This is a genomic window from Nostoc sp. LEGE 06077 (genome assembly GCF_015207705.1).
GTDB lineage: Bacteria > Cyanobacteriota > Cyanobacteriia > Cyanobacteriales > Nostocaceae > Nostoc_B.
The window spans coordinates 1-115,343 of the sequence record NZ_JADEWI010000005.1; the positions used below are offsets into that span (position 1 = coordinate 1).

General features: G+C 41.0%; 98 protein-coding genes and 3 tRNA genes (1 of these 101 running past the window's edge). 57 read left to right on the forward strand and 44 right to left on the reverse strand.

Features of this window, described 5'->3' with window-relative positions; translation table 11 throughout:
• Positions 1-191: 191 nt before the first annotated feature.
• Positions 192-2,300 carry a single-stranded-DNA-specific exonuclease RecJ gene (gene recJ / locus IQ244_RS04860; protein WP_193890383.1) on the forward strand — a complete coding sequence of 703 codons (2,109 nt, stop codon included), beginning with the start codon at positions 192-194 and terminating at the stop codon, positions 2,298-2,300.
• A 122-nt stretch (positions 2,301-2,422) separates the two neighbouring features.
• On the opposite strand, the gene psb30 is transcribed toward recJ, so the two are convergent.
• Positions 2,423-2,557, reverse strand: coding sequence for a photosystem II reaction center protein Ycf12/Psb30 (psb30, locus tag IQ244_RS04865; protein WP_015114955.1), 135 nt, complete (start codon positions 2,555-2,557; stop codon positions 2,423-2,425).
• A 131-nt stretch (positions 2,558-2,688) separates the two neighbouring features.
• Between psb30 and IQ244_RS04870 the strand changes: the two genes are divergently transcribed.
• The 3 genes from IQ244_RS04870 to IQ244_RS04880 all read left to right on the forward strand — a co-directional run bounded on the left by IQ244_RS04870 (position 2,689) and on the right by IQ244_RS04880 (position 3,965).
• Entirely contained in the window at positions 2,689-3,039 is a 351-nt protein-coding gene (locus IQ244_RS04870; protein WP_193890385.1) for a YkgJ family cysteine cluster protein, read from the forward strand.
• Positions 3,040-3,206: 167 nt separating this feature from the next.
• Complete coding sequence (locus IQ244_RS04875; RefSeq protein ID WP_193890387.1) at positions 3,207-3,371, forward strand: hypothetical protein; 165 nt, start codon at positions 3,207-3,209, stop codon at positions 3,369-3,371.
• A 357-nt stretch (positions 3,372-3,728) separates the two neighbouring features.
• A complete protein-coding gene (locus tag IQ244_RS04880) occupies positions 3,729-3,965 on the forward strand; it encodes a DUF4327 family protein (protein ID WP_015115066.1) in 237 nt (78 codons plus the stop codon).
• 411 nt (positions 3,966-4,376) lie between these two features.
• Here the strand turns inward: IQ244_RS04880 and IQ244_RS04885 are convergent, their stop codons facing one another.
• The gene (locus IQ244_RS04885; protein ID WP_228058740.1) at positions 4,377-5,432 is read right to left on the reverse strand and encodes a LacI family DNA-binding transcriptional regulator; all 1,056 of its coding nucleotides are present in this window, start codon (positions 5,430-5,432) and stop codon (positions 4,377-4,379) included.
• 491 nt (positions 5,433-5,923) lie between these two features.
• On the opposite strand from IQ244_RS04885, the gene IQ244_RS04890 reads away from it, so the two are divergent.
• From IQ244_RS04890 to IQ244_RS04910, 5 genes are all read left to right on the forward strand, one after another.
• The gene (locus tag IQ244_RS04890; RefSeq protein ID WP_193890390.1) at positions 5,924-6,976 is read left to right on the forward strand and encodes an ABC transporter substrate-binding protein; all 1,053 of its coding nucleotides are present in this window, start codon (positions 5,924-5,926) and stop codon (positions 6,974-6,976) included.
• A 100-nt stretch (positions 6,977-7,076) separates the two neighbouring features.
• On the forward strand, positions 7,077-8,627 hold the full coding sequence (locus IQ244_RS04895) for a sugar ABC transporter ATP-binding protein (RefSeq protein ID WP_193890391.1): 1,551 nt from the start codon (positions 7,077-7,079) through the stop codon (positions 8,625-8,627).
• Complete coding sequence (locus tag IQ244_RS04900) at positions 8,624-9,622, forward strand: ABC transporter permease subunit (protein WP_193890392.1); 999 nt, start codon at positions 8,624-8,626, stop codon at positions 9,620-9,622. Before IQ244_RS04895 ends, IQ244_RS04900 begins: the two co-directional genes overlap by 4 nt.
• A 122-nt stretch (positions 9,623-9,744) precedes the next feature.
• Positions 9,745-11,145 (forward strand): sugar porter family MFS transporter, encoded by a 1,401-nt coding sequence (locus IQ244_RS04905; protein ID WP_193890393.1) that lies wholly within the window; start codon positions 9,745-9,747, stop codon positions 11,143-11,145.
• Between the two features lie 321 nt (positions 11,146-11,466).
• Positions 11,467-12,912 (forward strand): sensor histidine kinase, encoded by a 1,446-nt coding sequence (locus IQ244_RS04910; RefSeq protein WP_193890394.1) that lies wholly within the window; start codon positions 11,467-11,469, stop codon positions 12,910-12,912.
• 101 nt (positions 12,913-13,013) lie between these two features.
• Here IQ244_RS04910 and IQ244_RS04915 read toward each other — a convergent pair whose 3' ends face one another.
• Positions 13,014-19,259: an ATP-binding sensor histidine kinase gene (locus tag IQ244_RS04915; RefSeq protein WP_193890395.1), complete on the reverse strand. Its 6,246-nt coding sequence runs from the start codon at positions 19,257-19,259 to the stop codon at positions 13,014-13,016.
• A gap of 193 nt (positions 19,260-19,452) precedes the next feature.
• Complete coding sequence (locus IQ244_RS04920; RefSeq protein WP_193890396.1) at positions 19,453-19,800, reverse strand: histidine triad nucleotide-binding protein; 348 nt, start codon at positions 19,798-19,800, stop codon at positions 19,453-19,455.
• Positions 19,801-19,876: 76 nt separating this feature from the next.
• Between IQ244_RS04920 and IQ244_RS04925 the strand changes: the two genes are divergently transcribed.
• The 5 genes from IQ244_RS04925 (at position 19,877) to IQ244_RS04945 (ending at position 25,178) form a co-directional block, all read left to right on the forward strand.
• Positions 19,877-21,406, forward strand: a complete 1,530-nt coding sequence (locus IQ244_RS04925; protein WP_193890398.1) for a YifB family Mg chelatase-like AAA ATPase — start codon at positions 19,877-19,879, stop codon at positions 21,404-21,406.
• Between the two features lie 170 nt (positions 21,407-21,576).
• A complete protein-coding gene (locus IQ244_RS04930; protein ID WP_193890400.1) occupies positions 21,577-22,491 on the forward strand; it encodes a YihY/virulence factor BrkB family protein in 915 nt (304 codons plus the stop codon).
• A 29-nt stretch (positions 22,492-22,520) separates the two neighbouring features.
• Positions 22,521-23,054, forward strand: coding sequence for a DUF421 domain-containing protein (locus IQ244_RS04935; RefSeq protein ID WP_193890402.1), 534 nt, complete (start codon positions 22,521-22,523; stop codon positions 23,052-23,054).
• A 155-nt stretch (positions 23,055-23,209) separates the two neighbouring features.
• Positions 23,210-24,505, forward strand: a complete 1,296-nt coding sequence (purB, locus tag IQ244_RS04940; RefSeq protein WP_193890404.1) for an adenylosuccinate lyase — start codon at positions 23,210-23,212, stop codon at positions 24,503-24,505.
• Between the two features lie 124 nt (positions 24,506-24,629).
• Positions 24,630-25,178 carry a DUF4126 domain-containing protein gene (locus IQ244_RS04945; RefSeq protein ID WP_193890407.1) on the forward strand — a complete coding sequence of 183 codons (549 nt, stop codon included), beginning with the start codon at positions 24,630-24,632 and terminating at the stop codon, positions 25,176-25,178.
• A gap of 131 nt (positions 25,179-25,309) precedes the next feature.
• On the opposite strand, the gene IQ244_RS04950 is transcribed toward IQ244_RS04945, so the two are convergent.
• Entirely contained in the window at positions 25,310-25,777 is a 468-nt protein-coding gene (locus IQ244_RS04950) for a DUF2808 domain-containing protein (protein WP_193890409.1), read from the reverse strand.
• Positions 25,778-26,290: 513 nt separating this feature from the next.
• Between IQ244_RS04950 and lgt the strand changes: the two genes are divergently transcribed.
• From lgt to rlmN, 5 genes are all read left to right on the forward strand, one after another.
• Positions 26,291-27,145: a prolipoprotein diacylglyceryl transferase gene (lgt, locus tag IQ244_RS04955; protein WP_193890411.1), complete on the forward strand. Its 855-nt coding sequence runs from the start codon at positions 26,291-26,293 to the stop codon at positions 27,143-27,145.
• A 234-nt stretch (positions 27,146-27,379) separates the two neighbouring features.
• A complete protein-coding gene (gene cobM / locus IQ244_RS04960; protein WP_193890413.1) occupies positions 27,380-28,156 on the forward strand; it encodes a precorrin-4 C(11)-methyltransferase in 777 nt (258 codons plus the stop codon).
• Positions 28,157-28,251: 95 nt separating this feature from the next.
• Entirely contained in the window at positions 28,252-28,605 is a 354-nt protein-coding gene (locus IQ244_RS04965; RefSeq protein ID WP_193890415.1) for a phenylpyruvate tautomerase MIF-related protein, read from the forward strand.
• Positions 28,606-29,061: 456 nt separating this feature from the next.
• Complete coding sequence (locus IQ244_RS04970) at positions 29,062-29,508, forward strand: hypothetical protein (RefSeq protein WP_193890417.1); 447 nt, start codon at positions 29,062-29,064, stop codon at positions 29,506-29,508.
• 123 nt (positions 29,509-29,631) lie between these two features.
• Positions 29,632-30,699, forward strand: a complete 1,068-nt coding sequence (gene rlmN, locus IQ244_RS04975; protein ID WP_193890419.1) for a 23S rRNA (adenine(2503)-C(2))-methyltransferase RlmN — start codon at positions 29,632-29,634, stop codon at positions 30,697-30,699.
• Positions 30,700-30,724: 25 nt separating this feature from the next.
• Here rlmN and IQ244_RS32360 read toward each other — a convergent pair whose 3' ends face one another.
• Positions 30,725-30,922 carry a replication restart DNA helicase PriA gene (locus IQ244_RS32360; RefSeq protein WP_228058741.1) on the reverse strand — a complete coding sequence of 66 codons (198 nt, stop codon included), beginning with the start codon at positions 30,920-30,922 and terminating at the stop codon, positions 30,725-30,727.
• A gap of 1,156 nt (positions 30,923-32,078) precedes the next feature.
• Between IQ244_RS32360 and IQ244_RS04980 the strand changes: the two genes are divergently transcribed.
• Positions 32,079-32,507, forward strand: coding sequence for a response regulator (locus IQ244_RS04980; protein WP_193890421.1), 429 nt, complete (start codon positions 32,079-32,081; stop codon positions 32,505-32,507).
• Positions 32,508-32,524: 17 nt separating this feature from the next.
• Here the strand turns inward: IQ244_RS04980 and IQ244_RS04985 are convergent, their stop codons facing one another.
• Entirely contained in the window at positions 32,525-33,415 is an 891-nt protein-coding gene (locus IQ244_RS04985; RefSeq protein ID WP_193890423.1) for a cation diffusion facilitator family transporter, read from the reverse strand.
• A gap of 372 nt (positions 33,416-33,787) precedes the next feature.
• Between IQ244_RS04985 and IQ244_RS04990 the strand changes: the two genes are divergently transcribed.
• Positions 33,788-34,141, forward strand: coding sequence for a hypothetical protein (locus IQ244_RS04990; protein WP_193890425.1), 354 nt, complete (start codon positions 33,788-33,790; stop codon positions 34,139-34,141).
• A gap of 243 nt (positions 34,142-34,384) precedes the next feature.
• Here IQ244_RS04990 and IQ244_RS04995 read toward each other — a convergent pair whose 3' ends face one another.
• Entirely contained in the window at positions 34,385-35,383 is a 999-nt protein-coding gene (locus IQ244_RS04995; protein ID WP_193890427.1) for an RNA polymerase sigma factor, RpoD/SigA family, read from the reverse strand.
• A gap of 295 nt (positions 35,384-35,678) precedes the next feature.
• On the opposite strand from IQ244_RS04995, the gene IQ244_RS05000 reads away from it, so the two are divergent.
• The 3 genes from IQ244_RS05000 (at position 35,679) to IQ244_RS05010 (ending at position 39,403) form a co-directional block, all read left to right on the forward strand.
• Positions 35,679-37,523, forward strand: a complete 1,845-nt coding sequence (locus IQ244_RS05000; protein ID WP_193890429.1) for a tetratricopeptide repeat protein — start codon at positions 35,679-35,681, stop codon at positions 37,521-37,523.
• A gap of 305 nt (positions 37,524-37,828) precedes the next feature.
• Positions 37,829-38,062 carry a hypothetical protein gene (locus IQ244_RS05005; protein WP_193890431.1) on the forward strand — a complete coding sequence of 78 codons (234 nt, stop codon included), beginning with the start codon at positions 37,829-37,831 and terminating at the stop codon, positions 38,060-38,062.
• 195 nt (positions 38,063-38,257) lie between these two features.
• Positions 38,258-39,403: a serine/threonine-protein kinase gene (locus tag IQ244_RS05010; protein ID WP_193890433.1), complete on the forward strand. Its 1,146-nt coding sequence runs from the start codon at positions 38,258-38,260 to the stop codon at positions 39,401-39,403.
• On the opposite strand, the gene IQ244_RS05015 is transcribed toward IQ244_RS05010, so the two are convergent.
• A complete protein-coding gene (locus IQ244_RS05015; RefSeq protein ID WP_193890435.1) occupies positions 39,404-40,606 on the reverse strand; it encodes a cysteine desulfurase family protein in 1,203 nt (400 codons plus the stop codon).
• A gap of 95 nt (positions 40,607-40,701) precedes the next feature.
• Complete coding sequence (locus tag IQ244_RS05020) at positions 40,702-41,085, reverse strand: hypothetical protein (RefSeq protein WP_193890437.1); 384 nt, start codon at positions 41,083-41,085, stop codon at positions 40,702-40,704.
• 233 nt (positions 41,086-41,318) lie between these two features.
• Here IQ244_RS05020 and IQ244_RS05025 point away from each other — a divergent pair, with 233 nt between their 5' ends.
• Positions 41,319-42,539, forward strand: coding sequence for an HNH endonuclease (locus IQ244_RS05025; RefSeq protein WP_193890439.1), 1,221 nt, complete (start codon positions 41,319-41,321; stop codon positions 42,537-42,539).
• Here IQ244_RS05025 and IQ244_RS05030 read toward each other — a convergent pair.
• From IQ244_RS05030 to IQ244_RS05075, 10 genes are all read right to left on the reverse strand, one after another.
• Positions 42,536-42,724 (reverse strand): hypothetical protein, encoded by a 189-nt coding sequence (locus tag IQ244_RS05030; RefSeq protein WP_228058742.1) that lies wholly within the window; start codon positions 42,722-42,724, stop codon positions 42,536-42,538. The two genes, IQ244_RS05025 and IQ244_RS05030, sit on opposite strands and share 4 nt — an antisense overlap.
• On the reverse strand, positions 42,717-43,814 hold the full coding sequence (locus IQ244_RS05035) for a helicase-related protein (RefSeq protein WP_228058743.1): 1,098 nt from the start codon (positions 43,812-43,814) through the stop codon (positions 42,717-42,719). The genes IQ244_RS05030 and IQ244_RS05035 overlap by 8 nt, the downstream gene beginning before the upstream one ends.
• Positions 43,799-44,926: an HNH endonuclease domain-containing protein gene (locus tag IQ244_RS05040; protein ID WP_193890441.1), complete on the reverse strand. Its 1,128-nt coding sequence runs from the start codon at positions 44,924-44,926 to the stop codon at positions 43,799-43,801. Before IQ244_RS05040 ends, IQ244_RS05035 begins: the two co-directional genes overlap by 16 nt.
• A gap of 50 nt (positions 44,927-44,976) precedes the next feature.
• Positions 44,977-45,777 carry a phosphoadenosine phosphosulfate reductase family protein gene (locus IQ244_RS05045; RefSeq protein ID WP_193890442.1) on the reverse strand — a complete coding sequence of 267 codons (801 nt, stop codon included), beginning with the start codon at positions 45,775-45,777 and terminating at the stop codon, positions 44,977-44,979.
• Positions 45,778-46,074: 297 nt separating this feature from the next.
• Positions 46,075-46,305: a type II toxin-antitoxin system Phd/YefM family antitoxin gene (locus IQ244_RS05050; RefSeq protein ID WP_193890443.1), complete on the reverse strand. Its 231-nt coding sequence runs from the start codon at positions 46,303-46,305 to the stop codon at positions 46,075-46,077.
• A gap of 65 nt (positions 46,306-46,370) precedes the next feature.
• Positions 46,371-49,874, reverse strand: a complete 3,504-nt coding sequence (locus tag IQ244_RS05055; protein ID WP_193890444.1) for a hypothetical protein — start codon at positions 49,872-49,874, stop codon at positions 46,371-46,373.
• A 90-nt stretch (positions 49,875-49,964) separates the two neighbouring features.
• Positions 49,965-50,906, reverse strand: coding sequence for a DUF4007 family protein (locus IQ244_RS05060; RefSeq protein ID WP_193890445.1), 942 nt, complete (start codon positions 50,904-50,906; stop codon positions 49,965-49,967).
• A gap of 190 nt (positions 50,907-51,096) precedes the next feature.
• Positions 51,097-51,168: transfer RNA gene (locus IQ244_RS05065), tRNA-Gly, on the reverse strand.
• Between the two features lie 52 nt (positions 51,169-51,220).
• Entirely contained in the window at positions 51,221-54,385 is a 3,165-nt protein-coding gene (locus IQ244_RS05070; RefSeq protein ID WP_193890446.1) for an efflux RND transporter permease subunit, read from the reverse strand.
• Positions 54,386-54,476: 91 nt separating this feature from the next.
• Positions 54,477-55,955 carry an efflux RND transporter periplasmic adaptor subunit gene (locus IQ244_RS05075; RefSeq protein ID WP_193890447.1) on the reverse strand — a complete coding sequence of 493 codons (1,479 nt, stop codon included), beginning with the start codon at positions 55,953-55,955 and terminating at the stop codon, positions 54,477-54,479.
• 492 nt (positions 55,956-56,447) lie between these two features.
• Between IQ244_RS05075 and IQ244_RS05080 the strand changes: the two genes are divergently transcribed.
• The 3 genes from IQ244_RS05080 (at position 56,448) to IQ244_RS05090 (ending at position 60,999) form a co-directional block, all read left to right on the forward strand.
• On the forward strand, positions 56,448-57,323 hold the full coding sequence (locus tag IQ244_RS05080; RefSeq protein ID WP_015113975.1) for an Npun_R2479 family HD domain-containing metalloprotein: 876 nt from the start codon (positions 56,448-56,450) through the stop codon (positions 57,321-57,323).
• A gap of 109 nt (positions 57,324-57,432) precedes the next feature.
• On the forward strand, positions 57,433-58,551 hold the full coding sequence (locus IQ244_RS05085) for an ABC transporter permease (protein ID WP_193890449.1): 1,119 nt from the start codon (positions 57,433-57,435) through the stop codon (positions 58,549-58,551).
• 333 nt (positions 58,552-58,884) lie between these two features.
• A complete protein-coding gene (locus IQ244_RS05090) occupies positions 58,885-60,999 on the forward strand; it encodes a response regulator (protein ID WP_193890451.1) in 2,115 nt (704 codons plus the stop codon).
• A gap of 353 nt (positions 61,000-61,352) precedes the next feature.
• Here the strand turns inward: IQ244_RS05090 and leuD are convergent, their stop codons facing one another.
• From leuD to IQ244_RS05110, 4 genes are all read right to left on the reverse strand, one after another.
• Complete coding sequence (leuD, locus tag IQ244_RS05095; protein ID WP_193890453.1) at positions 61,353-61,961, reverse strand: 3-isopropylmalate dehydratase small subunit; 609 nt, start codon at positions 61,959-61,961, stop codon at positions 61,353-61,355.
• A 148-nt stretch (positions 61,962-62,109) separates the two neighbouring features.
• Entirely contained in the window at positions 62,110-63,513 is a 1,404-nt protein-coding gene (gene leuC / locus IQ244_RS05100; RefSeq protein ID WP_193890455.1) for a 3-isopropylmalate dehydratase large subunit, read from the reverse strand.
• 335 nt (positions 63,514-63,848) lie between these two features.
• Positions 63,849-64,304, reverse strand: coding sequence for an NUDIX hydrolase (locus tag IQ244_RS05105; protein ID WP_193890457.1), 456 nt, complete (start codon positions 64,302-64,304; stop codon positions 63,849-63,851).
• A 182-nt stretch (positions 64,305-64,486) separates the two neighbouring features.
• Positions 64,487-65,704: a TetR family transcriptional regulator gene (locus tag IQ244_RS05110; protein ID WP_193890459.1), complete on the reverse strand. Its 1,218-nt coding sequence runs from the start codon at positions 65,702-65,704 to the stop codon at positions 64,487-64,489.
• 176 nt (positions 65,705-65,880) lie between these two features.
• Here IQ244_RS05110 and IQ244_RS05115 point away from each other — a divergent pair, with 176 nt between their 5' ends.
• The gene (locus IQ244_RS05115) at positions 65,881-66,738 is read left to right on the forward strand and encodes an acyl-CoA desaturase (protein WP_193890461.1); all 858 of its coding nucleotides are present in this window, start codon (positions 65,881-65,883) and stop codon (positions 66,736-66,738) included.
• Between the two features lie 150 nt (positions 66,739-66,888).
• Here IQ244_RS05115 and IQ244_RS05120 read toward each other — a convergent pair whose 3' ends face one another.
• The 8 genes from IQ244_RS05120 to IQ244_RS05150 all read right to left on the reverse strand — a co-directional run bounded on the left by IQ244_RS05120 (position 66,889) and on the right by IQ244_RS05150 (position 72,416).
• Entirely contained in the window at positions 66,889-67,287 is a 399-nt protein-coding gene (locus tag IQ244_RS05120; RefSeq protein ID WP_193890463.1) for a TIGR02588 family protein, read from the reverse strand.
• The gene (locus tag IQ244_RS05125) at positions 67,284-68,168 is read right to left on the reverse strand and encodes a TIGR02587 family membrane protein (RefSeq protein WP_193890465.1); all 885 of its coding nucleotides are present in this window, start codon (positions 68,166-68,168) and stop codon (positions 67,284-67,286) included. The genes IQ244_RS05120 and IQ244_RS05125 overlap by 4 nt, the downstream gene beginning before the upstream one ends.
• 235 nt (positions 68,169-68,403) lie before the next feature.
• Entirely contained in the window at positions 68,404-68,913 is a 510-nt protein-coding gene (locus IQ244_RS05130; RefSeq protein ID WP_193890467.1) for a methylated-DNA--[protein]-cysteine S-methyltransferase, read from the reverse strand.
• Between the two features lie 417 nt (positions 68,914-69,330).
• The gene (locus IQ244_RS32365) at positions 69,331-69,771 is read right to left on the reverse strand and encodes a hypothetical protein (protein ID WP_228058744.1); all 441 of its coding nucleotides are present in this window, start codon (positions 69,769-69,771) and stop codon (positions 69,331-69,333) included.
• A gap of 234 nt (positions 69,772-70,005) precedes the next feature.
• Positions 70,006-70,284, reverse strand: a complete 279-nt coding sequence (locus IQ244_RS32370) for a hypothetical protein (protein ID WP_228058745.1) — start codon at positions 70,282-70,284, stop codon at positions 70,006-70,008.
• Positions 70,235-71,146, reverse strand: a complete 912-nt coding sequence (locus tag IQ244_RS05140; protein WP_193890469.1) for an alpha/beta fold hydrolase — start codon at positions 71,144-71,146, stop codon at positions 70,235-70,237. The genes IQ244_RS32370 and IQ244_RS05140 overlap by 50 nt, the downstream gene beginning before the upstream one ends.
• 139 nt (positions 71,147-71,285) lie before the next feature.
• Positions 71,286-71,717, reverse strand: a complete 432-nt coding sequence (locus IQ244_RS05145) for a DUF6006 family protein (RefSeq protein WP_193890470.1) — start codon at positions 71,715-71,717, stop codon at positions 71,286-71,288.
• 210 nt (positions 71,718-71,927) lie between these two features.
• The gene (locus IQ244_RS05150; RefSeq protein WP_193890471.1) at positions 71,928-72,416 is read right to left on the reverse strand and encodes a DUF1772 domain-containing protein; all 489 of its coding nucleotides are present in this window, start codon (positions 72,414-72,416) and stop codon (positions 71,928-71,930) included.
• A 223-nt stretch (positions 72,417-72,639) separates the two neighbouring features.
• On the opposite strand from IQ244_RS05150, the gene IQ244_RS05155 reads away from it, so the two are divergent.
• Positions 72,640-73,587 carry a hypothetical protein gene (locus tag IQ244_RS05155; RefSeq protein ID WP_193890473.1) on the forward strand — a complete coding sequence of 316 codons (948 nt, stop codon included), beginning with the start codon at positions 72,640-72,642 and terminating at the stop codon, positions 73,585-73,587.
• Between the two features lie 193 nt (positions 73,588-73,780).
• Positions 73,781-74,110, forward strand: a complete 330-nt coding sequence (locus IQ244_RS05160; RefSeq protein ID WP_193890475.1) for a low molecular weight protein tyrosine phosphatase family protein — start codon at positions 73,781-73,783, stop codon at positions 74,108-74,110.
• 193 nt (positions 74,111-74,303) lie between these two features.
• On the opposite strand, the gene IQ244_RS05165 is transcribed toward IQ244_RS05160, so the two are convergent.
• Entirely contained in the window at positions 74,304-74,747 is a 444-nt protein-coding gene (locus tag IQ244_RS05165) for a hypothetical protein (RefSeq protein WP_193890477.1), read from the reverse strand.
• A gap of 543 nt (positions 74,748-75,290) precedes the next feature.
• Between IQ244_RS05165 and IQ244_RS05170 the strand changes: the two genes are divergently transcribed.
• The 6 genes from IQ244_RS05170 (at position 75,291) to IQ244_RS05195 (ending at position 80,013) form a co-directional block, all read left to right on the forward strand.
• Positions 75,291-76,295, forward strand: a complete 1,005-nt coding sequence (locus IQ244_RS05170; RefSeq protein ID WP_193890479.1) for a hypothetical protein — start codon at positions 75,291-75,293, stop codon at positions 76,293-76,295.
• Positions 76,234-76,545: a PEP-CTERM sorting domain-containing protein gene (locus IQ244_RS05175; protein WP_193890481.1), complete on the forward strand. Its 312-nt coding sequence runs from the start codon at positions 76,234-76,236 to the stop codon at positions 76,543-76,545. Before IQ244_RS05170 ends, IQ244_RS05175 begins: the two co-directional genes overlap by 62 nt.
• 144 nt (positions 76,546-76,689) lie before the next feature.
• The gene (locus IQ244_RS05180) at positions 76,690-77,430 is read left to right on the forward strand and encodes an RNA methyltransferase (RefSeq protein ID WP_193890483.1); all 741 of its coding nucleotides are present in this window, start codon (positions 76,690-76,692) and stop codon (positions 77,428-77,430) included.
• Between the two features lie 169 nt (positions 77,431-77,599).
• The gene (locus tag IQ244_RS05185) at positions 77,600-79,162 is read left to right on the forward strand and encodes a serine hydrolase (RefSeq protein ID WP_193890485.1); all 1,563 of its coding nucleotides are present in this window, start codon (positions 77,600-77,602) and stop codon (positions 79,160-79,162) included.
• 20 nt (positions 79,163-79,182) lie between these two features.
• On the forward strand, positions 79,183-79,548 hold the full coding sequence (psb28, locus tag IQ244_RS05190) for a photosystem II reaction center protein Psb28 (protein ID WP_193890487.1): 366 nt from the start codon (positions 79,183-79,185) through the stop codon (positions 79,546-79,548).
• Positions 79,549-79,818: 270 nt separating this feature from the next.
• The gene (locus IQ244_RS05195; RefSeq protein ID WP_193890489.1) at positions 79,819-80,013 is read left to right on the forward strand and encodes a hypothetical protein; all 195 of its coding nucleotides are present in this window, start codon (positions 79,819-79,821) and stop codon (positions 80,011-80,013) included.
• Between the two features lie 511 nt (positions 80,014-80,524).
• Here IQ244_RS05195 and IQ244_RS05200 read toward each other — a convergent pair.
• Positions 80,525-81,598: a DUF1350 family protein gene (locus IQ244_RS05200; protein WP_193890491.1), complete on the reverse strand. Its 1,074-nt coding sequence runs from the start codon at positions 81,596-81,598 to the stop codon at positions 80,525-80,527.
• A 283-nt stretch (positions 81,599-81,881) separates the two neighbouring features.
• On the opposite strand from IQ244_RS05200, the gene IQ244_RS05205 reads away from it, so the two are divergent.
• Positions 81,882-82,430 (forward strand): hypothetical protein, encoded by a 549-nt coding sequence (locus tag IQ244_RS05205; RefSeq protein ID WP_193890493.1) that lies wholly within the window; start codon positions 81,882-81,884, stop codon positions 82,428-82,430.
• On the opposite strand, the gene dprA is transcribed toward IQ244_RS05205, so the two are convergent.
• The 3 genes from dprA to IQ244_RS05220 all read right to left on the reverse strand — a co-directional run bounded on the left by dprA (position 82,427) and on the right by IQ244_RS05220 (position 86,118).
• Positions 82,427-83,545 (reverse strand): DNA-processing protein DprA, encoded by a 1,119-nt coding sequence (gene dprA, locus IQ244_RS05210; protein WP_193890870.1) that lies wholly within the window; start codon positions 83,543-83,545, stop codon positions 82,427-82,429. The genes IQ244_RS05205 and dprA overlap by 4 nt on opposite strands.
• 134 nt (positions 83,546-83,679) lie before the next feature.
• The gene (locus tag IQ244_RS05215) at positions 83,680-84,636 is read right to left on the reverse strand and encodes a DUF4351 domain-containing protein (protein ID WP_193890495.1); all 957 of its coding nucleotides are present in this window, start codon (positions 84,634-84,636) and stop codon (positions 83,680-83,682) included.
• Positions 84,637-84,663: 27 nt separating this feature from the next.
• Positions 84,664-86,118 (reverse strand): aminotransferase class I/II-fold pyridoxal phosphate-dependent enzyme, encoded by a 1,455-nt coding sequence (locus IQ244_RS05220; RefSeq protein ID WP_193890872.1) that lies wholly within the window; start codon positions 86,116-86,118, stop codon positions 84,664-84,666.
• A 123-nt stretch (positions 86,119-86,241) separates the two neighbouring features.
• Here IQ244_RS05220 and IQ244_RS05225 point away from each other — a divergent pair, with 123 nt between their 5' ends.
• The 3 genes from IQ244_RS05225 to IQ244_RS05235 all read left to right on the forward strand — a co-directional run bounded on the left by IQ244_RS05225 (position 86,242) and on the right by IQ244_RS05235 (position 91,058).
• Positions 86,242-87,816, forward strand: coding sequence for an alkaline phosphatase D family protein (locus IQ244_RS05225; protein WP_193890497.1), 1,575 nt, complete (start codon positions 86,242-86,244; stop codon positions 87,814-87,816).
• 238 nt (positions 87,817-88,054) lie between these two features.
• Positions 88,055-88,348, forward strand: coding sequence for a hypothetical protein (locus IQ244_RS05230; protein ID WP_193890499.1), 294 nt, complete (start codon positions 88,055-88,057; stop codon positions 88,346-88,348).
• 358 nt (positions 88,349-88,706) lie between these two features.
• Positions 88,707-91,058: a filamentous hemagglutinin N-terminal domain-containing protein gene (locus tag IQ244_RS05235; RefSeq protein WP_193890501.1), complete on the forward strand. Its 2,352-nt coding sequence runs from the start codon at positions 88,707-88,709 to the stop codon at positions 91,056-91,058.
• Between the two features lie 60 nt (positions 91,059-91,118).
• Here IQ244_RS05235 and IQ244_RS05240 read toward each other — a convergent pair whose 3' ends face one another.
• From IQ244_RS05240 to IQ244_RS05260, 5 genes are all read right to left on the reverse strand, one after another.
• Positions 91,119-91,898 carry a hypothetical protein gene (locus IQ244_RS05240; protein ID WP_193890503.1) on the reverse strand — a complete coding sequence of 260 codons (780 nt, stop codon included), beginning with the start codon at positions 91,896-91,898 and terminating at the stop codon, positions 91,119-91,121.
• 346 nt (positions 91,899-92,244) lie between these two features.
• Positions 92,245-92,619 carry a hypothetical protein gene (locus tag IQ244_RS05245; RefSeq protein WP_193890505.1) on the reverse strand — a complete coding sequence of 125 codons (375 nt, stop codon included), beginning with the start codon at positions 92,617-92,619 and terminating at the stop codon, positions 92,245-92,247.
• 111 nt (positions 92,620-92,730) lie between these two features.
• On the reverse strand, positions 92,731-94,455 hold the full coding sequence (locus IQ244_RS05250; protein WP_193890507.1) for an ABC1 kinase family protein: 1,725 nt from the start codon (positions 94,453-94,455) through the stop codon (positions 92,731-92,733).
• A 429-nt stretch (positions 94,456-94,884) separates the two neighbouring features.
• Positions 94,885-99,330 carry a nitric oxide synthase oxygenase gene (locus IQ244_RS05255; protein WP_193890509.1) on the reverse strand — a complete coding sequence of 1,482 codons (4,446 nt, stop codon included), beginning with the start codon at positions 99,328-99,330 and terminating at the stop codon, positions 94,885-94,887.
• Between the two features lie 470 nt (positions 99,331-99,800).
• Positions 99,801-100,601 carry a PhzF family phenazine biosynthesis protein gene (locus tag IQ244_RS05260; RefSeq protein WP_193890511.1) on the reverse strand — a complete coding sequence of 267 codons (801 nt, stop codon included), beginning with the start codon at positions 100,599-100,601 and terminating at the stop codon, positions 99,801-99,803.
• 132 nt (positions 100,602-100,733) lie between these two features.
• On the opposite strand from IQ244_RS05260, the gene IQ244_RS05265 reads away from it, so the two are divergent.
• The 16 genes from IQ244_RS05265 (at position 100,734) to IQ244_RS05340 (ending at position 113,390) form a co-directional block, all read left to right on the forward strand.
• A complete protein-coding gene (locus IQ244_RS05265) occupies positions 100,734-100,997 on the forward strand; it encodes a hypothetical protein (RefSeq protein ID WP_193890513.1) in 264 nt (87 codons plus the stop codon).
• A 32-nt stretch (positions 100,998-101,029) separates the two neighbouring features.
• Entirely contained in the window at positions 101,030-102,424 is a 1,395-nt protein-coding gene (locus IQ244_RS05270) for an aminopeptidase P family protein (RefSeq protein WP_193890515.1), read from the forward strand.
• Between the two features lie 290 nt (positions 102,425-102,714).
• A complete protein-coding gene (locus IQ244_RS05275) occupies positions 102,715-103,116 on the forward strand; it encodes a response regulator (protein ID WP_193890517.1) in 402 nt (133 codons plus the stop codon).
• A 213-nt stretch (positions 103,117-103,329) separates the two neighbouring features.
• A complete protein-coding gene (gene ffh / locus IQ244_RS05280) occupies positions 103,330-104,802 on the forward strand; it encodes a signal recognition particle protein (protein ID WP_193890519.1) in 1,473 nt (490 codons plus the stop codon).
• A gap of 279 nt (positions 104,803-105,081) precedes the next feature.
• Positions 105,082-105,342 (forward strand): 30S ribosomal protein S16, encoded by a 261-nt coding sequence (gene rpsP / locus IQ244_RS05285; RefSeq protein ID WP_096578659.1) that lies wholly within the window; start codon positions 105,082-105,084, stop codon positions 105,340-105,342.
• The gene (locus IQ244_RS05290; RefSeq protein WP_193890521.1) at positions 105,305-105,742 is read left to right on the forward strand and encodes a KH domain-containing protein; all 438 of its coding nucleotides are present in this window, start codon (positions 105,305-105,307) and stop codon (positions 105,740-105,742) included. The genes rpsP and IQ244_RS05290 overlap by 38 nt, the downstream gene beginning before the upstream one ends.
• Positions 105,743-105,909: 167 nt before the next feature.
• The gene (rpsU, locus tag IQ244_RS05295) at positions 105,910-106,086 is read left to right on the forward strand and encodes a 30S ribosomal protein S21 (RefSeq protein WP_062292053.1); all 177 of its coding nucleotides are present in this window, start codon (positions 105,910-105,912) and stop codon (positions 106,084-106,086) included.
• 243 nt (positions 106,087-106,329) lie between these two features.
• Entirely contained in the window at positions 106,330-107,283 is a 954-nt protein-coding gene (locus tag IQ244_RS05300; RefSeq protein WP_193890523.1) for a PhoH family protein, read from the forward strand.
• Between the two features lie 46 nt (positions 107,284-107,329).
• Positions 107,330-107,734 carry a ChuX/HutX family heme-like substrate-binding protein gene (locus IQ244_RS05305; RefSeq protein WP_193890525.1) on the forward strand — a complete coding sequence of 135 codons (405 nt, stop codon included), beginning with the start codon at positions 107,330-107,332 and terminating at the stop codon, positions 107,732-107,734.
• Positions 107,735-107,835: 101 nt separating this feature from the next.
• Entirely contained in the window at positions 107,836-108,633 is a 798-nt protein-coding gene (locus IQ244_RS05310; protein WP_193890527.1) for a DUF6816 family protein, read from the forward strand.
• Between the two features lie 88 nt (positions 108,634-108,721).
• A complete protein-coding gene (locus IQ244_RS05315) occupies positions 108,722-110,542 on the forward strand; it encodes an ABC transporter ATP-binding protein (protein WP_193890529.1) in 1,821 nt (606 codons plus the stop codon).
• Between the two features lie 240 nt (positions 110,543-110,782).
• Positions 110,783-110,865 (forward strand) — tRNA-Tyr (locus tag IQ244_RS05320).
• Positions 110,866-110,924: 59 nt separating this feature from the next.
• A tRNA-Thr gene (locus tag IQ244_RS05325) sits at positions 110,925-110,996 on the forward strand.
• A gap of 489 nt (positions 110,997-111,485) precedes the next feature.
• Positions 111,486-111,785 carry a type II toxin-antitoxin system RelE/ParE family toxin gene (locus IQ244_RS05330; protein ID WP_193890531.1) on the forward strand — a complete coding sequence of 100 codons (300 nt, stop codon included), beginning with the start codon at positions 111,486-111,488 and terminating at the stop codon, positions 111,783-111,785.
• Positions 111,786-111,810: 25 nt separating this feature from the next.
• A complete protein-coding gene (locus IQ244_RS05335; RefSeq protein ID WP_193890533.1) occupies positions 111,811-112,893 on the forward strand; it encodes a HigA family addiction module antitoxin in 1,083 nt (360 codons plus the stop codon).
• A gap of 26 nt (positions 112,894-112,919) precedes the next feature.
• A complete protein-coding gene (locus IQ244_RS05340; protein WP_228058747.1) occupies positions 112,920-113,390 on the forward strand; it encodes a macro domain-containing protein in 471 nt (156 codons plus the stop codon).
• A 66-nt stretch (positions 113,391-113,456) separates the two neighbouring features.
• Here IQ244_RS05340 and msrA read toward each other — a convergent pair whose 3' ends face one another.
• Complete coding sequence (gene msrA / locus IQ244_RS05345; protein ID WP_193890535.1) at positions 113,457-114,125, reverse strand: peptide-methionine (S)-S-oxide reductase MsrA; 669 nt, start codon at positions 114,123-114,125, stop codon at positions 113,457-113,459.
• A 140-nt stretch (positions 114,126-114,265) separates the two neighbouring features.
• Positions 114,266-115,343, reverse strand: the 3' portion of a protein-coding gene (locus IQ244_RS05350) for a recombinase family protein (protein WP_193890537.1). 1,160 nt of this gene lie beyond the right edge of the window; only the last 1,078 of its 2,238 coding nucleotides appear in the window; its start codon lies off the right edge, out of view; the stop codon is at positions 114,266-114,268.

The following is a 115,343-nucleotide window of genomic DNA, read 5'->3' on the forward strand; positions in this document are numbered from 1 at the left end:
CCGGATGCACACCACACAGCCGTTTGAATTCTTCTGGTTTGAGGTTCTTTACCTTTTCGTAGCTCATAGATGTCAAGAAAGCTCTCAGCTACTTTTCCCACGCTCATGGGACTTTTGCAAGAGGTCTAATGTGTTGGAAAAGTGTTATCAGTTAAGAGTTACGCAACAACTCCCAACTATCGTCCTTCATCGTGCTAGACCGACCTTTAACAGAACGTTCACAAATTCGTAGGCGCTTACCCAATCAGCGTTGGCAAATTTACCCACAAAAAGTAGATTTAGCTGAAAAACTGGCAAGTTTAACTAATCTTTCCCCTATTATCAGCCAGTTATTAATTAATCGGGGAATTGAAACACCAGCGCAAGCACAAGCATTTTTAGAACCAGAATCGATAGTTTTACCTTCGCCTTTAGAAGAATTTCCTGATTTGGCGATGAGTGTGGAGTTGTTGCAAGAGGCGATCGCATCTCAAAGTAAAATTGCTATTTGTGGGGACTATGATGCAGACGGGATGACTAGCACTGCATTACTCTTGCGGAGTCTCCGGGCTTTAGGCGCGCAGGTAGATTATGCTATCCCTAGTCGGATGCACGAAGGTTACGGTATTAACAAACGCATCGTTGAAGAATTTCATAGTGAAGGTGTCAGGCTAATTCTCACTGTCGATAATGGTATCTCTGCTTATGAACCCATTGCTAGAGCCAGAGAACTCGGCGTAAAAGTCATTGTCACCGACCACCACGACATCCCGCAACAATTACCCCCAGCCGATGCGATTCTCAACCCCAAACTCATCGCTGAATCTTCACCTTATCGCGGTGTGGCTGGTGTTGGTGTTGCATATATTTTGGCGGTTTGTCTCGCACAACAGCTAGGCGAAACCAGAGGCTTAATTCAGCCAATGCTAGAATTATTCACTTTGGGAACTATTGCAGATTTAGCACCTTTAACTGGTGTCAATCGCCGCTGGGTAAAACGTGGTTTAAAACATTTACCTAAATCTAAGTTACCAGGAGTGCAGGCGTTAATCCAAATAGGGGGTGTGCAAGCCAAGGAGGCAGGGCAGGGGGGCAGGGGAGCAGGGGAGAAAAATTCTTCTAAATCCCTCAAACCAGAGGATATCGGCTTTCGTCTAGGGCCAAGAATTAACGCTGTTGGTCGCATTGGTGATCCGCAGACGGTGATTGATTTGCTGACTACTGATGATATAGGAATTGCGCTGACAAGAGCAATGCAGTGTGAACAAACAAACACCAGTCGTCAGCAAATGTGCGAGGAGATTGAACAAGAAGCGATCGCTTATGTAGAATCAGAATTCATCGCCTCTTTACCCCAAGACCGGGTATTGGTTGTTGTGCAACCAGAGTGGCATCATGGGGTAATTGGGATTGTCGCCTCTCGCTTGGTAGAACGCTACGGTGTGCCTGTTTTTATTGGTACTTATGAAGATGCAGGACACATCCGCGGTTCAGCGCGGGGAATTCCTGAGTTTCATGTGTTTGAGGCGTTGGAATATTGTCGAGATTTGTTAGGTAAATTCGGCGGACACAAAGCAGCGGGTGGATTTTCATTACCAGCAGAAAATTTAGAATTGGTGCGATCGCGGTTAATTGATTTTGCTAACCAGTGTCTAGAACCGCAACACCTCAAGCCACTCCTCAAAATTGATGCTCAAGCTAATTTTGATCAGATCAATCACCAGCTTTTTCAACAATTAAATGCTCTCCATCCTTGCGGTATCGATAACCCCGATCCAATTTTTTGGACAGCAAATGTCCAAGTCATGGAACAGCAAATTGTGGGGAAGGGTCATATTAAGGTGAAACTAGCCCAAACTATCAATAATCAGCAGTATACAATTAAGGCGATCGCTTGGCGTTGGCGTGATTATTACCCTTTACCCCAGCGAGTTGATGTAGCTTACAAGTTACGCGAAAATACTTTTAACGGTAATAGCACTATTGAGTTGGAGTTGGTAGGGGTGAGATTAACAACAGTCTCCTCTCAAATCTTTTACAATTCCCCCACGCACCCACTCAAAACTTCTTTTCACTACCAGGAACGTCAATATACTTGTGGTATTTATCAAAATAATTATTTACCGGAACTCAGAATCAAAAATCCTGAAGGCAAAATTCTCGTTATGCACCCAGGAAATATCATCGGACTATTGGGAACCAGTCGTGAAGAGGCTATAGAGGTTGATATATCTCAACCGCAATATGATTCCATTATTCAAGCTGCCTTGCAAGCATTATCATACATAAAGCAGAATTCAGGAGTCAGGAGTCAGAATTAGAATAGTTTTTATACTTAGCCTTTAGAATTTAATAGTATATTTTATTACTTTTAGATCCTATAAATGCTGAGTCATGAATACTGATGTTTCACTCAGCACTCAGCACTCAGCACTTGAAACTCTTACAGGTTGCCGTTGCGAAAAGCCAAAACAAAAATTACAGCAGGCCCAGCAATGACAATTAGTGCTACAGAGAGTAGCTGGAAAATAACTTCCCAATTGATACTGGTGACAGCGCTAATGATACCGTCAAACATTTTTCTCTTTCCTCCCAATTATCTTAAAACAGTTCGATAATCAATTCAGTTGCAAAACCCGCATTTGATCATATCCGGCAATGGTATGCGAGTTTTAATTTACTTAACAAAATTATAGGAAAAAACATAAAATGGCAAACTGGCAATGTGTCAAACAATGTGGAGCCTGCTGTAATCTCGACCCAGCAGAACGCCCCGATTTAGAGGAATATCTCTTGCCAGAGGAGTTAGAACTTTACCTAAGTATGGTAGGCAAAGATGGCTGGTGCATTAATTTCGACCACGATACAAGAGAATGCCAAATTTACCCCAACCGTCCGCGGTTCTGTCGGGTAGAAACTGAGGCGTTTCAAGATATGTATGGGATTGAACCAGAAGAACTCAATGATTTTGCTATAGATTGCTGTCGCCAACAAATTGAAGGGGTCTATGGCGATCGCAGTTTGGAAATGCTGCGCTTTGATAAAGCCGTGGGGATTTAAAGTTATATGAAGTTAGTTCTAATCTAAACAGATCTGAAATAGCCAGAATTCTGGGTCATACCATTTCACTTGATAGAGCATAAAAATACATATAAATAAATGTTCGTTGAGTGCATCTGTCCCGCCTCGGAATTCATTCCGAGTCTCATAGCGCAAGTCATCTGAAGATGACTCAACCAAAAATGTCTTCCAGTCCATGCTTTGTGGACTTTGGCTATGAGCCTGGAACTTTGGTTCTAGGCGGGATGTGGTTTAACACTTGTGTGTACATGGTAGGTTCCCTTGACCGAAGGTCGATGAGCAAGGAAGAACTAGCCTACTCTGATAACTGACTCCTAAATTCTGTTTTGATAACTAAAGTTGCAGTATGAACTATTATTACCTGTTAAATTATGCTTTAAGGCAGTTCCTGTAAAGCTTGAGAACTTCTTTAAGGTAGATAATACAACCTTTACAAGGGGTAAATTTTACTACTATGGGATTTTTGGATTGACTATATATCAGGTTAATGTCAGAGAATGTTGACTTTCTCAACATTTCTTTAGATAATTTTAGGGTGTGTAGCGTCAAAATGAAATTAGTTCCGTATAGCAAAATACAAAACCCTAGTTACAAGTCTAATCTCTGTCATGTTTGTTTCCTACAATAAGTGGGAATACTATCTACGTATAAATGTGTGAGTAAAAATCATGAGTGTGAATACGGTGCCTTCTATCAATTACTACTCTTTAGATGTAATCCAAGACGAAGCACGCCGACTGGTGCATAAAGGGATGGTTAGCCGACAACAGCCAATATATACACTCTGCCAATACATCCCAGCGAGAGAGTGGGTGTGCGTTGAATGTGAATTAGAAAAATGCGATTTTCTTCTGCGCGATCGCATTGGCGACCTCATTGGTCGTGAGCAATGGGACAATGACTAATTAGTCCCTGATTTCTGATTTTGGATTGGGAGTATATTTTTTTGGATGTTTAACTCGGACAAAGAACAATTTACCGCCCAACCTTCTGAAGGTACAGTCTCTAGTTTTTTACAAATATTCCCTGATCCAGAGTCTTCTATTATTTTTCTTGGCAAATAAGCATTGCAGAACCACTAAAATTTGATGTAAACAACTTTTCTCAGCAGCATTGACGAAATCATAGCCTACCGTGAGTTTATCCAGAAAAGTTGTTGCGTAAATCCAATTTCATAACTTTGAGTATTTTATCTAAATTAATTAACCGGGGCAGTTTTCTATCTCTAACTGCTCCGGTAATTTTTTTGTAGGTACGTAATTTTTCTGCTTAACTGTTCGTTACATACTTATAAACTTTACCAGCAATTTAAGTTTTCACCTCAATGTAATCACTGAATTTTTTGCTCTCGTGACTGTTGCTGTACTCCCTCTTTTAACTAAAAACGGAGAGAGAAGAATATTGTCTACAGGTTTTCCCTCAAATAACTCCAGCAACATGGTCATAGCAAATTCACCCATTTCTACCATCCGTTGACTGACTGTTGTCAGTGGTGGGGTAATGTAACTGGCCAGAGCAATATTATCAAATCCCACAAGGCTCAAATCTGCTGGTACGGAAATATTTAGTTCTTTACAGGCTAAGAGAGCGCCAATTGCGACCATATCGTTGTAGCAAAAGATGCCTGTTACGCCAGCATTAACTAGTTGAGAGAGCATTTTTTTGCCAATGTCAATATCGCTGATTGCTTGCTCATCCCGATGTGGAATTGCGACCCAATCTGTATTTTGTGTTAGACCTGCTTGAGTTAGAGCTATTTGATATCCTTCTAGGCGCTGTTGGTCGGCTTTGCTACCATCACCCACACCTAAATAACCGATACGAGTGTGTCCTAAATCTAGGAGATGTTCTACAGCTAAACAGCCACCTAGGCGGTCATCTATGGTGACTGAGTGAAAGGTTTCATTTTGATCTGCTGTGTCGATGTTAATTAAAACTGTCGGCACAGTAAATTGGGTTAACTGCTTGGTATAGTGTTTACCTATGCGTGAGTCAGCGACTAAAATTCCGTCAACTCTCCGGTAATGAAAATTCTCAATCGCAGCTATTTCCTGCTCAAAATCTCCATGTGAAGCATTTAACAACACATTTAAGCCAGCAAGTCGCGCAACTTGTTCAACTCCCTCAACTAACTCACCAAAAAAGGGATCGGCTATGGATGTGACAATTACCCCAACGGTATAAGTGCGCTGATTTTGTAAACTTTGGGCGATCGCATTTGGTACATAATTCATTTCTTGCGCCAGTCTTTTGATTTCCTCCCGCACCTTAGAACTAATCAAAGGACTGTCTCGTAAAGCGCGTGAAACTGTTGAATGAGAAACGCCTGCTTTGCGAGCAATATCTTCAATGGAAATCTTTCGTTTACTCATGTTTACCACGACCCTAGGTAACTTAAACAAAATTAACACAAATTTTATGCACACCTGTGCAAAAATAAAAAGCATCAGGAATGCACACCTGTGCATAAGCCTAATTCAAACATTAATAAAATCAGATTTAGCAATAGGTTCTTTTTGGAGAACCTGTTGCCAAAATTTGCAGAATTGGTTGAAGTCTTTAGATTATAAGATTTTTACCAATAGTTAATTAATGCTAAAAGCCCTCAGATAAATATGAGGGATCAATCTAAAAATCTGTCTAAAAAATTTTACCGACTTGAGTAAACTTTTCCCCCGCACAGGTTCAACTTTTAGCAACATCTCAAATAATGACAACTTTTTCCAGTCAAGCCGGAGTAAATATCTATCGTTAGGAGAAAGCAGAAAACAAAAGGCAGACGACAAAATTAAAAGAGGATTTTAGCTTAGTTAATATTTCTACACATATTTCCAGTTTTCCCCGCTTTTTTAATAGGATGTGAATGAATGTGAAAAAACAGGCGATGTCCAAGGACAAGCCGCTGCGCGTCTACGCAGCGACTTTATTAAGTATTGTCAGTGGTACTTTAGTCAGCTGCACCAATGTTTCTCCCAATGGCGACACAGCCACGAACACTGATACAAAAAATGTTACTGACACAACTACGCCGAGCAACAACGGTGAGCGCAATGTTAAATTACGAGCCGTTGGTGTGACACTGGGCGATTTAAGTAATCCTTTCTTCGTCGTCATGGCACAAGGCGCGGAGAAAGAAGCCAAAAAAATCGGTGGGAATGATGTCAGAGTTACCGTTGTTTCTAGCGGATATGACCTGAATCAGCAATTTAATCAAATTGAAAACTTCGTCGCGGCGAATACTGACATTATTATTTTGAATGCGGCTGACTCTAAAGGTATCAGACCAGCAGTTGAGCAAGCCAGAAAAGCAGGCAAGATTGTAATTGCGGTAGACACAGGCGTAGACGCAGAGGTAGATGCTACTGTCACCACCAATAACTTGCAAGCAGGAGAAATTAGCTGTCAATATATTGCCAATCGCCTCCAAGGTAAAGGCAATGTAGTCATAGTCAACGGGCCGCCAGTAGCTTCGGTAATTCAGCGAGTTGATGGCTGCTTGAAAGTCTTAGCCAAATATCCCGATATCAAAATCCTGTCTAAAGACCAGAACGCCGAAGGTAGCCGGGATGGGGGACTGAGAGTGATGAGCGATATTCTGGTAACTTTTCCCAAAATTGATGCTGTTTTTGCCATCAACGATCCTAGCGGTGTGGGAGTAGATTTAGCCGCCAACCAAGCCAAACGCAGCGAATTTTTCATAGTCGGAGTTGACGGTGCGCCAGAAGCCATCCAAGCGATCGCCTCTAACGATAGCTTATATGCGGCAACTGCTACTCAAAATCCCAGAGGGATGACACAAACAGCAGTTCGGGTTGGTAACGATATCTTACATGGCAAAAAACCCGCATCACCAGACATTTTGATTCCCGCCAAGTTGATTACCAAAGAGAACGTGAGTACATCAACAGGTTGGTAAGGGATTGGAAAGAAATCAGTCAAAAGTCAAAAGAAACTAATCTTTTTACTTTTGCCTTTTTACTTTTGCCTTTTTAATGCCTAACTCAGCACTGAAATTTATGACAACAAATATTCAAACTGATTTTCCGCCGTCCTCAACTGTTACCCCTGTACTAGAAATGCAGGGGATTGCTAAACGATTTCATGGTGTTGCAGCTTTGCAAGGTGTAAATCTCACCATTTATCCCGGAGAAGTTCACGCCCTCATGGGTGAAAATGGGGCAGGTAAAAGCACATTAATGAAAATTCTCGCTGGGGCTTATATTGCCGATGAAGGCGAGATTCGCATCAATGGTCAACCTGTGAAAATTACCGATCCGGGTACAGCACGCAAAGCGGGTATTAATCTGATTTATCAGGAATTGAACGTTGCACCCAATTTAACCGTTACCGAAAATATGTTTATGGGGAGCGAGTTGCAACGGGGTCAATTTTTAGACCGCAAAACAATGGAACTCGAAGCCCAGCAGGTGCTAGACAGTTTGGGGGCGACTTTTACACCGCAAACTATAGTCGGTACATTAGCGATCGCCGAACAACAACAAGTAGAAATCGCCAGGGCGCTGAAAGATAAAAGCCGGATTTTGGTCATGGATGAACCAACAGCCGCCTTATCTGACCGCGAGACTGAGAGTTTATTTCAAGTGATTCGCAAACTCCGCAACAATGGCATTGCGATTATCTACATCAGTCATCGGATGGAAGAAATCTATGCCTTGGCTGACCGAATTAGTGTACTACGTGATGGTCAATATATTGGCAGTTTGACCCGTGAAGAAATTTCGCCGCAGAGATTGGTACAAATGATGGTTGGTCGTTCCATGCAGGACTTCTACGAACATCAACGACAAAAGAACCCTGGCGCAGTGGTGTTGGAAGTCAGAAATATTAGTGATGGGCGCAAGATACAGCCAGCTAGTTTTCAACTGCGTGCGGGCGAAATTCTGGGACTAGCTGGGTTAGTGGGTGCAGGAAGGACAGAAGTATCGAGGTTGATTTTTGGTGCTGATCGCAAAGTTAGCGGTGAAGTCTTCCTAAATGGCAAAAAACTAGAGATTCATTCGCCCAGTGATGCGATCGCCGCGGGGATTGGCTACGTACCCGAAGACCGCAAAGACCAAGGTTTATTTCTAGAGATGAGTTCCCGCAAGAATATTGGACTGAATCGACTCAGACAGGATGCCAAAGGTGGCATTGTTAACTGGGGTTCAGTCAATAAGATTGCCACAGAAGCCGTTGAAAACTTCCATATTCGGTTGGCGAATTTAGAAATTAGAGCCGTGGATCTTTCCGGTGGGAATCAGCAAAAACTCTTACTGGCGCGGTGGTTAGCCATTAACCCCAGAGTATTGATGCTAGATGAACCAACACGCGGCGTAGATATCGGGGCGAAAAGCGAAATTTACCGGATTATCAGTGACTTAGCTGCCCAAGGAGTCGCAATTCTCATGGTTTCCAGCGAATTGCCCGAAATTGTCGGGATGAGCGATCGCGTTTTAGTCATGCGCGAAGGACAGTTAGTCGGCGAACTAGACGACACCCCAGACAGAGAAATCACCCAAGAAAACATTATGCACTATGCAACTGGAGCATCGGAGGTAGCATCATGAGTCAAACCTTAAGACCTGTCAATAATAGACCTAGCCAAAATTCCGCAGCCAGTCGGCGTAAATCTATCAATAATTTCTTGCAAGTTGCGGGTATTTTACCGATTCTCGTAATCATCTGCATTTTATTTTCCCTGCTAAGTCCCAACTTTTTCACAGCAGGTAACGCCGTCAACATCTTACGTCAAGCATCAATTAATATTGTGCTGGCAACCGGGATGACATTTGTGATTCTCACTGGTGGGATTGACCTTTCCGTAGGTTCAATCTTGGCTGTATCTGCCGTAGTTGCAGTATTAGTATCTTTGCTGCCGGCTTTAGGTTGGTTGGCTGTACCAGCAGCTTTACTGACAGGTTTGCTTTTAGGTTTACTCAACGGTGCGTTAATCACCTTTTTGGATGTACCGCCGTTTATTGTCACCTTGGGTTCATTAACGGCCTTAAGAGGCGCGGCCTTTTTAGTTGCCAACGGTACAACAGTTATTAACCGCAACATCAACTTTGCTTGGATAGGTAATAGCTACATCGGCCCCATTCCCTGGCTAGTCATCATTGCCCTGTTAACTGTAGCTGTGAGTTGGTTTGTGCTGCGTCAAACTGTTTTAGGTGTGCAGATATATGCAGTAGGCGGTAACGAACGAGCCGCCAGATTAACAGGTATCAAAGTCAATCGCGTCTTGCTATTTGTTTATGGCGTGAGTGGATTGCTGGCAGGTTTAGCCGGAATTATGAGCGCCAGTCGGCTGTATAGTGCCACAGGAATATTAGGACAGGGTTATGAATTAGATGCGATCGCTGCGGTTATTCTTGGTGGAACCAGCTTCACAGGCGGTATCGGCACAATTGGCGGCACATTGTTAGGTGCATTAATCATTGCCGTTCTTAACAATGGTTTGACCTTGTTAAATATGTCTTACTTCTGGCAACTCGTTGTGAAAGGCTTAGTCATCATTGCCGCCGTCATGATTGATCGACTCCGCAGACGTTCTAGGCGTTAGGCACGAGTGTAAAGGTGCAGGGCGAAGAATAGTCAGCACTATCAACTCTCCTTCTTTTCTCTGCGCCTCCGCGTCTCTGCGTGAATAACTCATAATCTTATTCCCCAACACCAAATACAACCATGACATCCACCACAACTCGTCGTAAATCCAACACCTTCTATGTAATTTTAATTGCTGGTGCTGCTGCCCTCGGTGGCTTTCTGTTCGGATTTGATACCGCCGTGATTAACGGTGCAGTTGCAGCTTTATCCACAGCTTTTAGTACCAACAGTGTACTAACTGGCCTTGCGGTATCGTTGGCATTATTAGGCTCGGCGGTGGGAGCCTTCTATGCTGGCAAAATTGCCGACCGATATGGACGAGTCAAAGCAATGGTGGTAGCTTCAGTGTTATTTACCATTAGTGCTATTGGCTCTGGAATTGCCTTTGGCATTTGGGATTTTATCTTTTGGCGGCTGTTGGGTGGACTTGCGGTTGGTGCTGCCAGTGTGATTGCCCCAGCTTACATTGCTGAGTGTTCTCCTAGCAATTTGCGCGGTAGGTTAGGGTCTTTGCAACAACTAGCGATCGTCATTGGCATTTTCATTGCCTTACTATGTGACTACTTTATAGCAGTATCAGCAGGTTCAGCCGAGTCGCCCTTTTTATTTGGGATTGCTGCTTGGCGGTGGATGTTTTGGACAGAAATTCCGCCGGCGGTGCTGTATGGGATGGCCGCTTTAATGATTCCTGAATCGCCTCGCTATTTAGTAGCTCAAGGACGAGAGCCAGAAGCCGCCAATGTTCTTAGTAAAATTATCGGCGGTAATGTTTTAGCCAAAATCGAGGAAATTCGCCAAACAGTCATGAGAGAACGGGAGCCGCAATTTTCTGACCTCTTACGCCGGAGTGGCGGACTTCTCCCCATAGTTTGGGTTGGTATCGGTATATCTTTACTTCAGCAATTCGTCGGTATTAACGTCATCTTTTACTACAGCAGCGTTTTATGGCGGGCGGTTGGCTTTTCCGAAAAAGATTCCCTCTCAATTACAGTGATCACAGGTGCAGTAAATATTATTACTACATTAGTAGCGATCGCTTTCGTCGATAAATTTGGTCGTAAACCCCTATTGATTCTCGGCTCAATCGGTATGACCATTACCTTGGGAACAATGGCATCAATTTTCGGCACAGCCCCAATAGATGCTGCTGGGAATCCAAGCCTGACCGGAAGTGCAGGTATTGTCGCTCTTGTTGCCGCCAATCTCTATGTATTTTGCTTTGGTTTTTCCTGGGGGCCAGTTACCTGGGTACTGTTAGGCGAAATGTTCAACAACAAAATTCGGGCTGCTGCACTGTCTGTGGCGGCGGCGATGCAATGGGTAGCAAATTTCGCTGTGTCTATATCCTTTCCTCCCATCCTGCAATATTTCGGCTTAGGTGCAGCCTACGGAATCTATACCACTGCGGCAGCTATCTCACTGTTTTTCGTTCTCTTTTTTATCAAGGAAACCAAAGGAATGGAATTAGAAGATATGTAAGCCAGGAAACAGTAGGCTTGTCCGGAATATTAGCTGAGGAAAAGCCTGGGGATTTAAATTTAACTACTAGTTAATATTTGATATTGATTTGGGCAAAATGATCTCAGGCTCTTTCCATTACAGTAGATTTGGCTAAATTCTCTAACGATAACTTCTTCACCAGCAGCAAATTCATAGATATGAGCAACTGTGCTAACACAAAATCTCTGTATGGCTATCACATTTTCAAGTTACTTAACTCTGGTAATAGACAAATCAATTTACTGTATTGAGATATACATAGCTTCCTCAATGTCTAAAACTAAAAAATCATAAATCAGTATGTCTATTGAAGAGTTAAATCAAGAATTAATCAGCCTACGCCAATGCCTTCAGCAACTCAAAAAAGATAATGCTGAACTACGCCAGACAGTTCTAGAATATACTAATCAATTACAGCAATACAAGAGTGAACGGCAAGCTGCACTGCATGAGCGTCAACGGATAGAAGAACAATTGCAAACTACTCAACAGTTTCTGCATTCTGTAATTCAAACCATGCCTGTAGCAGTTTTTGTCAAAGATGCGGCTGATCTGCGAATTGTCTTATGTAATCAAGCCGCAGAAAAGTTAGCTGGTGTCAGTGCTGATGAAATTTTAGGGAAGAACGACTACGACTTATTTCCCAAAGAAGAGGCCGATTTCTTTACTCAGCGAGATCACGAAGCACTTGATAGCAAAACATTATTAGAGATTCCTGAAGAAATAATTCGCAAAAAAAGCGGCGAAAGCCGGATTTTACAGATTAAAAAAGCTCCGATTCTTGATTCTCAAGGTGAGCCTAAATATTTACTCGTGGTTCGAGACGATATTACAGAACATAAACAAGCAGAAGCTCAACTCAAACAGCAAGCAATAGAACTAGAGCAAACTCTCAAAGAATTACAAAGTACCCAAGCTCAACTTATCCAAAGTGAGAAAATGTCGTCTCTGGGTCAATTAGTTGCTGGAGTTGCCCATGAAATCAATAATCCAGTAAATTTTATCTATGGCAATTTAACTTATGCTAACCAATATATCCAACAACTACTGAATCTACTTCATCTTTACCGCATAAACTATCCCAATCCTGCTCTGGAAATTCAAACGACAATTCAAGAGATGGAATTCGATTTTTTAGTCGAAGATTTGCTAAAATTACTCTCTTCAATGGAAGTCGGTGCTGAACGCATACAGCAAATTGTGGTTTCTCTTCGTACCTTTTCGCGGCTAGATGAAGCCGAGTTAAAAGCAGTGGATATTCATCAGGGTATTGACAGTACACTGAGTATTTTGGAACATCGTTTGAAAACTAGAGCCAATCATGTCCCAATTCAGGTTCTGAAAGATTATGACAATTTACCTTTAGTTGAGTGCTATGCTCGCCAGCTAAATCAAGTATTTATGAATATTTTGTCCAATGCAATCGATGCTTTAGAAGAGTCATTAATTCAAGAAAAATTCTCACATACCCAGCCAGAAATTCGGATTTGTACTCAACAACTGAATGCTCAACAAATCCTTATTCGGATTATCGATAATGGCCCTGGTATTCCCGAACAAGTTAGACAAAAGTTATTTGATCCTTTTTTTACTACCAAAGCTGTTGGTAAAGGTTCTGGGCTAGGTTTATCGGTTAGCTATCAAATTATTACTGAGCAACACGGTGGTTCGTTAGAGTGTATTTCATCTGTTTATCAAGGAGCAGAATTTATCATAAAAATCCCAGTTGCACAGTTCCAAAAATAATTCCAATTTTAAGTTATGAAACATTCTATCGCTGGCGAATGAACAACAATATATTATCGATGACTCTAGGTTTTTGGGTAATTCTGAATCCTCAGCTAAAATTATGTAACGCCATTTTTGCTAGATTCATCTGTTAGTGGGAGGAAAATTACAAATTCTGTTCCCTGGCCTAACACAGAATTAACTGCGATTTTACCACCATGTTTTTCTTCAACAATTTGGCGGGCGATCGCTAGTCCAATTCCGGTTCCTTTGCCAACACCTTTTGTTGTAAATAAATAGTCAAATATGTGTGTTTTCACCTCTTCACTTATACCTTTACCATTATCAGCAATGGAGATTTTGACGTTGTGATGATCAATTACAGTTCTCACGATAATTTTGTGAGGATTTAGTTTAATATTCTCGAAACTACGCCCGACACTGGATTCTTCTAAAGCATCAATGGCATTGGCCATTATATTCATAAATACCTGATTTAATTGCCCAGGAAAACAGGCGATCGGTTGCAGACTATCGTAATCTGTAACTACGATGATTTCTGGATGATGTTCGTTAGCTTTGAGGCGATGTTTGAGAATTAAAATTGTACTATCAATGCCTTCATTAATATTAAATAGTACTTTGTAATTTTGATCAGCACGGGAGAAAGTTCTTAAACTGGTGCTGATATTGTTTAATCTTTCACAAGCCATAACCATTGCATCAAGTATTTTTGGCAAATCTTCTAAGCTATAATCCAAGTCAATTTCTTCAGCATGATCGAGAATTTCGTCTTGAGGATTTGGTAGAGCTTGTTGATATAGTTTAAGGTGTTCGGTAATATCAGACAAGGTAGGTTGAGCTTGTTTCAGACTCGCCGAAATAAAGCCAAGCGGATTGTTCATTTCATGAGCTATACCTGCAACTAAGTTACCTAATGCAGACATCTTTTCATTTTGTACCATTTGCAGTTGTGCTTGTTGTAGTTTTTGTAGTGCTTTTTCTAAATCCTGGGATTTTTGTTGAATAGCAGCTTCTGTTTGTTTGCGATCGCGAATATCTCGAATAATGGTTGATATGTATTCAACTTCATCGGCGGCGTTTTTATGGGCAATGATTACCTGAGAAACGGGAATTTCATTGCCTTGGATATCGAAAATAGCTGATTCACCACTCCAAGTTCCTTGGTGGATAGCAGTGGGAATGCCAACTGTTTGTAGATGTGCCATCGCTATCGGAGGGGTGATAGTAGAAATGTGGAATCCGGTGTTCATCTGCCAAACCCTCTGTCCAGCTGGATTAATATAGAGACTATTACCATTGGCATCGGCAATGCCTACAATATCTGGAGTAGCATCCAAAATTCGCAGCAGTCGCTGTTGTTCTTGTTCTGCACGTTTGCGATCGCTAATATCAATCAAAATACCATCCCATACCATTTCACCATTTTCCCTAAGTTCTGGCTGGGAAGCGGCTTTTACCCACTTGATATTCCCATTGGGTGTAATAATGCGCCACTCATGTTGAAATGGAGTAAGATTTTGCGCTGACTTCATAGTTGCGCGAAAAGCCTCGGCTTGATCGTCGGGATGTTCAAAATCACGCAGACTATATTTACCTGACATGATATCCTCAGCCGCCACTTCGTAGAGAGTTTGACACCCAGAACTGACATAAGACACAGAAGATGAACCATCGGCTTGAATCCGAATTTGATAAATCAATCCCGGAATATTATCTGCTAGTTTCTGAAAACGAGTTTCACTCAGGCGTAACTGGTCTAGAGATTGTTCTAACTGTTGAGCATAAATTTGCGAATCTTGATAAAGACTGGCATTTTTCAAAGAAATCGCCGCTTGGGTACACAGAAAATTGAGAATTAGGATGCGATCGCTGGTAAATACCCTACTAGCACAGTGATTCTTTAAATACAAAATCCCGATTAAATTTCCTTGATTGAGAATCGGCAAACACAATAAACTTTTCGGTTGTCGTTGAACTAAATACTCATCAATTACAGGTAAATCAGTTTGAAGTTCATCAATCACCACAATTTCTTGGGTGTTTTTCACGTACTGGATAAACTTGACTGGTAAATTGGGATTGTCTTCTAAAGGTTCGCAAAAAAGTTCGATTTTATCGGGCGTGGCGATAGCTCTCACTTGCCATTCTCCTTGATTATCAGGCAAAATTAAAGCGCAGCGATCGCCCCCAGAATGTTGCAAAATAAGCTGAGTCAGTTGTTTGAGCAGTTCATCAAGTTGAATTGTCCCGGAGATGGCGTAGGAAGCTTTGAGGATGGCGGAAAAATCCAAGGCAACATTGAGACTACTGCTAGAAGAACAACTTTGCTCCTGAAAACTGTGAACGGGAACAGGAGGATTTCCTTTCACTGATACTGTTTCCAGTATATTTAGCGATTGTACTTTTTGCTGGAGAATGAGTTGCAGTAAATTGGCGTAGCGGTTTTCCAAATCTTTGGTTTTGGCTCGGCTACCCCAACGCGCGTAACAGTAATATGCCTCTTGCATATAACCTGCGGCCACTTTCTCTTTGCCCCAATTCCGATAAAATTTAGCAGCCAGTTCATTACTGAGTGCTTCTTCTTGTAGATAACCGTGGGTTTTTGCTCCAGCAATGGCTAAATCATAATGCGCCATTGCATCATAATATTGACCCAAAACTCGACATTTTTCTGCGGCTATAAGTTGCCAGCGATGTTGATGGTTGAAAGGAGCTAAATTTGCCCAATTTTGCAGTTTTTCTTGATGACTATTGACTCGCTCTAAAATCACTGATTGTTGTTCAGCATCCGCCTTTTCATACTGTGCCAGATGAATTAAGGCATCATAGAAAACTCGAACAACTACCATGAAATAGCCAATACCAGCATCATTGTGCTGTTCTGCTACAGTTGCTTGTTCCCAAGCTTGTTCATATTCTCCGAACAGATAACAGAGAATGGCTTGAGACAACGAAACATGAAATAACCCAACTCGATTATGAGTAGCTTGTAAATGAGGTAAAACCTGGGTTGCATTGAAGACTTCACCTGCTAATAAATAGGGGATTTCTGACGCTCCCAATAAGTTGAGAATTGTTTGTTGGTAACACTCATGATATTTTAAAGTTGCTTCTTGTTTGACCTGGCGGATGACTTGCCGATAAGCCTCCATTTCCTCGGACAACGCAATTAATTCTCGACCACTCCAATAGCTGTACTGACCGTATGTCATGAGGTTCAGTGCCACACATTCCCAATCTCCGGTTTCCAGTCCATTTTGGTAGCCTTCCAGCAGAAATTGGATAGACTGACTTAAGGGTTCTTTCCAATGACAAATAAAGCTGTTGACAATAAAATAAGCTCGGCTTTTGAAGGCGTTAATCTGGTATTTTTCTAGTAACTTTAATGATAATTGTCCAAATTCATACCCAGCATCAATATCTCCCATAACACCACAGAGAATCAATCCGTAGTCTGCATAAGAAAAAATGGCAATAGAGGAATTCCCAAACTTAATAGATATCTCAACTTGCTTGAAGATGAGTAATGGTAAAAGTGGGGGTACCGCAATATGTGCTGAAGGTACTAGTTTTGTTAATATCTGCATTGCTGCGAGTTGATGGGGGTCATTCATCGCTGGCAAATCTAGCAAACTTAAGGGTGCGCGTTCCTGCCAAAGTTTTTGTGCCTGTTGGGCTGCTGTGCCAATATCTGCCATAGTTGGCTGTTCGGGAAATTCCACACCGAGTAATTTCAATACCTGCAACCCAGTTTCTACCACTTCGGCAAATTTACCTTGAGAACGGAATGCCATCATTCGAGTTTCATGGACTTTGATGGTGTCAAGCACCGACGTAGCAAATTGCAATACGATGTCACCCCAAGGTGTCAACTTGTCAAAGTCTGTATTTAAGCAAGCTGCTTCTAAACGCTGGTGATGCAGATTCAAAGTTAATTCATAGTGTTTTGTCCAAGCATCAGCAGGTAGTAAATCAATCCCTTGGGTGAAGTAGTTGACGGCTGCATTATAGGCGATCGCACTTTTAGCTTTGCATCCCGCCATTAAATTCAGTTGAGCTAACTTTAGTTGTTCATCAGGCTGAGTAATTAAATCAATGCCTTTATTTAGATGATTGACAATCTCAAATATATGTGCATCTAGTTGAGTATCCAATGTATTGGCGTACAGTAATTGACCGATCGCCAGATGGGTGGCTTGTTTGTGATCTTCGGCAATAAGTTTATATGCAGCTTGTTGAATGCGATCGTGCAGAAAGCGATAAGTCAAATTGACAGAATCATCATCAACATTTTTCTGGGAATCAGTTTGTTTTTGACTCTCTATTTGAAAGAATTTGTAAGTTTGGCTAGTGGGTAAAACCAAACCTTCTTGTACAGCTTTCCATAATGCTGTCGCCGCATCGGTGACAGATTGCAGAGAAACAATCGCCAAGGTTTTTAAATCAAAAGAATTACCAATACAAGCGGCTAACTTCAACACATTTTGGGTTTCGTCAGGTAATTTTTGCAACTGTTTGGCGACGAACTCAACTACATCATCAGTCAGGGATAGCGCTTGAATTTGGGTAATATCACATTCCCAATAGCCGTGCTGAGGATTAAATGTAATTTCCCCATCTTCATACAAAGCTTTGAGAAACTGGGTGATAAAAAACGGATTACCTTGAGTCTTGCGCTCAATTAACTCTGTCAGAGGACGGGTTTTGGAGTATCTCTCCGTCTCACAACGTAAGGTATCAGCTACTAACTGATTGACATCTTGATGAGCTAAAGGAGCGAGGGTAATAGTATTAATTGTCTTACCTGCTTTCTTCATCTCCTCCACCGTCAATATTAACGGGTGTGCCGGTGAAACTTCATTGTCTCGATAAGCACCCAATAACAGCAGATAGTTTTCATCCTCCATCAACAGTTTAATTAACTGCAAAGAAGCCAAATCTGCCCATTGTAAATCATCCAAAAACATCACTAAAGGATGGTCTGATGTAGTGAAAATAGCAATAAACTTTTGAAACAGCACATTAAACCGATTTTGTGCCGCAGTTCCTGATAGTTCTGGTGCAGGTGTTTGTTTACCAATTACTAGTTCTAGTTCGGGAATTACCTCAATTAAAACTTGCCCGTTGTCCCCTACCACTTCTAAAATTTGACTGCGCCATTGTACCAAATTTGTATCCGATTCTGATAACAATTGCCCCATCAAATCGCGCAAAGCTTGGACAAAAGCACTGAAGGGAATATTCCGATTAAATTGGTCAAACTTTCCTTTAATAAAATACCCTTGCTGACGGGTAATCGGCTTGTGGACTTCATTAACGACAGCAGTTTTGCCAATCCCCGAAAATCCCGCCACCAGCATCATTTCGGAAGTGCCATTAGCAACACGGTCAAACGCTTGTAATAAGCTATTAACCTCGGCTTCTCTACCATATAATTTTTCGGGAATCAGGAAGCGATCGCATACATCCCGTTGACCGATTTTAAAATCTGTAATTTCTTCTGTATCTTGGAGTTGATCTAGACAAAATTCTAAATCATACTTTAATCCCAAAGCGCTTTGATATCTATCTTCGGCATTTTTCGCCATTAACTTCATCACGATATCTGAAAGCACTTGAGGAATTTTTTCACTTTTGATTTCATGAGGAATTTTTGCCAGATGACAATGCACCAACTCCATCGGATCATCACAATTAAATGGTAATTTTCCGGTTAATAACTCATAAAATGTCACCCCCAAAGAATAAAAATCACTCCGGTAGTCAATTCCTCGGTTCATTCTCCCAGTTTGTTCTGGGGAGATATAAGTCAGAGTTCCTTCCAAAACATTCAGACTGTTAATTTGTTGGGTTTCTTTCGGCAGTAGTGAAGCGATACTAAAGTCAATTAGTTGAATTTGTTTTGTTTGTGGATGAATCAGGATATTTGCAGGTTTGATATCTTTATGAATCACCCGATTTTGGTGTAATTCATGAAGACTGGTAATTAATTGAATAGCGATGATTAAAAATTCTGCCAGGGAGAGGGTGTGGGTTTGAATATATTCACGTAATGCGATTCCCCCTGTATCTGCCATAACCAAAATATAACCATTGTCGTAGGTTTCTAATGATAATGGCTGAATTATCCCCGCAATTTGTAGATTTTTGCTAATAGTGTATTGATTACGAAGTTGTAGTAGTTCGTTGAAACTCGGATATTCTGAAGTCAACAATTTGATGACGACTGGGAGTTGATCTGATTCACGAATAGCTCGATATACTTTGGTTCTGGAGCCTATATAAAGTTGTGAGTTAATTTTATACCCAGGAATGATGGGGCTAGAGTTGACTATCGCCATCTATACATACCTCATGTCATCAAAAAGTAGTGCAGAATGTTTCTACATTCCGTTATTATTCCCATTAACTAGATGTTGACTAACAATATACAGAGGTAGGATTCAGGCAAAAAGATTGTCTGGGGAGACTGGGTGTAAGAGTTTTGCTCATTGTCATACCCTCACACCCAGATGTTTCTTGAGGATTCAGGCATTAACCAGGAGGCCAAGCCAGCGATCGCCCTCCTAAAATATGCAGATGTAAATGGAAGACAGTTTGACCACCATCAGCATCAGTATTGATGACAACGCGATAACCATTGGTTAAACCAGCTTCTGCGGCTACACGCTTGGCTGTTAATAACAGATGTCCTAACAAGGCTGCATCTTCAGTTTCCGCCTCAGCTAATTTAGCTATGGGTTTTTTGGGAATTACAAGGATATGAACTGGCGCTTGGGGATTCACATCTGTAAACGCTAAGGCTAAATCATCCTCATAGACGATATTAGCCGGAATCTCCCGACGAATAATCTTGCTAAAAATTGTGTCTTGATTAGTCATAGGTCATTTGTTATTTGTCATTTGCCAATTGTCAATAATAAGACGGACGGATGACTAATGACTAAGGAATAAAATAATGCTGGCGAGAGTCTGGAGTGCATCAATTGTTGGCATCGATGCGGTAAAGGTGGGGGTAGAAGTCGATGTATCAGGGGGATTACCAGGAATTATTGTCTTGGGGCTTCCAGATAGTGCAGTTCAGGAATCGAAAGAAAGGGTGAAGGCTACTTTAAAAAATGCTGGTTTTGCCTTTCCTATGCGGAAAATTGTGATTAACTTGACTCCCGCAGATTTACGCAAAGAAGGCCCTTGTTTTGATTTGCCGATTAGTGTGGGTATTTTAGCGGCTTCTGAGCAAATTCATGCTGATTTATTGGGAGATTATCTATTCTTGGGTGAGGTTTCCCTAGATGGTAGCTTAAGGCCTGTGGCTGGGGTTCTACCCATCGCCGCGACTGCCCAAAAAATGGGAATTACGGGTTTAGTTGTACCTGCTGACAATGCCCAAGAAGCGGCTGTGGTTAAAGGATTGGCTGTTTATGGTTGTCAAAGTATATCGGAAGTAGTTGATTTATTAAATAATCCTGGACGTTACCAACCTGTAAAAATAAATGATGTAGTCGAGACAGTACAAGTATCTTATCCTAATGCAGATTTGCACGATGTTAAAGGACAAGCTCATGGGCGACGTGCTTTAGAAATTGCAGCAGCAGGCGGACATAATTTGGTATTTGTCGGGCCTCCCGGAAGCGGGAAAACGATGTTAGCTAGACGCTTGTCGGGGATTTTACCACCGCTGGAATTTTCCGAGGCTTTGGAAGTGACGCGGATTCATTCTGTTGCTGGCTTATTAAAAAATCGCGGTTCCTTAGTGCGCGATCGCCCTTTTCGCAGTCCTCACCATTCCGCATCCGGCCCTTCTTTGGTTGGTGGTGGTAGTTTTCCCCGTCCAGGAGAAATCTCGTTATCTCACAGAGGTATACTTTTTCTCGATGAACTCACGGAATTTAAGCGGGATGTTTTAGAATTTCTGCGTCAGCCTTTAGAAGATGGTTATGTCACCATTTCCCGCACTAGACAATCTGTGGTTTTTCCCGCGCAGTTTACTTTAGTGGCGAGTACCAATCCCTGTCCTTGTGGTTACTACGGCGATACCATTCAACAGTGTACCTGTTCGCCCAGACAACGAGAACAATATTGGGCAAAACTATCTGGGCCGTTGATGGACAGAATTGATTTGCAAGTGGCAGTGAATCGCCTCAAACCAGAGGAAATTACCCAACAACCGATGGGGGAATCATCAAAATCTGTACGGGAAAGAGTTCAACAAGCACGAGATCGCAGTATTCACCGTTTCCAATCAGAAACAAGTCTGCGGTGCAATGCTCAAATGCAAAGCCGACATCTGCAACAATGGTGCAAGCTAGATGATGCTAGTCGTTCTTTATTAGAAGCCGCCATCAATAAATTAGGTTTATCAGCGAGGGCAAGTGATCGCATTCTTAAAGTTGCTCGGACTATTGCAGATTTAGCCGGAGATGATGATTTGCAAGCTTATCATGTCGCCGAAGCTATTCAGTATCGCACCATCGATAGAATGTTGTAAAAAAAAAACTATTGAAAATACTGAGTGCTGAGTGCCTACTCAGCACTTTGCTATAAATTCTGTCTTCAGAAAGCTGCACAAACCCCTTTAGGAAGATGTCGCTATTTATAAAATCAGTATCAAATATATCAAGGAAGAAAGCGATATCCTCCAACAAGGAGACTAAGTAAATGAATTTTCAGGCAATTGTGGGGCTGTTTCAAGAAACTTTTCAAGAATGGAGTGAAGATAAAGCTTCGCGTTTAGCCGCAGCATTAGCTTATTACACGATTTTTTCCATCGCACCGTTGTTAATTATTGTCATTGCGATCGCTGGTGCCGTATTTGGCGAAGAGGCGGCTAGAGGTGAAATTGTGCGGCAAATTCAAGGTTTAGTCGGTAGAGATGGAGCCGAGTTTATCGAAATCGCTATCCGCAACGCCAGCCAACCAAAAACCGGGGCGATCGCTTCCATTATTAGTATTTTACTCTTACTTTTGGGTGCTACAGGCTTATTTACTGAACTTCAAGACGCTCTAAATACAATTTGGGAAGTTCAACCCAAACCCGGAAGGGCGATGAAAAATGTTGTGCGTCAGCGTGCGTTATCCTTTGCGATGATTTTGGGGATTGGTTTTTTACTCTTAGTCACATTGGTAATTAGTACAGCTTTGACAGCAATAGTGGGATATTTTAGCAACTTACTCCCAGGTGTGGATATTATTTGGCGCATCATGAACTTTTTACTTTCTTTTACAATTAGCACACTACTATTTGGGCTAATTTTCAAAGTTTTACCAGATGTCAAAATTACCTGGAACGATGTGTTAATTGGTGCTGTCATCACTTCACTGTTGTTTTCTTTGGGGCGCTATTTATTAGGTCAATATCTTGGTAATAGTAGTTTTGGCTCAACTTATGGTGCAGCTGGTTCACTAGTAGTCATTCTTGCTTGGGTTTATTATGCCGCCCAAATTCTGTTTTTTGGCGCAGAGTTTACGCAAGTTTATGCCCGAAGATATGGTAGCGGTATTCGACCAACCCGCAATGCCATACCGATGAATAATAATGGTCAATCGAAACGCATCAAAAGCGATCGCCGATAAATATTCTCTCAAAACTTAAAGACCCAAAAATGGACAAATGGTTTTATATTGATTGGCCGGCAATTTTTGTACCAAGTATCAGCATTTTTGAATTAATTATTCGGGGTTCGCTGGTTTATCTGGCGTTGTTCTCAGTCTTACGCTTTCTTCCTAGCCGACAGATAGGCACCTTGGGAATCACAGATTTACTAGTAGTTGTATTATTTGCTGAAGCAGCCCAAAATGCAATGGCCAGTCACTATACATCAATTACTGAAGGTGGAACTCTTGTAGGCACAGTGATTTTTTGGAGTTACTTTCTCAACTGGTTAGGTTATAAATTGCCAAAGTTTCAGCGTTTTCTCAATCCTCCACCTCTGCTATTAGTGAAAAATGGGCAAATGATTGACCGACATCTCAAAAAAGCACTGATTACAGAAGATGAGTTGATGAGTAAGTTACGTCAGCAAGGAGTCGAATTTGTCGCTGAGGTTAAGTTAGCTTATATGGAATCTGATGGCAGTATCAGTATCATCACCTCAGACACAGCTACTCTTTCTCCATCTCAACAAAAAGTACTATGAAGAGTGCTGAGTGCTGAGTGCTGAGATAAAAAAGACCATCTAAGTTCTATTTAGAAGACAACCCTGTTCCCTATCCCCTGCAACCTATTCCCTTCTTCTTGTATATCTAGGCTAATTAAACTGTAAAATATGACAGTTGTATTCTGCCGCGAACGTTGATTGAGCGTTATACCTTGCCCGAAATGGGCAACCTGTGGACTGAATTTTATAAATTCCAAACCTGGCTTCAGGTAGAGATTGCAGCTTGTGAAGCCCAAGCTGAACTGGGTTACATTCCCTCTGGTGCAGTTGCGGAAATCAAAGCTAAGGCTAATTTTGAGCCTAAGCGGATTCTCGAAATTGAAGCGGAAGTCCGTCATGATGTCATCGCTTTCTTGACAAATGTCAATGAATATGTTGGTGAAGCGGGACGTTATATTCACTTAGGCTTAACCAGTTCTGATGTATTGGATACCGCTTTAGCACTGCAAATGGTTGCCAGCTTGGATGTAATATCCCAAAGACTGGCAGATTTGATTGAGGCAATTCGCCACAAGGCACGGGAACATAAAAATACAGTGATGATTGGGCGATCGCATGGTATCCACGCCGAACCCATCACCTTTGGTTTTAAGTTAGCTGGTTGGTTGGCGGAAGTATTGCGTCATCAAGAACGGCTGAAAATTCTCCGCGAAACCATTGCTGTAGGCAAGATTTCCGGTGCAGTGGGAACTTATGCCAACATTGAACCCCGTGTAGAAGCGATCGCCTGTGAAAAACTCGGACTCAAACCCGATACAGCTTCCACACAAGTAATTTCCCGCGATCGTCACGCCGATTACGTACAGCAATTGGCATTATTGGCAGCATCCATTGAACGTTTTGCCGTGGAAATTCGCAATCTGCAAAAAACCGACGTTTTGGAAGTTGAAGAATTCTTCGCCAAAGGCCAAAAGGGTTCCAGTGCAATGCCCCACAAACGCAATCCCATCCGTTCTGAAAGATTAACGGGGATGGCGCGTTTAGTCAGAAGTCATGCAGGTGCAACTTTAGAAAACGTGGCTTTGTGGCATGAACGGGACATTTCCCATAGTTCTGTAGAACGGGTTGTGTTACCAGATGCTTGTATTACGACGCACTTTATGTTGGTAGAAATCACCGACCTAGTGCAGAATTTACTGGTGTACCCTGAGAACATGGCGCGAAATCTCAACTGCTATGGCGGTGTAGTCTTCAGCCAAAGAGTACTACTCACCTTAGTAGAAAAGGGTTTTAGCCGGGAAGAAGCTTATGCGATCGTGCAACAAAGCGCCCACGCTGCTTGGAATAAACCAGAAGGAAATTTTCACGATTTAATTAGTCAAGATCCGCGAGTTAGCGAAAAACTCTCGCCAGCAGAAATTGAAAAGTGTTTTGATCCGCAACACCATCTCCAGCATTTGGATGAAGTTTACAAGCGGTTGGATATTTAGTATATTTCCCCCCTTTCGGGGGGATTTTCGGAAAAATCAATCGTTAAATCATTTCTCTTTCTGCTGGAATTATTGTTAGGTGTGGGTAGTATAAGTAACAAATACTTATTTAGCACTTGCCCTAATGGTTGAAATATTTGCCGTGCTTTCTGCTTCTGCGGCAGCAGGGTTAAGAATAGGCCTACCGCTATTGATGATCGGACTGTTGCAGGGCAGCAACTTATGGTCGCAGACTCCGATTTTATCTCATATTTCCCCAAAAATTTTGTTATGCTTACTCACCAGTTGGTCATTATTAGAATTTTTTGGTAGCAAAAAATTACTGGGACAGAGATTAATACAAATAGTTGAGTTATTTTTATCCCCCCTTGTGGGGGCAATAATGAGTTTAGCTGTGACTGAAGCGACAGCCACACCTGATTGGTTGATTGCCTTAACCGGTGGATTATTAGCTTTAGTATTACAACTTGTGCAAGTTGGTTGGTTTTATCGCTTGCGTGGCTTACCTTTGTGGGCAACTTTTCTTCAAGATACTCTCTGCGTTGCTTTAGTGTTATTTGCCTTTGGTGCGCCGTGGCAAGGAGGGATAATTGCCTTAATATTGCTGTGGTTTGCAGTGCGTAGTGCTAAACAATGGTACGACTGGCGTTATCAAAAGACCAGTATTTATTAATCTGAACTATAAGTAGGGTGGGCATTTTCAGGAAAAATCTTCATCAATCGAGAATAGATTAGTTAATGCCCACCTTATCATGCAAAGATCATGCAAAGTTTCTACTTTTTAATTACCCTTTTACCCAAAAATCAATATACCTGAACTTGGGCTAAACCATAGGGAACTTCTCTGGATAAACCGATATGTCCGCCAGAAATGTCATAGTAAACAAAGCTTCTATTAGGAAAAGCATTGGCAAAGTCAATATTCCTAAAAGCAATATTGAGATTAGTGCCTGGAGGTATGGGTTGAGAGAAGTTAATTCTAATTCTGCGGTCATCTTCTCTGGCGATACTAGCATCAACGCGCCGACCAGATTGATCGGTTACGTCGATATTGTCACTCACTTTAATAGCGTCTGAAGGTCTAACTATCAGGTAAGAAAGCGGTTGCATTCCTGTGTAGACATTAATTGTGTGAATATTATCATACCCACTTGTACTGCTAATTCGCGGAGCAGAGCTATTATAAGATATATCTTGTCGTTGGGCTTGAGCTGGAAGACAAGTCGCAGCGATCGCTAAACTCACACTAGACAATAAAATTAATTTTTTCATTACCAACCTCCAAATAATTCAATACAACAGCGAACAGAAAATTCATACTCAACTTGCAGTTAAGTATCTTTTGTTTTTCCGTAATAATTAATTAGATTTACCCAGCAGAGAACAAATAAATCTTGTCTAATTAATTTCTAGATTAAAAATATTCAAGTGAAATTCCATCTTACTCAGGTGATATTACTCTTCTCATTCCTAGGTTTGAACTGTCAGCCACAGCATCAAGCAATAAAATCACAGGAAAATCCAATTCAAATAATCCGCCCAGAAGATGCTAAAAGGGATTTTTATTTATAGTCATTTTCGCCTGGAGATACAAGAGAAAATAATTAACCGCAGATGGACACAGATAAATTTGTACCTTTAAACTTAGTTCGAGGTAGGATATTTATTCAGTTTGAGTCTCTACAAACAAAACCTGCTCTAATGGTGTATAGACACAACTCCCCTACCAGTTATGGAGTTGTCAGCTGCTCAAGCTAAACACTGTAGTTATCTAGGTAGTTTTGCATGGTACTGGATATCTCTTCTTTGCCTTTGGCATTTCAATTTACTTCTCCAGGCCCGATTTTGGTGAAAATCGGCCCATTAACTATTCGCTGGTATGGCTTATTGATTGCTACGGCGGTGTTAGTGGGTGTCAGCCTGTCTCAGTACTTGGCAAAGCGCCGTAATGTTAATCCAGAGTTGCTGAGTGATTTGTCAATTTGGCTGGTAATTGGGGCAATTCCCGCAGCACGACTATATTATGTTTTGTTTGAATGGGCAGAATATGCCAAGCGTCCAGATAAGATTATCGCTATTTGGGAAGGTGGTATTGCGATTCATGGTGCCATTATTGGTGGAACTTTAGCCGCCTTAATTTTTGCCAGACTCAAGCGGGTTTCTTTTTGGCAATTAGCAGATTTAGTTGCACCTTCCCTGATTTTAGGACAGGCGATCGGGCGATGGGGTAATTTTTTTAATTCAGAAGCTTTTGGTAGTCCGACTAATTTACCTTGGAAGTTATATATTCCCCCAGAACGCCGCCCTTCAGGATTAGTAAATTTTGAATACTTTCATCCCACCTTTTTGTATGAATCGTTGTGGGATTTAATGGTATTTACCTTGCTATTAAATTTATTTTTACGGAGTGTATCTGGCAAACTACGCCTAAAAGCAGGCACTTTAATTATGGTTTACCTGACAGCCTACAGCACAGGTCGCTTTTGGATTGAAGGTTTACGCACTGATAGTTTAATGTTAGGGCCGCTGAGAATAGCCCAAGTTGTAAGTTTAACAGGCATTCTCGCCGGATTAGCTGGGTTAGCTTGGCTATATTATCGTAAACGCCCATTACCTGATGTGGTTGCTTCGAGTGATTAGGAAGAAAAAGTCTGAAGTCTGAAATTTCGTTTTTTAGCTTTCTACTATTTGACTAATGACCAAAAATAAAAAATGCCCCAGATTTGATTCTAGGGCTTAACCAGGGTGCATCTACCATTCCACTCTTCTATCGTTAGAGGGTTAATCCGGAAGGATACTGAGAAAATGCCAAAAAGTTTTTTTGAGATTTTTTTAATTACGGGTAAATACGTAGAAATAATATAAGTTTTTTGTATGGAAACTCAGCTAAATTCTCTAAAACCAGCAGTTTATATTGTGGGGGCTGGGCCGGGAGACCCTGATTTATTAACTGTTAAGGCGCAAAAACTCCTTTCTACGGCAGATGTAATTTTATTTGCTGATGCTTTAATTCCCGAACAAATCTTAAATATCTGCCGACAGGATGCGGAAATTATTCCAACTGCGGCTAAGACTTTAGAAGAGATTGTAGCCTTGATGGTGGAACTGGTGCGATCGCAACAAAAATCTCTGGTTCGGCTTCATTCTGGCGACCCTAGTCTTTACAGTGCTGTTCACGAACAAATGCAACTGCTGGCTGAAGCTGACATTCCCTTTGAAGTAGTTCCAGGAATCAGTGCCTTTCAAGCAGCCGCAGCCAAACTCAAGGTAGAATTAACAGTCCCCGGTTTAGTTCAAACTATCATCCTCACCCGGATCAGCGGACGTACCGAAGTCCCCGCCACAGAAGAATTAGCCAGTCTCGCCGCCCATCAAGCTAGTTTATGCTTATACCTGAGTGCGCGTCACATCGAAAATGCCCAAGCTAAATTATTAGAACATTACCCAGATGAAACCCCAGTGGCAATTTGTTTTCGCATAGGCTGGCCTGATGAAAAAATTCGGGTTGTTCCTCTCACGCAAATGGCGGAATGCACCCAGCAAGAAAATCTCATTCGCACCACACTTTATATAATCAGTCCGGCACTGAAAGCAGCAAACGAGCGATCGCACTTATATAATCCTGAATATCATCATTTATTTCGTGCTTAACCATTTATCAGTTTCCCTATCTCCGCGTTCTCTGCGCCTCTGCGGTTAGATAAACTTAACAGTGTAAATAAAGTCAGAAAGTCTAATTCAGTACTATGCCATTAATTAAAGTACAAACTTCTGTAACTGCGCCTGCAAAACCTGAAGTTGAGACGATGCTGAAGAGTTTGTCAGGGAAATTAGCCAAACATTTAGGTAAACCAGAATCTTATGTGATGACGGCATTTGAAGCGGATATCCCTATGACTTTTGCGGGAACTACAGACCCGGTTTGTTACATCGAAATTAAAAGTGTTGGGATGATGAAGCCTAACCAAACTGAAGCAATGAGTCAAGATTTTTGTCGGCAGATTAATCAAGCTTTAGGTGTACCACAAAATCGGATTTACATAGAATTTGCGGATGCTACAGGTGCAATGTGGGGCTGGAATAGCACAACATTTGGTTAGTCTCTAGAAAAATTTACCTAACTGTATTTAAATAGGGATGTGATATTACAGACAACCACGGGAATACTACTCAATAATGTATCTCCTGTGGTGTCTCTAATTACGAATAGTTTTATCAAAACAGAATTCAATTCTGAATAGGACTTACACACGAGTTACGGAATAACGAACCACAGAGACGCAGAGGACACAGAGGAATGAGAATTTGAGAGGTTTTTTGCGTAAGTCCTACTGAATTCTGTGCGACTGGCGAATAGGCGAGTCCGCAAGCGTCTGAATAAGCGGGCTTAATACCTCAAATAATTGATTATAACGGATGTATTCTTCTTCAAGGGTTCATCCAATCCTTATGAAATTACGAAGACTTTATCTGAATTTAAGGGTTTTTTCTCTAAAAAATCCGAAAAACTCTAAGTTAAATTTGAAGCTGATAGTAATCAAACTGTAGGACTGATTATGAACAGCTTTTATCAGATACAAAATAAATCTTTGTCACTAATTTTAGCTGCAACCTCACTATTAGCTGGAATTGTCGGTATCTCTTCTTCTGCGAGTGCTGCACAATTGGAATCTGCACCAGTTTCAGCAGTCAATAATCAGATAATTGCTAAAACCTCTGTTTGTCCTCGCTATGCAGGCGGTGGACGGTTAGAAGCTTATTTTGAAACTAGTAATTTTTATATTCATATTTGTAGCAAAAATGGAAACCTTTTTTACACAGGGATTTCTAAGTCTACAGGTAAAGGTATCCGTGCGCTCCGCGCTTACTCTGAAGAAGGTACAGGATATGTAGCTACGAATAACAATTATGAATATGTAGTTAATGGTGCAGGCCTGGAGATTCTCAAAAATGGTAGGGTTATCCAAACAGACCGAGTAATTAAGTATGTAAGTGGATATTAAAGTTATAGCTGTAGGCAAGGTAGTTAGGACACCAGTGTCACCTGTCCCCTGCGATAAATATGCAATTTTTTGGTGTAACAGCTTAGGATAGAGATCCAAGTCTCAACTCGTAAGTCTCTTTCTATGTCTGCTACGCCATCTATTTCTCAAGTTGACTCATCCACCCCCAAAACATTAGAAATTCCTCCCCTACTCGGTGCTTCGGTTAGCGAGTTAACTGCTTGGGTACAGCAGCAGGGACAACCAGCCTACCGAGGTAAACAGTTACATGATTGGATTTATCATCAGCAAGTGCGATCGCTTGCTGATATTTCTGTGTTTCCCAAACAATGGCGTTCAGAAATTGCAGATATCCCCATTGGACGTTCTACCATCCACCTCCGCAAAGTTGCCCCAGATGGTACAGTCAAGTATCTGCTGCAATTAGCCGATGGGCAAATTATCGAAACTGTGGGGATTCCGTCCGATAGGCGATTAACTGTATGTGTCTCTACCCAGGTGGGTTGTCCAATGGCTTGCGATTTCTGCGCTACTGGGAAAGGTGGCTATAAACGCAACTTAGCCCGTCATGAAATCATTGATCAGGTGTTAACTGTACAAGAGGACTTTGAGGAACGAGTTAGCAATGTGGTGTTCATGGGATTGGGTGAGCCATTGCTGAATGTTGATAATGTCTTAGGCGCAATTACATCGTTAAATCAAGATATCGGTATTGGACAGCGGATGCTAACTGTTTCTACAGTCGGAATTCGCGATCGCATTCGTCAGTTTGCTGAACATAATTTACAAGTTACCCTAGCGGTAAGTCTCCACGCCCCTAACCAAGCACTCCGCGAAAAACTTATCCCCAGCGCCCGCTTTTATCCTCTGGAAGATTTACTGGCTGAATGTCGGGAATATGTAGCCATTACAGGCCGCCGTGTAACTTTTGAATATGTCTTGCTGGCTGGTGTCAACGATTTACCCGAACACGCCTTGGAACTAGCAAAGTGTCTGCGAGGATTCCAAAGTCATGTCAACTTGATTCCCTATAACCCAATTCAAGAAGTTGACTATCAACGCCCTAGCCGCGATCGCATTCAAGCTTTTGTCAACGTTCTCCAACAACAACACACTGCTGTTAGCGTTCGCTACTCTCGTGGTTTAGAAGCTGATGCAGCTTGTGGACAATTGAGAATGACTCAAAAGTAACCTGAAGTTTGAAATTACTAAATTTTTACTCAACACTCAGCACTTTTTTACTTAGTTGAATTCCAGGGGCGTAAGCTTCAATTACTTTGCCAGTACGTGTGCAACTAATCATCAAGTAATCACAACTTGAGCATTGTGTCCGCGTTATTTCGCTATCTAAAATATAATAACGCTCTGCTTTACTACCACAATTTGGGCAGTAAATACTTTGTACTGTCTGCATTTTTAAACCCCTGGATGTAACTATTTTTTCAGTTGCTAGACTGTTAGTTAAAACTTCAATCTTATGTTTAACTAACGTAACAAACCGCCCTAAATTTGGCTGGTAATCTTAAGAAAAATTTTAGCTAATAAACTTTTGCAATGCCTTTATTTATTATCTTAATCTGTAGGTGCGTTTACCATCTCACTTTAGATATATAAATTCACTTTTAAGGAATTTCCACTTAGAAATGAGATGATCCCTATGGATAAAACTTTGAGAGAGCTTTATTTTAAGTCATTTCAAAATTTATTACGAAGTTATTTATGTATTCAAAAGTCATTTACAAAGTATTACTGTATATTTAGTAACAAAATCTCAATTTTAAACTTTGCTTAATCTTTGGGAATACGCTAGGTCTAGCAGTCATATTTGATATTTGAAAAAACTCAGTACAGTTTCTATTCCCTGTTCCCTATTCCCTACCTTCACGAGTAAGTTCAGAAATCAAATCAGATTGCTATATATAGGACTCATATTTGATTTTAGAAAAAAACTCAGTATAGTTTCTGTTCCCTGTTCCCTACCTTCACGAGTAAGTTCAGAAATCAAATCAAGGGAGACACGGAGGAGAGATTTTTTTAATCAAATCTGACTGCTAAGGATGATAAACTCCCGAAGTTTGCAATTCTTGCACTGTTTACTGATCGAGAAATTGATCCTCTCGTGGAGTTACATTATCCCAACGCAGATTTCCAGGGGTTAATTCTTTACGGGTGTAACCCAACATTTCTCAAAAGCATCATTGGCTTTATCGATACAACCGCTAAAATCCCCGAAATAAATTACCTAATTTAGATTAAAAGCGCTGTCTATCTTCAGAAATACGACTTGAGTTAGAGAATTATCATTTTTGATCAAATGTTCTATTAAACAGAATATTGATTAGAGTATTATTTATTTTGTTGGCATATAAATATTCACAAAAATTAATTGAGGCAGTAGTTAAAAATGCCAGTAAGTAAAAAATAGTAAATTGCAATCGCACTGAATGAACTGAGATTTTTTCTGTAAAATCTCCTCTGCTCACAGTAAAATTGTCAATAGGATGATCGCTAAGGAAAAATAAGAATTTCACTTGAAAAAATCAACATTTTTCAAAGTTAACGGGGATTTTATGGAACCTCCTCTACCTCTTACTGGCTTAAATATCTTGGTAGTTGATGATGATGATGATAGCCGTTTTTACGTCACTACCGTCTTAGAAACAGATGGAGCCAATGTTGTCGCAGTAGCATCAGCCGCAGCTGCACTAGAAACGCTGATTAATCTACAGCCAGAAGTTTTGGTATGTGATATTGCGATGCCGGAGGAAGATGGTTATACACTCATCCGCAAAGTGCGATCGCTCAAACCAGATCAAGGAGGACGAACCCCAGCAATTGCTTTAACCGCCTACGGTGATAATGAGGATCGTGTCCGCGCCTTAGAAGCAGGTTTTCAAACTCATGTTGCTAAACCAGTTGACCCAAATGAACTAGTAGAAATCGTCGCAAATTCCGTTGCTAACTCTAAAAATTACAGTAGGGAACAGAGAACAGGGTGAGTCAAAAATGACCACCATTAATTAAAACTTATTTGCTCAGATTTATATTCTGGTGGCTCAACGTGAATGAGAATTCTCACTGGATGAAAGCGTTCTTCCAAGCGTCTTTCAACATTTTCTGTAACGTGGTGTGCTGTTTGGACATCTGGCGCATCTACAATTAAGTGCATTTCAATGAAAACTTGCCTACCTAAAACACCTCTAGAAGCAATATCATGACAGTTCAGCACTCCTGGTACAGAAGTGGCTATTTCATGGATTGCTTCTGGTGCGATCGCCATTTGATCCACCAGCCAAGGTAAATTAGCTTGTAACACTGACCAGCCACTCCAAAACACCAACAAAGCTACAGGAAACGCCAACACAATATCTAGCCATTGATAACCGAGCCAAACCCCAATCAAGCCACCAATTACCGAAATTGTTACCCAAATATCGCTCATAGTATGCATAGCATCAGCGATTAAAATCGGACTACCTACCCGGCGACCCTCGTTTCGTTCGTAAAACGCTACAAAAACATTCACCCCCAACACTATTAGTAATAACCACAACTCAGGTGGTGAAATACGCACAGGCTCACCACCTTTGATAATGCGCTCAATTGCTCCTTGCAGAATTTCAAAGCAAGCTATACCTAAAAAAGCCGCAATTCCTAAAGCTCCCACCGCTTCAAATTTTTGGTGTCCGTAAGGATGTTCGCGGTCAGGATGGGGTGAAGAAAACTTACTAGCAAATAATCCTAAAACGTTATTTGCACTGTCAGTCACACTATGCAAAGCATCAGCTAACAAGCTTAAAGAACCAGTCCAATAACCCACAACTGCTTTTAATCCCATCACGAACAAATTCAGCAGTAGGGTAATAATTAAAACTTTGCGTACAGTTCTCCGATTATCGTAAGTCATAGATATTTTTTAACAGTAAGTTCTATGACTTCTAAGTGTAAAACTTAAAACCTTAATTAGGTAAAACGAATTTCTGCTTAGTTATAATTATTCTCTATATAGACTCAAGAATTCTGGAGAAGCTGTTGAGATTAATTGTAATTAATGTCAGCTACAAGCTTGTTATCTATGAATAATGAAAATTATATCAGCCGTTAGTTTTATCATTAATTGATGAAAAAATATCATTAATTTTATTTTTAAATGAATTCTCTAGTCAGTTCCCATCAGCGAGCAGGGGAACAATCAGTAAAAGCGCAAAGTAGCTTTATCTCAGTCAAGACCAACTATTCCGGTAACATTAGGTAAGTATCAAACATTTAATCAAAGCTCATGTCTTCAACTCCTTTGACATTAAACTTAGTTGAAGGTTCTGTCTCCTTCAGTTTTTCACCCCAAGCCGCACTAGAATTAAAAGTGGCAATTGACCAGTTAATGCAGCGGCTGAAAACTATCGCAGCTAAACCAGCAGGTGGTGGTGGTAAAGTCACTCCCCAGCCTCCCTTGGAATACCGTCATACTGGCGAAGTATTTTTAGAAATTTTCTGTAATCCGAATATCTGGCCTACTCCCTTTGCCGCCAAAGTTTTGTTGACGGTACGTGATGTCACCATCCGCTTAACGACCGAAACCGAATTAACTCGGCTCATCGAAGATATTAACCAATATTTAGAACAAGTGGGTTAAGGAGGGAGAGGGAGGGGGACGAAGGCAGGAGGCAGGTGTATATTTTTTACGTTCTACCCGAAAAACACTGATTTGGGGTGTAGGGGTGTGGGGGTGATGTAACTCTGATTAAATCGTGATTTTTAGAGTCATTACTCATTTCAAGACAGAGGGAAGAATTATTTTCTAAAACCTCCCGCCTCCTGCCTCCTGCCCTCTGCCTTTCTTTGTTAGGAATTACGATAGTTATTCAATCCATTAATATTAACTAGCTAAATAGCCGCGTATTTTATCTTTATGTCGCCGTAGGGTCATTAAAGCTTGCAGTTCTAATTGTCGCACTCGTTCTCGACTAATACCCATACGTTGACCAATTTCCGATAAAGAGAGTGTATTGTAGTCTGTCAAACCTAATCTTAATGTTAATATTTCCCGTTGTTGGATAGTTAATTTTGATAATAAATCTTGAATACTTTGTTGGAGAAAACTTTGGTCAGCGTAGGATTCAGGCGAAAGTCCTTCATCTTCCAGCATATTATATAATTCTGTATCGTTTTCTGGGCCAACTCGTAGTTCTAAAGATAAAGGCTGCCGTGCTAACAGTAAATAATCTCGAATTTCTTTAGGGTCTAAAGATAGTTCTTCAGCGATTTCGCCCGTTGAAGGTGTATGACCTAATTTTTGCGCTAATTCGCGTTGGGTTCGCTTGATTTTGTTGAGTTTTTCTGTAAGATGAATAGGCAAACGGATAGTCCGTCCTTGTTCGGCGATCGCTCTTGTAATTGCCTGACGAATCCACCAATAAGCATAGGTAGAAAATTTGTATCCTCTAGTAGGATCAAATTTCTCCACGCCTCTTTCTAAACCTAAGCTTCCTTCTTGAATTAAGTCAAGAAAATCTAAATTACGTTTTTGATATTTCTTGGCAATAGAAACTACCAGTCGTAAATTTCCTCTAATCATTGTTTCCTTGGCTTGATATCCCTGCTGTAGTTGTTGCACTAATTCTGCTTCACTAAGCTTGGCAGATTCAGCCCATTCGGCTTGTGTTGGTTGACGCTGTAATTGAATAAATAATTTTTCTTTGACCGTCAGTAAACTCATCAGTTGTTGAACTTGCTGGCCAAAATGTATTTCTTGCTCATGATTTAATAAGGGGATACGTCCAATTTCATGTAGATAGCTACGTACCAAATCAGTATTAGATAAAGATTGGCGATTTTGCTCGCTGACGCTGATAGATTGATGTGATGGATATTTCATTTTTCTTTAATCTTAAGAAAGGTTTCTTGATTTAGAAGAAAATGGCTGGCATTCCTAATATCAAACGTTAAGTGTTCGCCAAAATTTATTCCAGCGGTGACTAGATACGTTTATCTATTTCAGAATTAACTTTTCTTAAGGTAAGAGCTTGATGTGACAGGAATTTGTCAAAGATTTGAATAAGTCATGTCTATCTAGAGGGAGCATCCACTTTTGCCCAAAGTCAGTTTAGGTAGTTCACTTTCTCTCCTAAATATTAGAATGGGAATTAATGTAAAGTTATCCAATAGCCAAAGTGCCAGACTCCCTGCCATTGCGCGATCGCTATCTCGCTTTAATTGACGAAATTGTCCAACTCACCCTCCAGGGCAAAATTAGCTCTGTAGAAATGGTGTACCAAATGTTGCAAAAAGGGATCACATCTGGTACAGGGGAAATATTTGAGTTAGCGTTGAGCGATCGCTTGAGTATTATCCAAAGTCAGGTGGACAGCGAAAAGGATGAACTCAAACAAGCCAAGGCTAACCGTAGTCTCAGAGCAATTAAAACGATTCAAAATCAATGGCAACGCTACTGGGAACAGAATAAAGCCATAGAAGCGATCGCCTTGGCAGTCAGAGAAATTACTACAGCCGCAGCCGATGAACGCCTGGCTACATTCTTGCGTTTCACTGACCCCAATCAAAAGCAACCACTCAATTCATCACAATTACAACAGTTAGCCAAAGGTTTGCAACAATTTGCCCAATTAGATGCTGATATCGCCCAAATATCCCAAGGCATTATTCGTGGTTTAGCTAGTTGGCAAAGACTCCAAGACCACTTGATTAGTTGGATGTACGAGCAAAATCGAGAATTGGGATTTGGCGGCGTACCTGGAGAAAACGGCCCTTGGGCAACTTGGGCAAAAAAAGTTAACAGCGAGTTCCCCCAAGCATTATTTCGCAGTTTAGCGTTAGAACAATCTGCCATTGAATTTGCTGAACAGCAACGCAGTCTTACCTTGAGTGACTGGGTAGAAATGGCGTTGATATTGCAGTATTTGCAACGCGGGTTAGTGAGTTGGTTTGACCAACAACCATATAATGTGCAGGCAGGTTCAAAATTATCGATTTCGACCTTTTTGACCTTTGCCGTGATTTGGAGTCAGTTGGCGAGTGGTTTTGGCAACACCGAGGCTGTCTATGGTGATGGCGGTTCCCAAGTTATGCTGCAAATTCTGCGAAACTTTGCCCAGCGGTCATATTTTCCCCTTTATGGTGGGATATTTGCTTCCTTTTCGGGGAGTTATTTACGCAACGCCTTAGATTATTTGGATGAACCATTACGCCAAGTTGGGGGAACCCAAGAAAAAGCCAGAATTTTGACATTATTAGGTTATTCTCAACGGGCTTTAGGACAATATCAGCGTTCGGTTAATTTTCACCAGCAAGCATTAGAAATATCCAGAAATGCCGGCGATCGCCCCTGTGAAATTGCCAATCTCAACCACCTCAGCCGGACTTACGTCCAAGAACAAGATTATGGAGAGGCGATTAATTATAGCCAACGGGCATTAATCTTGAGTCGACAAGCAGGCGATCGCACAGGTGAAGCCAACGCCCTAGTCAATCTGGGTTACAGCGAAGTAATGCAGGCGCAACAACTAGAACAAATTGAACCAGAAACCTATGAAATGCCAATTAATTATTTAGAACAAGGTTTAAAGTTATTAGATAAATTAGGCGATATCCAAAGTAAAGCCTTGTGTTTGAGTAGTTTAGGTATTGCCTATCTCGTGATTGGTGAAGCGCCAGCTGCAATTAAATATTTAGAAGGTGGTTTTAAAACAGCACAAACCTGCGGAGACTTATATCTCCAAGGACGAAATTTAGCACATTTAGCAGAAGCTTATTATCAACTCCAAAATGCCGAACAAGCCATTTACACTGGTGGGTTAGGAATGTATCTTTTAGAGCAAATTGCCTCAACTGAATGGAAACAACCCGCAGGGTTACTGACTATTTTACAAGGGCAAATCGGCAAAGAAGCCTTCCAAAATATGCTACAACAGCACCGTTCTAAAATAATGGCGATTATCGGTGTGGATGGCTATGATCACATACCAGAACTATTAAAAACATATCAGCAAGATATGTAATAAGTAGCTCTCATGAACTGGGTATACCAGAAAACACGAAAAAGAGACTTACATTGGGCTTTGTGGCAAACTTTGGCGCTAATACTGGATAAATATTCAGTATGGAGTTTTACTTATGGGGCTGCAAAATTTTGAGAATGAGGCAAGACACTAAAGCCTATTTGGTTTATTCTGATAGAAAAGTGAATAATGACGTTTTTCTTAGCAAGTTTGCGGTATTAATTTACACAAATCAATTTTATCCCTAAGATGATGAAGCGTAGGCACAGCCCGCCGCAGGCATCACCTAGTCCCGAAATCAAACTATGAAGTATCACATTTGCGACTTGGAAGCGACTCCAGAATGGCTGACAATTGATTCCATTGATTACATTGCCGAATGTTTAGAGGCTTGTGAATCTCTAGAAATGCTGGCTGACCTACGGGAGATTTTCCCTAGGGCGGCGCTACGCTCGGCCAGCATTCAGGTAAGAGAGGCGCAACGTCAAAGGCTGGTTAGTTGGTTGCAGGTGTTGAATAAAGAGGAGAAAGCTGCATAGATTGCAGTTAGATAGCAGATTCCTATCATATTAGATATAACTTCTCTCGTATCAAAAAGATATACCTCACTAAAATGAGAAATGCTATATTAAATTGCTATGTAAAAGAATCAAAATTACATTTAGCAAATATCAACCCTCTTCTGCCAAAGACCAGGGACAATAAAGATAAGTATCCCTCAGTCCGCAATATGCATGAGCTACTGCCTTAATCCTCGTTGCCCCAAGCCAGAAAATCCGACTGATGTTAAGTTCTGCACGACTTGTGGTTCTAAACTGCTTCTAAAAGAACGTTACCGCGCCATTAGGCCGATAGGACAAGGTGGTTTTGGTAGAACTTTTTTGGCTGTAGATGAAGATAAACCCTCAAAACCACGTTGTGTAATTAAGCAATTTTATCCTCAAGCTCAAGGCACAAATACAGTCAAAAAAGCTGTGGAATTATTCAACCAAGAAGCAGTGCAGTTGGATGAATTGGGTAAACATCCACAAATTCCCGAACTTTTGGCATACTTCACTCAAGATGATCGGCAGTATTTAGTGCAAGAATTTATTAATGGGCTAAATCTAGCGCAGGAATTAGCACAAAATGGGACTTTTAGTGAAAAGCAGATTTACCAATTGTTAAATGATTTATTATTAATATTAAAATTTTGTCATACAAGACAAGTTATCCACCGCGATATTAAACCAGAAAATATTATTTTACGAGAGAGCGATCGCAAACTAGTTGTAGTAGATTTTGGTGCGGCTAAATCTGCAACTGGCGCAGCCTTAAATCAAACTGGTACTAGTATTGGTAGTCCAGAATATGTTGCACCAGAACAAATTAGAGGTAGAGCAGTTTTTGCCAGTGATATTTATAGTTTGGGTGCTACTTGTATTAACTTATTAACTGGGCGATCGCCTTTCGATTCTTATAATACTAATAATGATACTTGGGTTTGGCAGCAATATTTAACTACGCCCCTTAGTCATCATTTAAGCCGCATTCTAAATAAGATGCTCGAAAGTATCCCCGCTAGACGCTACCAAACAGTAGATGAAGTTTTGCATGACTTAAATACACAGTCGCCAGTACTGAATCAGCCACAGATAACCGCAAAATCTCATGTCCAATCATCACCTACATTACCCCCTCAAGTTGTCAACAGCACACCTAGCCAAATCGATTTAGAACTAGAAGAATTAAAAACTCAATTTATGGGTGGGAAATCTCAAGCAAATCAAGTGCAGCCAACAAATCCAATTTCTCAACCTCAGCATAAAAGCGAAATAGATCAAGAGTTAGAAGAAATGAAAGCTAAATATTTAGGTAACAATAACTCACCAAATCCATGATTAATTGTGCTGAAGTTGATGAATTTCATTGATTTTATTTATAAGTATAAAATATGCCTTTTCAATTTCTTCTCTACTTGTAAATTTCCCAATGCCAATTCTTAACGCGCCTTCCATGATATTCTCTGAAAGCTTCATCGCTTGTAAAACATGAGATGGTGCAACTACGCCTGATGAACAAGCCGCACCTGTAGAAATAGCTAATTGGTGGCGGACTCTAGCAATTATGGCACTGTTGGGAATATGAGGAATGGAAATATGTAAGTTACCTGATAAACGGTTGTTTAAGTCTCCGTTCACAACTAAGTCAGGGATTGCTATTTGGAGTTGGTTTTGTAGCTGATCTCGTAAAAGTGCGATCGCCCTTTCATCCCTTTCCATCTCCAACCCCCTTAATCTGCAAGCTTCCCCCAAGCCAGCGATTCCGGGGACGTTGAGTGTACCTGATCTGAGTCCCTGTTCATGTCCACCGCCGTAAATCATCGGTGGAAGATGATGATTTTTCCTGATTACCAACGCACCAACGCCTTTGGGTGCGTAAAATTTATGTCCAGAAATAGCGAGATAGGTAATCCCCCAGTCTTGGAAGTTGAGGGGAATTTTCCCCACGGCTTGGGATGCGTCGCATAAAAAAGGGATATTGTGAGAAGAGGCGATCGCACCAATTTTTTGGATGGGGTAAATTGTCCCTACTTCATTGTTAGCAGCCATCACACAGAGTAAAGCCGCACCATCAGCGCATACTTTTTCTAGATGTACTAAATCAATCTGTGCTTGTTGATTGACTTTTAACCAAATAATTTCAATCAGTCCTTTTTTAGCTAAGGCTTTGCAGGTATCTAAAACGGCTTTGTGTTCAACTGGGGAAACAATGATTTTGGCGGGAGTATTTTGTTGAGTAATATGGCAATCGGGCGACTTGTGTTGAGCGAAGTCGAAACAAGTCGAGATTTGTCCTTGAATTACTAAATTAATGCTTTCCGTTGCACCGGAGGTAAAGATAATTTCCTTGGGTGAGGCGTTGATTAAGTCTGCTATTTGTTGACGTGCTTGTTTAACTGCTTTGGCTGCTGCGTCTCCATAACCATGATCTACACTACTCGCGTTACCAAAGGCGGTAGTCATATAATACATGACTTTCTCAGCTACTCTGGGGTCAACGGGAGTAGTTGAGTGGTAATCGAGGTAGATTATGTTGGTCATTTTTTAAACGCGGAGTAACGCAAAGGAAACGCAAAGTAACGCAGAGAATTATCATAACAACTCTCTCTGCGCCTCTGCGTGAGATTTAATCACTTTTACTGAAAGGTTAAATATTCTAAAATTAGTAATCTTAAATAATCTAACATTCTTAGGTATGATTTAATATTTTCGTATTCATAAGAGTTATGCAAATACAATTGGGAAATACTCGGAACGTCAAACACTCGTTTTTGTTTTAATTGTTCAATTGCTTGTTGTGGATTTTCTATATATCCTCTGGCTTTAATTTGACTGCCATAACCGCGAATGTCTGTAGTTAATAGCTCAATTTCTTCTAATAATGTAAATTCTGTTTCTGAGGCAGATAGTTGATGAGCGATCGCCTGTCTTTCTGATTTACTATTTTGGTAGTCAATCGTTAACTGAGCTAACAGTTGAATGATATGTCTTACAAGTTTTCGAGTTGGTTCGGACACCATGATTCTATTGTGCCTCAATTAATCGACTATTGTAGTTTATCGCGTTGCTACTCATTCTCTAAAAATCTTCTCGCCACTCTTCCCCAATCAATGCGGGTATCTACAGATGTTTATTTACTTTCTGAATTGGAATTTGGGTTAAACAAGCCAAAATCATAGTAAATATACGGCTTATATTTACTATATTTAATGGCTAATATCATGATTATGATCATTAGCAAAATATATCTCTGATGGCAACTATAATTTTTCTATGCAACGGTGAAGCTGAATATTACACCGACAAGGGAATAATTTACAATCAGGACTTACCAAATGAAATCAAGTCAAAATTTATAAAAGACAAGGACTACTATAGAACATCTTGGAGTTGTGGCAATTCTAAATTTATAGAAGTGGGAGATAGAGTCTATTTTAAAACAAGCGGCAATATTGGTAATTATCCTAATGGGTTTATTGCTGCTGGTCATGTTATCGCAGCACCAAAAGATGATCAATTAAAGCGTCTAGACAGAAAATATTCAGGCTTAAGTGAAGCGTATCTAGATGTATATGATAATGGTTGTTTTTCTGTATATATTCAAATTGATTCAATAGTAGACTTCAATGTTCCTTTAGAACAAAAATATTTAAAGCAATTGCCTGATTTTCAAGGAGTAAATTTTAATTTTGGAGGAAGTGGTTGTAGATTTGATGAAAAAGCTGCTGCCTCTCTGGATTCAAAATGGGAGGAGCATTGCCTAATACAACAAGGAAAAAAACCAAAACGAGGGCTTAGACTTGTTGATATCTATGTTGAACAAGGTGACGTTTTTAAGCAAAACAAAGGATATCAAGCTGCAATTAAAGAATATAAAAAAGCCTTAGAAGTTGATCCAAAATATGCTAAAGCAATTAATAAAATAAATAATTGTGAATCTATTTTAAAGAGGCTCGCAGATACAAAGCCAATCATCAAACCACCGCCACTACCATTTCCAGATGAGAGTAAACTAATAGCTGAGAGAGATAAGCTTGATAAAGAAAAATTCTTTACCTTTAAAAATGATGTTGAGGCTTGTGAAAAAATTACTGTCTCAATAGCTAGGAGACAAGGGCAACAGAAGTTTCGTCAATCCTTGCTAGATGCTTATTCTGGTAAGTGTGCAATTACAAACTTTGATGCTGAGGCAGCACTTGAAGCTGCTCATATAATTCCTTATATTGAAACAGAAAATAATTCGCCATCAAATGGTTTGTTATTACGTGCAGATTTGCATACTTTATTTGACTTAAATCTTATCACTATTGATCCAGAAACACTGAAGGTTTATATTCACCCTATTTTGCAAAAAACCGAATATCGAACACTTGAGGGCAAAGAACTACGAGTTCCACAGGATGAAATGTGCCGTCCCAACAAACAGTTTTTAAAACAGAGATTCAATCAGTGTGAATGGGGAAAAAATTTCTAGCGCGATCGCCTCCTCCCCTCCACCAGTTGTTTCCGTTCCCCACACAGTAACTCTACTTGCGATGCACCGGCTTGAATGGCATTATCCATTAATTCGGCTAAAGCATAGGCGGCGTTTTTATAACCGTTATCCCGCATGGCTTGGACTGCGAGGTGTGTGGGAACAATATCATGGGCGTTATTCATGGGTTTTCCTCCAAACGTCTTCCCAATTGTGAAAAGCTGATGCAACTGAACCAAAACCAGGGAGTTGGCTATCGACAACGGTGACTATTTCGGCTGTAGCATTACCCCCAGCTTTGATTCCTCTGATGGCGCGTCCTACCATTTGGCTGTAGAGAACCAGGGATTTGGTAGGACGGGCGATAACAGCAGCACTGGTTTTAGGTGCGTCGAAGCCAGTGGTTAATACGCCGTAGTTACATAAAATCTTGGTTTGGGGCTGTTCGTCTTTAAAGCTGTGAATTAGTCTTTCTCGTTCTGATTTTGGGGTTTCACCTGTCACCGCATCAGCATTCAATCCGCGTAAACGCAATATAGAAGTGATGAGTTGGGCGTGTTCCACGGAGGTATTAAATACGATGATGCGTTGATGATGTGGGGCGAGTGCTTCTAGTTCTAGGATGATGCGGAGGTTGCGTTGTTCGTCTGCGGCTAACCGATTGAGGATATAGGGGGGAATGTCTAAGTCTGTATGAATGCGCTTGAGGTCTTGGGGTGTGAGTTCAATGCCGGTTTCGTAAAATAAAGAGCGATAGTTAACTTGTGCTAGGTATTGTTCAGCGACAAGATAATCAATGGGGTTGTCATAACCTGGAATTTCTAAAGTAACTTTCTGTTGGGCGAAGAATTTAGCCAGTTGTGCATCGGTGTTAATATCCGCCCAAGTGCGTCCGGGTGTGGCGGTTAGTCCTAATAAGGCGGTTGTTTCGTAGGGGACGACGAGGGAATCTAAGACGAGTTTATAAGTTTCGGCTACTGCTTGATGGGCTTCGTCGATAATTACCAATGAACAACGCACACCCAGTTGATTAATAAAGCGGATACTCTTTTTAGCAGCGTTGTAGACTTTGGCTAATCCTGCTACTACTAAGCCATCTTGGGCTTGTGCTAAGTCTATCTCATGGTTGCCCCAGAAGTGGTAAGTTGAAAGGGTGCGATTCCCTAAACTGTCCCAGGCTTTTTGAAATTCTGTAACTGCTTGTTCGCATAGTTCTTCGCTATATGCCAAGCAGATGACTAGAGTCGGTTCATTGTTTATTAGGCGTAAACCCAATTAGGACTGAAACCTTGCAGAGTTGCTAAAGAAATTAAAGGTTTTATAGTTTTTGCATAAGCATTAATGAGGATTTCTAAATTTAATAGTTCATCTGGTTGATCAACTTTCAACTCTGCAACAAAAGTCTCAATATTACTTGACCATTTTATTTGAGAAACACTTTGCTTATAAATCGTTAAGCCTAAATGTTGTAATGTTACAAAATCAAGAAAATATTCTTCTGATGGTAAACTATTAGACTTGGAAGAATTAACAGATTTTGTAGTAGGAATTAAATTCCATAATTGATCATGAGCTACAAAAGACCAAGGCAAATAATGATCTAATGAAATCTCATTCTTATTTAATTTAATTTTTGAATAAATACATTCAATCTCTCGATGTTCTAAAATGGTTTTCCAATATTTAGTTTGATTACCTAGAGAATCTCTTTCTTGTGGCATAAATAATTTATTAACTACATTAGGGGTGCTGGGGTTTCTCTGCTGCATATAATTCAACCATTCCCAGGATGCCCAACCCCTAACTATTGTATAATTTTCCTCTAAATACTGAATCCAATCGGGATGTAAGATAATAGCGTTACAATTTTTCTGGTCTTCAGCATTAAAGCAATATAAAGGCTTTTTAGTATCAAATTGATTGTTAGCTAAATTAATAATAGTGGGATTAACATCATAATCTTTTAAGCCTCTTGTTTCTTGAGCAAAGAAAGGACGAATTAAACGATAAGATACATAGCGATTAATGGAAATAACAATATCATCGAGATTTTGGTTATTAATAGCTGTACGCAAAAGCTTTTTATCTGTATCTCTAAACTTTAAAATTGGTTCTGTTATTTCTAGTTCAAGAGCATCTAATTTATTAGCTATTTGGTCTTGCTTACCAAAAGACAGTTTAAAATAATTGTGAGTATACCAAGCATTAGCCAACATTTCAACAATAATTTCTCGAAAGCTAATAGGCGATAAAGTATCAAATTTTCTTCTTTTTATAATATCTAACAACGATAATAAATAAAGGTATTTATAAGAATTAGTTGTTGAATCAAATAATCCTGTTAAAGCTGAAATGTTTAAATTATCATAATTTGGTAAATCATACATATTTAATTAATATTTAAAATTCAAAATATAAGATTTAATTTTCGTAAAAATTACAAATGACAAACTAAACAAGGTAAATCATCTTTTTCTTGATTTAAACTTTTGTCTAATGCTTCAGCCAAATGAGGATTAAAAGCCGTCTTTTTCTCTTTAGCCATTAACTTTTCATGTTGAGCAATAATCTCATCCTTGCGTGCTAGAAGCAGCAATAAACTTTCCCCATCAGTCCAAGTATAGATACGACCATCAGCATGATTAGTTTCATACTTAACAGCCTTTTGAAATAAATCAGGATGTTCCTGCGCCAACATTACCCATTCATACTTGCGTTGGAAGAAACAGAAAAAACACCCAGAACGACTGCGCCAGCGATAATAGCCAGGGAGTCCAATTCCACTTTCTTCGAAAAGCCGAATAATATCAGCCCTAACTAAACCCCTTTCCTTAAACGGAAACACAGGTGTAATATTCGGTTTAGTGGAGATATAACCATCACGGTGTTCATCAGCACGGATACCAATGTAACTAATAGCCTCATCATCCCCCACAAAATCCTCCAACGGCTTAATTTTCATCTTCACCGTACACCACCGCATTTGGGGAGAAGGTAACAAACCATCATGAATCGCTAACCAATGGTCAAAACCTCGGTTTTCACTGAGATAATGAATTTTAATCCCCAAACGTGCTTTAATGCGGTCAAGATAATCGTAAGTCTCCGGTAATTCCTTATGGGTATCACAAAAAAAATACTCCATCTCTGGAATTTCCCTATGCAGTAACACCGCTAAAGCCGTGCTATCCTTCCCCCCAGAAAGACCTAAAATGTGTCTAGTTCTTTTCTCCGCCATGCTAGTTTTTTAGTGCGTTTTAGCAAGTATTTCAATCGTGCTAACATTCTAGCAAATGTGTAAAGATATTGTGTGGCGTTTTTAAACAAAAAATGACTAAAATTAGTAATATTACTTAAAAAAACAACTTTTCAGCTACTAATTAATTATATTTTTATACTTTTATATTCTTTAAACACGCAACAATTAAAATGCGGCTACTACACCCAAAATCTGTATAATCAACAACCACACCTCTAGGGTTTTTAATCAATTCGGAAATGATGTTTGTATCTAATAAATCCAAGTAACTCATTCTTACAAAACAACATGATCTAAAGGTAACAATCCTTCATCTACATCCGCTAAGTCTTGATCCAGTGGTTCAAGAGTCGAAAGTATTTCTAAAAGTGATTTTTTCTGAATATGAGAGATGATAGCGAAGGGAACACCATTTTGAATAATAGTCAGGGGTTCACCTGTGTTTTGCGTTTGGTTAATTAACTTTTGAACAGTTTCAGGAAGTTCTGCAAATATAATTTGCTGCATGGTAGTTTCTGAAGGTTAAGGGATAGGAACTTACTGTGTTCTCTTTACCCATGATCATGCTTCCATTAACCGGCATTTTTTCCTGCTATTTCATCATTCCCCTTATCGCCAATTTGCGCCACCGTCTCTGGTAAATCAGGATTTAAAATGCGTTCACTCAACATTGCTAAAATCGCCTGTCTTAACTGCTGATCATCAGGTAATTTTGCTAAAATTTCGTCCACAATCTTTTCAACCTGCGACTCTCTCTTATGATCAACCCATACCATTCGATTGATATCATTCCCATCGGGACGAGTGATGGTAATGCGTCGCGCTTCAAAACCTTCGCCTTTGGCGGCGACTTCTTTTTGCAAAGCTTCCAAATTCTTAAACCGCCGCACTAAATCGGCTAATTTCATCTCAAATGCAGTTGCATCATCATCAGTCCAAGATTCCGCAGGTTTATCTGCTACAATCATCACCAAAGCTTCTAACCATTGAGCATCAGTTTTAGTCTCATCCGATGCAGCCCGAATAAAGCGTTTGAGTAAAGGTTCAATACATTTTCCAGCTAAATAATTCGCCCTAACTCGCAAATCTTCCCGCAATTTTGTTTCTGGACTTCTCACCCCAAAGGCTTCATAAATCAATTTTTGACAATCACTCAATAATTGATCATAAGCTGTATGAATATCTCTCAAAGCATGAACTAACTTAGTTCGTAAAGTTCTCGCTGTCACCCCATCATCTCCAGCTTCCGTCCCAATTGCAGGTAAATTACAAGCTGCGGGTAAAGCTTTAAATAATAATTCGTCGGGTTCGACAGTGGTTTGTAATGCTTTTAAAATCGCTCTTGGTTCTGCTACAAGTCTTTGAGTGTGTTTCGTATATTTAGGCAGTTTCTTAACAAATTGATAAAGCGGAGTCACCACTGTTAACAACGTGGCGTTACGCACCTTACCTAAATTTTTAAACTGCGGATTGCGTAAAATTGCCTCTAATTCTTTGAATACTTCCGCCCTTAATCCGACGACTGCAAAATACTTCACAGCAAACCGTTCAGGATATTTGACTAATAATTCAAAATGTTCTGTTCCCAACACGGGAATAAATGTTCCGTCTTGATACAGTCCCAAATCATCAGCGTGATATAAAAGCACAGCCGCTAAAATCACGGGAATAGAACCCTGTTTTACACCAAATGGAGGCGCGGCTAAATGTTGATAGAGTAAATCAAAGGTTTGGCTGGTTTCTGTGGCTGCTAAACAAAAATCTTCAACGGCTTCCCACAGAGAGTTTAAACCGGAATTGTCTAATGGTGGGTAAAAGTCCCAGTTATCATCTTCTTGACGGTGTATCCCTGTTTCCTCTAACAGAGAATAATACATACTCACTTCCGGGCCATATCCTTCTAAGCTTAATCTTTCCTCATGCTGATGTTCTAACATCGCCTGAATCAATTCCCGCCTAGCCTTCGCCCCTTGGGAGGTTAAATCACGGCGGTTAATTAATTCATTCCACAAAATGGGACTGTGATGATAAGTGCGATCGCAAATCTCAGACAGCTTACTATTAAAGTCAGTAATGTTGTTGAGTGTTTCGATTTGTCCCTGAATCCAACATTGCCGATCTACTCCAATACTAAAGGACTGATTGAGGGTTTCGTTTAAAAATTCTTCAGCTTCTTGCAGGCGATAATTTACTTCTTTTCTCGCAACCCCATCAGTTTGTAACTCTTTGGCGGTTTTTTTGATATTACTTAACGCTACAAATTCCAGAGTCCGAATTCGCAATATATCTAAGTTAGCTGCACTTAAGATAACTAATGGTTTATCATCGCTAGTTTTTTCAGGAACAGCATTCGGAACTTCATCGTCTACCCAATACCCGACAAAACCATCTGCATCGACACTACTACAATATAATTGACTTAAATCTTGAGAATTATCTAAATAATGGCGTTCAAAATAACGCAAAGTCCCTGTTTTATAACTGTGACGTTGAGCGACTAAAGGTTTAAGAGAACAGTGTATAGATAATAGTTTAACTAAAGGCGATCGCTCTTGTTCTATATATAGACTTAACTCACTGTCAACATTAAAATCAGAACCTTGCCAAATCCGCAATTCATCTAGTTGACGACGATGGGTAATCAGGTTTTGTTTTAACAGTTTATCAATAATTTCTTGCCAGTAATTAATTTCTTCTGGCGAAGGGCGATCGCACATTGCCAAAGATACTAAAGTTCTAGTCGCCCGCATTGAACTTGTCACCGTAATCAAGTTCAAAATCCCAATAGTTTTGAGTACCCTGAGACTATCTTCTTCTAACCGTTTAGCATCATTAATTAAATCTTGAACCTCTACCCATCTTTGTAAATTAGGACGAGAAGCGAAACCCATTCCCGCAGATTCAATAAAATAGTCGTAAACTTGGTATAATTTAAGGCATGGTAAATTATGGTTTTTAACCGTTGCCTCTTCTAAGAAATTACGAAACGATAACGGTTCATTACTTGTTAAAAATGTAAATAAAGAACGGTCATTTTGAGCATATTTTTGACAGAGATTTGGTAACACCAAAGCCGATAGAGGGTGTAGCGGATAAACTTTTGTGATAACTTCCTGAGTTACTTCTTCATCTACAATTATTGGTGCTAAATACTTATTCCATTCCTCAGCGTAAGCATTAGTAGCACTTTTTATATTATCTGCTGCTGAAGAGTCAATTGCCTCACCAATCAAACTCATCATTTGTCCAGCCGATTCAGTAAAAGCAATATCCTCAAATCGCCCGTGAATCTTTTCCCATTCGTTGCGCTGAATAGTGACTAATCGTTGACCATATTCTGCAAAAGCTTGATGTAAAATACCTAAAATATAAATCGGATATTTACTATCTTTGGGTAATTCAGCTAATTGTTGTAATAGATATAAATCTTCATTTCCTTGAGCATGACTAGCATACTCTAAATTCTTTCCTAGTTCATCAATCACCAGGAAAATTCCTGTTTGAGATTTTTTGGCTAATTCCAATACTAAATGAGGAATTTCCCTACTATCAACTTTTCCCCCATCATTAATTTCTGCTTCTAAATCTACCAGCTGACGCACAACATCAATTTTGTTCCTTTGGCTTGCAGTCCAAAAATTGTCAACACCTGTTAACAAAGCTTTGATAATAGTATGACTAATTGGTTCTCTTTGTCCCGTAGCCACAGCCCTAATTAATCCTTTCGGGTTAATTTTGTTTTGAATTAATTGATGAATAGCACTCTCTCTACCTAATTTATCTTCAGCTATTGATAAAGCTTTGATGTGCATTTTGTTTCGAGAATCAGCACATAAGGAAATTAAATAATGAGCAAAAGCCGATTTACCAGTACCATAAACACTAGTTAACGTCCAAGCTCTTTCTCCTTCATCAGAATTAAAATTATTGAGAATACGTTTTAAAGAATGAATTGCTCTTTTTGTAAGCACATAACCTTCTAAAGCTTCCACACTATCCAAATCTCTTTCTAAGTTAATAGAACGAGAATAGCGACGTTGAAGACTGAAATAATGCGATAGCTTCTTGTTAGTCATAATCTTACTCATCTTTAATAATAATTAAATAGTAGTTATCAATCATATCAGGAGATCCAGAAATCATAAATCCATAGATAAAAATTGCTTTTAATCCTGTTCCCTGTCCCCTGTTCCCTTTCCCCTACTATAATATTTATCTAAAATTACTTCAGCTAATATCTCTGGATCATCTGGCAAAGATAACTGAATCAATCCGGCAGTGTCGGAAAGAACTATCGTATCAAATTCTTTAGCAACCGTCTCAATGGCTGCACATAAAATATTCTCTGTCAGTTTAAATACCGTCCCCGGACTACCTTCATCATAAAGCAACTTGCGAATAGTAATTGTATTGCTATCTGTGTTGGCCCAACTAGCATATTCTAAACAAGTTGCAACTATCACCGATGCTGGTAAATTCGCCTTTGCACCAATTTTAAACTGATAATTTTTACCAAGATGACGGATTAACCCAAGTTCAGTAAAAGGACAATCAATAGAATCTTCAATTGGCGCATTATCTTTGAGAAAATCCTGCGCTGCATACATTCTTAAAATACAATTTACATCTTTGAGAAAAGACGATTCAGCAATAGTTTTATTAAAGGTTTCTATATAAACTTTCAATCCAGCTAAAATATCTTCTTTTGTAAAATCTACATCTCGAAAAACATTAAATACATAATACCAAGCCGCCGCTTCACAAGTCGGTTTTAACAAATTCCAATGTAATAACCATAATGATGCTGGATTTTCTAAATAAGAGTCCCATCCATTATTTCCTAAAAGTTTTTCCCCAAATTTTGTAGGTAAATTATTTTTATCAATAATTTTGAACGCGCTACACCAATAACGAATAGCACGTACCATATTTTTACCAACACCCAAGCGTACAGGAGCATCATCCTGTAAAAAAACACCTGGATTTTTCCTAGCTGCATCAAATCCTTTCTTCAACCATCCAAACCGAGGGTGAAAAGTTTCATGGTTAGCAAATACTGGATTTACAGCAGTTTCCAGATATTTTACGTTGATATTGGTGGGAATCATGATATGTACAGTGGATACAATAATAACTATTTTAGGAATTAGATAAAAAAGCGATGATCAGTGATGAAATTATACATACTCACTCAACAATTAGGTTGCTCTGCAATAGAAGAAGGCAAAATTAATTCGTTATTGATAAAGAATATGTAACTTGTCAATAAAGACAAACCATTTGGTAATATACAACAAAAGCGGGCGATGGGACTCGAACCCACGACGTTCAGCATGGGAAGCTGACATTCTACCACTGAATTACACCCGCAAATAGTTACTGTTAGCTAATTTAGAGCTAACAGTTATTATACCATGATTGATTAATTTTGGATTTCCGATACAGATGTGCCGTTTGGCGATCGCACACCCCTAACTTCTCTTTCATCCGCAGGTGGTTTTTTGCCAAAGCCGTAACGCAGTGTGTTTAAAATCCAATTCTGAAAATTATCAATGTAGCTAAATATAACTGGCACTACTACCAAAGTCAGCAATGTAGAAGTTGTAAATCCACCCATAATGGCAATTCCCATTGGTTGACGCACTTCTGAACCGACACCAATACCCAAAGCCAGGGGAAGAGTACCCGCAATTGTTGCTAAGGAAGTCATCATAATTGGTCTTAGGCGTGAAACCCCAGCTTCTAAGAGTGCTTGGCGTTGGTTCTTACCTTCTTTCATATTGATGATTGTGTAGTCAACCAACAAAATCGAGTTTTTGGTGACAATGCCCAATAACAAAACGATACCAATCAAGGCATAAATTCCCAAGGGTTTTTGGGCAACCATTAATGCTACCAATGCACCGCCTAAACAAAAGGGCAAGGCTGCCATAATCGATAAAGGATGCAGGAAGTTGTTATATAGCAGCACCAGAATTGCATAGATGCACATCACGGCGAGGGCTAATGCACCACCGAAACGACCAAAAATTTCTTGCATAATTTTGGCGCTACCAGAAGGTTGTTGGACAACTCCAGGGGGTAAGTTTTGCATCGCTGGTAATTGACTAACTGCTTTAACTGCATCTCCCAAGGAAATGCCTTGCAAGTTTCCTTCTACCGCCACTTGACGGGCGCGGTCGTAGCGGTTGATGGTGGCGGGGCCGCTACCAAACTTGATATCTGCCACAGCTACCAGAGGAATTAAACTCCCATTTTGGCTGGGAACTTGGAGATTTTTGATAGTATTGATGTCTGCGCGGGCAGCGGGGTCAATTTGCACACGGATGGGGATTTGCCGATCGCTTAAATTAAACTTAGCTAAGTTGGCATCATTATCACCAATGGTAGCTAAAGATGCCGTCCGGGCGATCGCCTGTACCGTCACACCCAAATCAGCGGCGCGTTGGAGATTAGGTATAACTAAAATTTCCGGTTTAACTAAACTAGCAGTGGAAGAAACTTCTACTAACCCTGGTAAGTTACGCATTTGTTTTTCCAAGTCATCCGCAGCTTGGGTTAATGCTGCGGGATTTTCACTCCGCAAGACAATCGATAAACCTTTGCGGCTATCTCCCGGCCCTTGGCTTTGAAAGCTAATTCTCGCCCCTGGGATTTCGAGAAACAGTGGGCGGATTTGTTCTTCAAACTGTTTTTGGGAAATATTACGTTCTTCTTTGGGTTTTAGCTGAATTGACAAGGTAGCTGAATTGATTTCTTCTGTGGCTAACACCTTTTCCACAATCGGGTTTTGTTTAATGATGTTTGTTGTTTGGGTAACTACTTTGCTGACATCTGCCAAAGTAGAACCAGGAGGAACTTCAATGGAAACGTTGGAAATCCCCACATCGCTATCATCGACAAAACCCTTGGGAATCAAGGGAACTAGCATCAAACTGGCGATGAAAAAAGCAATGGCGATCGCAATTGTAGTTAATTTATGGCGTAATGCTGTTTGTAATAGTGATTTATAAGGTTGAAACTGCTGTTTTGACTGTTGATTTTTTGATTGGCGATGAAATAGTCTACCTAATCTTGTCTTCGCCTGCATCGCACTGGTGTGTGCTTTCTCCTTGAGTAAATACGCCCCCATCATCGGCGTAATCATCCGCGCTACCATTGTGGAAAAAATTGTGGAAACGGCCACGGTAAAACCAAAGGGTTGGAAAAACTGCCCAGGAACACCACCCATAAACGCCACAGGTAAAAACACAGCAATAATTGTGGCTGAACTGGCCATAACAGCTAATCCCACTTCATCGGAAGAGTCGAAAGCTGCTTCCCAAGGCGATTTCCCCATCGCTATATGCCGTTCCATATTTTCAATTTCCACCACAGCATCATCGACTAAGTTGCCCACAGCTAAAGCTAAGGCCAACAAAGTCATATTATTGAGGGTATATCCCAAAGCTTGCTGCACCGCAAATGTGGGAATCATTGATAAGGGTAGGGCAACGGCAGTAATTAACGTAGCTCGCCAGTCTCGTAAAAAGATTAAAATGACAATAATCGCCAGCGCCGAGGCTTGAATCAATTCATCAATGGTACTTTGATAAGATTGGCGGATAATCTCGGCTCTGGTAAAAATTAAATCTACCTTGACATCCGGTGGTAAGGTTTTTTGCAGTTCGGCGACTGCGGCTTTCACTCCTTGTTCTACACTGACAACTACACTACCGGTACTCCGCAGTACTTGAAAAGCTACTACAGGTTGATTATCCAAACGGGCAGTTTGTCGCACATCTGCATATTTATCTTCCACATTGCCCAAACTAGATAAAGGGACAGAACCACCGCCAGGAAGGAGAATTTCATAAGTTTGCAGCACATTTACACTAGCTGCACTACCAAGGGTACGAATCGTTTGTTCACTACCCCCAACTTCCGCACGTCCCCCAGGTAAATTGATATTTAAAGCCCGAATTTGGTCATTTACTTGGGTGGCAGTGATACCTAAAGATTGTAAGCGGCCGGGGTCAAGGTTAATCCGAATTTCCCGGTCAACACCACCGATGCGTTTAACTTGTGCCACACCTTTAACTGCTAACAAGGCGCGGCTAATAGTTTGGTCGACGATATTGCTTAATTCTTCTACAGAACGCTGATCTGATTTGACGGCATAAAAGATGATCGGCCCACCAGCGAATTCTAAGCGTTGGACAATTGGGTCGTTCACATCTTGGGGAAGATTTTGGCGAATTTGGGCGATCGCATTTCTGACATCATTGGTAGCGCGATCGCTATTTGTCCCTAAAATAAAATTAATCGTAGTGGCAGATTTGCCATCACTCACTGTAGAAATCATATTATCGATGTTGCCCAACCCCGCGACAGCATCTTCAATTTTTTTCGTCACTTGTGATTCCAGTTCTGCTGGCCCTGCACCCGGTTGGGTAACAGTCACCGAAACTGCTGGTACATCAATGTTAGGGTTGGTATCAATTCCCAAAGAAGTAAAAGATAACCAACCAACTACTGTCAAAATTAAAAATAAAACTATTGTAGGAACTGGTTTTTTGATTGACCAAGCCGAGATATTAAAAGACATCTGAAGTATGAAGTGTGAAGTTGGAAATTTTATACTTTTGACAAATGACTATGAACCTATCACCTGTAACCTGTAACCTATCACCTGTAACCTATCCCCTGTCCCCTGCTATAACCCTCACCCGATCGCCATCTTTGAGATAACCTGCACCATCAACGATGACGCGATCGCCTAATTGCAAGCCATTTTTAATTTCTACTAGTTCACTATTAATTGGTTCTCCCACCTCAATTTTTTGACTACGGACTAGATCATCACCGGAGAGGGTGAATATCATTGCACTACCATCAGCTTGGGGTTGGACTGCTTTTTGGGGGACTACCATTGCGATCGCTGTATTTGTCGTAATCGCCGCGCGGGCAAACATCCCTGGTCTAACTAAATTGGTTAATGGTAAGTCAATTTTGACTGTTGCTTCTCGCCGCTTATCGTTAACTAGAGGTTGTATTTCTCTGACTCTGCCTTGCAACTGCACACGGTTATCAATATCTGAGGAAATCTGCACAAAAGCGCCTATTTCTACTTGTGGTAGTTGGATTTCTGGCACCTCTGCCTGAAGTTCTAATCTGCCATCCCGAATAATTGAAAACAGTTTTTGCGTTCCCCCAATCACAGTGCCAACTTGGGTTTGCGGTGGAATACCTGTGACATCGCCAACTCTCGCTAGTTTCTCCGCCAGAATTCCCGAAATCGGGGCGCGGACGACAGTTTGTTTTAACTGTGTTTGTAATTGTATGGCTTTCGCAACGCTGCTACGCACATCTGCCTTGGCTTTGTAAATATTAGCTTCGGCACTGCCAGTATCAGCTTTTGCACTACTAACATTAGCTTGAGAGCTACGAATATTTTCCTCAGCCACCCGCACACCCTCTATAGCTGTTTTGACTGTGTAGGCGCGAGTATCGAGTTCTTGCAGACTAATTGCCCCAGCAATAGCTAATTTGCGATAACGCAGATAATTCTTTTGGGCTTCTTCTAACTTAGCCTTTGCCTGTGCTAAATCAGCTTTTTTTTGCCGCACTATTGCCTGATAGGATTCTACAGTTGCTTGCTGTGATACCATACTGGCCTGTCTTGACCCGACATCAGCTAGTTTGGATTCTACCTCGGCTCTGGCTCCACTCATTTGGGCTTGCAACATAGAATCATCTAAAATTGCCAGAACTTGACCCTTTTTAATATAAGTACCTTCCCTGATATCTTCGGGAATAATTTTGACTTGCAAACCATTGGCTTGGGGTAGAACCGGAATTAAATCACGGGCGGCGATTGTGCCTGTAGTCTTAAAGGTACGAGAAACACGGGCGGCTTCTACAGTAGCGACCGTCACCGTCATCACTGGGTTAGCTTTCGGCGGGACTTTATCTGCGATCGCTTTTTGTTGGCGTGCGGGGAATTGAGTTAACACGCCTAGACCACCTAAGGCGATCGCCATCCCTAAGCCAATACCCACAAACATCGGCGTTAGCCAAGGGCGAATTTGCTGCTTTGCTGATTTATGTAATGAACTATTCTGTTCATCTGTCACAATCTCTTCTCGCTTTAGTTCTGGCATACTTTCGTCACTCACGAGACGCACCTCTACTCTGGAAACACACAATTTTTGGTTATCTTTAAGAAAGTTTGAGACTAATTACCATATATTAAATCTGACTTACATCTCAAATTTTGACTGTAATAATCCCCAATATGATAACCATGACACAAGTCGCGTTTTTTATTAGGAATAAAAATAAAAAACCGTAATTATACGGAAATTATTAGCCGAGATGACTTTATATTTTAATTACTCAATCGGTCTTATTAGTGTCACACATCCTTTGTATGCAGATCACTCCATTGCCTTGATAAATATGGAACACTAATGAGTGTAGGATATGCCAAATTACATCTGTTGGCCATTAACGAATAAACCACAGATCCAGATTTCAAGGTGAGTAGCATTCATACCCTTATCTAAGTTAAAAAGGATAAACATACCAGGAAACACTTACCAAAGCCTTGATTTTGGCAATCTTAATAACAAACAAGCAATATTTTGATCTGAACTGAGCAACCAAATATGTTCAACGCCACTGAAATTTTAATTGATGCTTTTGTCAAGCAAATTCGAGAAGGCTACAGTCGTACATACGGCTGCCTAAAAAATGATTATCAAGACATCATAGCCTGGGCTGGGAGTATGGCGTTAGAAAATATTGCCAATAGCGATGCTCTCTACCACAATGTCGAACACTCTATTTTAGTTACCTTAGTAGGGCAAGAAATTTTACGTGGTAAACACATCCGAGAAGGTGGTGTTTCTAGTGAAGATTGGTTGCACTTTATTATCTCCTTGGTTTGCCATGATATTGGTTATGTCAAGGGAGTTTGCCGCCAAGACCAAGAAGCATCAGGCTTATATGCCACAGGTAAAAACGGCAGAATGATTTCCCTACATCCTGGTGCTTCTGATGCCAGCCTGACACCTTATCATGTCGATCGAGCCAAGCTGTTTATTGATGAGCGTTTTGGCGGTCACAAGCTGATAGATGGTGAGGTGATTAAAAGCAATATTGAATGGACTCGCTTTCCTGTACCCACAGCCGAAGATCATCAAGATACTGTTAACTTTGCTGGTTTAGTCCGTGCTGCTGATTTAATCGGACAACTAAGTGACCCTCGTTACCTGAAAAAAATTACCTCGTTGTACTACGAATTTGAAGAAACTGGGATGAATAAAGTCTTAGGCTATGAAACCCCAGCCGATTTACGCAAAAATTACGCCAAATTCTACTGGAATGGTGTGCATCCTTATATTAAGGATAGTTTGCGCTACTTATCGCTAACCCAACAAGGCAAACAAGTGATGGCGAATCTCTACTCTAATGTCTTTGTTGTCGAACATGAAAAAAGCCAAGAAGAACATCTATACATGATTGAGCAATTACATGCTTAGTTAAGGGTCAAAAGTCCAAAGTCAAAATAAATAAAGTTTGACGTTTAACTATTGACTAATAACGTTTCACCCTTGACTATTATTGACTATTGACTATTGACTAGAAACTATGAATTGGTGGCAAAGACTTAAGAAAAATCCTTTGGCGCGGTTTGGGGCAATTGTGCTGTTAATTTTCTATTTAGCGGTGATTGCAGCTGACTTCGTTGCTCCTTACGACCCATATATTTCGCAGCCAAATGGTTCACTGCTACCACCAACAAAAATTTATTGGGTTTCCCAGTCTTCTAAAAAATTTATCGGCCCGCATATTTACCCAACAACCCAAGGTAATACTGATATAAATACAGGCGATCGCCAGTTAATTGTAGACTTTACTAAGCCATCTCCTCTACGTTTATTTGTATCTGGGCCGGAATACCACCTATTACAGCTGAGTTTACCTCTACCTCCTAAATGGGATGAAGTCACTGTTTGTCCAGGAATTCCCTTAAATTGGCATTTATTTGGCGCACATAATGGCGTAAGATTTAACATTTTTGGCACTGATGACCAAGGACGCGACCAATTCAGTCGGCTATTACACGGCGGTCGAATTAGTCTGTTTATTGGGATTATCGGCGTAGCTTTTACTTTTCCCCTCGGTTTACTGTTAGGTGGGATTTCTGGCTATTTTGGTGGTTGGCTAGATAGTGTCATTATGCGCTTTGCCGAAGTACTGATGACTTTCCCTAGTATTTATCTGTTGGTGACATTAGGTGCAGTTTTACCACCGGGGTTAAGTAGCACCCAGCGCTTTTTATTAATTGTCATCATTACTTCTGTTATTAGTTGGGCTGGTTTAGCTAGGGTAATTCGGGGACAGGTACTTTCCATTAAAGAACGCGAATTTGTGCAAGCTTCACGGGCAATGGGTGGAAATCCCCTTTACATTATTGTCCGTCATGTTTTACCGCAAACTGCTACTTATGTAATTATTTCCGCAACCTTATCAGTTCCTAGTTTTATTAGTGCGGAAGCTGTATTAAGTTTGATTGGTTTAGGAATTCAACAACCAGATCCTTCTTGGGGTAATATGCTTACCCTAGCCAGCAATGCTTCAATTTTGGTACTCCAACCTTGGTTAATCTGGCCGCCAGCAGTGCTAATTATTCTCACAGTATTAGCATTTAACTTACTAGGTGATGGCTTAAGAGATGCCCTCGATCCTCGCAGTTTGCAAAGATAAGGGGAAGTGGGAAGTATAAGATTTTTTCTTTCTGCTTTTAATTGATTGGTAAGAATTTAGCACTCAGGAGGAGGCAGTGCGGTGAAAGGGTTTCCCGGCATAAAGCAACTGCCGTTCGGAAGTTAGTATTTAAAAGTAATTCAGTATGATTAATTTATTGATTGAGCAGAATTTTCCTAACTTCTCCCACATTCTGACTCCTGGATTCTTAGCATTGATTGACCATTGACCATTTACAAGTTGATGGAAACTTTGTCGTGTCATAATAATTCCAGCAATCCCCTTTAAAGAGATTGAAACCTAGACCTGAACTGAATTACAGTGCGATAAATCATGCAGCCTGAACCGCAAGTCAACATCCTTTTGGTAGATGACAAAGTAGAAAATTTGTTGGCCTTAGAAGCAATTTTAGAAAGACTAGGAGAAAATTTAGTTAAAGCAAATTCTGGAGCCGAAGCTTTGCGGTGTCTGCTGCATCAAGATTTTGCGGTAATTTTACTGGATGTGCAAATGCCGGGAATGGATGGCTTTGAAACTGCCAGCCTAATTCGCAGTCGAGAGCGATCGCTGCAAACTCCAATTATTTTTCTCACAGCCTTTAGCACCAATGACCAAATGCTATTTAAAGGTTATGCACTAGGCGCGGTTGATTATTTGCTTAAGCCCATAGATACGAATATATTAATATCTAAAGTTACGGTATTTGTTGAGCTATTTAAAAAAACCCAAGCCATTAAAGAACAAGCAACTCAACTAGCCGCTGTTAATGCCGAACTACGGCAAAGTGAAGAGCGATTTCGTTCTCTCAGTACTTGTTCTCCTGTGGGGATTTTTGAAATGGATACTGAGGGAAGATGTAAGTATACTAATCCTCACTATCAGGCCATTTGTGGTTTGACTGCAACAGAAAGTTTAACCAAACAATGGCTAGAATTTGTGCATCTAGATGACCAAGAACGGGCGATCGCTAGTTGGTCTAAATATCTCGATATAGGTAGCCAAAACTACTCGGAAGATTTTCAATTTCTCCCAGCTAATGGTAATCTCCGTTGGGTACAGGTGCGTTCATCACGCATGGTTTCGGCTCAAGGAAAATTGCTGGGATATGTCGGTACTCTCGAAGACATCACAGAACGCAAGCAAGCTGAAGAAGTCCGCGCCCAAGTAATTCGAGAACAAACGGCTAGACAAGAAGCAGAAGCCGCAAATCGGATGAAGGATGAGTTTCTCGCAGTGCTGTCTCATGAACTCCGCACACCTTTGACTTCGATGCTGGGCTGGTCAAAAATTCTGCGTTCTAAGAAACTGGATGATAAAGCCACCGCTAAGGCTTTAGAAGCAATTGAACGCAATGCCACATCTCAGGTGCAACTCATTGAAGATATTTTAGATGTATCGCGGATTATTCGCGGTCAACTAAAACTGAATTTATGTGCAGTGAACTTAATTTCTGTCATGGAAGCAGCCCTAGAAGCAGTGCGCCCCTTAGCAGAAGCTAAAAACATTCAAATCAACACGATTCTCGATTCTTCCATTGGTTCAGTTTGCGGTGATCCAGTCCGTTTACAACAAGTAGTCTGGAATCTCCTAACCAATGCCATTAAGTTTACACCCAAAGATGGTAATGTTGCCGTCCATTTAGAACTGATGCAACACACAGATAAGGAGTCTAGTAGGCAAGTTCCCGCTGGGGAAATTGTACTTTACTCTGGCTTGTCTCCCATTCGCTTTTTTACTTCTGTATACGCTCAAATTCAGGTAATTGATACAGGTATTGGGATCGAACCAGACTTTTTACCCAAGGTATTTGAACGATTCCGTCAGGCAGATAGTACTACTACGCGATCGCACAACGGATTAGGATTGGGATTAGCAATTGTCCGACATTTGGTAGAACTACACAGTGGCATAATTCTCGCAGATAGCCCAGGTCAAGGACAGGGAGCGACTTTTACCTTGAGACTCCCATTAATGCCCAGTAACAGTCTTGATGGTAAAGCCGAAAATTCTCCTTCTTGTACAGTGGATACTACACCTCTAGCCGGATTAAAGGTCTTGGTGGTAGATGATGAAACCGATAGCCGAAATTTTTTAGCATTTATGTTTGAAGAGTATGGCGCAAATGCGATCGCAGTGGCATCAGTTGATACAGCCTTGGCAATTCTCGAACAAACAAAGCCTCATATCCTCGTTAGTGATATCAGTATGTCAGAGCAGGATGGTTACAATTTAATCCAAACAATCCGCGCTTTAGCACCCGAAAACGGTGGTAGCATTCCGGCGATCGCTTTAACTGCATTTTCCCGCGAAGAAGACCGCTTAAAAATTCTTGCCGCGGGCTTTCAGCATTATTTAACTAAACCTGTTGACCCTGAAAATTTAATTAGTGTAGTTACTAATGTTATGAAGAAGAATTTAAAAGTCAGTAGTCAGGAGTCAGAATCATAGTTTGTTTCAGGTATGGGGAATTCTTCTAAGTAGAGCCGAGTCGCCTCTCTCAAACCCATAATCGCTTGTTCAATAGTCTCAAACCTAACCCCCGACCCCTTCCCTACAAGGGAAGGGGAGAAAGAATCAAAGCCTCTATCCGTTGCGGGGAGAGGTTTGGAGAGGGGTTGCAAAAATAAGTCGCACATCGCGTTACATAGCATCTTCTTTATAAAGAATCACTGTAAAGCTACGAGTCTTCATGGCATTTTACTTCCCAAGGCTTTTCTGTTTAGCATAACATTACCCTTTTCTCACAAATGTGGTTCTCAAGGTTGCGTTATGCTAAATTTTGTGCATCAATTCAGTTCTGATTAACTTGCCGCTAACTTACCCCAACTTACATAAGGCAGTTTTCCCGCTGTGGCACGAATTTTTTCCGCGTTAGCGACTAACTGACCACAAGCATCCCAGCTACCAGAAACGAACATATTTCTGGAACCTTCACCCATTAAAACTGGGGCTGTAAAGTCACCAATTTGCACTTGTAATGTGTCTAAATTGACTGTTAGAGTTGCTTGGGGATTCGCTGTGACTAATTCTTGGAGTTTTTTGACAGTTTCCGCCTCAGCCGTTACACAAGGCACCCCGATAGCCACACAGTTACCCAAAAAGATTTCCGCAAAGCTTTCACCAATTAAAGCTTTGATACCCCATTTAGCGATCGCTTGGGGTGCGTGTTCCCGTGATGAACCGCAGCCAAAGTTACGGTTAACAATTAACACCTTTGCGCCTTGATATTGGGGTTGATCAAAGGGATGTTCACCTTTTAAAGCTGTGCGATCGTCAATAAAGGCATTTTCCCCCAAACCATCAAAGGTAATCGCCTTTAAAAAACGGGCTGGAATAATCCGGTCTGTATCAATATCATTACCAACTAAAGGTATAGCCTGCCCCGATACTTGTTTAACTTCACTTCCCATATTTTTCTTTGCGCCTTTGCGTGAGATAAAAAAACTTTGCGTGAGATAAAAAAAGATGTGGTTTGCAAACGCAGAGCATCGCTGAGGTACGCGGAGTATAAGCATTTTACCTCCTGCCTGCCCCCTGCTTTCTGCCTCCTGCCTTCTCCTACAGCAAGTCCCGTACATCAGCAACTTCGCCTGTGATGGCCGCAGTCGCTACCATTGCCGGACTCATCAGTAATGTGCGACCGGAAGCTGAACCTTGCCGTCCTTTAAAATTGCGGTTGGAGGAGGAAGCACTAATTTGTCTACCTTGGAGTTTATCGGGGTTCATGGCTAAACACATCGAACATCCTGGTTCCCGCCATTCAAAGCCTGCTGCTTCAAAGATTTTGTCTAATCCTTCGGCTTCTGCGGCTTGCTTCACCCGTTCAGAACCTGGAACAACAAAGGCTTTGATTCCTGCCGCCACATGGCGACCTTGGGCAATTTTCGCCGCTTCTCTCAGGTCGCTGATTCTCCCATTAGTGCAGCTACCAATAAAGCAAACATCGATTTTTGTGCCTTTGATGGGTTGACCAGGCAATAAATCCATGTAGCGATAGGCTTCTTCAGCAACAAAGCGGTCTTCTTCGAGGAGTTCTTCGGGTTTGGGGATGAATTGATTAATGCCAATACCTTGACCAGGGGTAATTCCCCATGTAACGGTAGGCGGAATCTCGGCTGCGTCGAAGATAACTACATCATCATATTCTGCATCAGTATCACTCTTGATGGATTCCCACCAAGCCACAGCTTGATCCCATTCTGCGCCTTTCGGGGCAAAGTCTCTTGTTTGTAGATAATCGTAGGTGACTTGATCGGGATTGACGTAACCGCATCTAGCACCACCTTCGATCGCCATATTACAGACTGTCATGCGTTCTTCCATGTTCATCTGCTCAAAGGTCGTCCCGGCAAATTCGTAAGCGTAACCAACACCACCTTTTACGCCGAGGGTGCGGATAACGTGCAGAATTACATCTTTGGCATAAACGCCGGGGTTAAGATTGCCGTTAACTTCTATTTTGCGGACTTTGAGTTTAGCCAAGGCGAGGGTTTGGGAGGCGAGAACATCGCGGACTTGGCTGGTTCCAATCCCAAAAGCGATCGCCCCAAATGCACCATGACTAGATGTATGGCTATCACCACAGGCGATCGTCATTCCTGGCTGAGTTAATCCTAATTCTGGGGCTATGACGTGGACTATGCCTTGATTCCCAGAACCAATATTAAAAAAAGTTAAGTTATTTTCTTGGCAATTCTGTTCTAGGGCTTGAATCATTGCTTCTGCCACACTATCGGCAAAAGGACGCGCCTGATTATCTGTGGGAACAATGTGATCTACCGTAGCTACAGTGCGCTGGGGAAACAGTACCTTAAGACCTCGTTCTCTTAACATTGCAAAGGCTTGGGGACTAGTGACTTCATGAATTAGATGCAGGCCGATAAATAGCTGTGTCAGCCCTGAAGGGAGTGTACTAACGCTGTGTAAGTCCCAAACTTTATCAAACAGGGTGCCTTTGCTCATAAGTCAATTGTTATGTGACGAGTCAGGATTTTTATCGTATCAAAAAAGCGCCAGACAATTTTAGATTTTGGGGAAAGTTACATAGGCGAGTTGCCTGACTAAAGGAAACTAGAGTGATTTTCGATTTATTTTATTGATAGATCTGGGTATTTTGCCCATAAAGAAATGACTGGTCAGACGTTTGCTGTTTCGCTGATCTTTATATAGAAATATAGGAATCATATTTGATTTGGAGAAAAAAACTCAGTATACCTCTGTTATTTCTTATCCTGTTCCCTATTACCTGTTCCCTGTTCCCTACCTACACAAGTAATTTCAATAATCAAGTCGGATTCCTATATTGAAGTTTGTGTATTTACAAATAGCAAGCAAGAGTTTGATGTTAACTGGAGAAATTGATGCAAAATCTTTTTGAGGGAATTTTGCTTCACCATTTGAATGGCTATGTTGACATCAAACCATTCTCGCTGTCTTTGTCCGACTTCGGGGTAATCGTCACTCAACCCTTCAACTAACAATAAATACATCTGCACTTGATAGATTTTGCCGCGTTTGCGATATCTATAACTACCTACGGCGTTAACATCTACTTGCCCAATGATCCCGGCTTCTTCCCAAGCTTCTTTGGCGGCGGAAGCAGGCGGACTCATACCTTTGGCAATCCCGCCTTTGGGAATTACCCAGTTATTGAAATCGCGGGTGGTAATCAGTAAGATTTCGATGTTGCCGTTCTGCACCCTATAAGGAATAACCCCCGACTGCTTGAAGATTTTGCTGATTTTCTGATTCATGAACTTTCTGAATGAGTGTAATCATAAAACAAAGCAAGAGGTGATTTTAGCTAAGTCTCATTTTTATACAGCTATTAGGCATCTACTATAAGGCAGACTTAATGAATAGGAAACAGAGGCTAATCTTTTTACTCAGCACTCAGCACGGGCTAAACGCCCCGCTACCGCTAACAGCACTTAGATTATGCTGGCTTATGATCTAAACGAATTGCTGCCTCTAGGGCTGCTTTTTCCTTGGCGCGACGGGCATAGGGCTGCAATTGATAGCGATCGCAACCTGTTAAAATACTCAATTCGTCCAAATTCATACCTCGCATTAACATTTCTACAGACCAAGTTTGTTGTGCTTGGGCAATTTCTGGGGGTTTACCTTGGGGTGTTAGCAGTCCTTGAGTCCAAACTTCCCAACGTTGTAGCAGTTCTAGCTCAGAAATAGGATTACCTACATTGTCCACAAACATAGCAGGATGATGATCTTTACGACTTTTGAGCCATTTAATTAAAGGATTGTTGTTGTAAGAGCCGTAGTGTTTGCCCAAAATCCACTGATTTGCCGGGACTTGGCGAGGTAATCCGGGGGTAGTGATTTGCAAAATTAGGCCTTGGGGATCAGATATTTGGTGCGATCGCTGCAAGCCAACTATCTCTGAAACAGATAAGCCAGCACCAAATAACAGGTATGCTAAAGCATAGTCTTGTATTCCTGACTTCCTAGAATTTTGCAGAATTTTATGCACTAAAATCGCGGGTAAATCTTCTACTTCTTGGGTAATGACAGTTTCTCTGGCTAACTGGGGAGCCGCGGACATTGCTCCATGTAAAAACAACTCCACTAAATTTTCTAAAAAGTCATCTCGATCTTCCCACAGTTCATGAAATTCGCTGGTGAATTCAATTACCGCATATCCCAAAATCATGCCATTGAGTAAACTAGCTAATTTTTCTGCCGGTAGATAGGTGTTGATGTCTCCCTGTTGGATGACTGTAGCTAAATACTGGGCTACATAGCGGTTAGCTTCAGTTAATCCTCTTCCCAATGCTCGGCGATTTTCGGCGGGAAATTGGTCTGCTTCACCCACTACAGACCTCACAAACTCCGGGACTCGTTCTAATGTATGTAAGCTATCGCTTGCATAGTCTTTCAGGGCTTGATAAACGTTGCCAGGAGGAGTAGCTCGCCTAACTAAGGATTCTCCCAAATCCTTAAAAGCTGCTGATTCTTCTAACACCGCTAAAAGTAGCCCATGTTTATTTCCGAAATGGCGAAACAGCGTCACTTCATTGACTTCAGCTTTTTCGGCAATTTGGCGGGTAGTAGTACTACTAACTCCCTGAGCCGTAAATAATTCTAGTGCCGATTGAATAAGACGTTGACGGGCTGAAATAGATTGAGATGCCATAAGAAATAATGCAAGTGCCACTTGCATAAAATACCAATAGTTGTTACGATGCCTAATGTAAGTGATACTTGCGTAAGTCCACTGTAACGAACTAGTTTACAGAATGGAAAAATTTTTTGGGGAGGTTTAGCCACATCCAAAGCAAATCACTTCATGATCCATCAACGGAAATGTTTATGACTGCAAAATATCTGGCGGTTGCTCCTGAGACAGGAAATTCACCTCGCCTGAGATGGGTGAATGTGGCATTTTTTGCGACTATTCACGCCTTAGCTCTGTTGGCTCCTTGGTTTTTTTCTTGGTCAGCGCTAGGATTGCTAGTGTTTCTCCATTGGCTGTTTGGGAGTATTGGCATTTGCTTAGGATATCATCGACTGTTAAGCCATCGGAGCTTCCAAGTACCCAAGTGGTTAGAGTATGCGATCGCCTTCATCGGAGCCTTAGCCCTTCAAGGTGGGCCGATTTTTTGGATTGGTGGACACCGCCAGCACCACGCCCATACAGAAGATGTCAACTTAGATCCCTACTCTGCCAAACGGGGATTTTGGTGGAGCCATCTGCTGTGGATTATGTATCCCCGGTCTGAATTTTTTGATTATGAAATCTATAAAAAATATGCACCTGACCTGGAAAGACAACCTTTCTATCGCTGGTTAGATCGCTACTTTTTATTATTGCAAATTCCCTTGGGAATATTATTGTATGCTTTGGGCGGTTGGTCGTTTGTAGTGTACGGAATGTTCGTCCGCGCAGTCTTATTGTGGCACTCCACTTGGTTTGTCAATTCTGCATCACATATTTGGGGTTATCGTACCTTTGATGCCAATGATGAAGCACGTAACTTATGGTGGGTATCACTACTAACTCATGGCGAAGGCTGGCACAATAATCATCATACTTTTCCTCACGTAGCCAAAGCTGGTTTTCAGTGGTGGGAAATTGATATAACTTGGTGGAGTATTAAAGCTCTGAAAACATTGGGTTTAGCAAAAAAAGTCATCTTACCACCGTCGCAAGTTGCGCGTCAGAGATGAATTAGCTCACAATAGCTAAGAAAACTTCTGGCAGAATAACAAGAATAGTGGCCAGATGAAAATCCTTAATATTGCGGGTGACAATTGCTTTTATACTTGCTGATTTAGCAAAGGCATGAGTCACCCCATCCTCAAGATTATTTAATGAGATTATGGCAACTTATAACTAGCAACCCGCACAGTTAATTTCCCCTGAACAGGATTTTGACTAAATATAAATGCTCCTTCTTCCTTTTCTCCATCAGACAAAAAATCAATTTGTTGTTCTCCGGTTTCAATCAACTGATCAGCAATTTTTAATTCAGCAATAATTTGCACTGATTCCGCAGTTTCACTACCAGTATTAACTATTTCAAAAGGAACATAAAATTTTCCGTCAATTTCTCTAATCACCTGTTTTTGATTTACTGCCAAAATAGGAGGCTGATTTTTTTCATTCAGCCACATATATCCTACTAAGCTAATAATAACTGCAAGAATAGATGAAGCAATCCCGAATGTTATCCACTCAGCTAGAGAACGTTCTGGTTGTGGTTCTGTTTCCATCATATTGCTAACCTACCTGCCGCGCCGCCAATAGTTGCAGGTAATCCCAATACTAAAGTATGTTCTAACCACATCGTCCAAGGGTCAGATAAAGTTAGCTTTTGAAAGAAAAATAGCATTATTCCACTTGCTAATAAAGATACTAAATAAGATATAGTAGTTTCACTTAATGGACGCTGAAAAATACCTTTTTGCTGTCTACGTTTTTTCTGGTCGGAAAACCCAGCTTGAAAGACAATAGCATAGGAAATTACTAAAGATGTAGCCATGAGTGCTAATAGCCAAGGTGGAGAAATTGCGGCAGCCAACATAGAAACTTCATCAGTTGGGGCAATATTAAAAGCAATCACAATTGCACCTATCACCGTTGCACCTAAATCAGCGAATGTGGCATTTAAATTAGTTTGCTGATGTTGACTCTTACCATTACCTTTATGAGTATCTGATGTGGAGTTATTTTGATTACCTGCTTGGAGAAACTGGTTAGCTAATGCCACACCAAAGGTAAATGGTACACCTTCATATACAATTTTTCCTAGGGATTCTTTTAAGGATGTTTCTGGCGTGATTTCTTGCAATAACCACAACATAAATGCAGAACAAACAAATCCAATCGCCATTGCTTCTACGGTATCTATTGCGGCTTCATCAAGTCGCCAAGTATTTTTGCGTTTACGAAACCCATCTGTATAATTGAGTAAAAAAACTACAATAAACATGAAGGCGATCGCTATTGCGATTAATCTTGGTTTTGCGAGTGAGCCAATCCACCATACCTCCATTGTATAGATTAGGGGAATCCCAAATAAGAAACCTCCACAAATACCACGGACAATATCATTGATTTCTTGTTTCCAACTATTTTTATTCTGTTTTTTAGCCACTACTAATAACTACCTAATTATTTGATTATTAAATTTTTATGTGTTGTAAGATTTCCCATAAAATAGATATTTTTTACATCTATCCTAGGTTATTTTATACATATATTCTTTATCTATATCTTCCTATAGAGAGACAAAAAATCGCTTTTTAGTTAGCAAAATTGATTTCTAAAGTCAATCTCGGAACAAAGACCTAATATCAAGCTTATTCTTCAAAATTTCGACTTCTGAATTATCAATTCTGCTTTAGTTCACAATCTTCATGATTTAGCAACCAACGCTTACGTTCTAACCCTCCGGCATAACCTGTAAGTGCAGCATTTGCACCAATGACTCGATGACAAGGAAGCACAAGTGCAATTGGGTTCAGTGAATTTGCCATCCCAACAGCACGACAGGCAGTCGGCTTGCCAATTCTCGCGGCTAACTCAGTATAGGAAATAGTTTTTCCCCAAGGAATAGTTTGCAGTGCCAGCCACACTTGCTGTTGAAAAGGAGTACCACCAATGCTAATGGGAATGTGATTAAAACTTGTGCGATCGCCATCAAAATAAGCTTGAATTTTACTACTAAAACTCTGGGAATTTTTTACATATTGCAAATCAAAACTACCATAACGCCTTTGGAGCAACTTCAGCATTCTTGGTTCGTAATCAGCAAAGTCCAAGGCGCAAAGTTTATCCCCATCCGTGACAATTAAAATTGTGCCGATGGCTGAATTGATTTTGTCAACTAATAATTTCATATTGCTGTTAACATCAAGAATAATTTTGCAAATATTCTAAGCAATACATAATTATATAGGCAAATTAGTAATCGTACCAGCACACGGAATCCCCTTAATTCATTCGGGTGATGCAGTATGGGTACGATTACTGTTATGACTTAGAGTAGCAGTTGTTTGCAGATGTTGGTTTTAATATTCTGGTTGAGGTTCAGTTGCTTGAGGAGTTTGATTATTAGCTTCTACTGGAGGTGTAGGATTTGTTGGCTGATTATTACCTGCTACATTAGCTCTAAATTTCGGCATCTTATATATTTTCGCTAAAGCTTCAATCAGCGAAAATATATAAGATGCTCAGAGCTTTATCAAACTATCTTGGGCTTTCAGCCAGTTAGTATTTTGTAAATATCCTTGTCCTTGAGTAATATAAACTTTTCCTCAAGCGGGTAATGATGTAGCGACAGAACCAGTTATAGCAGTCATTCCTGCGGCGATCGCTAAGGCTGCGGGTGCTTGTTTGGTAGGTGGTAACTGTAAGTTGGTGAATAGTTTTTCGAGGGTTTTTCTACCCCCGCTAGTTAAAGCTGCTGCACCACCTGCACCTAAACCAATGACTTGCAATACCGCCGCCATGTTTTGTGATAAGTCGGCTTGTTGAACTTCTTGTCCTTCAACTTTCTGGAAAAATACTTGGCTGCTATAAGCTGTAAACGCAGCACCAATACCGAGAGAAAGCACAGCCAAAGTATTTAGTAACCAGTCACGACGTGTAGCTGGTTCTTCTTCGGAACCGACGATCGCTGGTTTGAGTTCCCACCACCAGCGATTTTGACGTTTTAATCTATCTTTCCATTGTCTGATTTGGTTATCTTTGTTCAAATTAAGTCGATATTGCTTTAATTTGTTGTCTAAAGCAATCAGTTGTCTAGCAAGTTTTTCGGGAACGGGTTTATTTCGATAAGCTTGTTCTACTGCTTCCTCTACGCCATCACGAGCTAAAAGCGCTTCTAAAAGTTGATCGGAGGAAGGAAGTTTGCTATTTTCAATTACATGGATAGTTTTTTCGTAACGAGCGATCGCTTCATTAGGTAAAGCAACAGAACGAGTGAAAGACTACCACCAATTCATCTCTGGCGGCTTCAGGTTATTTTTCCATTCATCAACAGTATCATCGTTAGCAAAAGACCAAGATTGCGCTTTTAACCGCTTGTCTAATTCAATAATTTTTTCTGTTCGATGACGCGGTGGTTGTTGTTGCTTAGTCCAAGCTTTCTCAACTGCATCACGCGCTAACAGCACTTCTAATAGTTCTTCCGAATTGGCTTTTGGTGGAGCTTCCATCTCATCCAGAGCTTCTTGGTAACGCTGGATGGCTTGTGCTTGTCTTGGCATCTAAAAATGGTAATGCGGCTTCTGTAACTTCAGCCGCATACTCTTCATACATTCCCAATGTGCCAGGAAGAGTTAGTGATTGAATTCCTGGCAACGCCGCCATCGCTGCCATTTCTTGTTTAGAATAGGGCGGAGCTTGGTTTGCCAGAATTACCAAAACAGGAACAGGTGACGATTGAAGTAGTTGGACAAATTCTTGGCGATCGCTAACTGGATCAAGTCCACCTGTGACAAAGGCCGCAGGTGCAAATCGCGCCCCAGACTGTCGCGTAATCTGCTGCTTCTGCTCAATAAACTCTGGGGTCAGACGCGACTGATCCACATAAACGTGTCTCCCATACATAAAACGCAGAAATCCCTTTGTCGTATTTGCCTGATAGAGAGCTTGACCTACAACCGGAAATCGCACTAATTGTCGTACTGCTGCGGCGAGTGGTTTGGGTACCCCCATTGTTGGTAAAGGGCCGCGCCAAGTTGGAGCAACTAAAATCAGGCAAGAACAAGCCTGGGGTTGTTCTTGCGCCAGTTGTAGAGCATACCCAGATGTATGACCTGCCGCAATCACTGCAACGGGTTCTGAGAATGTCTGTTTGACAAACGCCTGAAGCATCTGATGTAACAGTGGAGGTTGGTAGTCTAAAGCAGGGCGATCAGATTCACCAAAACCCAGCCAGTCGAGTGTAACGGCTTGATAGCGATTGGCAATTTGCTCGGCAATCTCCTTCATTTCCCAACGACTGGAAACCGTACTAAATGCGGGTAACAGCAGGACAGGTTTACCCTGCCCTATTGTGTCGTAAGCGATCGCGTAACGGTGTCGATTCCACTCAAATGAAAATTGATGCTTTGTTTTCACAGTCATCTTGATTTCCTCCAGCCTGAATCTATTTGAGTTTCAGTTACCCTGAATTTACGAGCCAAATATATTCACAAACAGTATTTTCAGGCTTTCTCTGGTTCAAGCATTCCACACTATACTTGCCCATCGATTTCAGAAATACTCATCTACGATTGCGGCATTGTAGTGGGTAGCGATTCCCCCTCCATGTTGTCCAACCATCGGCAATCTTAGTCTGGCTGTTATATCGCAGATACCAATTATCTTGCTCTGCACCTAAATAACGAATACCTAAATCTTGTTTCCGGCTGTTGGAAAAACGCTTGGCTAAAGGAACCCAAGCACTACCATTATCACTAAATCGCCCCACCAGACGCACACCTGAAGTTGTAGAACAGACATCTCCACTACAACTAGTTTGTGGGTCATCTACTACTTTCCATTGCATTCGGGCTGGTCTACCGTCGATATTGCAATCCCACAAACCAAAGAACCACTCGCCAGCAATTTGGCTGGCTTTAGCATGACTCGATAGCAATACCAAACTTGCGGGAATAATTGCCAAGCCCAAAAGCCACTTTGTGATATTTTTCATTTTGCTTTACCAGTATTGAAAGCTAGTCTGTACTGTCTTCTTACTTATATGTTTTGGCATCCCTATTTATGCAGTTAACTATGACATCGAAACTTAATATTTTTAGCTCTACCTGACTTCTCATGCTCAATTAACACAATAGGGGAAGGAAGCCATATACAGAAATACTGCGAGTCAAACAGCCTGATTATCTTTGTATAATCGGCTAATTTAATAGCGGAGTGCGATCGTAAGTATTGCTGATGCGGCTAATGCTGCTGCTGCTCGAATGTGATTCCAGAATGTCCAGTCACTCAAATAGCTGGCCCATAGCTTCACGCCTTCAGGACTATCTGGCTTAACGAGGGCTAGAGATTCGTTTAGGGGAACATTAAATACAATTGTCACGCCTATTGTACCGACAAGATAGAGTAAACTACCAACAATCAAATAGATAGCACTCGGTTGATGCCACCTGAACAGTAAGGAAACTAAAATAAAAATACAAACCGCACCTGTTCCTAAAAATACCGTCATAAATAATGGATTAATCACTGCAATATTGATTGACTGCATAGCAGTGATACCCTGTGTCGGCTGAATCCGGGACAAAGCATTCATTACAAAGGATGAGAAAGCGAAGAAAACCCCAGCCATCAACCCACAACCTAATATTGCAAACATCTTCAATAAGAAAGAAGAGTGGTCAACAGTTGCCATAAAGCCACCTATCAATTGTTGTATAACAAAACCTTTACCAACTTAGGAGCGTGAATTGATGTCTTAGCTACCTTGCCTCTCAGATTTGGCAAAAGTATTAGTCTACTGAATTTATTTTATGACTTAAGATGATTTTCAATTAAACCAACTTGTATTTAAGATTACAACTACTGAAATACTAAATTTGCAGGTAATTAACTTTCTCTGCGAACAAGGAGTCATCATGGTTTTAACTCGAAATCAACGTGCCGTAGGCGTATTTACTGATCGTCGAAATGCAGAACAGGCACTCTATGAATTGAGAGATTTTGGTTTGGCGATGGATAAAGTCTCTGTCGTTGTACAGAATGCAGACCGCAATCATGAGACTGCTGCTCAGGAAATTCAAGAATATACGTATGATATAGCTGACGAAGGTGCAACAGTAGGAGGGCTTTCAGGGGGTGCTGTTGGTGGTTTGACTGGTTTATTGGTAGGATTGGGGACTTTAGCAATCCCTGGTGTTGGGCCAATCATGCTGGCGGGAGCAGCCGCAACTGCTTTTGTTACAACCCTTGCTGGAGTAAGTCTGGGTGCTGCAACTGGGACTTTTGCGGGTGCATTAGTTGGTTGGGGAATGTCGGAGGAGCAAGCTAGAGCATATAACGAGCGAGTAGAGGGTGGAAATTATTTAATCATCGTCGATTGCACATCTTTAGAAATTGCTCAAATAGAAGCTATTCTCAAGCGTTGGGGTATTGAAGAGTTTGGTATTTATGAGCATCTTAGCAGTGAGATTGAAACTACAAATTATTTGAATACAACAACTGCTAATAAAAGTGGGATCATGACCAAGTATGGAGTTAGTTACTTTAATAACATAAGTAATGTTGAAGCGGCGATTCACGATATACGTGTCGCAGGTTTTCCAGCCAGTCAGATTTCCTTAATTTGCCAAGACTTTTCTCAATTGCTTGGCTCAACTGATGTTACTTTAAGCGATCGCTTTGATGCCATGAGGCTAGGAATGGCAGATGAGTGGGCGCGCTTTTACAATGAGCAAATTGAGCAAGGCAATTACATACTGATCGTTAGTGGTACAGATAATGAGCTTGATACATCTAGTTTAATTCTGAGCAAGTATGGTGTTCAAGAGTGCCAAATTTATGACCCGATGTTAATTCGTTATTAAAAGCAAGTGATACTATTAAAACCGAAAATATTATTTGAGTTTTAGAAGTTGCTACAACGCAGGGAACTTCCACAACGCACTGGCTTCCCTGCGGTACCCTACAGGAAGCCGCTGGCGTGTCTACGATTTTCCCTAAACTGTGAGTAAGTCCTAAATAGAACAAGAGCTAGGCAAAATATGAGAAAATTAATTAATGAAGAAACTGCTATTTATCTGTAGTCAAAATAGATTGCGTAGTCCTACGGCTGAGGTAGTTTTCGCTGAATATGAAGGACTTGAAACTGACTCGGCAGGGTTAGACCACTATGCAGTAGTAACAGTTTCCACAGAAGCTATTGAATGGGCTGATATCATTTTTGTCATGGAACAGTCCCATAAAAGAAAGTTGAGCAAAAATTTTCAACCCTTTCTAAAAAATAAGAAAATTATCTGCTTAGATATACCCGATGAATTTGAATATATGGAACCAACTTTAATTGAGATTTTCAAGAAAAAGGTATTGCCTATATTAGGCTCTTATTAAAGAAAGTAGGGAACAGGGTTGACAGTCTTGGTGTGGATGAATTTTGCTGTCAATTCTGTATCTTTTGTAAGTGCATATTCCTATAAAATAAGCATAATATAGCGATTTTCATTCCCGTGGGAGAAAGACAACTTCCTCAATTATTTTCCTGAACATTCCACAATAACCGCTATATTCTGCTCTATATAAAATTTTATTTACCAGAGCAATAGGTATTAATTTCACCCACTATTGCACCTTCTTCACCACTACTCTTTTTCAAAGATGTTAAAGAAGCATTTGCTGCTTTGAGATTTTTTTTATCTATAGCAGCAGCGGTATCGCGTAAACCCTTACTTGTATCCTGATATAACTTGATAAATCGCCCCTGAAAGCCTTGCAATTTTTCGTCTTTAATTTCTAAACCTTTCATTTCACTAGCAAAAGTATCTATTTTGCCTGCTACTTCTGTTAATGCTTTAGAGCCTTTTTCTCGTTGCGGATTTTTGCTGAATTCTTGACTCAATGTGACTGCCTGATTAGCAACTTTGATAATTTTATTGCATTGAGCTACTTTGCTTTCACCGCAGCCTGTAAATAGAATTGCGATCGCCGCAGTTGTGGAAAGCATCACAGTTCTTTTAACAAAACTTTGCATTTTTTTGGTATCTCCTACATATTATTTCAGACAATAGGCAGCGATCGCAAAAATACTCCTGAAAACAATGAGTTTTAATTTTTGCTTACTTCTAGCTTACTTTTAGCCCTGCTAATTTATACTGCATGATTTTGAAGATGCGTATTAAAGGTTATTAATTTAACAAAACTTAAAGTTATACCTCTCCGTTGAGCAAAATCACAGGCGATCGCTTAATTATACCTATTAAACTTTAGTGAAGTGTGATTGTGTGTTGCGCTACTCCACAAATTTGTGTCGTTATGACCGCGAACTATGTCGTTATAAAACGAACTGTTGTGGTTGAAAAGTATGAAGTTTTTGTATTGCCTTTATGTGATTTTCATGAAAACTAAATATTTTAATCAGTAGAAAAATACTCAATTTTATAATTCACATAGTTGCAAACTTTGCATTTAACTTATTGACAGATAAAAATCAAAAAAAAAGATAAATGCAACTTTTTGATAGCTAAGTTTTGCCCTGCGAGTTGACATTTAACGAGGAGCAAATTGCATGTTAAAGATGAGTAACTTAAAAACAAAAATGCAAAATCTAGCAGTTATCAGTAGTACTAGTGTGCTGATGACACTTGGGATAAACGTTTCTGCAACGGCAGCAATTGTTTATGATATTACTGACCTTGGCACTCTTCCAGACCAACTTTATACTATTCCCAATGATATTAATGATGCTGGTCAAGTAGTAGGTAGGACTGGCGGTAATGGGGGTTTTTCACCCACACGTTCCTTTTTTTGGAGCCAAGAAAATCGTATTACCGACCTTGGGATCATTCCAGGTGCGTACTTGAATTATAGTGCAGCTGAAGCAATCAATAATTCTGGTCAAGTAGTAGGAAATATCGGCAGATTAGGACTCATCAAACCAAATGAAGTTAATATCCGCGCTTTCGTGTGGAGCCGCGAGACTGGCGTTAGAGACTTTGGTAATTTACTTAATTTCTTTGGAAACATAAATGTTAACGATATCAATAATGCGGGACAAGTGGTGGGTTCAAAGTCTGCGGTGAACGGAGCAGGCAGAACCTTTTTGTGGAATCCAGAGACAGGGGTTACAGAGTTTGGTAATTTTATTCCAAATGAAACTTCTAATGCTCCTATTGCTATCAATAATCTTGGTCAGACGTTAGTAGTTGCTTATTCTGAAAGTGGCTATTATTTCAACTTTTTACGGAGCAGTGATGGTAGTATTACCGAAATTAATGGTCTCCCCAATTCTGATGGTACTGACTTAGCTGATATTAATGATGTTGGTCAGGTAGTGGGAATATCTACATATATCGGTACTGGCCCCAATGGTGAAGACCTTGGTACAGATGATGCCTTTATTTCCTTTGTGCGGAGTAGTAACGGTAGTATCATAGCCATTGACCCTATCCCTGGCTACGAATATACTCTCGCCAGAGGTATAAATAATCTCGGTCAAGTAGTCGGACAATCTTACTCTTATGTCGCCCAAGCTCCAGCACCTGCTTTCTTCTGGAGCAGCAAGCAGCACAGGTACACTTGACCTCAACACTTTAATTGAGCCAAGTTTAAATTGGCGACTATTGGACGCAACAGCTATTAATACTCAAGGGCAGATTATTGGTAGAGGAATTTATCAAAATCAGGCACGAGCTTTCTTGCTAACTCCTAGGTCTACTACTGAACCTGTACCAGAACCGATAACAATGGGCGGTACACTGTTAGGCGGAGTTGGTTTAGCTTATCTGCGTCGCCGTCAGTGTCAGTTGCGTTCTTCCAAAATTGCAGGATAAATGATTGCTTAAGTAAAAACGCTCAGAAAAACTTTCATTAGGGGTATGAGAAAAATATTATCCTCATACCTCTATGCTTTTTTATGTAGGTTTTAATTACGAATTATGTAAAATGCACAAAGTAAAACACACAGGAGATAAACAATGGGATTAACTGGGGTCAGAATTGTGTTGGTAGAACCAGCTGGCCCAATGAATGTGGGTGCGATCGCCCGCGTGATGAAAAATTTTGGTTTGTACAACCTGATATTAGTTAACCCCCAATGTGACCGGCGATCGCCAGAAGCAATGAAAATGGCAGTCCATGCCAAAGACATTTTAGAATCTGCGGTAGTGGTGGCAACTTTGCCAGAAGCATTGCAAGGATGTGTCAGAGCGATCGCTACAACTGCGCGTGTGCGTGATTGGGGAACACCTCTGGAAGCACCCCGCAGCGCCTTACCGTGGTTACTAGAAGAACCAGAAAAACCCTCTGCCCTCATTTTTGGCAGAGAAGACCGCGGATTAAGTAATGAAGAATTAAATTATGCCCAACGATTTGTTTGCATTCCTAGCAGTGAGATTTATCCGTCTTTAAATTTAGCGAGTGCTGTCGGGATTTGTTGTTATGAACTGGCACAACACGGAGAAATCCGGCAACCTCAGACTATCCAAAAGACAGAATTAGCACCTTTAGAGCTTGTGGAAGCATACTACCAACAATTAGAATCACTGCTGTTAGACATTGGTTATATATATCCCCATACAGCAGCTAGTCGGATGGAAAAATTTCGGCAGCTATATAATCGCGCCCGACTGACCACCAATGAAGTAGCTATGTTGCGGGGGATTTTTCGCCAAGTAGAATGGGCGCTAAATAATCGTAATGATGATGAAAACCTATGATGTATCGATTAATATATACGCAACCTCCCCCAAAATAGATAATATGGCTTAAACTAAACACACTACTGAGTAAGTAGTAAAACTTGATTTCAGCACCAAGCTGTATGAACAGTCAGTTTTAGGCCGGGAGTCTGCAAGAAAAAATTCGAGTGAGTCACAAGGAGTAGCAGTGACAGAATCAAGTGACAAACTAAGAGCTTTCTCGCGGCGACAACCCGTAAATGGCCGCCAGCGATCGCGCAAAGCTCCAAAAGTGGAACCAAAAAAAGCGAAAGTTCCCGTTCCGCAAACAAAGCAACGTCCTCTGGTCAGAGAACCGATGCTTGCGCCTAGTGCAATTGCTATCGGTGGCGTTCCTCGGCCAAAACAAGGGCTAGTTATGCCAACGGCTGTTAAACCTATCCCCAGGAAACCAGTTAATGTACCTCCCTCCCAAACCGGCACTGTCAAGGTAAAAACAGTGCGGGTGCAAAAACCGCCACAAACCAAAGTAACCAGAAGAGTGTCGAAAAAGACGCGGTTAAAGCCAATGGCCAGAACGATGTTATATATCCTGCGGTTGTTGATCGTAGGAGTTGGCATGGGTGCGATCGTTGGTACAATATTGTCAGTTTTAGACCCAGCTAATCGCATCAATTCAAATTCTTCCGTATCGTCTAACGCCAATAATTCTGGTCAAGTTCAGCCACAAAGCACTCCTAATCCCACAATTCCCACTTCAGGTTTATATCTCTCTCAAGAAATTACCTCACTCAAAAATACTGTCCAAAATTTAGCCGCAACCACCCCAGACCTCACCCCTGGCATTTTCTTGGTAGATTTAGATAATGGCGGTTATGTAGATATCAATGCATCTGTAGGTTTTCCCGCCGCCAGTACCATTAAAGTACCAATTTTGGTAGCGTTTTTCCAAGATGTTGATGCAGGTAAAATCCGTCTGGATGAAATGCTGACCATGCAACAAGATATGGTAGCCGGTGGTTCTGGAAATTTCCAATTTAAACCAGTCGGGACACAGTACAGTGCCTTGGAAGTTGCCACCAAAATGATTACCATCAGCGACAATACAGCTACAAATATGCTGATTGCTCGGCTGGGAGGCATAGACGCATTAAATCAGCGTTTTCGCAGTTGGGGATTCACAACAACAATTATTAAAAATAAACTGCCAGATTTACAAGGAACAAACATCACCAGTCCCAGAGAATTGGGGAATTTGATGGCGATGGTGAATCAAGGAAACTTTGTGAGTCTGCGATCGCGCGATATCATGCTTGATATTATGCGTCGTACAGAAAGAGATAATCTACTCCCATCTGGTTTAGGCGCAGGCGCAAGAATTTACCACAAAACAGGCGATATTGGCACAATGCTGGCAGATACGGGTTTAGTTGATATTCCCAATGGCAAGCGATACATCATTTCTGTGATGGTCAAACGTCCCAATAATGACCCCCGCGCCGAAAAATTAATCAGTTCAATTTCTCGGACTACTTATGACAATCTCAGTCAAAGTACTTCACCTAATACCATAAATAACAATATCCCAATAACTAATTATCCGTCCCCAGGCATTAGTTCTCCCGTACCTAATAATACAACTGGTGTGATGCCTATGAGTGGTTATCAACAACCGATAATTAATCCTGTTGTACCACCTAACAACATACCCATGAGTGGTTATCAATCACCCGTTATTAATCCACAATCGCAATATTACCCCCCAAGATAATTTCTCAATTTGGATTACTCATGACATCTACTCCACCCTCAATTCAGTTTTTTGCAGGTATTTTTGAAGAACTCAGTAATGTTAGTTTGCGACGTGGCAAAGTTTCAGATAAACGTATCGTCGCTATGACTTTTAATAAATTACAAGCTTTGGACGGATTTAATAGTTTTACAAAACCATCTTTAAATTCCTTACTATTGACTGATGAAGAAGGTGAAATTAGTGTCATTCCTTCCTCAACTCGCTTTATTTTTGGTGGTGATGAAGGCGATGAGTTACAACGGGTAGAATGTCAATTTGAAATTGAACAAGATAATCATTGGGAACGCTTTATGCGCTTTATGCAGCGTTACTCTGAAGCTAATGATATGGAGTATCAAGGTTGATTTCACTCTCAAGCAGCTTGGGATTTAGGGGTATAGCAGTAGAATGGGTAATGTCCACAACATAAAAATCAGGTTTTAACGAACTTTTCAGCATTGCCTGACTTTAATTGCTATAAACTAGCTGGTGCCAAGATACAAATTCATGAGTATTTTACGAGTATTGGGCAGTGCTTGATTGAATACTGGTTTTAATTATGATGAATAATAGGAGAAGTTTGCCCATATAGACAATAGTAACATTTCATCACAATTAAAAGGTTAGAAAAATTTATGCGCCGAAATCAAACTATTATCGCAAGTACCATAGGCACATTAGCAGCAATATCCATAGGCTATTTCGGAGTTCAAATATTTGGACGAGACACAATGTATGGAGTGAGTGCTGGAATGTTTGGAATTGGTGCAGGTGAGTATCTTGGTCAAGTTATTTCCAAGAAGAAGCAGCGGCGAGTAGTACTGATATAGTATTCCTCGTTTTAGTGAGGTACATTTACTGGCAGTCAGAGGCTAGAGACTAGAGAAGTTATCCCTTGTATGATTGGGAACTGCTATATAAATGAATAGGTGAGTAGAAATACGAGTAAGAGTCTCAGGGTTTTTCAGGAATACTGTGGTGGTGGATACTGGCTTTGAATGGGAATAATACCTAAAACCATTACGGAGTAATACTGATGGAAGAATACCTAATAGAAGCGATAGGTCTAGGTAGTCCTCAAATCATACCCTAACCATTACAAAAACTTGAAACAGAACTACAACAACAAGTTACAATCTACGATTTTGCGGACTTGCTGCTAAAAAACGAACCACCGAGAATTGAACATCACCAGACTGAATAATATAGTGATAAAAATTCAGTTACTGTAGGCAAGTAATCATTGCTTTGACTTGTCTACAGTATTAATTTTGCCAAAGAAAATTTGATAACTCTCAACTATATTAGGGGCGAAGTGACGTTCGCCCCTACATCTACACATTATTTTTTCTTTTGATCTTGGCGCTTTTGTTCTAGATAATTTAGTAATTTAAGTACGTAAACTTCAAATTCTGCATTTCTTTGGTTGACAGATTCAATAGGCGGAACAGAAAAAGTATCGGGAAAATTCAAAACTACATTTCCTAGACGTAATCCTAAAGGTCGTAAATGTCCTCCTTTAAGTTTGGCTCGAAAATCTTCTGGGGGCTTTTTCAAGTGATTAAAGAACCACTCCCGTGTAGATTTGCCGATATTGTCTAAAGGAAAATAAACTAAGCCCAGTAAATTAAATAAATTGCTGTTTTCGATTAAAGCTTCGGTTTCTGCGGGGGTTGGTTTAACGTTAAAACCAAGTCTGATAATAAAATCTGCTAAAGCTTTGGGTTTAATGGCGCTGTCTAAACCAGTATTGACTGGTGCTAATAGTAGAGATGCTTGGCTTTTAATAAAGATGCTGTTAATTTTGACATTTGATTCATCAAAATCAGTTTGGCTTTGTGCCGTATCTTGATTGACATAATAGGAAGTTAATTTTTTGGCTTTTGAGCTTTGATTTTCCAGATCTCGAATGAGATTTTCTAAATCATTAACAATTTTTTGGACTTTTTTTGCTTGTTTTTCTGGAGATAAATTACCAGAAGTTTGTTTGACTATTTTCCAAATAAACGCTTCTAGTTGGTCTTGTTTTTTAGGTAAAGCGCTGAATGCTTCTAAGAGGGCAATATATTTACAACCAATACTATGACCTATCCAGGAAAAGTTAGAATCATCTAGATATGTTTTGTACTCATAACCTGATAATTCTGCCATTCTGACTAATTCTGGGATGAGTTTATATTGTTCTTTGATGAGAAAACCCGCCTCTGCATAATGGTCAAAAGTAAAGTTAAATGGCAGGAGAATGATTGTATAGCCTTGCTTAAATATACATTCAAGCAGATGGCGATAAAAAAACATCGGGACAAATGTCCCAAAAAAAGCCCCACCAATAAATTGAATTACGCCTTTAGGTTGCGGATGCAGCGCCACCCAACTAAAAGACACAGGTTTAAATCTCAAGTGTAAATTCGTCATGTTTGTAATTGAATAACAGTACAAATTGAGGGTATTCTCAGTCGTGAGAACACACATTGATAATCATCTGTCCAGATAAAATTATGTAACTTCTCAAAATCTCATTTGATTTAGAAGTTGTGGTATTTATGTTTGTGGTTTGTCATTAAATACTTCGCGTTAACCGCTTATTACGCTGCTTGTAACTTTTCTTTACAATTGCCCGCTTTGTCTTGTAGCGTTGTAATCTGCGATCGCCTCAATATAAAATTAATGCTTGTGGCAGTTAACATCTGGAGACTTTATGCCCAAGCTCAACGTTAAGCAGAAAAACTGGTTACTTTCAGCCCATGTTGCATCTGGGAGCATTTGGTTTGGTACGGCTTTGAGCATGGTAGCGATCGCACTGAAAAATACTCATACTACTAATGGTGATGAACTATATGCAATTAATGCAGCTTTAAAATTCCTAGATGATTTTGTGATTATTCCCACAGCAAACCTGTCTTTACTCACAGGCGGATTGCTTTGCTGGCTAACGATTTGGGGATTTTTCAAACATTACTGGGTAATTGTCAAATGGGTGGCGACAGTCACTTTGATTAGTACCGGGACAGTTTGGCTAGGGCCTTGGTTAAACGCAGCTACGAGTATTTCGGATGTAGAGCGATCGCAAGCCTTAAGCAATCCCCTGTACACTTTTGATATTAAGGGTGTTCTGATCGGTGGTGCAATTCAAGTTTTATGTATACTGGCCATAATTACTATTTCCGTGCTGAAACCTTGGGGTAGAAGAATAGTCAAATCACCAGAACCATCTACATCATTAAACAGTGAGACAAAAGTAAATTAAATTTTCTGATACCGCATTCCGGGGAGTTGGGAGACTACACCCATAAGTTCTAGTTGTAATAAAAGCCCAGAAACAGCACTAGCCGGAATGCCTGTTGTTTGAACGATCGCATCAAAAGGTAAAATATTACAGGCGATCGCATCAACTATCTGTTGCATGGGCGGTGATAAATTCGGCAAATTTAACTTTTCTGTAGTTGGGGAAGTAGTTACTATATCTAGTTTTGGGACTGCACCCAATAGACTTAATAATTCATCTAATTCTCGAAAAATTATGGAAGCGCCTTGGGAGATTAACTTTAAACAACCTTGGGATGGGTAATCATCTACTCTTCCCGGTAGTGCATAGATATCTCTGCCAAAATCGTTGGCGTAGGTAGCAGTAATTAACGCCCCAGATTTTAAAGGTGCTTCCATCACCAAAATTGCTCGACTTAAGCCAGCAATAATTCGATTGCGTCGGGGGAAATGGGCGCGATCAGGTGGGGTTTTGGCAGGATATTCACTCAAAACTAAACCTGCGCCTAAAATCTGCTTGTACAAATCTCGATTTTTGTGGGGATAAATGACATCTACACCTGTTCCTAAAACTGCGAGGGTGCGTCCTCCAGCTTTGATTGTGGCGCTATGACTTTCGGTATCAATTCCCTCCGCCATCCCCGAAACAACAGTGAAGCCATTTTGCGCTAAAGCTGTGCTAATTTGGCGAGTCCAACGAATCCCATAATCAGAAGGTTGGCGAGTTCCGACAATTCCCACCATCGGTTTTTGTCCAAGATTTTCTTGTAAATCAACTTCACCCCGATAGTACAAAACTGGTGGCGGACTGGGTGTTTCTAATAGCAAGCGGGGATAGTCTGCATCGGCTGGTGTCCAGAAATGGGGGTTTTCTTGTTGGTGTTGGTTCAGTAACTGTTCTGGATGTAACTGCGATCGCATTTTGATTACCTTCGTCAAGGTTTGCAAACCAAAACCTTCCACTTCTCCCAATTCCGCCTTACTAGCTTCCCAAGCGGTAGATAAACTGCCAAAATACTGTTGTAATCGTTGTAATAAAACTGGGCCAATTCCCGAAATTTGCGCCCAAGCTAACCAATACGCCCGTTCTTCTACCACTTGCTGATCCTCACACCCACTCTCGTTGAGTATTCCCAAATCATCCGCAGTAGCTACAGTTTTTTTCAAAAATAGGTGATAGGGGATAGGTTACAGGGGACAGAGTTAACAAGGATGTCTTAAATACTTGGCTATTACTGCATTGATCTGTTTTGTTTGAGCCAATCAGTTAAATTAGACAAATGGGAAAAATCTAACAAGGCTTCTCCTAAAGCTTCCAGTTGAGGTAGAGATAAAATAGCAATTTGCGATCGCACTTCCTCCGGCAATTCTCCCACCTTGCGGCTTAATAATCGCAGAACGAGCGATCGGGCTTCTCTCTCGGCTCCTTGTTCAATGCCTTGTTCAATGCCTTGTTCAATGCCTTGTTCAATGCCTTGTCTCATCCAACTGGTGACAATTTCCATCACGTCCTCCTGGTTATTCATTTCCAGTCTATCAATCTCCTCTTGAAACACCTGCTCTTCTTGCTGGTTTAACTGTAAATAGGTATCCACGAACCCAGAAATTAAGCGTGTGCGGGCGGGATCTAGCTTTAAGGTTGCCAAAAGTCGCAAACATTCGACTTTGACTTTCGGTCGGTCTGATGGTGCAATCTGCATTTTTGCCATTAAGGCCGCTGCTACCGGATTGGGTTGATTGAGATAATCACGCCAGTTAAGTCGATTGAGTTGAATCGCTGTGAAGTTGAATTCTAATACCTTCAAGTTGGGAAACTCAACTATGTGGTTATGAGGTTCTTCTCGGTATGGTTGATCAAAGGAGAACACCACAATCGGATAAACACGCTGCAAATATTTCTGATACAGTCGGGCAAAGTAGAAAAACATTCGACGGCTGAATTCTTGCTCGGCATAAGATTGGGTTTCGATATGTACTAAAAATCCAACTTCTTCTCCTGCTTGTCGCACTTCTACCAGCAAGTCAATTACTTTATCTTCTCCTGCGGTGAGGTCAGCAAAGTATTCCTGGGGTAGAAAACGGATGGAGTTGGGATCTATTGTACTGGCAATGTCTGGTAAAAATAACTCCAGAAACTCAATGAAGAAAGTCGAAAGTAATTCTTTGAATAGGCGATCATGTTCTGGCATTTCCACCCCTTTTTATCTGGCAACACCCTAATTTTTCACAACTTTTAAAGTTTGCATACTTGAATCTGCACATCCACTAATTATCCCACCCATTGCTTGAATTTGTTGCAGATATATTAAAGCTGCTGTGGTAATCACTTCTCCTGGCATTAAAACGGGGATTCCGGGAGGATAGGGACAGACAATTTCGGCACAAATGCGATCGCTTGTTTGTTCTATTGGTAAGGTTTCATGAGCAGCAAAAAACGCCGTTCGGGGTGATATCTGCACAGTATACTCGGCAAAATTCTGCTCAAGTGGAATCTTGTTCACAACTCTGTGACGGTGATACTTTTCGGCAAGAATTTGACAAGCTTGAATTAATTGCTGAATATCGTTGATGCTGTTTCCCAAACTAATAATAAAAGTCAAATTATGTAAGGAAGAAAATTCCGCAGTCACACCTAGTTTTTCATCTAAAATTTCCTCTGCCTCAAATCCAGTTAAACCCAAATTACTGACGTTAATTGTTAACCGAGTTCTATCTAATTCCCGAAAGCCGGGTGATAATTGTGGTGACAAAATTGCTAAATCGGGGATTTGGTTGATTTGGTTTCTGGCTATATCTGCAAGTTGCAAAGTCCGCGACATAAGTTGTTCACCATTCAGCGCCATTTGTTGACGTGCGGCATCTAACGAAGCTAAAAGTATGTAACTCGGACTGGTAGACTGAACAAGTTGCAGAGCTTTACTGATGCAATCGCTATCTATTCTCTCACCTTGAATATGTAACATCGATGCTTGTGTCATCGCACCAAGTACTTTATGAATTGACTGCACAGTTAAATCTGCACCTGCGGCTAAGGCTGGGGTAGGTAATTCAGTATGAAAAGCGAAATGTGCGCCGTGGGCTTCATCTACTAATAAAGGAATATTATATTGATGGGTAATATGGGCGATCGCACTTAAATCTCCGCAGACACCGTAATATGTCGGATAAACTGTCAACACTGCTTTAGTATCAGGATGCTGTTTTAGAACAGCTTCTAATGTATTTGGTGTGATGCTGTGAGCAATATTAAAAACTGAGTCATATTCGGGATTGATAAAAATTGGTATCGCCCCAGAAAGAATTAAACCAGCGATCGCTGAAGAATGCACATTGCGCGGCAAAATAATTTTATCGCCTGTACCACAGGTAGCGAGAATTGCTGCCTCAATCCCACAGGTAGAACCATTAATAAGAAACCATGTTTGTGAAGCACCAAACGCTGCTGCTGCTAATGCTTGGGCGGCTTGAATTACACCTTGGGGAGAAGACAAACTATCTAACTCAGCTAATTCCGTTAAATCTGCCCGAAATAACTTTTCGCCCAGTAAATCAGCCAATACTGGCGATATTCCTTGACCCCGCTTATGTCCAGGAGTGTAAAACGGGGCGTGAGGCTTGATTGTACAAGCTTTGAGTGCATCTAATAAAGGTGCTTCCTTCTGGTTGAGCATTAATCTAGCGGTTCCTACTGACTCAAGTTTCACACTTCACACTTTTAATTTTTCCTTAATCTGTGCTTGATTATCGGTTGATAAGTTCATCCCATTTATAGGGCAAATTCCTTAAGGGTGGATATGGATTTTATCAATTGCGATCGCCTATTATCAAATCGTTATAAACGGCGGAGTGTTTTACTGGGTGCGGGATTTTTTACAGGTTTAGCATTAACCAGCCAATGGCAACCAGCATTAGCAACATCCAGATTTTCCAGCTATCCCTTTACCTTGGGTGTAGCGTCTGGCGACCCATTACCAGATAGTGTGGTGTTATGGACAAGGTTAGCACCCGACCCCCTAAATGGTGGTGGAATGCCACCAAGAAACGTAGTGGTACACTGGGAAGTCGCCCTAGACGAGAATATGCGAAAAGTTGTCCGACGTGGTAAAACTTTAGCGATCGCAGATTTAGCCCATTCAGTACACGTTGATGTGCAAGGTTTAGACTCTAACCGTTGGTATTGGTATCAGTTCCGCGTCGGGAATGAACTTAGCCCCATCGGTCGAACTCGGACAGCACCAGCATTCCATAGTTACATCAAACAACTAAACTACGCTTTTGTGTCTTGCCAAGATTGGCAAAATGGCTTTTACACCGCCTACCGCCATCTAGCTGAAGAAGATATTGAATTAGTTGTACATTTAGGTGATTACATTTATGAGTACGGGCCAGAAACAGGCGGGCCGCGTCAGCATAATAGCCCAGAAATTATGACTCTGAAAGACTACCGCGATCGCCACGCCCTTTATAAAACTGACCCAAATTTGCAAGCGGTTCATGCAGCCTTTCCTTGGATAGTCACCTGGGACGACCACGAAGTAGAAAACAACTACGCCAACTTAATTTCTGAAGATAACGTCAACCCAGAACTATTTGCCCAACGTCGCGCCAACGCCTACAAAGCCTACTACGAACATATGCCATTGCGTTTGTCTTCATTTCCTAATGGTGCGAATGCCCAGCTTTATCGGCGCTTGAGTTATGGCAACTTAGCGCAGTTTCACGTTTTAGATACTCGTCAATATCGCACAGACCAACCTTGTAATGATGGACTCAAACCCCGTTGTGTGCAAGCCTATGACGAAAATGCCACTATGACAGGCTCAGAGCAAGAACGCTGGCTCTTCAAGGGGCTAGACCAATCTCGCGCCCGTTGGAATATTATTGCCCAGCAGACAATGTTTGCTCAATTTGATTTTGATGCCCGTCCTGAGATTGGATTATTCAATGTAGACCAATGGGATGGTTATGTAGCCGCACGTAATCGCATTGTGAACTATCTCAACTATCACCGACCTTCTAACCCTGTGGTAATTACAGGCGATATCCATTCCAGTTGGGTACACGACATCAAGCTTGATTTTAATAATCCCGCTTCCGTAACTGTAGCGACTGAGTTCGTCGGTACTTCCATTACCTCCGACTTTCCCACCTCATTCATTGCACCAGTGCAAGCTGCATTAAGAAGTAATCCCCACACCAAGTTTTTTGATGGTGCATTCCGGGGTTACGTCCGTTGCCAAGTTACGCCTAAACAGTGGCAAAGTGATTATCGGGCAGTTTCTAGCATTGTTGACCCCACTGCTTCTATCAGCACCCTAGCTTCCTTCGTTGTCCAAGATGGGCAACCAGGAGCATATCGACAAGCTTAATTTTGGCGATCCTGTTAATAACTAGATTGTTGTAGGTGGGCAAATACCACCTACACTTTTTGCATAATTTCATAGAGGAGAATATGAAGTTTTGTTAAGCAATGCGTAATTCTTCGGAGTCACTCTGAATTGATCAATAGAGAGAAAAAGTTCACACCTCAAGCTCGTGACTTGTAACTCAGCAATGCTAAACAGCTAAATTCATTTGTCTAATACATTAAAAGGCCAACCAAAATCTATGCAATCCCAAGAAACAGAACCAACAGTTCTTGATTCGCAAATATTACCAGAGTTATACGCTGATTTGTCCAAAGAAATATACAGTAGTCTAAATCATGATAAACTAGTTCAATTATTAGAAAAATATGGTCTGTCAGATTTAGAATCATTTCAATTACAGTTCTTAATCGACTTAAGTCAAGTTAAGTCTAGCCAAGAAAATCAAGGAATTTTGCCTAGTATTACCCCGCCAAAGGTTAAATTACAGTGTTATTACCAAAATGGACAATGGTATAGCTGTGGTTTTCCTTAAAAATACACTGCATCTTGCTTATACAAAGCAAAAAAGAAGATTGAGAAACATTTTTCTGTAGTAAATATTAGAATGGAGTAAACTTTCTTTTACTATTAATAATAAGTTACGACAAAAAAATAAAAGTTTTCTCAATCAAAAAAAGCGGTATTGTCCCTATTTAAATAGGGACAATACCGCTTTTTTTTCATAAATTTAGTACTTTTTGATAAAACTCTTTTCTCTACAAATAAAGTTGCACAATAGCAGTAAAAATAAACGTTGACAAGAAACATAACAAACGAATTTTGTCAATTATTCAACAGATGCTTGCATTTTAAAAGTACAATCACAATTGTTCAGTGAGTTGTGTGGAGATATGAGCAATCTTCATTGGTTGTCAAGAATTTTAGGCAGTGCAATAGGTAGTGTTATAGCTTTTTCTGCTAACTCAACTTCTGCCCAAATCATGCAGGATGGGACATTGCCCACCAATTCTCAAGTCACAACCCAGAACAATACTACAATAATTACAGGGGGTACTCGCGTCGGTGATAACCTCTTCCATAGTTTTTTGAATTTTTCTGTCCCTGCTAACACTACAGCTAGTTTTCAAAATACTGCTGCTATTCAAAACATTATCAGCCGCGTAACAGGTAATTCTATTTCTGAAATTGATGGTACTCTCCAGGCTGGAGGTACAGCTAACCTGTTTTTGATTAACCCCAACGGAATTGTGTTTGGGTCTCAAGCTACATTAAATATTGGTGGTTCTTTTCTGGCAAGTACAGCTAGTAGGATTAACTTTGCTGATGGCAAGACATTTAGTGCCACAGATACACAAGTTTCATCTCTATTATCTGTAAGTATTCCCATCGGTTTACAATTCACAGCGATCGCAGCTCCTATCCGCAATCTATCTCAAGCAAGTCCCAATGGTGCAACTAATGTGATTCATCAACCTGTTGGCTTACAGGTGCAATCAGGTAAAACATTAGCACTAGTGGGCGGTGATTTATTCTTAGATGGAGGAAATATAACAGCGAAGTCGGGAAATATTGAATTAGGAAGTGTTGTGCCTAATAGTCTAGTTACTCTCAAGCCTATAAGCCAGGGTTGGGTCTTGGGATATGAAAATGTCAATAATTTTCAAAATATTCGACTAGTTCAACGAGTAGTTGGTAGCACTGCGGTGGGTTCTGTCCTAGATGCTAGTGGTGTAGATGGCGGTGGCAGAATTACAGTACAAGGTAACATTGTCGAACTAATTAGCCGCTATGCAATTGTTACAAGTCAAACTCTAGGTATGAGAGACGGCCAAGACTTAACAATTAACGCTAAGAACTTAATTCTTCGGGATGGCGCACAAATTCGTGTTTCTACTTTCAACAAGGGGGATGGGGGAAATTTGAATGTCAATGCTTCTGATTCAGTGGAGTTAATTGGTGGGGTTTTTGAGCCAGTTGCGAATCGTTCTATAGCCACTGCATTGGTGAGTGATACTGCTGGTGATGGTCATGCGGGTAATATTACAGTTAACACTAGTAGATTGCGCCTACAAAACGGCGCAGAAATTTCAGCTGGCTCTGGTGGTAATGTAAATTCTTCAACTTCGACCTTCATACCAGCTAGAGGTAACGGAGGAAATATCACAATAAATGCGTCTGATTCCGTGGAGATAACTGGTATCTTAGCAGTAGGTTTTCCTAGCAATTTGTCTGCCAGAACTAGAGGCCCTGGAGCCGCAGGTACAGTAACAGTTAATACAGCAAAATTATTGATCAGAGATGGCGGTATAGCTGTTACTAGTCGAATTCCAAGACTTCCACCTGATACTAAATATCAAGGAAATGTCAATGAACTAGGTAGAGCAGGTGAAATAAATATAAATGCTGGCTCTATTCTGCTGGATGAGAAAGGACAAATCACCTCTAATAGTCAAGGTGGTGGAGGTGGGGATATTACGTTGCAGGTGCAAGATGTATTATTATTACGCCGCAATAGTCAAATATCCACTAATGCAGGTACAGCCAATGCTCCCGGAAACGGTGGAAACATCACTATCAATGCACCTAATGGTTTTATTGTTGCTACTCCCCAAGGCAATAATGACATTACAGCCAATGCTTTTTCTGGTGCTGGTGGTCGGATTATCATCAATGCCAATAATATATTTGGATTTGTTCAACGGAGTCGTACTGACTTAGTACAACTCTTAGGTACTGAAGATTCTAGACAACTAAACCCTGGCAGACTACCAACTAGCGACATTACCGCCTTTTCGCAACAAAACCCTTCATTAAACGGTACTGTCCAAATTAACACACCCGATGTTGATCCCAGTCGCGGTTTACTCGAACTCCCCGCAGAACCGTTTGATGCTTCGCGTCAAATTGCCGCAAATTGTAAACCAGGGGGTAAATTCAAAAAAGGTTCTCTCATCTCCACAGGTAGAGGCGGAATTATACCCAGTCCCACAGATCCATTCATGGATGATTCAGTCTTAGTAAATTGGATTACTCTTGATGGTGAGAGTGAAAATAGCACTAGTAATCAGCCCTATCGGGTAGATATTCAAAAATTAGATGCTGTTAATAAGGAAACTCAAATTATTCCCGCTCAAGGCTGGCTGACAGATGGTAAAGGTAACGTAACTTTAGTTGCCCAAGCAGCAACTGTGACACCTCATAGTCCATTACTTAATCCGGCTGTGTGTGCTGCTAATTTGTAATTATTCATTAAAATGACAGTCTTATTGAATTAACTTCTACTTCCCAAGCCTCAAAAAGATTTAACTATAGAAAAAATCAAAGTCTTTCAGAGAAATAATTCTGGCTTTGTTTAAGCGGTAATGATAAGCCAATTTTCTTTGCAGTACTTCCCATTGGGTGCGTTCAGATTTACGATCAGAAGCATCAAGATGTTTTCTGACAGAATTAATCTTACCTAGCCAGAGGGGATTATATACTTTTAATCCAGCTTTAGCCGCTGCCATACCAATAGCGTTACCTTCACCAGAATGAATTCCATGTATTTCTAAATAACGCGCTATGGCATCCCAATATTTAATAAATGCTTCAGATTTTTTGCTATGTGCGGTAACAGCAAATAAAGATTCTCCGACATAGCTAACATTATCTAAAGATAAATCTAGCTTGGCAGCTATTTTACGAAGATATATCAATCTTTCAGGATTATATTTCTGTACGTGTTCTACTATATCTTCTATATGTCCCGCTGCTAGACCCTCTGTCTGCGGAATTTCTTGAGATACATCACCAACAATTTTTGTATCTGCATCAATTTGTATAGCTGTGGGAAAATGTTTTAAAGCTTCTTGGATGACAAATCGCTTGTCATGATAGCAATACAGAATTCCTGTTTGGTGCAATTTGAAAGCAAATACATTGGGAGAGTTTTGAAAAGCTTCAGGTTGATCTGTCCCAATTACTAATGTAGTTCCTGAAGAATATTTTTCTAGAGTTTCGGCGAGTTCTTTTGCTAAGTTACGATACTTAGCTTGAAAAGCAAGAGTGCAAAAGCAAAAATCTTGATTTAAGTAAGTAGGCATATAGTAAAGTAGTGACCAAAGTGACTTGAGTGAGGGACATAAGTGTATTTGGTAGTGCTTTCTGCTGGATAACCAACTTTACTAAATCTTTTTGGGTTTGCTATGAATCTGCTTGTTTGACAGCGTTTCTTAATCGGCTACGCTGTAATGCAATAGTGAGACTATATATCGTGTGTTTTAATTGAACTGTATCAGTATTCAAATGTATCACAAGTACCTATTGAAGTATTAGAAATTTTTGTAAAAAAACTGCCCCTTTAGCTTATTATCTATCTGATTTTGAGCAGATGATTTCAGTTGCGGTGAGCAGTTAATTGAATAATGGGATTTGTCAGTTTTAGTTTGTCTAAGACCAAGAATCTAAGTCGAGGGCTTGCATTCCTTTATTTTTGGCAAAACTCAGCATACTACCCAACTGCAACCACACCAGCAAGCAAGTTAAAAGACCGAGCGGTAAAGCAACTGCCAAAGCGAGTGAGGGAGGAAAACCAAAGATTGCAAAACCTGAATAGAGAAATAGACTAACGCCAAAAGTTATGCCTAAAAATGGCACTACTAACTGTCTAGAATCAAAACTAGGTTCAGCTTTTTCTGTGCTATCTTTGCCCCATTTCTGCACAATAACTTTGAGCGTACCAGATAAACCAAAGCCAGAGGTTACAGCGATAAATAACCCAACAGCTAGAAGAAAATAAGGTGGTTGTTGCGGGAAGTAGTACATATAAACTCCGAAGTATCTTAAAATCTAGAAAAATTTGTTTTTTGTAATAATGTGCTACTCAAAAAGTAGGAGGTAAAAGTACCTCCTGACCTAAGACCAAAAGTTGAATTTTTAGCGCATTACACCTGATGCAGAATTTCCTAAATTCACAAAGGCTGTAGCTTTTGGTAAAATTGCGCCTACTCCTTCTCTAGAAAAATCTGTTAACAAACCGATCGCCACATCTAATAAACGATTAGGCTTGATGTCATCTTTGACTAGATCCCACAGGCGTTGCACTTCTTCGGTATGCAGACGGTCATCTTCGGTCAAAGCTAATACTAACTGTCGCCGCAGAAATTTACCTTCTTCGGATAGTAAGAATTGCAAACCCATTTGGGCTGTAGGTAATACATCAAAGTTATCATCGGTGCGGGCGATCGCAATTAAATTTTCCAACCGCTGCCACTGGAATTTCCCATCTTTAAACAAGACATTCAGCAACCTTCGCCGTAATTCAGGAGACTCGCCTGTGAGTAAGCGTCGGGCAACATAAGGATAACCAACCTCTAAAATTTTAAAATTCCGGTTGAGGCTAAGGGCAATTCCTTCTTGTGTGACCAACGACCGAATAATTAGCGCAAACTTGGCAGGAACTCGGAATGGATATTCGTACATCAATTCAGAAAATTCATCGGTAACTGTTTTGAAGTTAAAATCCTCAACATTCTTACCAATAGCATCGCCTAATACTGCTTCTAATGCTGGTACAATCGGGCAAATATTCGTATCGGGAGTGAGAAAACCCAAATTGACAAAATCGGCTGCTAAGTCGAGATAGTCTTTGTTAACCAGATGGACTAAGGCATCTACCAAAGTTTCTTTGGTAGTTTCTTCTAACTGATCCATCATGCCAAAGTCGATGTAAGCCATACGACCATCAGGCATAGCAAATAAATTACCAGGGTGGGGGTCAGCGTGGAAGAAACCGAATTCTAACAGTTGGCGTAAACCAGAGGTGACACCAATTTGAATCATCGCTTCTGGATCTAACCCAACGGCGCGAATACTTTTTGTATCTGTGAGTTTGAAGCCGTTAATCCATTCCAGCGTTAAAACATGATTGCTAGTGTAACGCCAGTAAATTGCTGGGACTTTCACTTGGGGGTCGTTACGGAAATTCTTCGCAAATTTTTCGGCGTTGCGACCTTCGTTAATGTAGTCAATTTCTTCAAATAACTTTGTGCCGAACTCGTCCACAATTAAGGTTAAATCATGGCCAAGATTCAGCGGTAGCCAAGGTGCCAGCCAAGCCGCAGCCCACCGCATCAAATGCAGGTCTAGGGTGAGAGTTGGCCGGAGGTTGGGGCGTTGTACCTTCACCGCTACTTCTTCACCGCTCATCAAGCGACCACGGTAAACTTGACCTAAACTAGCCGCAGCTACCGGCGATGGCGATAATTCGCTGTAAACAGCGGAGATAGGACAGTCGAGTTCTTTTTCGATAATTGCGTATGCGATCGCATTATCGAAGGGTGGTAGTTGGTCTTGTAATTTCACCAACTCTTCTAAGAAATCTTTGCGGATCAAGTCAGGCCGGGTAGAGAGGGCTTGACCAACTTTAATAAAAGTGGGGCCTAGGCTAGTAAGTAGTTCTCGCAACTGGGTAGCTCGTTTTCCCCGATTCTGCTCTACTTGATTTTGCCACTCATCCCACTTTAGACTCAAAATGAATCCAGCAAAAGACCAGATAATTCTCAGCAAGCGTCCCCATGCCAGCCAGGGGCGGTAACGATAGTGACGAGCGATCGCTTCTGGATTGTAGCGCTTTAGCTGAGCAGGTTGATACTGACCCACGCTTTTGTTTGCCTCTTCAACTGGGAAATCTACACTTTTGTTTTTTGGTATCCCAAATTGCAAGTTAATTGCTCATTGGAGATAACCTTAGCTTTTTATAAAAAACTATTAAACTTTAACTTTTTTCGGTTACACACGCGGCGATAAAAGCCTACCGTGCTTGCCTAGCTTTTTTATCTTTTTCTTAATTATACTTTATAAAAGTACAAAAATTTTCCGCAAATATTTCCAAAACAGACTGGCAATAGTTAAAGAATTATTAAGGGCAAGGTATACCCTTCTGACAGTTCAGCGTCTATGGCCTACGCACAAAGATCGTCTGAGAAGATTGGGTGTAGGGGTTTTCGATACATACACCCCTATACCCCTACACTCTTATACCCTCGCTAAAACCCTTGATTTTTCGTTTTTATGCGTAAGTCCTATGCTTTACAGTTTCATACTTAGCTGTTGTGCCACCTCAGAAACTTGTGTATGATCATCGGCTGATTGATTGACTCGATTCAGCCATCTTTCGGCTTTGGAGTAGTTATCTTTCTGCACTTGTTTGATGGCTTGTTTATAATTGAGTGTTACTCCCCAAACATCAGATGTGAAGCGTTTTTCCTGTTTCATTTTGTCAAAGAACTGGACAGCTTCTAGGTGTGATAAACCACCTTCAGTATTGGCGATCGCTAACATGACTTCATAAACATCATCCGCCATCTTGGCATCGCCACAAACATAGTAGTGGCATTTAGGATGACTCAGCATTGCCCAAATTTCTTTTGTTTTTTGCTGCATCAAATTTTGTACGTAGATTTTGGCGTTGCCTTGGCGAGAAAATGCCACGTTTAATTCCGAAAGCACTCCCTGGTTGTACCATGTCTGCAATTGCTCCTGATACAGGAAGTCCTGGTGATTACGGCAACCAAAGTATAAAGTTGCATCTGCCAAGGGTTGTCCTTGTTGCCACAGGGCTTGTCGATATTGCAAAAAGCCAATTAACGGCGAAACCCCAGTACCTGGCCCTACCATCAACATCATTGCTTCTGGGTCACTGGGTGGACGGAAGGTGGAGGTACGAACGTCAATTCGTACTTTTGTGCCTACTTCCAGTCCAGCGAGGTAGTTAGAACAAAGTCCTTGCCGCACTTTCCCGGCATCGGTGGTAATTTGTAATACCCCAACTGTGATTTGAATTTCTTGGGGATGCAATAAGGGACAGGAAGAAATTGAATAGAGACGGGGTTTTTGTCTGGGGAGTAACTCTAGTAAGGCAGCGAGGGTAATCTTGGCTGTGGGAAATTCATCGAATAAGTCAGCCACGCTCATATAATTATCGGTAATATTTTTGGTGAGCGCGATGCTGTCTGGATGATCTTCATCTTGGCGAAGAATTTCTAACCAAGTTTCTAGGCGTTGCTTTTCTGTGTGGTTTGATGTGGCGGAGTGTAAATATGCCAATAAATCATTGAATGGTTCCCGTAAGGCCAAATCTAGTTCTTCATGCAGTACATGACCGATGGTTGTGGGTACGGGAATTGGGGGTTTGTCTTCGGTTTCCTGACCGTCGGCGGTGACGTAACTGGCACTAAAGTAAGTATCTTGGGTGACATTGAGGCGATCGCAAATTCGCTGCACCAACTCCGATGAATTACAGGGATACACTGCCACATGATCACCTGTTTCATACTTCAGGTTAGTATGAGCAATATCAAAGCTGATAAATCGGGTGGAACGGCTACCGGGAATTACTTCTTGCAGCAGTTCTTGATTGGCGACCACAGGGACGGCTATACCGCGATCGTCACTGCCGACAACACAAGACAGGTTGAGAACGTCGGCGGCATTTAACAATTTTACCTGCAATTGGGGTGCATGGACTGTAGTTCCATCGGCGGCTGTGGCATCTTCACCTAAGACACGGCTAATTAATCTCACCCACTGTTTGAATGTATCAGCCTGTCCTTTGATTTCGTCAGCTTTATGTAAGGGAGCGATAGAGTTGGCCCCTGAGCGAGACAGGGCTTTATCGACAGCAATGCCCGCCGCACAAAAGTGTTCGTACACAGTACTGCCCAGCCCTAACACAGAATAATTTAAACTCATCAGGGAACCGGGTGGTTGCTTTTTCAACCAATGCAAGAATCTTTTACCGTTCCCTGGCATTTCCCCATTCCCGAAGGTGGAGGTGACAACCAGCAGTAGTTTCTCCGAAGCTAAAAGGTCTGTGTTGTACTCATCCAGTTCCATCACCTTGGGACGATAACGACTTAATTGCCGTGCCACAGTCCGGGCAAAACCTTCGGCTGTGCCAGTTTCCGAGGCATATAAAATCAAAATGCGGTCTTGCTTATTGTCGTCTTCGGCAGTGAAATTCGTGATTTTTTCCAGGTCAATTCCATCTTCCACTGCCCAGCGATCGGCTGCATGGTGATAGGCAGGTTCTAAATAAAAGTCCCGTGTTTGGTGATGCCAAACTGGACAAGCGCTACCACCAGCCGGTGGCACAACCCAACCCCACTCTGCGGGACATTCTCTGCCGGCTTTCTTTTCCCGCAGGTCGTGGGCCAGGTATTGGCGCGAGGCCGATTGGTGGTCTACCATTGTTACCTTGGCTTTTTGGAAGGAGTGCAGAACGGCAATATTCAGTTCTAAGGCGACGCGATCGCGCCACAAGGTATGCTCAGAACTAGTATCTAATTGCAGTACTTTGGCGATTTCTTCGAGTTTGTTGTAACGCCCTTCTTCGATGAAATCACGCATGATTTCTGTACCCATATACCAGCCGTTAAAGGGGACGCAAGCGTAGGTAATGCCACCAATATCCATCCGAAAATTACTGATGGCAGGGATGGCATACCAGCGCAACCCTAAAGATTTGAATGCGGCAATGGTGGGATGTTCAATATCTATTTCTAAAATTTCGTCTTTGGGGAATTCATAGAGTTTCGGCTCCATTCCCGGTACTTCAATCACTATCGGTAAAATATCGTAGGGGGTGGGCGGCTGGGGTGGTTGCCAACCCAGTTTGATAATGGCTTTAGTTAAATCTAAGTTAGCGCGATCGCCGATCACACTGCCATCTGGTAGTTCGTAGGCGGCGTACCGCAGTAATTGCGGATTCCATACGCGGGGGCCCCACCGTTCTTTTGGTTGTTTGGGGCGGAAGGCGGTCATGATCACTTGAATATTGCCGCCATTCGTCCCTAAACGCAAATGTTCTAATAATTCTTGGAACATTTCATCAGGGTCGGTGATATGCCGACAATCGCGCACCACCATATTATTCCACTGAATCCGACCAATACACTTGGAAGCGTTACGCCAAGCTAACTGTGCGCCATAAGCCAATTCTTCGTAGGTATGATTATAAGCACCTGTGGCTTGAACTTCTGCTTGAATTTCTGCCCAACGTCGCCCTTGTTGTTCTGCTTCCCAACCTTGTTCTGTGGCAATTACTTCGAGAAATTGCTTGGCTTTTTTCAGTAGCCTTTCTTCGTTCAGCTTGGGCAATTTCATCACATTGGTTACGCGGTCAAATAATGTCTGCCATGCCAGCCGTAATTCTGGAGTAAAATTCGGCACGTATTTTTCAAATAAGACAAACATGGTGTCAGAAATGGCAGAGTATGCACAAGATGGTACTCCGACATTGCCGTGGATTTGTCCTAATAACCGCAGTTCCAGTAACAGTTCATCAGTGGTTTCACTTCTCAAGCAACGCATGAGAAAATCCAAGGATTGAAACAGATGCAGCGATAGGTAATCGATATCTGCCCTGCCAAAAATTGGTAACACAAAGGGATATTTTTCAAACAAGGTTTGATAAAATACCATCCCCATTTCTTGCTTGTTTTGGCTAAATACTTGCCAAGTCTCTGTCATCTGCTGGAGTAATTCTGGTGGCAAAGCGTCTTCATAACAGCGGACAGCCTCTACCATTGGGAGAATAATATGGGTATTAAAAAACTTGTAAAGTGCTGAGTTGACACCTTTCGCTAAATCTTGGCGATCGTATTCTTCGAGATAAGGAATGGAAGGTAACATCCACATCCACACTTGTCTAACTTTCATCCAGTGGTGGGGACGCATCCCAATATCCGCAAATAAAGCCCCGTAATCTTCGACTGTATCGAAATCATCGCCTTTTTCGTAAGGCACTCCTGTGAGTGGTTCGGAAATGATGTTTTGGGTGTCGGGTTGGAGTTGGTGAATACAGTAATCAAATAACTCATAAAAGTAATCTGGCATACTGTCGATCGCTTCACCAAAAATATGTTCTAATTCTGGTTCTTCTAGCAACAGTCGTTTAAAGAACTTTTCCATTTGCAGTTCTTTCCAAGCCCGCAGTTTATTCCAGACATCTTTGACAATCACTTCTTCTGCAAGTGTCAGGGTTACAGCTTCGGGAATTTCTATTTCTTGCTCGGTTGTTGAGGTTGGTTTGATCTGCAAGCGCGAAGGACTTTGCTGATTGGCTAATACCTTGACAGTATTGCTATTTACTTCACCGACCGTTTGGGTGATCCGTGTTTTCAGGGTTAAGTGGGGTGCTAGACTCCAGGTGGTAATCGGAAATTCTAGTTCAATGGAATTGTGTCCATTGAGAAAATCTTGAGCCGCAAAGGTAACTGTCCCGGCATCTTGCCAAGGTTGGGTCATGTCGCCTTGACGGTAACATAAAGTAATGGCGATCGCGCAATCCTTATAATTGGTTAAATTCAACAACCAACTTGGCTGCATTCGTGAAAACAGATCCTTGGACAAAATAGATTGTCCTTGCTCAGAAAGTATCTGTACACGACATTTATATTTAAAATCTCCTCCCGATGGAAAATCAGTGGCTGAGACTTCTGTTAAATGAATGAGTTGTTGATTGTTGTAATCCATGTTTAAAAAATTAGTGGGATGAATAGCAAGTTCAAGTTGATACCAAAAATTGCCGCAACACTGGAGTTACTGTAATTTCTGCGGAACTAAATATATGAAACTGAGACATCAAAAGCTTTGGTAGTAAAGGTTTAAAACCCTTACATCCTCCAACGAGAAATATCTTGTTGCCTATTTGGTTACAAACTGCTTATGAAAAGGCCAGCCAAGTCAGATTTATCAAAACAGTATAGAGGAGTCAGTCAGCAGAATTAAGAATTGATGGGAGTCCAATCAATTCTTAATTCTCAGTTCTGTCTTCTTCTTCAATAAACCTTTGCACATATACACTGACTCACAAATCCTTAAACGGGCATAAACTAAGTTTAGGCTTGAGTGCTAGATAATACATAAGATTGTACTATAGAGGTCTTTCAGTGTAAATCCTTACAATCTTACCGCCAAATTTCATTTCTTTTTCACTTTTTGTTTCAATCAGTAACTAATGCGCCTTGCATTATAGTAATTGCTTGACCAGAAAGGAGGACGCGATCGCCGCCATCATAAGACAACTTCACTACACCGCCCCGACTAGAGGCTTGATAAGCCAAGAATGTATTTTGACCCAAGCGATCGCGCCAAAATGGGGCTAGACAACAATGGGCTGCTCCTGTCACTGGGTCTTCATCAATACCGAGGGCTGGGGCAAAAAAGCGAGAAATAAAATCATATTCCGAACCTGGAGTATCTTTGCTGGTAACAATTACACCATCTCCAGGTAATGTTTTGAGGAGTTGAAAATTCGGCTGCATTGACCGTACTACATCTGCTGATGCCACTTCTACGAGATAACCGAGAGAATTTTGATAAACAGCTTGATAGTTTACACCTAAAACTGTACTGAGTTCCGGCGGTGCGTTCGCCACTTGGGAGCGATTTACAGGAAAATCTAGCTCAATCCATTCATTTTGTAGCTTGGCAATCAATAACCCGCTTTTAGTGTGAAATCGAGCTACTTCATCCCTTGATAAATGCCCTTCAGACCACAACACATGGGCGCTGGCTAAAGTTGCATGACCACAAAGGGGGACTTCTACTGCTGGCGTAAACCAACGCAGATTAAAGCCATCCTCTTGTTTGACCAAATAAGCCGTTTCCGACAAATTCATCTCCTGTGCTACCTGTTGCATCCAGCGATCGGCTTGTGGTGCAGGTAAAACACAAACAGCAGCAGGATTACCCGCAAAAGGTTTATTGGTAAAAGCATCGACCTGAGTAATGATTTGTCTCATAGAGTTACTCTAGAAGTGGTAGCTATATATATTTATCAAAAGTGCATGAGATATTTACGGATTATCAAAGATAAAGGTTATGTATTTACGCTGTAACGTAGATATTAGATAACGTATCTCACAGCGCGAGTAATGTTAAATCAAGACAAAAACTTGAGAATCACCATTATCAGAGGTATCTTTGCTACCATCCATTTAGCGCTCCTTGCTTCAGGATTAGTTGGCTGTTTGATCCAAGTACACAGCCCACCAGAACAGATTGCAACACCAAAAGAGCAATCTAACAATCAACCTCAACCACAGCCTGAGCAAGCTATCAAACAAGACAAAAATGATGATCATGATCAAGATGATAAAAATCATGATCAGGATGATAAAAACGATGATAAAGACTAAATAACAGAATTTATCCTTATTTTTAATTATTTATGGTTGCATACAATATCTCTAGTTCCTTTGCCGATACCCTCCACCACAGACGGCAAAAACTCGCGCAGTTAATTGATTTCCCGGTAATTCTCTGGTCAGGAAGCAACAGCCCCCGTAACTTTACAGCTAATACCTATCCATTTCGCGCCAGCAGTCATTTCCTCTACTTTGCTGGATTACCCTTACATAATGCCGCTATTCGTTTAAAAGCAGGCAAACTAGAGTTATTTATCGATGATCCCGAACCCGGTAGCGCCTTATGGCATGGCGAAACACCCACACGCAAAGAAATTGCCGAGAAAATCGGCGCAGATGTAGCCAGAACCATGTCTGAATTGAAACATCGGGGCAGTGGGGCGGCCTCAATTCCAGTGCAGAATTATCGCACCAGCCTTGTGCAGACTCAAATTTTGCATAGAGAGATTGCTTCACCACATAACTTGGCAGGGTTAGATTTAGAACTAGCCAAGGCAATAGTGACTTTACGCCTAAGCCACGATTCCGGTGCATTAGCAGAATTACGCCAAGCAGCGGCGGTGAGTGTGGCTGCACACAAAGCGGGTATGTCCGCCACCCTCAGCGCCAAAGTAGAAGCAGAAGTTCGGGCTGCAATGGAAGGGGTAATTATTGCCCAGAATATGACTACTTCTTACAACAGTATTGTCACCGTTCACGGCGAAGTTTTACATAACGACGCATATCATCACCCACTGCAACCCGGTGATTTACTGCTGGCTGATGTTGGTGCAGAAACAGAAATGGGGTGGGCGGCGGATATCACCCGAACTTGGCCTGTTTCTGGTAAGTTTTCCGCCACACAACGAGATATTTATGATGTTGTCTTAGCGGCTCATGATGCTTGCATTGCCAAAATTTGCCCAGGTGTGGAGTATCAAGATATTCATTTATTAGCAGCAACTACTATTGCTGAAGGGTTAGTAGATTTAGGCATATTACAAGGTAAACCCGAAGATTTAGTAGACATAGATGCCCATGCACTATTTTTCCCCCACGGAATTGGGCATTTGCTGGGTTTAGATGTACATGATATGGAAGACTTGGGAGATTTAGCCGGATATGAAGATGATAGAAGAAGGAGCGATCGCTTTGGCTTAAGTTATCTGCGTCTCAATCGTCCTCTAAATCCGGGAATGTTAGTCACTATTGAACCGGGATTTTATCAAGTCCCAGCAATTTTAAATGATGTTGACAATCGTGCTAAATATCAAAATGTCATGAATTGGGAGCGTCTAGCCCAATTTGCTGATGTTCGAGGTATCCGCATCGAAGATGATGTTTTAGTGACCGCTGATGGTAGCGAAGTTTTAACAGCCGCATTACCTAACGATGCTGATACGGTAGAAAATTTAGTTACAAATATTTCAAAATCATAATTTTAATTCATTTTGAGATATAGCAATCTGATTTAATTTTTTCAAAAATCTCATTAGGTGCAGGGACTAAGCCTTATAGTTGGGGATATGAAGTGAGATTTGCTCTTTTAGTATTAAGTAAATCTCACTCTCCAGATATATTTCTTTGTGGCAAGGTATATGATACTTGTATGAAATATTTAATTAAAATGGTTCCTAATTTTTTGAAGTACAAAAACTGAGGAAACCTACATCTAAAAATAATCAATATAGTAAAAATATTAGGCTTTTTACATCAACCAGATGAGCAAATGAAAAATCTAAATAAGCATATTATTGTATGTGATGATTGTGATGTAACTTCTCTGCTCTTAAAAATAATTTTAGAAACCAATGGGTATAAAGTTACGACAGTATTTAGTGGAAAAGAAGTACTAGCAGAAATAGATTCGCAAGTATTTGATCTGCTACTTCTGGATATAACAATGCCGGGAATGGATGGTTATGAAGTAGCTCACCACATCCAGCAAAATCGCAATTTAAATTCTTTACCGATTTTGTTACTGAGCGGCCATGAAGAAAAAACAATCAGAGAGAAGTGCCAAGCAAAAGTAGCAGGCATTATCCCCAAACCTGTTGAGATGAATATACTACTAGAAGCCGTCAAAAAAGCTTTACCATCAAATAACTATCAGCAAATAAGCCTCGTTTAACAAAAGCGATCGCCAACACTTCCACAGACCGCCAAAATCAGAATTTACACACACAAGACAGTTTACCACCCTAACCCAACTCGGTATCCAGTTGTTCAAGTCGGAGTGAAAACTACTAAGCTGGTAGATAGCACGTTCAAATTCTACCGGAAATTCTGTATCGCTGTTTGGCGATTCAGGCTTCCCTATTGGCTAACTACTTGTAACTAAGATATGTTTGACGCATTAGCAGACCGTTTAGAATCCGCCTGGAAAAAACTACGGGGTCAAGATAAAATTTCGGAATCCAACATTCAAGACGCTTTGCGAGAAGTCCGCCGCGCTTTGTTGGAAGCAGATGTCAACCTCCAGGTAGTCAAAGATTTTATTAGCGAAGTTGAAGCCAAGGCGCAGGGAGCCGAGGTAATTTCTGGCGTGCGCCCTGACCAGCAGTTCATCAAAATTGTCTACGATGAACTAGTACAAGTGATGGGGGAAGAAAACGTTCCCCTGGCGGAAACTGAACAAAAGCCTACCGTTGTTTTGATGGCTGGGTTGCAAGGTACTGGTAAAACCACAGCCACCGCCAAGTTAGCTTTACATCTGCGAAAATTAGATCGCAGCTGTTTGTTAGTCGCCACAGACGTATATCGTCCAGCCGCAATTGATCAGTTGATCACCTTGGGTAAACAAATTGACGTACCAGTATTCGACTTGGGAGGCGATGCTGACCCAGTAGAAATCGCTCGTCAAGGTGTAGAACGCGCCAAAGCCGAAGGTGTCAACACAGTCATCATCGATACCGCTGGTCGTCTGCAAATTGACGAAGACATGATGGCGGAATTAGCCCGCATCAAAGCCACAGTCCAACCCCACGAAACTTTATTAGTCGTGGACGCAATGACTGGTCAAGAAGCCGCCAATCTTACCCGCACCTTCCACGAGCAAATCGGCATTACTGGGGCAATTCTCACCAAATTAGACGGTGATAGCCGTGGTGGTGCGGCGTTGTCAGTCCGCCAGATTTCCGGCGCACCAATTAAATTTGTTGGTATCGGGGAGAAAGTTGAAGCCCTGCAACCTTTCTACCCAGACCGGATGGCATCGCGGATTTTGGGGATGGGCGATGTCCTGACCTTGGTAGAAAAAGCCCAAGAAGAAATTGACTTGGCCGATGCCGAGCAAATGCAAGAGAAAATTCTGTCAGCAAAGTTTGACTTTACCGACTTTCTCAAACAACTACGTTTGTTGAAAAATATGGGGTCACTGGGAGGCATTCTCAAGATGATTCCCGGTATGGGCAAGCTTTCTGATGATCAACTCAAGCAGGGAGAAACCCAACTCAAACGCTGCGAAGCGATGATTAACTCCATGACCAAGCAAGAACGCCAAGACCCAGATTTATTGGCAAGTTCTCCCAGTCGGCGACGACGGGTAGCAAGTGGTTCTGGTTACAAAGAAGCAGATGTCAGCAAGCTGGTGTCAGACTTCCAAAAAATGCGATCGCTCATGCAACAAATGGGCAAAGGTAACTTCCCCGGTATGCCCGGAGGTATGTTTGGCGGTGGTGCTATGGGCAGCCCCTTCGCTGGCGCAGGCAACCGTCCCAGCGCTCCTGGATGGCGTGGTTACACTGGCGGTGGCGCTGGCGGCAGCAAAAAGAAAAAACCTAAAGATAAAAAGAAAAAAGGTTTTGGAAATCTATAGAAGAGGGAACAGGTGGCAGTTTTTTATTCCCTACCCACCTCACAAATGTAGGTTTTTAGTAATGTAAGGAGTAATGACTCTAAAAATCACGGTTTCATCAGCCCTACACCCCTACACCCATCACGTCCCTATTCCCCAACTTAATAGCCGGAAACACTAATCAAGTGTTAAAATAGGCATTTTAGTATGGGAAATTTTAACAAAGGCACTTTCGCCCAGTTATTTCCTTCATTTATCCGCTGCAAAAAATCCATATAAACAGGAGAACGATTCTTCAACATGATCAAACTGCGCTTGAAGCGATACGGAAAAAAGCGGGAAGCGAGCTACCGCATTGTCGCCATGAATAGCCTCTCTCGCCGCGATGGTCGTCCTTTAGAAGAACTGGGCTTTTACAACCCCAGAACCGATGAAGTAAGACTAGACGTTCCCAGCATCGTCAAGCGACTACAACAAGGCGCACAACCCACTGACACCGTACGTCGCATCCTAGTAAAAGCTAATGTTCTTGAACAGGTCAGTGCAAAACCCGCATCATAACGAAAACACACAATTTCTTCTGACAACTAATCCCAACTACGTTGGACTAGTTCAATTTTTGATGCAACCGTTTTTAGAATCTCCAAAGACTTTAAGCGTTGATTGTGAAATTTCTCACACCCTGAGAAAGGCTTGGATTCGCATTGCCTTTGACAGTGCAGATAAAGGCAAAGTATTTGGTCGAGGCGGACGCAATATTCAGGCGATTCGGACAGTAATGGCCGCCGCTGCGGAACTTGCTGGACAGTCGGTATACCTGGATATTTATGGCAGCAGTGCTATGGGGCGAGATGGTATGTCTTTTGATGAAGACCGCGAAGAGCGACCGCCACTGCCGAAAACCAGGGAAAGAGGCGGGAACAACGGGCCTAGACCTATTGCTAAACCGCGTTTCCGCTAGGTTTAAACTAAAAAGAAAGGAAGATGAGAGAGAAACAGTATGAAGTATGAAGGATGAAGTCTGAAACTTAATTCTTCTGCCTTGTGCCTCCTCTCATTAACCTGATTTCTAAATGCTATTTTTGAATGCAACTTCTAAATATCTCTGTCAGGGGGTGACAATCAGGAGTGGCTGAAGTTCGTCTAGGTGAAAATGAAACCATTGACTCGGCACTAAGACGTTTTAAAAAGAAAATTCAAAGAGCCGGGATATTATCTGAAGTTAAACGCCGAGAAAGATACGAAAAACCCAGTCTACGCCGCAAGCGTAAAGCAGAAGCTGCACGTAAAGGTGTTCGTTACTAAGCATCCAATCAGAGGTGTGAAAGCTTAATTAATTTCAACCTCAACAAAGCAGAGCCGCGATCGCGTCTCTGCTTTACTAGAAAAAAAGTCAAAAATAATTGTGTGAGATAGTCATTAGTCAGTAAAAATGACGAATCACTAGAAAATAATGTAAAAATAAAGTTAATTAAAAACTGTCATCAAAAACTAGAGAAATACTAGACCTTTGTTAAAAATAACTCCTCACACATTGAAGAAATAACTATGGCAGATGCTATAAAGATTCAGCTGCCAAATATTCCGAGTGCGATCGCTCTTGCAGGTGATGGTGAAGAAAATCTCAAAATCCTGTCTCGGCAAACAGGCGCGGTGTTAGTGCTACGTGGACAAGAATTACAGATTACTGGTACAGATGCCCAGATTAATTTAGCATCGCGGTTAGTGCGATCGCTAGAAGACCTTTGGATTAAAGGCAACAATATTTCCAATGCGGATATTTTAACAGCCCGTCAAGCCTTAGATAGCGATCGGGAAGACGAACTACTAGAATTACGCCGAGATGTTCTCGCCAAAACTCGCCGTGGTGAAGAAGTCCGCGCGAAAACATTTCGTCAACGACAGTACATTGAGACTATCCGCAAACGTGATGTTACCTTCTGCACCGGACCAGCAGGTACAGGTAAAACTTATCTCGCTGTTGTTGTCGCCGTTCAAGCACTCCTCGCCAACCAAGTAGAAAAGCTGATTTTAACTCGTCCAGCCGTAGAAGCTGGTGAAAGATTAGGCTTTTTACCAGGAGACTTACAGCAAAAAATTAATCCTTATTTACGTCCTCTTTATGATGCAATTTACGAATTTATTGATGCCGAGAAAGTCCCTAATTTAATGGAACGTGGCATTATTGAAGTTGCACCACTCGCATATATGCGCGGACGTACCCTAAATAATGCTTTCATCATAGTGGATGAAGCGCAAAATACGACACCCGCACAAATTAAAATGGTTTTAACCCGGTTGGGTTTTCGTTCACGGATGGTGATTACAGGCGATACTACACAAACAGATTTGCCTCATAATCAACAATCTGGTTTGTCAGTTGCCTTAGACATTTTAAAACACGTCGAAGGCATTGGTTTTTGCGAATTCACCCAAAAAGATGTCGTGCGTCATCCCTTAGTTCAGCGAATTGTCGCTGCTTATGAAAAATACGAAAAATAGTTATTAGTCAATAGTCGAATCACAAAATAATCAAGGTGAATTAATTATGAGTGCATATTTAAAAGAATTTTTAGAAGCTTGTGAAACTTTGGGAACCTTGCGTTTAATTGTGACTAGTAGTGCGGCTGTGTTAGAAGCACGGGGAAAAATAGAAAAACTATTTTATGCCGAATTACCCAAAGGTAAATATGCCAATATGCACACCGAAGGTTTTGAATTTCACCTCAATATGGACAAAATTACTCAGGTGAAGTTTGAAACAGGTGAAGCGAAAAGAGGTAACTTTACAACTTATGCAATTCGCTTTTTAGATGATAAACAAGAACCTGCTTTAAGCTTATTTCTCCAATGGGGAAAACCCGGAGAATATGAACCAGGACAAGTAGAAGCTTGGCACGATTTAAAAGAAAAATATGGCGAAGTTTGGCAGCCTTTACCAGTAGAGTTATAAGTTATTTTTTATTTGCTGTAGATTGGGTAGAGCGATAGCGAAACCCAACATTGTTATTAGTGTAATAAATAGATAGACTACCTAATATTTAATTAATTACAATGAAGGCAATTTGCAGTTTTTGCTTAATTGTTCTATTTTTGCTGGGATGGAGTGGAAATGCAGCCGCAGGTGAATTATCAGAACGTTTAGAGAACTTTCCTCAGTGGGAAAAATTAACTTCTGTACAACCAGCTTCCGGCGATTTAGCTTACCCTGAATGGATGGATGGTACATGGAAAGTTACAAGTACATTGGTAGATTTATTTGCACCTTTAGCACCAGATATTGTTACCCCTGGGTTTGAAAGTAACCGTCAACAACTTAATCAATCTGTAAGTTTTATTGTTAGGTTTATTAAACAAAAACCATCAGTCACAGTTGGGTTAAAATTTATTCCCCAAATCAATAATTTTTCACCGATTTTAGTAGCAGATAGAGCCTTTAATAGCTTGAATTTAGCAAAAGCTTATTTAGGTGAGCAAGCAGTATTATCAGTCAAATTAGATCCAGAATCTCCGAATCGGCAAATCACATTATTACGCGGAGAACGGCAATTAGTCTCTATTGTGACAGCACGCGCTACAGAAAGTATTTCTGAGCATAAATACATCACTGCGGAAGTATTTCAACAACTATTTAAAGGCGGTTCTCTCCCTTATTTTAATTCAGTAGAATCGACAACTGCTTACCATAAATTAGCGACAAATAATCCCACAATTGAGGCATATCAAGTTACTGCTGTCTATCTTTCACCCCAAGATCCAGATTACTTTCAGGCGGGTTCTCGACCTGTGGCGCTGTATCGCTATCATCTGGAATTTTTTCCGGTAGAACTTTCACCTCATCCAGAAGAATGATTTTTTAGATTAGCTCTTGACTACTGTGTAATACATTATGTAGTATATTCTTCCAAGCTCAGGATCGCGCTCTTGGACAGAATAGATCATGGCAAAATTTCGAGATATTCTCACTTATTTTCGTCCTTACTGGAAACAGAGTGTTCTCAGTATTACCGCATCGAGCATTTACGAAATCATTGATTTGGTTGTCCCCTATGCGATTGGTCAGATATTAAATGTTTTGTCTAGCCAACCCTTAGATAAACCTCTGCAAAGTGCGATCGCATCTATCTCCGAAGCTACCAATTACCCAGTTGGTAAAACACTATCTTTAACGGTTTTGCTGGTTATAGTTTTTATTGTAACTGTCCTGCGATCGCCTACACAACCGTGGTTAACGGTTTGGTTTCACTGGGATATTGCTCTAAGGTCGCGCCGAGATAAAAGTCAAACAGCCTTAGAAAAAATACTCTCTCTTCCCCTAGAATTTTATGATGTAAATAACCCCGGACGTATTGCTGGTAGAGTTGCTAGAGGTGTTTCTAACCATACTTGGACATATCCAGAAATTGCCGGACAGTTAATTCCTAAACTGCTGCGTGTAATCGGAATTTTTGGATTTATTTTATTGATTGAATGGCGAATTGCTATTTTATATCTGATTTCCTTTGTTATTATCCTCGCCTTTAGTTTGAAAGAACTACGGCAAATAATTTGGCACGAAGGACGCTTGGATAAATACATGGAAAACACCGAAAGTCGGACTTCGGAAATCATCACCAACATCAAAACTGTAAAAGCATTTGCGACAGAAGCTAGGGAATTAAAACGGCAACAACAACGTTTAAATCGTGAACTAACAGTAGTTGATTATCGTATCCACAAAAATTATACAAAACTAGTAGCTTGGCAAAAGACAGTCATTCAATTTTGTGTGTTTACGATTTTAGGTTTAACCTTAGCCGCTACGGTAAATGGGAGAATTTCCCTTGGTCATTTTGTCATGACCTTGACACTTTCGAGTATGGCTTATGCCGAATTAGAACCAATTAGCACCTTAGCAGAAGTTTTTGCGCGACGCTATTCTTCTATGTTGAGGTTTCATGAGTTTTTGCAGGAGCCAACCGGCTCTGATATATCTAGTTTTTCAATCTCAGAAAATGACACAGAATCATCTTATAAATTTACTGGCAAAGTAGAATTTTCTCATGCCAGTTTTGGGTATCTTGCCAACCGACAAGTTTTGCAAGATATTAACTTACTGATTGAACCTTACCAAACAGTTGCCTTAGTAGGACGTTCTGGTTCTGGTAAATCAACTTTAGTCAAACTGCTATTGCGGTATTTTCAACCCCAAGATGGTCAAATTTTGATTGATGGTCAAGATATTCGCAGCTTGGATGTAGGTAAGTATAGGCGCAGGTTGGCGATCGTTCACCAAGAGGTAGACGTTTTTAACGGCACAATTTTGGATAACCTCACCTACGGAAGACCAAACGCCACCTTTGAAGAGGTACAAGAAGCCTGTCAGATTGCCAGAGTTGATGAGGTAGTACAGGTGTTACCCCAAGGCTATTACACTGTTGTCGGGGAACGTGGCGTAAGACTATCTGGCGGACAAAGACAGCGCCTCGGAATTGCTAGGGCGTTGTTAGTCAAACCAGACGTACTGATTTTTGATGAAGCTACCTCCAGCTTAGATTATGAGTCAGAACGTTCCATTCAATTGGCGATGCGATCGATTCAGGGAACTTGCACCACCATTGTGATTGCTCACCGTCTAAGTACAGTCCGCGAAGCTGACAAGATTGTCGTGTTAGAACAAGGCAAAATTGTCGAGGTTGGTAGCCATGAAGAACTGTTGCGCCACGAAGGTATTTATCAACGCTTGCACTCTTTGCAAGAAACTGGCGAACTCTTGAGCTAAGAAATACAGGGGTGTAAGGGTTTATGGGTAGATTATGGGTTGATTCACAAGTGTAGGGTTTTTGACCAAGAAATGATTCAGAACTCTAAAAACCACAAGAGAATAATTGTTCTATCCATCCGTACACCCTTATACCTCTACCCCCATGTTTCTTGAAAGTCTAAGAACTTACTAAAATTTTTCCAACTCCCCTTGCAATTTCTAAAATCTGCTGCTAAGATTGTGAATCGTGGGACATAAGGGTCGGTGTCCGAGTGGTTAATGGAGACGGACTGTAAATCCGTTGGTTTACGCCTACGCTGGTTCAAATCCAGCCCGGCCCACCTGAAATTTTAGATTTTGAGTTTATTGAAATTCAAAATCTAGAATTTGATCAAGTTTCGCCCGTGTGGCTCAGTGGTAGAGCACACCCTTGGTAAGGGTGAGGTCACGAGTTCAATCCTCGTCACGGGCTTTTTAAATTAAGCTATCTAAAAGCTAATAGCTGTATATTACTAATAATTTGTCAGTGTTAACAAATTATTGCCATTTTTCAGCAATTTGCATAAGTCATCTGTACTCTATCATTATCAGCCTACGAATCTTAATTGCAGAGAAGTTGAATAGTAGTATCACTTATAAACTTGATTTTTCGTCTCATAGCGTAAGTCCTAAATATATAGCACTAGAATTTTGAAATGATACAAATTGGATAACTTGCCCTTCGGTTTCTTGTATAGTATATTCGTACTATCTAGATAGATGAGGAGGTTCAAGCAATACGTCGAAACCCTAGACAAAATCAGGTTTACGCTAACTTTCAAGATAATCTGACAATCTTTACAAATAGATTAAAACTCTTATCCGATTAAGATTTAAAATTAATAATATCAGCGATTCACCCCAAGGCTGAATTTAGCCGTAGTATAATGCAGAATCCGCTACATTCAACTTGGGGGGAGCTTTGCGTTTTTATTTCAAGAAAAAGAAACTCGAAGCACTTTACACAGAAGAAAAAGATGCTCATAAATACCCAGGTGTGGTTGATGACTTTTTTGAAGTCATAGCGATTATTGATGCTGCTGTAGATGAGCGAGATTTATATGCTCTAAAAGGCTTGAGATTTGAGAAACTCAAAGGGAAACGAGGAAAACAAGGACAACGTTCCTTACGTTTAAATGATCAGTGGCGTTTAATCGTGACAGTGGATGAGGATGAACAGGGACATTTCCTCACAATAATCGATATCGAAGATTACCACTAATCAGAGCAGCAGGGGAGACAGCAGTATGAGTCAGAAGCTAACACCAGCAAGAGTACCAACACCAGGAAAAATTTTAAGTAGAGAACTAGAAGCGCGTGGCTGGACACAGAAAGATTTAGCCGAAATTATGGGTCGTCCAGTTCAAACCATTAACGAAATTATCCGGGGAACTAAGCAAATTACCCCAGAAACAGCTATCGAACTCTCTCAAGCCTTGGGAACTTCCCCTGAGTTCTGGACAAACCTAGAAGCAAAATATCGTCTTCACCTAGCGGGAAAAGAAAACAAGGAGCAAGATATAACTCGTAAAAGTCGATTATATACAATAGCTCCTATCTCCGAACTAATCAAAAATAGATGGATTCAAGCAACAGATTCCATTGATGAATTAGAACAACAAGTCTGTAATTATCTTGGAATCTCTTCCTTAAATGAAACACCGCAGTTAGCAGTTAACTTTCGTTGCTCTGAGCATAGAGAACCAGAGGAAACATCTTGGATAGCTTGGGTAAAACGAGTTGAGTATCTAGCCCAGCAACAAACAGTTGCTAATTTCGACCGTGAGCAACTAGAAACTGCTATACCTGAAATCCTTGCTTGTGCTGAACAAGTAGAAACTATTGTGCGGATTCCCAAATTGTTAGCGGATTTAGGCATACATTTTGTCATCGTACCTCACCTCAAAAAAACCTATCTCGATGGCGCAGCCTATTACTTGAACGATAAACCAATTATTGCTTTGACATTGAGATATGACCGTATTGATTCATTTTGGTTTACTCTTATGCACGAGTTAGCACATATTGTATTAGGGCATCAAGGAATTTATTTAGATAACTTAGATGCTTTAGAAAACAATGATCAAGAGAAAGAAGCCAATCAAAAAGCTGCCAACTGGTTGATAGAACCTCAAGCCTTTACGGTTTTTGTTTCGGGGGTGAAAAAATACTTCTCTCGTCAAGCAATTGAAGAATTTGCTTATACTCATCATAGACATCCAGGTATTATTCTTGGCCGTTTGCACCATGACAAATTAGTTGAGTATAAAAACTTGAAAGCCTTACTTGTGAAAGTCAGCCCTATATTGGAAGATTACATTGATAACTAGGTTGACCTAGTAGGTGAACATAAATTATGTTTGAATTTAAGCAAGGCAACCTATTAAAAGAGAAAACCGAAGCCCTAGTTAACACAGTTAATTGTGTTGGTGTAATGGGTAAAGGGATTGCCTTGCAATTTAAGCAAGCTTATCCTGAAAATTTTCGTCAATATCAACAAGCCTGTCGCGCTAGTAAAGTGCAGCCTGGAAAGATGTTCACTGTAGCAACAGGTAGCTTATTCAACCCCAGATATATCATCAACTTCCCCACAAAACGCCATTGGAGAAATAATTCAAAGATAGAAGATATTCAAAGTGGACTGGTGGCTTTAGTGCAGCAAGTACAGGAATTGGGTATTACATCAATTGCAATGCCAGCATTAGGATGTGGTAATGGTGGCTTGAATTGGGCTGATGTTAAGCCACTGATAGAATCAGCTTTCGCCCAAGTACCAGATGTACAGGTAATTATTTTTGAGTCGTTACCCCAAAATAGTACACGATAGTGAGCAGGCGATCGCCTTGGTGCATGAATAAAGCGATCGCAAGCGTAAACATAGAGCAAATTTGTATTACTTCACTTCTGCCTCAAACACACCTATCGGACAAGCAACGTTTGTCCCGCCTAAACCACAATAGCCATTAGGGTTTTTGGCTAAGTACTGCTGATGATAAGCTTCAGCGTAGTAAAATACCGGCGCATCTAATATTTCTGTCGTGATTTCGCCATAACGCGCCTTAGTCAGTTCTTGTTGATAAGCTTCACGGGATGCTTCAGCTTGCTGTTTTTGGCTTTCAGAATAGACATAAATCCCCGAACGGTATTGTGTACCTGCGTCGTTACCTTGGCGCATTCCTTGGGTGGGGTTGTGGCTTTCCCAAAAGACTTTGAGTATTTGCGCGTAACTAATAACTTGAGGGTCAAATACAACTAAGACCACTTCATTATGACCAGTCATACCTGTACATACTTCTTCGTAGGTAGGATTGGGTGTAATTCCCGCTGCATAACCGGCAGCAGTGGTATAAACTCCTGGAAGTTGCCAAAATTTACGTTCTGCACCCCAAAAACAGCCCAGTCCAAACACAGCTTGTTCCATACCTGCGGGAAAAGGTGGTTTTAGAGGATTGTTATTTACATAGTGATGTGCAGGTACTGGCATTTCCTTTGCTCGTCCTGGCAAAGCTTCTTCAGGAGTAGGGAGAGCCAGCTTTTTTTTACCGAATCCAAACAGTACCATAGGTTCTAACTCTAAGGTTTGATATACATTTTGAGTGTAGTTAATATTCTAACGATTCTGGTGATCGCTACGGATATTCAGCAAAACCCTGCGATCGCACTTTAACTAGAAGCTAATATTTTGAGAGTTAAACAAGCTTATCAAGCTACTTTGGAAATGACAGATACACAAGTATGCACTAAGGGTAATAAAGGCCCTAATTGTTCTTGTCCGTTGACGGCTAAATCGCTGTGACACAAATAAACTTTCTCAGATACACGCGAAAGTAAATCTGCCAAAATTCTGCGTAATCTTTCTTGTTCTGTGTTTTTTTCATCTTCGGCTGTCCAAGGTTGCCCTAATCTATCTTGTAAGAATAACGGCGCACCAAATAACGTCGCTGCACCACCTTTTGCCCATAATGGTGAACCTGCATCCAGCCAAAAATGCCAACGATGCGATCGCCTGCTCGAACGATATTGGAAAATGGTTGCTAAGGTGACGGCTTTTTTCGACAAGCCAATGGGGCGTAAAGGGTAAGGATTGGCAGTAATCGTACCACGTCGCAACAGTTGAATAAATTCAGCTAAGGGAGTGCTGAGTGAGGAGTGCTGAGTAGAAGATTCGATTCCTCCTACCTCCTGCCTCCTGCCCCCTGCCCCCTCCCTCAACCTAGTATCAATTTCCCAATAATGTTGGGCCGTTTCTAGAAGTTCCCGCAGGGCGGCCATTTGGTCGTAGGGGGGGTTAGTGTCTTTACACAAAAAGTCTTGAATTGCTAGATATAACAGAGAAATCGGGCTAGGAATTAAACGTTGTTCTTGTTGCGATCGCTGTTTTTCAATCCACTGTAATATCTGAGTATAAGCTGTGGTTGCGGCATAGCCAATTCTATCCCAGCGTTCAAACGATGTGACAGGTAATAAGTTAGGTCTGTCGGGATGAGGTACAAAGCAATAATCAGCGATTAAACCAGCACGCACTGGGTCGATGTGAGTGCTGAGTGCTGTTAGCGGTAGCGGGGCGTTTAGCCCGTGCTGAGTATTTAATACTTCTTCTGCCTCCTGCCTCCTACTCAACACTACCAACATCTCAGCCACTGCATCTCGGTCTACTAAGCGTCCTAAACCGGGATAAACTAGTGCCAGCATGGTTAACAATGCCCGAATCATTGGTGAACTAATTAAGGGGCGTTGGTCGTTGAGTGATTCAACGGGGATGTTTTGCTTGGTGAGAATT

Excerpts from the sequence above, each read along its gene's own strand:
- IQ244_RS32370 (WP_228058745.1), bottom strand. The coding sequence starts at position 70,284 with ATGCCAAGACAAGCACAAGCCATCCAGCGTTACCAAGAAGCTCTGGAT.
- psb30 (WP_015114955.1), bottom strand. The coding sequence starts at position 2,557 with ATGTTTGACGGTATCATTAGCGCTGTCACCAGTATCAATTGGGAAGTT.
- IQ244_RS04950 (WP_193890409.1), bottom strand. The coding sequence starts at position 25,777 with ATGAAAAAATTAATTTTATTGTCTAGTGTGAGTTTAGCGATCGCTGCG.
- IQ244_RS05005 (WP_193890431.1), top strand. The coding sequence starts at position 37,829 with ATGAAGTATCACATTTGCGACTTGGAAGCGACTCCAGAATGGCTGACA.
- IQ244_RS05160 (WP_193890475.1), top strand. The coding sequence starts at position 73,781 with ATGAAGAAACTGCTATTTATCTGTAGTCAAAATAGATTGCGTAGTCCT.
- IQ244_RS04880 (WP_015115066.1), top strand. The coding sequence starts at position 3,729 with ATGAGTGTGAATACGGTGCCTTCTATCAATTACTACTCTTTAGATGTA.
- IQ244_RS05180 (WP_193890483.1), top strand. The coding sequence starts at position 76,690 with ATGGGATTAACTGGGGTCAGAATTGTGTTGGTAGAACCAGCTGGCCCA.
- IQ244_RS05090 (WP_193890451.1), top strand. The coding sequence starts at position 58,885 with ATGCAGCCTGAACCGCAAGTCAACATCCTTTTGGTAGATGACAAAGTA.
- IQ244_RS05010 (WP_193890433.1), top strand. The coding sequence starts at position 38,258 with ATGAGCTACTGCCTTAATCCTCGTTGCCCCAAGCCAGAAAATCCGACT.
- IQ244_RS05310 (WP_193890527.1), top strand. The coding sequence starts at position 107,836 with ATGAAGGCAATTTGCAGTTTTTGCTTAATTGTTCTATTTTTGCTGGGA.
- IQ244_RS05060 (WP_193890445.1), bottom strand. The coding sequence starts at position 50,906 with ATGATTCCCACCAATATCAACGTAAAATATCTGGAAACTGCTGTAAAT.
- IQ244_RS05335 (WP_193890533.1), top strand. The coding sequence starts at position 111,811 with ATGAGTCAGAAGCTAACACCAGCAAGAGTACCAACACCAGGAAAAATT.
- IQ244_RS05165 (WP_193890477.1), bottom strand. The coding sequence starts at position 74,747 with ATGCAAAGTTTTGTTAAAAGAACTGTGATGCTTTCCACAACTGCGGCG.
- IQ244_RS32360 (WP_228058741.1), bottom strand. The coding sequence starts at position 30,922 with ATGCAGACAGTACAAAGTATTTACTGCCCAAATTGTGGTAGTAAAGCA.
- IQ244_RS04990 (WP_193890425.1), top strand. The coding sequence starts at position 33,788 with ATGTCTTCAACTCCTTTGACATTAAACTTAGTTGAAGGTTCTGTCTCC.
- IQ244_RS05270 (WP_193890515.1), top strand. The coding sequence starts at position 101,030 with ATGGTTGCATACAATATCTCTAGTTCCTTTGCCGATACCCTCCACCAC.
- IQ244_RS05300 (WP_193890523.1), top strand. The coding sequence starts at position 106,330 with ATGGCAGATGCTATAAAGATTCAGCTGCCAAATATTCCGAGTGCGATC.
- IQ244_RS05235 (WP_193890501.1), top strand. The coding sequence starts at position 88,707 with ATGAGCAATCTTCATTGGTTGTCAAGAATTTTAGGCAGTGCAATAGGT.
- IQ244_RS05120 (WP_193890463.1), bottom strand. The coding sequence starts at position 67,287 with ATGATGGAAACAGAACCACAACCAGAACGTTCTCTAGCTGAGTGGATA.
- IQ244_RS05130 (WP_193890467.1), bottom strand. The coding sequence starts at position 68,913 with ATGAAATTATTAGTTGACAAAATCAATTCAGCCATCGGCACAATTTTA.
- IQ244_RS05040 (WP_193890441.1), bottom strand. The coding sequence starts at position 44,926 with ATGTATGATTTACCAAATTATGATAATTTAAACATTTCAGCTTTAACA.
- IQ244_RS05050 (WP_193890443.1), bottom strand. The coding sequence starts at position 46,305 with ATGCAGCAAATTATATTTGCAGAACTTCCTGAAACTGTTCAAAAGTTA.
- IQ244_RS05045 (WP_193890442.1), bottom strand. The coding sequence starts at position 45,777 with ATGGCGGAGAAAAGAACTAGACACATTTTAGGTCTTTCTGGGGGGAAG.
- IQ244_RS05315 (WP_193890529.1), top strand. The coding sequence starts at position 108,722 with ATGGCAAAATTTCGAGATATTCTCACTTATTTTCGTCCTTACTGGAAA.
- IQ244_RS05070 (WP_193890446.1), bottom strand. The coding sequence starts at position 54,385 with ATGTCTTTTAATATCTCGGCTTGGTCAATCAAAAAACCAGTTCCTACA.
- IQ244_RS04895 (WP_193890391.1), top strand. The coding sequence starts at position 7,077 with ATGACAACAAATATTCAAACTGATTTTCCGCCGTCCTCAACTGTTACC.
- IQ244_RS05085 (WP_193890449.1), top strand. The coding sequence starts at position 57,433 with ATGAATTGGTGGCAAAGACTTAAGAAAAATCCTTTGGCGCGGTTTGGG.
- lgt (WP_193890411.1), top strand. The coding sequence starts at position 26,291 with ATGGTACTGGATATCTCTTCTTTGCCTTTGGCATTTCAATTTACTTCT.
- IQ244_RS05305 (WP_193890525.1), top strand. The coding sequence starts at position 107,330 with ATGAGTGCATATTTAAAAGAATTTTTAGAAGCTTGTGAAACTTTGGGA.
- IQ244_RS05170 (WP_193890479.1), top strand. The coding sequence starts at position 75,291 with ATGAGTAACTTAAAAACAAAAATGCAAAATCTAGCAGTTATCAGTAGT.
- rpsP (WP_096578659.1), top strand. The coding sequence starts at position 105,082 with ATGATCAAACTGCGCTTGAAGCGATACGGAAAAAAGCGGGAAGCGAGC.
- ffh (WP_193890519.1), top strand. The coding sequence starts at position 103,330 with ATGTTTGACGCATTAGCAGACCGTTTAGAATCCGCCTGGAAAAAACTA.
- IQ244_RS05150 (WP_193890471.1), bottom strand. The coding sequence starts at position 72,416 with ATGGCAACTGTTGACCACTCTTCTTTCTTATTGAAGATGTTTGCAATA.
- IQ244_RS05155 (WP_193890473.1), top strand. The coding sequence starts at position 72,640 with ATGGTTTTAACTCGAAATCAACGTGCCGTAGGCGTATTTACTGATCGT.
- IQ244_RS04875 (WP_193890387.1), top strand. The coding sequence starts at position 3,207 with ATGACTCAACCAAAAATGTCTTCCAGTCCATGCTTTGTGGACTTTGGC.
- IQ244_RS05255 (WP_193890509.1), bottom strand. The coding sequence starts at position 99,330 with ATGGATTACAACAATCAACAACTCATTCATTTAACAGAAGTCTCAGCC.
- IQ244_RS05195 (WP_193890489.1), top strand. The coding sequence starts at position 79,819 with ATGCGCCGAAATCAAACTATTATCGCAAGTACCATAGGCACATTAGCA.
- IQ244_RS05260 (WP_193890511.1), bottom strand. The coding sequence starts at position 100,601 with ATGAGACAAATCATTACTCAGGTCGATGCTTTTACCAATAAACCTTTT.
- IQ244_RS04945 (WP_193890407.1), top strand. The coding sequence starts at position 24,630 with ATGGTTGAAATATTTGCCGTGCTTTCTGCTTCTGCGGCAGCAGGGTTA.
- IQ244_RS05140 (WP_193890469.1), bottom strand. The coding sequence starts at position 71,146 with ATGACTGTGAAAACAAAGCATCAATTTTCATTTGAGTGGAATCGACAC.
- IQ244_RS05200 (WP_193890491.1), bottom strand. The coding sequence starts at position 81,598 with ATGACGAATTTACACTTGAGATTTAAACCTGTGTCTTTTAGTTGGGTG.
- IQ244_RS05340 (WP_228058747.1), top strand. The coding sequence starts at position 112,920 with ATGTTTGAATTTAAGCAAGGCAACCTATTAAAAGAGAAAACCGAAGCC.
- IQ244_RS04910 (WP_193890394.1), top strand. The coding sequence starts at position 11,467 with ATGTCTATTGAAGAGTTAAATCAAGAATTAATCAGCCTACGCCAATGC.
- IQ244_RS04905 (WP_193890393.1), top strand. The coding sequence starts at position 9,745 with ATGACATCCACCACAACTCGTCGTAAATCCAACACCTTCTATGTAATT.
- IQ244_RS05220 (WP_193890872.1), bottom strand. The coding sequence starts at position 86,118 with ATGCTCAACCAGAAGGAAGCACCTTTATTAGATGCACTCAAAGCTTGT.
- IQ244_RS05115 (WP_193890461.1), top strand. The coding sequence starts at position 65,881 with ATGACTGCAAAATATCTGGCGGTTGCTCCTGAGACAGGAAATTCACCT.
- IQ244_RS05055 (WP_193890444.1), bottom strand. The coding sequence starts at position 49,874 with ATGACTAACAAGAAGCTATCGCATTATTTCAGTCTTCAACGTCGCTAT.
- IQ244_RS05030 (WP_228058742.1), bottom strand. The coding sequence starts at position 42,724 with ATGAATAACGCCCATGATATTGTTCCCACACACCTCGCAGTCCAAGCC.
- rlmN (WP_193890419.1), top strand. The coding sequence starts at position 29,632 with ATGTCTGCTACGCCATCTATTTCTCAAGTTGACTCATCCACCCCCAAA.
- msrA (WP_193890535.1), bottom strand. The coding sequence starts at position 114,125 with ATGGTACTGTTTGGATTCGGTAAAAAAAAGCTGGCTCTCCCTACTCCT.
- IQ244_RS04935 (WP_193890402.1), top strand. The coding sequence starts at position 22,521 with ATGGACAAATGGTTTTATATTGATTGGCCGGCAATTTTTGTACCAAGT.
- IQ244_RS05240 (WP_193890503.1), bottom strand. The coding sequence starts at position 91,898 with ATGCCTACTTACTTAAATCAAGATTTTTGCTTTTGCACTCTTGCTTTT.
- IQ244_RS05175 (WP_193890481.1), top strand. The coding sequence starts at position 76,234 with ATGTCGCCCAAGCTCCAGCACCTGCTTTCTTCTGGAGCAGCAAGCAGC.
- IQ244_RS05145 (WP_193890470.1), bottom strand. The coding sequence starts at position 71,717 with ATGAAAAATATCACAAAGTGGCTTTTGGGCTTGGCAATTATTCCCGCA.
- IQ244_RS05275 (WP_193890517.1), top strand. The coding sequence starts at position 102,715 with ATGAAAAATCTAAATAAGCATATTATTGTATGTGATGATTGTGATGTA.
- IQ244_RS05110 (WP_193890459.1), bottom strand. The coding sequence starts at position 65,704 with ATGGCATCTCAATCTATTTCAGCCCGTCAACGTCTTATTCAATCGGCA.
- IQ244_RS05080 (WP_015113975.1), top strand. The coding sequence starts at position 56,448 with ATGTTCAACGCCACTGAAATTTTAATTGATGCTTTTGTCAAGCAAATT.
- IQ244_RS04930 (WP_193890400.1), top strand. The coding sequence starts at position 21,577 with ATGAATTTTCAGGCAATTGTGGGGCTGTTTCAAGAAACTTTTCAAGAA.
- leuC (WP_193890455.1), bottom strand. The coding sequence starts at position 63,513 with ATGAGCAAAGGCACCCTGTTTGATAAAGTTTGGGACTTACACAGCGTT.
- IQ244_RS05245 (WP_193890505.1), bottom strand. The coding sequence starts at position 92,619 with ATGTACTACTTCCCGCAACAACCACCTTATTTTCTTCTAGCTGTTGGG.
- leuD (WP_193890453.1), bottom strand. The coding sequence starts at position 61,961 with ATGGGAAGTGAAGTTAAACAAGTATCGGGGCAGGCTATACCTTTAGTT.
- IQ244_RS04970 (WP_193890417.1), top strand. The coding sequence starts at position 29,062 with ATGAACAGCTTTTATCAGATACAAAATAAATCTTTGTCACTAATTTTA.
- IQ244_RS05105 (WP_193890457.1), bottom strand. The coding sequence starts at position 64,304 with ATGAATCAGAAAATCAGCAAAATCTTCAAGCAGTCGGGGGTTATTCCT.
- IQ244_RS04925 (WP_193890398.1), top strand. The coding sequence starts at position 19,877 with ATGCTGGCGAGAGTCTGGAGTGCATCAATTGTTGGCATCGATGCGGTA.
- IQ244_RS05025 (WP_193890439.1), top strand. The coding sequence starts at position 41,319 with ATGGCAACTATAATTTTTCTATGCAACGGTGAAGCTGAATATTACACC.
- IQ244_RS04920 (WP_193890396.1), bottom strand. The coding sequence starts at position 19,800 with ATGACTAATCAAGACACAATTTTTAGCAAGATTATTCGTCGGGAGATT.
- IQ244_RS04995 (WP_193890427.1), bottom strand. The coding sequence starts at position 35,383 with ATGAAATATCCATCACATCAATCTATCAGCGTCAGCGAGCAAAATCGC.
- IQ244_RS04900 (WP_193890392.1), top strand. The coding sequence starts at position 8,624 with ATGAGTCAAACCTTAAGACCTGTCAATAATAGACCTAGCCAAAATTCC.
- IQ244_RS05015 (WP_193890435.1), bottom strand. The coding sequence starts at position 40,606 with ATGACCAACATAATCTACCTCGATTACCACTCAACTACTCCCGTTGAC.
- IQ244_RS05020 (WP_193890437.1), bottom strand. The coding sequence starts at position 41,085 with ATGGTGTCCGAACCAACTCGAAAACTTGTAAGACATATCATTCAACTG.
- psb28 (WP_193890487.1), top strand. The coding sequence starts at position 79,183 with ATGACATCTACTCCACCCTCAATTCAGTTTTTTGCAGGTATTTTTGAA.
- IQ244_RS05205 (WP_193890493.1), top strand. The coding sequence starts at position 81,882 with ATGCCCAAGCTCAACGTTAAGCAGAAAAACTGGTTACTTTCAGCCCAT.
- IQ244_RS05265 (WP_193890513.1), top strand. The coding sequence starts at position 100,734 with ATGTTAAATCAAGACAAAAACTTGAGAATCACCATTATCAGAGGTATC.
- IQ244_RS04980 (WP_193890421.1), top strand. The coding sequence starts at position 32,079 with ATGGAACCTCCTCTACCTCTTACTGGCTTAAATATCTTGGTAGTTGAT.
- IQ244_RS04915 (WP_193890395.1), bottom strand. The coding sequence starts at position 19,259 with ATGGCGATAGTCAACTCTAGCCCCATCATTCCTGGGTATAAAATTAAC.
- IQ244_RS05230 (WP_193890499.1), top strand. The coding sequence starts at position 88,055 with ATGCAATCCCAAGAAACAGAACCAACAGTTCTTGATTCGCAAATATTA.
- IQ244_RS04870 (WP_193890385.1), top strand. The coding sequence starts at position 2,689 with ATGGCAAACTGGCAATGTGTCAAACAATGTGGAGCCTGCTGTAATCTC.
- cobM (WP_193890413.1), top strand. The coding sequence starts at position 27,380 with ATGGAAACTCAGCTAAATTCTCTAAAACCAGCAGTTTATATTGTGGGG.
- IQ244_RS04890 (WP_193890390.1), top strand. The coding sequence starts at position 5,924 with ATGAATGTGAAAAAACAGGCGATGTCCAAGGACAAGCCGCTGCGCGTC.
- IQ244_RS05215 (WP_193890495.1), bottom strand. The coding sequence starts at position 84,636 with ATGCCAGAACATGATCGCCTATTCAAAGAATTACTTTCGACTTTCTTC.
- IQ244_RS04965 (WP_193890415.1), top strand. The coding sequence starts at position 28,252 with ATGCCATTAATTAAAGTACAAACTTCTGTAACTGCGCCTGCAAAACCT.
- IQ244_RS05225 (WP_193890497.1), top strand. The coding sequence starts at position 86,242 with ATGGATTTTATCAATTGCGATCGCCTATTATCAAATCGTTATAAACGG.
- IQ244_RS04985 (WP_193890423.1), bottom strand. The coding sequence starts at position 33,415 with ATGACTTACGATAATCGGAGAACTGTACGCAAAGTTTTAATTATTACC.
- IQ244_RS04885 (WP_228058740.1), bottom strand. The coding sequence starts at position 5,432 with ATGAGTAAACGAAAGATTTCCATTGAAGATATTGCTCGCAAAGCAGGC.
- IQ244_RS05290 (WP_193890521.1), top strand. The coding sequence starts at position 105,305 with ATGTTCTTGAACAGGTCAGTGCAAAACCCGCATCATAACGAAAACACA.